The sequence below is a fragment of the Porphyrobacter sp. THAI-01a genome, assembly GCF_056868655.1.
In genome coordinates this window covers 1,474,010-1,585,376 of record NZ_CP180579.1, presented here as the reverse complement: position 1 = coordinate 1,585,376, position 111,367 = coordinate 1,474,010, and the positions used below count along the sequence as shown (strand labels likewise).

Annotated in this window: 106 protein-coding genes and 1 tRNA gene (2 of these 107 cut by a window edge); 36 read left to right on the top strand and 71 right to left on the bottom strand. The window is 68.3% G+C overall.

The window, feature by feature from the left end:
* The 5 genes in view from metG to mazG are tightly spaced (at most 37 nt apart) and all read left to right on the top strand, a layout consistent with a single transcriptional unit that may run on beyond the window.
* Positions 1 to 54, top strand: the end of a protein-coding gene (gene metG / locus ACMX37_RS07700) for a methionine--tRNA ligase (protein WP_483148259.1). The gene continues 1,503 nt to the left of window position 1, outside the view; 54 of the gene's 1,557 nt are visible here — the last part of the coding sequence; the start codon falls outside the window, past its left edge; it ends in the stop codon at positions 52 to 54.
* On the top strand, positions 54 to 830 hold the full coding sequence (locus ACMX37_RS07695) for a TatD family hydrolase (RefSeq protein WP_483148258.1): 777 nt from the start codon (positions 54 to 56) through the stop codon (positions 828 to 830). The genes metG and ACMX37_RS07695 overlap by 1 nt, the downstream gene beginning before the upstream one ends.
* Positions 827 to 1,609, top strand: coding sequence for an MBL fold metallo-hydrolase (locus ACMX37_RS07690; protein ID WP_483148257.1), 783 nt, complete (start codon positions 827 to 829; stop codon positions 1,607 to 1,609). Before ACMX37_RS07695 ends, ACMX37_RS07690 begins: the two co-directional genes overlap by 4 nt.
* A complete protein-coding gene (locus ACMX37_RS07685) occupies positions 1,606 to 1,803 on the top strand; it encodes a hypothetical protein (protein WP_483148256.1) in 198 nt (65 codons plus the stop codon). The genes ACMX37_RS07690 and ACMX37_RS07685 overlap by 4 nt, the downstream gene beginning before the upstream one ends.
* Positions 1,804 to 1,840: 37 nt before the next feature.
* Positions 1,841 to 2,611, top strand: coding sequence for a nucleoside triphosphate pyrophosphohydrolase (mazG, locus tag ACMX37_RS07680; protein WP_483148255.1), 771 nt, complete (start codon positions 1,841 to 1,843; stop codon positions 2,609 to 2,611).
* Positions 2,612 to 2,614: 3 nt separating this feature from the next.
* Here mazG and hflX read toward each other — a convergent pair whose 3' ends face one another.
* The 7 genes from hflX to dusB all read right to left on the bottom strand — a co-directional run bounded on the left by hflX (position 2,615) and on the right by dusB (position 11,995).
* Positions 2,615 to 3,907 carry a GTPase HflX gene (gene hflX / locus ACMX37_RS07675; protein WP_483148254.1) on the bottom strand — a complete coding sequence of 431 codons (1,293 nt, stop codon included), beginning with the start codon at positions 3,905 to 3,907 and terminating at the stop codon, positions 2,615 to 2,617.
* A gap of 26 nt (positions 3,908 to 3,933) precedes the next feature.
* Positions 3,934 to 4,515 carry an RNA chaperone Hfq gene (hfq, locus tag ACMX37_RS07670; protein WP_483148253.1) on the bottom strand — a complete coding sequence of 194 codons (582 nt, stop codon included), beginning with the start codon at positions 4,513 to 4,515 and terminating at the stop codon, positions 3,934 to 3,936.
* Positions 4,516 to 4,673: 158 nt separating this feature from the next.
* Positions 4,674 to 6,056, bottom strand: coding sequence for a nitrogen assimilation response regulator NtrX (gene ntrX, locus ACMX37_RS07665; RefSeq protein ID WP_088914356.1), 1,383 nt, complete (start codon positions 6,054 to 6,056; stop codon positions 4,674 to 4,676).
* A gap of 46 nt (positions 6,057 to 6,102) precedes the next feature.
* Positions 6,103 to 8,331 carry a sensor histidine kinase gene (locus ACMX37_RS07660; RefSeq protein WP_483148252.1) on the bottom strand — a complete coding sequence of 743 codons (2,229 nt, stop codon included), beginning with the start codon at positions 8,329 to 8,331 and terminating at the stop codon, positions 6,103 to 6,105.
* Between the two features lie 94 nt (positions 8,332 to 8,425).
* The gene (gene ntrC / locus ACMX37_RS07655) at positions 8,426 to 9,862 is read right to left on the bottom strand and encodes a nitrogen regulation protein NR(I) (protein WP_483148251.1); all 1,437 of its coding nucleotides are present in this window, start codon (positions 9,860 to 9,862) and stop codon (positions 8,426 to 8,428) included.
* Positions 9,863 to 9,866: 4 nt separating this feature from the next.
* The gene (locus ACMX37_RS07650) at positions 9,867 to 10,976 is read right to left on the bottom strand and encodes a two-component system sensor histidine kinase NtrB (RefSeq protein WP_483148250.1); all 1,110 of its coding nucleotides are present in this window, start codon (positions 10,974 to 10,976) and stop codon (positions 9,867 to 9,869) included.
* Between the two features lie 2 nt (positions 10,977 to 10,978).
* A complete protein-coding gene (dusB, locus tag ACMX37_RS07645; protein ID WP_483148249.1) occupies positions 10,979 to 11,995 on the bottom strand; it encodes a tRNA dihydrouridine synthase DusB in 1,017 nt (338 codons plus the stop codon).
* A 79-nt stretch (positions 11,996 to 12,074) separates the two neighbouring features.
* Between dusB and ACMX37_RS07640 the strand changes: the two genes are divergently transcribed.
* Genes ACMX37_RS07640 through ACMX37_RS07630 form a run of 3 tightly spaced genes read left to right on the top strand, consistent with a single transcriptional unit; the run spans position 12,075 to position 14,328 of the window.
* Positions 12,075 to 13,235: a bifunctional 2-C-methyl-D-erythritol 4-phosphate cytidylyltransferase/2-C-methyl-D-erythritol 2,4-cyclodiphosphate synthase gene (locus tag ACMX37_RS07640; protein ID WP_483148248.1), complete on the top strand. Its 1,161-nt coding sequence runs from the start codon at positions 12,075 to 12,077 to the stop codon at positions 13,233 to 13,235.
* Between the two features lie 11 nt (positions 13,236 to 13,246).
* Positions 13,247 to 13,810: a hypothetical protein gene (locus ACMX37_RS07635; RefSeq protein ID WP_483148247.1), complete on the top strand. Its 564-nt coding sequence runs from the start codon at positions 13,247 to 13,249 to the stop codon at positions 13,808 to 13,810.
* A gap of 5 nt (positions 13,811 to 13,815) precedes the next feature.
* Positions 13,816 to 14,328: a CinA family protein gene (locus ACMX37_RS07630; protein WP_483148246.1), complete on the top strand. Its 513-nt coding sequence runs from the start codon at positions 13,816 to 13,818 to the stop codon at positions 14,326 to 14,328.
* Here the strand turns inward: ACMX37_RS07630 and ACMX37_RS07625 are convergent.
* The 3 genes from ACMX37_RS07625 to ACMX37_RS07615 all read right to left on the bottom strand — a co-directional run bounded on the left by ACMX37_RS07625 (position 14,289) and on the right by ACMX37_RS07615 (position 17,211).
* Positions 14,289 to 14,750, bottom strand: coding sequence for a type II toxin-antitoxin system RatA family toxin (locus ACMX37_RS07625; RefSeq protein WP_483148245.1), 462 nt, complete (start codon positions 14,748 to 14,750; stop codon positions 14,289 to 14,291). The genes ACMX37_RS07630 and ACMX37_RS07625 overlap by 40 nt on opposite strands.
* A 6-nt stretch (positions 14,751 to 14,756) precedes the next feature.
* Positions 14,757 to 15,722: a lipoyl synthase gene (lipA, locus tag ACMX37_RS07620; protein ID WP_483148244.1), complete on the bottom strand. Its 966-nt coding sequence runs from the start codon at positions 15,720 to 15,722 to the stop codon at positions 14,757 to 14,759.
* A 157-nt stretch (positions 15,723 to 15,879) separates the two neighbouring features.
* Positions 15,880 to 17,211 (bottom strand): hypothetical protein, encoded by a 1,332-nt coding sequence (locus tag ACMX37_RS07615; protein WP_483148243.1) that lies wholly within the window; start codon positions 17,209 to 17,211, stop codon positions 15,880 to 15,882.
* A 320-nt stretch (positions 17,212 to 17,531) separates the two neighbouring features.
* On the opposite strand from ACMX37_RS07615, the gene gyrA reads away from it, so the two are divergent.
* On the top strand, positions 17,532 to 20,351 hold the full coding sequence (gyrA, locus tag ACMX37_RS07610; RefSeq protein WP_483148242.1) for a DNA gyrase subunit A: 2,820 nt from the start codon (positions 17,532 to 17,534) through the stop codon (positions 20,349 to 20,351).
* Here gyrA and ACMX37_RS07605 read toward each other — a convergent pair.
* Together ACMX37_RS07605 and ACMX37_RS07600 are read right to left on the bottom strand one after the other, a co-directional pair.
* Entirely contained in the window at positions 20,348 to 20,770 is a 423-nt protein-coding gene (locus tag ACMX37_RS07605; RefSeq protein WP_483148241.1) for a VOC family protein, read from the bottom strand. The two genes, gyrA and ACMX37_RS07605, sit on opposite strands and share 4 nt — an antisense overlap.
* Positions 20,771 to 20,817: 47 nt before the next feature.
* Complete coding sequence (locus tag ACMX37_RS07600) at positions 20,818 to 21,483, bottom strand: lysoplasmalogenase family protein (protein ID WP_483148240.1); 666 nt, start codon at positions 21,481 to 21,483, stop codon at positions 20,818 to 20,820.
* Between the two features lie 68 nt (positions 21,484 to 21,551).
* Here ACMX37_RS07600 and trmFO point away from each other — a divergent pair, with 68 nt between their 5' ends.
* Complete coding sequence (gene trmFO, locus ACMX37_RS07595; RefSeq protein WP_483148239.1) at positions 21,552 to 22,937, top strand: methylenetetrahydrofolate--tRNA-(uracil(54)-C(5))-methyltransferase (FADH(2)-oxidizing) TrmFO; 1,386 nt, start codon at positions 21,552 to 21,554, stop codon at positions 22,935 to 22,937.
* A gap of 4 nt (positions 22,938 to 22,941) precedes the next feature.
* Here the strand turns inward: trmFO and ACMX37_RS07590 are convergent, their stop codons facing one another.
* Positions 22,942 to 23,382, bottom strand: coding sequence for an EF-hand domain-containing protein (locus ACMX37_RS07590; protein WP_483148238.1), 441 nt, complete (start codon positions 23,380 to 23,382; stop codon positions 22,942 to 22,944).
* 70 nt (positions 23,383 to 23,452) lie between these two features.
* Positions 23,453 to 24,115 (bottom strand): squalene/phytoene synthase family protein, encoded by a 663-nt coding sequence (locus tag ACMX37_RS07585; RefSeq protein WP_483148237.1) that lies wholly within the window; start codon positions 24,113 to 24,115, stop codon positions 23,453 to 23,455.
* Between the two features lie 244 nt (positions 24,116 to 24,359).
* Between ACMX37_RS07585 and ACMX37_RS07580 the strand changes: the two genes are divergently transcribed.
* From ACMX37_RS07580 to ACMX37_RS07570, 3 genes are read left to right on the top strand one after another with little or no spacing between them, the layout of a single operon-like run.
* Positions 24,360 to 26,327 (top strand): TadE/TadG family type IV pilus assembly protein, encoded by a 1,968-nt coding sequence (locus ACMX37_RS07580; RefSeq protein ID WP_483148236.1) that lies wholly within the window; start codon positions 24,360 to 24,362, stop codon positions 26,325 to 26,327.
* Complete coding sequence (locus tag ACMX37_RS07575; RefSeq protein ID WP_483148235.1) at positions 26,327 to 26,941, top strand: TadE/TadG family type IV pilus assembly protein; 615 nt, start codon at positions 26,327 to 26,329, stop codon at positions 26,939 to 26,941. The genes ACMX37_RS07580 and ACMX37_RS07575 overlap by 1 nt, the downstream gene beginning before the upstream one ends.
* Entirely contained in the window at positions 26,938 to 27,627 is a 690-nt protein-coding gene (locus tag ACMX37_RS07570) for a TadE/TadG family type IV pilus assembly protein (RefSeq protein WP_483148234.1), read from the top strand. The genes ACMX37_RS07575 and ACMX37_RS07570 overlap by 4 nt, the downstream gene beginning before the upstream one ends.
* A 30-nt stretch (positions 27,628 to 27,657) precedes the next feature.
* On the opposite strand, the gene ACMX37_RS07565 is transcribed toward ACMX37_RS07570, so the two are convergent.
* The 4 genes from ACMX37_RS07565 to ACMX37_RS07550 form a co-directional block, all read right to left on the bottom strand.
* Entirely contained in the window at positions 27,658 to 29,019 is a 1,362-nt protein-coding gene (locus ACMX37_RS07565) for a pyruvate dehydrogenase complex E1 component subunit beta (protein ID WP_483148233.1), read from the bottom strand.
* A 3-nt stretch (positions 29,020 to 29,022) separates the two neighbouring features.
* Complete coding sequence (gene pdhA / locus ACMX37_RS07560; RefSeq protein ID WP_483148232.1) at positions 29,023 to 30,090, bottom strand: pyruvate dehydrogenase (acetyl-transferring) E1 component subunit alpha; 1,068 nt, start codon at positions 30,088 to 30,090, stop codon at positions 29,023 to 29,025.
* Between the two features lie 155 nt (positions 30,091 to 30,245).
* Positions 30,246 to 30,548 (bottom strand): FtsB family cell division protein, encoded by a 303-nt coding sequence (locus ACMX37_RS07555; protein WP_088914377.1) that lies wholly within the window; start codon positions 30,546 to 30,548, stop codon positions 30,246 to 30,248.
* A 108-nt stretch (positions 30,549 to 30,656) separates the two neighbouring features.
* Positions 30,657 to 31,820: an acyl-CoA dehydrogenase family protein gene (locus ACMX37_RS07550; protein WP_483148380.1), complete on the bottom strand. Its 1,164-nt coding sequence runs from the start codon at positions 31,818 to 31,820 to the stop codon at positions 30,657 to 30,659.
* Positions 31,821 to 31,972: 152 nt separating this feature from the next.
* Between ACMX37_RS07550 and ACMX37_RS07545 the strand changes: the two genes are divergently transcribed.
* Positions 31,973 to 32,890, top strand: coding sequence for a haloalkane dehalogenase (locus tag ACMX37_RS07545; protein WP_483148231.1), 918 nt, complete (start codon positions 31,973 to 31,975; stop codon positions 32,888 to 32,890).
* Positions 32,887 to 34,092 carry an MFS transporter gene (locus ACMX37_RS07540; RefSeq protein ID WP_483148230.1) on the top strand — a complete coding sequence of 402 codons (1,206 nt, stop codon included), beginning with the start codon at positions 32,887 to 32,889 and terminating at the stop codon, positions 34,090 to 34,092. The genes ACMX37_RS07545 and ACMX37_RS07540 overlap by 4 nt, the downstream gene beginning before the upstream one ends.
* On the opposite strand, the gene ACMX37_RS07535 is transcribed toward ACMX37_RS07540, so the two are convergent.
* The 4 genes from ACMX37_RS07535 to grxC form a co-directional block, all read right to left on the bottom strand.
* Positions 34,093 to 34,169: transfer RNA gene (locus tag ACMX37_RS07535), tRNA-Arg, on the bottom strand.
* Positions 34,170 to 34,306: 137 nt separating this feature from the next.
* Positions 34,307 to 34,771 carry a DUF1178 family protein gene (locus ACMX37_RS07530; RefSeq protein ID WP_483148229.1) on the bottom strand — a complete coding sequence of 155 codons (465 nt, stop codon included), beginning with the start codon at positions 34,769 to 34,771 and terminating at the stop codon, positions 34,307 to 34,309.
* A 6-nt stretch (positions 34,772 to 34,777) separates the two neighbouring features.
* A complete protein-coding gene (locus ACMX37_RS07525) occupies positions 34,778 to 35,599 on the bottom strand; it encodes a carbon-nitrogen hydrolase family protein (protein WP_483148228.1) in 822 nt (273 codons plus the stop codon).
* A 14-nt stretch (positions 35,600 to 35,613) separates the two neighbouring features.
* Complete coding sequence (gene grxC, locus ACMX37_RS07520; RefSeq protein ID WP_483148227.1) at positions 35,614 to 35,877, bottom strand: glutaredoxin 3; 264 nt, start codon at positions 35,875 to 35,877, stop codon at positions 35,614 to 35,616.
* Positions 35,878 to 36,025: 148 nt separating this feature from the next.
* On the opposite strand from grxC, the gene ACMX37_RS07515 reads away from it, so the two are divergent.
* A complete protein-coding gene (locus ACMX37_RS07515; RefSeq protein WP_088914384.1) occupies positions 36,026 to 36,505 on the top strand; it encodes an Hsp20 family protein in 480 nt (159 codons plus the stop codon).
* Positions 36,506 to 36,933: 428 nt separating this feature from the next.
* On the opposite strand, the gene ACMX37_RS07510 is transcribed toward ACMX37_RS07515, so the two are convergent.
* From ACMX37_RS07510 to tpiA, 3 genes are all read right to left on the bottom strand, one after another.
* Positions 36,934 to 38,571, bottom strand: a complete 1,638-nt coding sequence (locus ACMX37_RS07510; RefSeq protein ID WP_088914385.1) for a CTP synthase — start codon at positions 38,569 to 38,571, stop codon at positions 36,934 to 36,936.
* 134 nt (positions 38,572 to 38,705) lie between these two features.
* The gene (gene secG, locus ACMX37_RS07505) at positions 38,706 to 39,086 is read right to left on the bottom strand and encodes a preprotein translocase subunit SecG (RefSeq protein WP_483148379.1); all 381 of its coding nucleotides are present in this window, start codon (positions 39,084 to 39,086) and stop codon (positions 38,706 to 38,708) included.
* A 132-nt stretch (positions 39,087 to 39,218) separates the two neighbouring features.
* Complete coding sequence (gene tpiA / locus ACMX37_RS07500) at positions 39,219 to 39,992, bottom strand: triose-phosphate isomerase (protein ID WP_483148226.1); 774 nt, start codon at positions 39,990 to 39,992, stop codon at positions 39,219 to 39,221.
* Between the two features lie 231 nt (positions 39,993 to 40,223).
* Here tpiA and ACMX37_RS07495 point away from each other — a divergent pair, with 231 nt between their 5' ends.
* The 9 genes from ACMX37_RS07495 (at position 40,224) to lexA (ending at position 49,503) form a co-directional block, all read left to right on the top strand.
* Positions 40,224 to 42,176, top strand: a complete 1,953-nt coding sequence (locus ACMX37_RS07495; RefSeq protein WP_483148225.1) for a peptidylprolyl isomerase — start codon at positions 40,224 to 40,226, stop codon at positions 42,174 to 42,176.
* A 20-nt stretch (positions 42,177 to 42,196) separates the two neighbouring features.
* A complete protein-coding gene (gene trpE / locus ACMX37_RS07490; RefSeq protein ID WP_483148378.1) occupies positions 42,197 to 43,720 on the top strand; it encodes an anthranilate synthase component I in 1,524 nt (507 codons plus the stop codon).
* On the top strand, positions 43,717 to 44,574 hold the full coding sequence (locus tag ACMX37_RS07485) for a phosphodiester glycosidase family protein (RefSeq protein ID WP_483148224.1): 858 nt from the start codon (positions 43,717 to 43,719) through the stop codon (positions 44,572 to 44,574). Before trpE ends, ACMX37_RS07485 begins: the two co-directional genes overlap by 4 nt.
* Positions 44,571 to 45,182 (top strand): anthranilate synthase component II, encoded by a 612-nt coding sequence (locus ACMX37_RS07480; protein ID WP_483148223.1) that lies wholly within the window; start codon positions 44,571 to 44,573, stop codon positions 45,180 to 45,182. Before ACMX37_RS07485 ends, ACMX37_RS07480 begins: the two co-directional genes overlap by 4 nt.
* On the top strand, positions 45,179 to 46,171 hold the full coding sequence (gene trpD / locus ACMX37_RS07475) for an anthranilate phosphoribosyltransferase (RefSeq protein WP_483148222.1): 993 nt from the start codon (positions 45,179 to 45,181) through the stop codon (positions 46,169 to 46,171). The genes ACMX37_RS07480 and trpD overlap by 4 nt, the downstream gene beginning before the upstream one ends.
* 4 nt (positions 46,172 to 46,175) lie before the next feature.
* A complete protein-coding gene (gene trpC / locus ACMX37_RS07470; protein WP_483148221.1) occupies positions 46,176 to 46,976 on the top strand; it encodes an indole-3-glycerol phosphate synthase TrpC in 801 nt (266 codons plus the stop codon).
* The gene (gene moaC / locus ACMX37_RS07465) at positions 46,973 to 47,446 is read left to right on the top strand and encodes a cyclic pyranopterin monophosphate synthase MoaC (protein WP_483148220.1); all 474 of its coding nucleotides are present in this window, start codon (positions 46,973 to 46,975) and stop codon (positions 47,444 to 47,446) included. Before trpC ends, moaC begins: the two co-directional genes overlap by 4 nt.
* A complete protein-coding gene (locus ACMX37_RS07460; protein ID WP_483148219.1) occupies positions 47,443 to 48,624 on the top strand; it encodes a molybdopterin molybdotransferase MoeA in 1,182 nt (393 codons plus the stop codon). The genes moaC and ACMX37_RS07460 overlap by 4 nt, the downstream gene beginning before the upstream one ends.
* Before the next feature lie 195 nt (positions 48,625 to 48,819).
* Entirely contained in the window at positions 48,820 to 49,503 is a 684-nt protein-coding gene (gene lexA / locus ACMX37_RS07455; RefSeq protein ID WP_483148218.1) for a transcriptional repressor LexA, read from the top strand.
* A 127-nt stretch (positions 49,504 to 49,630) separates the two neighbouring features.
* Here the strand turns inward: lexA and ACMX37_RS07450 are convergent, their stop codons facing one another.
* Positions 49,631 to 51,964 carry a ComEC/Rec2 family competence protein gene (locus tag ACMX37_RS07450; RefSeq protein WP_483148377.1) on the bottom strand — a complete coding sequence of 778 codons (2,334 nt, stop codon included), beginning with the start codon at positions 51,962 to 51,964 and terminating at the stop codon, positions 49,631 to 49,633.
* A 65-nt stretch (positions 51,965 to 52,029) separates the two neighbouring features.
* Here ACMX37_RS07450 and gltX point away from each other — a divergent pair, with 65 nt between their 5' ends.
* Genes gltX through ACMX37_RS07435 form a run of 3 tightly spaced genes read left to right on the top strand, consistent with a single transcriptional unit; the run spans position 52,030 to position 55,017 of the window.
* Positions 52,030 to 53,466, top strand: a complete 1,437-nt coding sequence (gltX, locus tag ACMX37_RS07445) for a glutamate--tRNA ligase (RefSeq protein ID WP_483148217.1) — start codon at positions 52,030 to 52,032, stop codon at positions 53,464 to 53,466.
* A 55-nt stretch (positions 53,467 to 53,521) separates the two neighbouring features.
* Entirely contained in the window at positions 53,522 to 54,808 is a 1,287-nt protein-coding gene (locus ACMX37_RS07440) for a citrate synthase (protein ID WP_483148216.1), read from the top strand.
* 38 nt (positions 54,809 to 54,846) lie between these two features.
* Positions 54,847 to 55,017, top strand: a complete 171-nt coding sequence (locus tag ACMX37_RS07435) for a hypothetical protein (RefSeq protein ID WP_483148215.1) — start codon at positions 54,847 to 54,849, stop codon at positions 55,015 to 55,017.
* A gap of 10 nt (positions 55,018 to 55,027) precedes the next feature.
* Here ACMX37_RS07435 and ACMX37_RS07430 read toward each other — a convergent pair whose 3' ends face one another.
* The 4 genes from ACMX37_RS07430 to ACMX37_RS07415 all read right to left on the bottom strand — a co-directional run bounded on the left by ACMX37_RS07430 (position 55,028) and on the right by ACMX37_RS07415 (position 59,051).
* Positions 55,028 to 56,434, bottom strand: a complete 1,407-nt coding sequence (locus tag ACMX37_RS07430) for a sensor histidine kinase (RefSeq protein WP_483148214.1) — start codon at positions 56,432 to 56,434, stop codon at positions 55,028 to 55,030.
* Positions 56,434 to 57,357, bottom strand: coding sequence for a hypothetical protein (locus ACMX37_RS07425; RefSeq protein WP_483148213.1), 924 nt, complete (start codon positions 57,355 to 57,357; stop codon positions 56,434 to 56,436). Before ACMX37_RS07425 ends, ACMX37_RS07430 begins: the two co-directional genes overlap by 1 nt.
* A gap of 53 nt (positions 57,358 to 57,410) precedes the next feature.
* Positions 57,411 to 58,610 carry a hypothetical protein gene (locus ACMX37_RS07420; RefSeq protein ID WP_483148212.1) on the bottom strand — a complete coding sequence of 400 codons (1,200 nt, stop codon included), beginning with the start codon at positions 58,608 to 58,610 and terminating at the stop codon, positions 57,411 to 57,413.
* A 114-nt stretch (positions 58,611 to 58,724) separates the two neighbouring features.
* Positions 58,725 to 59,051: an Hpt domain-containing protein gene (locus ACMX37_RS07415; RefSeq protein WP_088914400.1), complete on the bottom strand. Its 327-nt coding sequence runs from the start codon at positions 59,049 to 59,051 to the stop codon at positions 58,725 to 58,727.
* 70 nt (positions 59,052 to 59,121) lie between these two features.
* On the opposite strand from ACMX37_RS07415, the gene ACMX37_RS07410 reads away from it, so the two are divergent.
* Positions 59,122 to 61,665, top strand: a complete 2,544-nt coding sequence (locus tag ACMX37_RS07410; protein ID WP_483148211.1) for a coiled-coil domain-containing protein — start codon at positions 59,122 to 59,124, stop codon at positions 61,663 to 61,665.
* On the opposite strand, the gene ACMX37_RS07405 is transcribed toward ACMX37_RS07410, so the two are convergent.
* From ACMX37_RS07405 to ACMX37_RS07295, 23 genes are all read right to left on the bottom strand, one after another.
* Positions 61,662 to 61,943 (bottom strand): DUF1467 family protein, encoded by a 282-nt coding sequence (locus tag ACMX37_RS07405; protein WP_483148210.1) that lies wholly within the window; start codon positions 61,941 to 61,943, stop codon positions 61,662 to 61,664. The two genes, ACMX37_RS07410 and ACMX37_RS07405, sit on opposite strands and share 4 nt — an antisense overlap.
* The gene (locus tag ACMX37_RS07400; protein ID WP_483148376.1) at positions 61,943 to 63,529 is read right to left on the bottom strand and encodes a ribonuclease J; all 1,587 of its coding nucleotides are present in this window, start codon (positions 63,527 to 63,529) and stop codon (positions 61,943 to 61,945) included. The genes ACMX37_RS07405 and ACMX37_RS07400 overlap by 1 nt, the downstream gene beginning before the upstream one ends.
* A 95-nt stretch (positions 63,530 to 63,624) precedes the next feature.
* The gene (locus ACMX37_RS07395; protein ID WP_483148209.1) at positions 63,625 to 64,419 is read right to left on the bottom strand and encodes a type III pantothenate kinase; all 795 of its coding nucleotides are present in this window, start codon (positions 64,417 to 64,419) and stop codon (positions 63,625 to 63,627) included.
* Positions 64,420 to 64,435: 16 nt separating this feature from the next.
* Entirely contained in the window at positions 64,436 to 65,146 is a 711-nt protein-coding gene (locus ACMX37_RS07390) for a biotin--[acetyl-CoA-carboxylase] ligase (protein WP_483148208.1), read from the bottom strand.
* Positions 65,143 to 66,621, bottom strand: a complete 1,479-nt coding sequence (nuoN, locus tag ACMX37_RS07385) for an NADH-quinone oxidoreductase subunit NuoN (RefSeq protein ID WP_483148207.1) — start codon at positions 66,619 to 66,621, stop codon at positions 65,143 to 65,145. The genes ACMX37_RS07390 and nuoN overlap by 4 nt, the downstream gene beginning before the upstream one ends.
* Positions 66,621 to 68,186: an NADH-quinone oxidoreductase subunit M gene (locus tag ACMX37_RS07380; RefSeq protein ID WP_483148206.1), complete on the bottom strand. Its 1,566-nt coding sequence runs from the start codon at positions 68,184 to 68,186 to the stop codon at positions 66,621 to 66,623. The genes nuoN and ACMX37_RS07380 overlap by 1 nt, the downstream gene beginning before the upstream one ends.
* Positions 68,187 to 68,200: 14 nt before the next feature.
* Positions 68,201 to 70,261, bottom strand: a complete 2,061-nt coding sequence (nuoL, locus tag ACMX37_RS07375; protein WP_483148205.1) for an NADH-quinone oxidoreductase subunit L — start codon at positions 70,259 to 70,261, stop codon at positions 68,201 to 68,203.
* A gap of 7 nt (positions 70,262 to 70,268) precedes the next feature.
* The gene (gene nuoK, locus ACMX37_RS07370; protein ID WP_088914408.1) at positions 70,269 to 70,574 is read right to left on the bottom strand and encodes an NADH-quinone oxidoreductase subunit NuoK; all 306 of its coding nucleotides are present in this window, start codon (positions 70,572 to 70,574) and stop codon (positions 70,269 to 70,271) included.
* Positions 70,571 to 71,194, bottom strand: coding sequence for an NADH-quinone oxidoreductase subunit J (locus tag ACMX37_RS07365; protein WP_483148204.1), 624 nt, complete (start codon positions 71,192 to 71,194; stop codon positions 70,571 to 70,573). Before ACMX37_RS07365 ends, nuoK begins: the two co-directional genes overlap by 4 nt.
* A 141-nt stretch (positions 71,195 to 71,335) precedes the next feature.
* A complete protein-coding gene (gene nuoI, locus ACMX37_RS07360) occupies positions 71,336 to 71,824 on the bottom strand; it encodes an NADH-quinone oxidoreductase subunit NuoI (protein ID WP_088914409.1) in 489 nt (162 codons plus the stop codon).
* On the bottom strand, positions 71,821 to 72,954 hold the full coding sequence (nuoH, locus tag ACMX37_RS07355; protein WP_483148203.1) for an NADH-quinone oxidoreductase subunit NuoH: 1,134 nt from the start codon (positions 72,952 to 72,954) through the stop codon (positions 71,821 to 71,823). Before nuoH ends, nuoI begins: the two co-directional genes overlap by 4 nt.
* The gene (gene nuoG / locus ACMX37_RS07350) at positions 72,951 to 74,966 is read right to left on the bottom strand and encodes an NADH-quinone oxidoreductase subunit NuoG (protein WP_483148202.1); all 2,016 of its coding nucleotides are present in this window, start codon (positions 74,964 to 74,966) and stop codon (positions 72,951 to 72,953) included. Before nuoG ends, nuoH begins: the two co-directional genes overlap by 4 nt.
* On the bottom strand, positions 74,966 to 75,253 hold the full coding sequence (locus tag ACMX37_RS07345; protein WP_483148201.1) for a hypothetical protein: 288 nt from the start codon (positions 75,251 to 75,253) through the stop codon (positions 74,966 to 74,968). Before ACMX37_RS07345 ends, nuoG begins: the two co-directional genes overlap by 1 nt.
* Entirely contained in the window at positions 75,250 to 76,542 is a 1,293-nt protein-coding gene (gene nuoF / locus ACMX37_RS07340; protein ID WP_483148200.1) for an NADH-quinone oxidoreductase subunit NuoF, read from the bottom strand. The genes ACMX37_RS07345 and nuoF overlap by 4 nt, the downstream gene beginning before the upstream one ends.
* Positions 76,542 to 76,718 carry a hypothetical protein gene (locus ACMX37_RS07335; RefSeq protein ID WP_157696568.1) on the bottom strand — a complete coding sequence of 59 codons (177 nt, stop codon included), beginning with the start codon at positions 76,716 to 76,718 and terminating at the stop codon, positions 76,542 to 76,544. Before ACMX37_RS07335 ends, nuoF begins: the two co-directional genes overlap by 1 nt.
* The gene (locus tag ACMX37_RS07330) at positions 76,715 to 76,858 is read right to left on the bottom strand and encodes a hypothetical protein (RefSeq protein ID WP_483148199.1); all 144 of its coding nucleotides are present in this window, start codon (positions 76,856 to 76,858) and stop codon (positions 76,715 to 76,717) included. Before ACMX37_RS07330 ends, ACMX37_RS07335 begins: the two co-directional genes overlap by 4 nt.
* A 1-nt stretch (position 76,859) precedes the next feature.
* Positions 76,860 to 77,528, bottom strand: a complete 669-nt coding sequence (nuoE, locus tag ACMX37_RS07325) for an NADH-quinone oxidoreductase subunit NuoE (protein ID WP_483148198.1) — start codon at positions 77,526 to 77,528, stop codon at positions 76,860 to 76,862.
* Positions 77,521 to 77,694 carry a hypothetical protein gene (locus tag ACMX37_RS07320; RefSeq protein ID WP_483148197.1) on the bottom strand — a complete coding sequence of 58 codons (174 nt, stop codon included), beginning with the start codon at positions 77,692 to 77,694 and terminating at the stop codon, positions 77,521 to 77,523. The genes nuoE and ACMX37_RS07320 overlap by 8 nt, the downstream gene beginning before the upstream one ends.
* Positions 77,691 to 78,902 carry an NADH-quinone oxidoreductase subunit D gene (locus tag ACMX37_RS07315; protein WP_483148196.1) on the bottom strand — a complete coding sequence of 404 codons (1,212 nt, stop codon included), beginning with the start codon at positions 78,900 to 78,902 and terminating at the stop codon, positions 77,691 to 77,693. Before ACMX37_RS07315 ends, ACMX37_RS07320 begins: the two co-directional genes overlap by 4 nt.
* The gene (locus ACMX37_RS07310) at positions 78,899 to 79,690 is read right to left on the bottom strand and encodes an NADH-quinone oxidoreductase subunit C (RefSeq protein ID WP_483148195.1); all 792 of its coding nucleotides are present in this window, start codon (positions 79,688 to 79,690) and stop codon (positions 78,899 to 78,901) included. The genes ACMX37_RS07315 and ACMX37_RS07310 overlap by 4 nt, the downstream gene beginning before the upstream one ends.
* 10 nt (positions 79,691 to 79,700) lie before the next feature.
* Positions 79,701 to 80,240, bottom strand: a complete 540-nt coding sequence (locus tag ACMX37_RS07305; RefSeq protein ID WP_206073190.1) for a NuoB/complex I 20 kDa subunit family protein — start codon at positions 80,238 to 80,240, stop codon at positions 79,701 to 79,703.
* 35 nt (positions 80,241 to 80,275) lie between these two features.
* A complete protein-coding gene (locus tag ACMX37_RS07300; protein WP_285711221.1) occupies positions 80,276 to 80,650 on the bottom strand; it encodes an NADH-quinone oxidoreductase subunit A in 375 nt (124 codons plus the stop codon).
* 143 nt (positions 80,651 to 80,793) lie between these two features.
* Entirely contained in the window at positions 80,794 to 82,245 is a 1,452-nt protein-coding gene (locus tag ACMX37_RS07295) for a coniferyl aldehyde dehydrogenase (RefSeq protein WP_483148194.1), read from the bottom strand.
* Between the two features lie 137 nt (positions 82,246 to 82,382).
* Here ACMX37_RS07295 and ACMX37_RS07290 point away from each other — a divergent pair, with 137 nt between their 5' ends.
* On the top strand, positions 82,383 to 83,579 hold the full coding sequence (locus ACMX37_RS07290) for an acetyl-CoA C-acyltransferase (protein WP_483148193.1): 1,197 nt from the start codon (positions 82,383 to 82,385) through the stop codon (positions 83,577 to 83,579).
* A gap of 74 nt (positions 83,580 to 83,653) precedes the next feature.
* A complete protein-coding gene (locus ACMX37_RS07285) occupies positions 83,654 to 84,061 on the top strand; it encodes a hypothetical protein (protein ID WP_483148192.1) in 408 nt (135 codons plus the stop codon).
* A 27-nt stretch (positions 84,062 to 84,088) separates the two neighbouring features.
* Here the strand turns inward: ACMX37_RS07285 and ACMX37_RS07280 are convergent, their stop codons facing one another.
* The gene (locus tag ACMX37_RS07280) at positions 84,089 to 84,586 is read right to left on the bottom strand and encodes an SH3 domain-containing protein (RefSeq protein ID WP_483148191.1); all 498 of its coding nucleotides are present in this window, start codon (positions 84,584 to 84,586) and stop codon (positions 84,089 to 84,091) included.
* 96 nt (positions 84,587 to 84,682) lie between these two features.
* Here ACMX37_RS07280 and ACMX37_RS07275 point away from each other — a divergent pair, with 96 nt between their 5' ends.
* A complete protein-coding gene (locus ACMX37_RS07275; protein ID WP_483148190.1) occupies positions 84,683 to 85,696 on the top strand; it encodes a 2-hydroxyacid dehydrogenase in 1,014 nt (337 codons plus the stop codon).
* Between the two features lie 15 nt (positions 85,697 to 85,711).
* Here the strand turns inward: ACMX37_RS07275 and ACMX37_RS07270 are convergent, their stop codons facing one another.
* The 6 genes from ACMX37_RS07270 to ACMX37_RS07245 form a co-directional block, all read right to left on the bottom strand.
* Entirely contained in the window at positions 85,712 to 87,148 is a 1,437-nt protein-coding gene (locus ACMX37_RS07270) for an NAD(P)H-dependent flavin oxidoreductase (protein ID WP_483148375.1), read from the bottom strand.
* A gap of 63 nt (positions 87,149 to 87,211) precedes the next feature.
* Positions 87,212 to 87,943: a class I SAM-dependent methyltransferase gene (locus ACMX37_RS07265; RefSeq protein ID WP_483148189.1), complete on the bottom strand. Its 732-nt coding sequence runs from the start codon at positions 87,941 to 87,943 to the stop codon at positions 87,212 to 87,214.
* Positions 87,944 to 87,949: 6 nt separating this feature from the next.
* Entirely contained in the window at positions 87,950 to 89,077 is a 1,128-nt protein-coding gene (gene prfB, locus ACMX37_RS07260; protein WP_483148188.1) for a peptide chain release factor 2, read from the bottom strand.
* Between the two features lie 76 nt (positions 89,078 to 89,153).
* Positions 89,154 to 89,696 (bottom strand): peroxiredoxin, encoded by a 543-nt coding sequence (locus ACMX37_RS07255; protein ID WP_483148187.1) that lies wholly within the window; start codon positions 89,694 to 89,696, stop codon positions 89,154 to 89,156.
* A gap of 42 nt (positions 89,697 to 89,738) precedes the next feature.
* The gene (locus ACMX37_RS07250; RefSeq protein ID WP_483148186.1) at positions 89,739 to 92,255 is read right to left on the bottom strand and encodes a penicillin-binding protein 1A; all 2,517 of its coding nucleotides are present in this window, start codon (positions 92,253 to 92,255) and stop codon (positions 89,739 to 89,741) included.
* Between the two features lie 54 nt (positions 92,256 to 92,309).
* On the bottom strand, positions 92,310 to 93,209 hold the full coding sequence (locus ACMX37_RS07245) for an N-acetylmuramoyl-L-alanine amidase family protein (protein ID WP_483148185.1): 900 nt from the start codon (positions 93,207 to 93,209) through the stop codon (positions 92,310 to 92,312).
* Positions 93,210 to 93,634: 425 nt separating this feature from the next.
* On the opposite strand from ACMX37_RS07245, the gene ACMX37_RS07240 reads away from it, so the two are divergent.
* Entirely contained in the window at positions 93,635 to 96,445 is a 2,811-nt protein-coding gene (locus ACMX37_RS07240) for an Rne/Rng family ribonuclease (RefSeq protein ID WP_483148184.1), read from the top strand.
* A gap of 57 nt (positions 96,446 to 96,502) precedes the next feature.
* Here ACMX37_RS07240 and ACMX37_RS07235 read toward each other — a convergent pair whose 3' ends face one another.
* Both ACMX37_RS07235 and ACMX37_RS07230 read right to left on the bottom strand, forming a co-directional pair.
* Positions 96,503 to 97,135, bottom strand: coding sequence for a class I SAM-dependent methyltransferase (locus ACMX37_RS07235; RefSeq protein WP_483148183.1), 633 nt, complete (start codon positions 97,133 to 97,135; stop codon positions 96,503 to 96,505).
* Between the two features lie 55 nt (positions 97,136 to 97,190).
* Positions 97,191 to 97,946, bottom strand: a complete 756-nt coding sequence (locus ACMX37_RS07230; RefSeq protein WP_483148182.1) for an SDR family NAD(P)-dependent oxidoreductase — start codon at positions 97,944 to 97,946, stop codon at positions 97,191 to 97,193.
* A 142-nt stretch (positions 97,947 to 98,088) separates the two neighbouring features.
* Between ACMX37_RS07230 and ACMX37_RS07225 the strand changes: the two genes are divergently transcribed.
* From ACMX37_RS07225 to zapE, 3 genes are read left to right on the top strand one after another with little or no spacing between them, the layout of a single operon-like run.
* Positions 98,089 to 98,868: a succinate dehydrogenase iron-sulfur subunit gene (locus ACMX37_RS07225; RefSeq protein ID WP_483148181.1), complete on the top strand. Its 780-nt coding sequence runs from the start codon at positions 98,089 to 98,091 to the stop codon at positions 98,866 to 98,868.
* A gap of 4 nt (positions 98,869 to 98,872) precedes the next feature.
* On the top strand, positions 98,873 to 99,334 hold the full coding sequence (locus tag ACMX37_RS07220) for a PaaI family thioesterase (RefSeq protein ID WP_483148180.1): 462 nt from the start codon (positions 98,873 to 98,875) through the stop codon (positions 99,332 to 99,334).
* Between the two features lies 1 nt (position 99,335).
* On the top strand, positions 99,336 to 100,454 hold the full coding sequence (gene zapE, locus ACMX37_RS07215; protein ID WP_483148179.1) for a cell division protein ZapE: 1,119 nt from the start codon (positions 99,336 to 99,338) through the stop codon (positions 100,452 to 100,454).
* A 114-nt stretch (positions 100,455 to 100,568) separates the two neighbouring features.
* Here zapE and ACMX37_RS07210 read toward each other — a convergent pair whose 3' ends face one another.
* The 9 genes in view from ACMX37_RS07210 to ACMX37_RS07170 are tightly spaced (at most 15 nt apart) and all read right to left on the bottom strand, a layout consistent with a single transcriptional unit that may run on beyond the window.
* Entirely contained in the window at positions 100,569 to 102,464 is a 1,896-nt protein-coding gene (locus ACMX37_RS07210; RefSeq protein ID WP_483148178.1) for an XrtA/PEP-CTERM system amidotransferase, read from the bottom strand.
* 13 nt (positions 102,465 to 102,477) lie between these two features.
* Complete coding sequence (gene xrtA / locus ACMX37_RS07205) at positions 102,478 to 103,482, bottom strand: exosortase A (RefSeq protein WP_483148177.1); 1,005 nt, start codon at positions 103,480 to 103,482, stop codon at positions 102,478 to 102,480.
* A 5-nt stretch (positions 103,483 to 103,487) separates the two neighbouring features.
* A complete protein-coding gene (locus ACMX37_RS07200) occupies positions 103,488 to 104,702 on the bottom strand; it encodes a TIGR03087 family PEP-CTERM/XrtA system glycosyltransferase (RefSeq protein ID WP_483148176.1) in 1,215 nt (404 codons plus the stop codon).
* The gene (locus tag ACMX37_RS07195) at positions 104,702 to 105,763 is read right to left on the bottom strand and encodes a FemAB family XrtA/PEP-CTERM system-associated protein (RefSeq protein WP_483148175.1); all 1,062 of its coding nucleotides are present in this window, start codon (positions 105,761 to 105,763) and stop codon (positions 104,702 to 104,704) included. The genes ACMX37_RS07200 and ACMX37_RS07195 overlap by 1 nt, the downstream gene beginning before the upstream one ends.
* Complete coding sequence (locus ACMX37_RS07190; protein ID WP_483148174.1) at positions 105,760 to 106,683, bottom strand: XrtA system polysaccharide deacetylase; 924 nt, start codon at positions 106,681 to 106,683, stop codon at positions 105,760 to 105,762. Before ACMX37_RS07190 ends, ACMX37_RS07195 begins: the two co-directional genes overlap by 4 nt.
* Before the next feature lie 4 nt (positions 106,684 to 106,687).
* Entirely contained in the window at positions 106,688 to 107,848 is a 1,161-nt protein-coding gene (locus ACMX37_RS07185; RefSeq protein WP_483148173.1) for an XrtA/PEP-CTERM system-associated ATPase, read from the bottom strand.
* A gap of 14 nt (positions 107,849 to 107,862) precedes the next feature.
* Positions 107,863 to 109,509: a porin family protein gene (locus ACMX37_RS07180; protein WP_483148172.1), complete on the bottom strand. Its 1,647-nt coding sequence runs from the start codon at positions 109,507 to 109,509 to the stop codon at positions 107,863 to 107,865.
* Positions 109,510 to 109,511: 2 nt separating this feature from the next.
* Positions 109,512 to 110,501 (bottom strand): AAA family ATPase, encoded by a 990-nt coding sequence (locus ACMX37_RS07175; RefSeq protein ID WP_483148171.1) that lies wholly within the window; start codon positions 110,499 to 110,501, stop codon positions 109,512 to 109,514.
* Between the two features lie 15 nt (positions 110,502 to 110,516).
* Positions 110,517 to 111,367: the 3' portion of an XrtA system polysaccharide chain length determinant gene (locus ACMX37_RS07170; protein ID WP_483148170.1), read on the bottom strand. It continues 670 nt past the right edge of the window; the window shows 851 of its 1,521 coding nt (coding positions 671-1,521); its start codon lies beyond the right edge, outside the window; the stop codon is at positions 110,517 to 110,519.

Sequence of the window (111,367 nt, the reverse complement as noted above, 5' to 3'; positions counted from 1 at the left end):
CCGCCGACCCCGCTGTTCCCGCGTCTCGAACTCCCCGCCGACGAGGCCGCGTGATGCTGGTCGACTCCCACTGTCACCTCGAATACAAGGGCCTCGTCGAGGACCGCGAGGGCGTGCTGGCCCGTGCGCGGGCGGCGGGGGTGGGCGCCTTCCTGAACATCTCGACCCGCCAGAGCGAGTGGGACCAGGTCGTCGGCACCGCCGCGCGCGAACCCGACGTCTTCGCCAGCGTCGGCATCCACCCGCACGAGGCCGATGCGCATCAGGACCTGGGCTGGGCTGCGCTGCTTGAGGCGACGCGCCATCCCAAGGTGATCGCGATCGGCGAGACGGGGCTCGACTACTATTACGACAAGTCGGACAGAGAGGCGCAGAAGTCCCTGTTCCGCATGCATATCGACGTCGCGCGCGAAACACAGCTGCCGCTGATCATCCACACCCGCGATGCCGAGGAAGATACCCACGCGATCCTCGCCGAGGAGATGGGGAAGGGGGCCTTCCCCGCGCTGATCCACTGCTTCACCGCCTCGGCGGATTTTGCGGAGAAGGTGCTGGCACTGGGGCTGACGATCTCGCTTTCGGGCATCGTCACCTTCAAGAACGCCAAGGACTTGCAGGACGTTGCGAAGGTCATTCCCGAAGACAAGCTGCTGGTCGAGACCGACAGCCCCTTCCTTGCCCCGGTCCCGCATCGGGGGAGGGTGTGCGAACCGGCCTATGTCGCCGACACGGCAGGGTTCGTTGCGGGTTTGCGCGGAACGGATGTGGAACATCTCAAGCGGGTGACCACCGCCAATTTCTTCAACCTGTTCAGCAAGGCGCGCCTGTGAAGCTGGTGATGCTCGGCTCTGGCACCTCGACCGGGGTGCCGCGGCTGGGCGGGCCGGACGGCGCGGGCGACTGGGGCGACTGCGATCCGGCCGAGCCGCGGAACCGCCGCACGCGGGTGTCAATTCTGGTCGAGAGTGCCGAAGGTCGTCGGCTGCTCGTCGACACGTCGTCCGATTGTCGTGCGCAGCTGCTTGCCAACCGGATCGACGGGATCGACGCGGTCTTCTGGACCCATGATCATGCCGACCACTGCCACGGCATCGATGACCTGCGCGTGCTGCGCTATGGCCGCGCGGGGCCGATCCCGGGTTTTGCCTCCACGGAAACCGTGCGCCGGCTGCGCCAGCGCTTCGGCTATGTCTTCGCCGGACAGGACGGTTATCCGACGATATGCACCCTCGACACGCTCGACCGGCTGCGCATGATCGCAGGGTTCGGGGTCGACTGGTGCCAGATGGCGCATGGACCGGGCGAAACGACCGCCTTCCGTTTCGAAGCCGATGGCAAGTCCATCGCTTATGCAACGGATTTCAGTGCCATTTCCGACGAGATGATCGATCTGTTCTACGGCGTCGACATTCTCGTGAGCGATTGCCTGCGCCGCGAGCCGCATCCGACCCACGCGCATCTCGGCATGGCGATCGAACTTGGGCAGAGATGCAAGGCGGGCCGCGTCGTCCTGAGCCATCTCGACAAGAGCATGGATTACCGATCCCTGTGCGCGGAAGTGCCTGATTTCGTGACGGTCGGCTATGACGGGCTGGAGATCGTCGCATGAGCCCGGAACTGCTGCTGCCGGTGATCACCAGCATCGGCTGGCTGATCCTCGTCGGTTCCGCGCTGGCGTCGCACCGTCTGGGATGGGGGCCGATCGTGAAGATGATGCTGGTGTGGGTGGCGATTTTCGTCGGCATCTTCCTGGTGGTGGAGTGGTTCCTGATCGCCCGCGACACCGCCTCGGGCCTGATCTAGATTTTACATAATATATATTATCCATCTTGAGGATCGGATGAGCGAGACGCCGCACCAGCCCCCCATCACCCGCCTCCTCGGCATCATGGCCCGCCTGCGCGATCGCGAACATGGCTGCGAATGGGATCTCGCGCAGGATTTCGCGAGCATCGCCCCTTACACGATCGAGGAAGCCTACGAGGTCGCCGACGCGATCGCCCGCGGCGACATGGCGGATTTGAAGGAAGAACTCGGCGATCTGCTGCTCCAGGTAGTCTTCCACGCGCGGATGGCCGAGGAAGCCGGACACTTCGCCTTCGACGACGTGGCAGCAACGATCAGCGGCAAGATGGAAGCGCGCCATCCGCACATCTTCGGCACCGAAAGCGGCACGATGGACGAAGCGCGCTGGGAGGACATCAAGGCCAGCGAGCGCGCATCGAAGGGCGTGGCCAGCGCGCTTGACGGTGTCGCCCTCGCGCTACCCGCGCTGATGCGAGCCGAGAAGCTCCAGAAGCGCGCCGCGCGCACGGGGTTCGACTGGCCGGACCCGTCGGGCTCGGAAGCCAAGATTGCCGAGGAAATAGAGGAGCTCAAGTCCGCCACCTCGGACGCGGCCAAGCTTGAGGAAGCCGGCGACCTGCTGTTCGCCGCAGTCAATTTCGTGCGCGCTCATGGCATCGCCGCCGAGGATGCGCTGCGCGCGGCCAATGCGAAATTCGAGGCGCGCTTCCGGGCGATGGAGCAGCTGGTGGGTCCGGAGACCTTTGCCACCCTGACCCTCGAGGCTCAGGAAGACCTCTGGCAGCAGGTCAAGAAGCAGGGCTAGGCTTCAGGAAAGACTGGCGAATTGGCCTAGCTCCTTTGGATTGAGCCGCACCGTCACGCGCCGCATCGGACCGTCCCCGCTTTCGCCTGCATCCTCGTCGGCGAGCACCTCGCCATGGGCGTGGAGCCACGCAAGCCGGCGGCCATCGCTCACCGGCAGCACGAAGCTGACCTCGCGCGCGCCTCCCGTCAGCAACCGGGCGAGTTCAGCCTCGAGCACTTCCACGCCCTGCCCGGTCGCGGCGGACAGGATCACCGCCCCCTGCCCCTCTGCCGCCTCGCGCAATTCCGCAAGATTTTCAGCATCAAGCAGGTCACACTTGTTCCAGACTTCGAGGATCGGGATCGAGCTTGTCCCGGTCTCCGGATCGACCACGCCGAGATCGGCCAGCACCTCGAGCACCTGTTTCTTCTGCGCTGCGTGAGAGGGATTGGCCATGTCGCGCACGTGGCAGATCACATCCGCTGCGGTCACCTCTTCGAGGGTGGCGCGGAAGGCCGCAACCAGCTGTGTCGGCAGGTCGGAGATGAAGCCCACGGTGTCGGAGAGGATCGCCTTCTCCACACCAGGCAACCGGATCGCCCGCATCGTCGGGTCGAGCGTGGCGAAGAGCAGGTCCTCGGCCATCACCTCGGCGCCGGTCAGGCGGTTGAACAGCGTCGACTTGCCCGCGTTGGTATAGCCCACGAGGGCCACCACCGGCCAGGGTGCCCTACCCCGCCGGTCGCGGTGAAGCGCGCGGGTCTTCCTCACCTGTTCGAGCTCGCGGCGCAGGCGGCCCATGCGCTGGCGGATCATCCGCCGGTCCGCCTCGATCTGGGTTTCCCCCGGCCCGCCGAGGAAGCCGAAGCCGCCCCGCTGGCGTTCGAGGTGGGTCCAGCTGCGCACAAGACGGCTCTGCTGGTAGTCCAGATGCGCGAGTTCGACCTGCAAGCGGCCCTCGGCGGTCGCCGCGCGTTCGCCGAAGATCTCGAGGATCAGTCCGGTCCGGTCGATAACCTTCCGCTTGAGCCGGTCTTCCAGGTTGCGCTGCTGGATCGGGGTCAGCGCGCCGTCGACGATCACCAGCTCGGCCTCGTGCTGTTCGCACCAGATCGCGATGTTCTCGACCTGGCCCGAGCCGAACAGGGTGTTGGGCTGCATCTGCCGCACCGGCAGCACCGCCGAATGCGCGATCACCACCCCGATCGCGAGCGCCAGCCCCTCGGCCTCGGCGAGCCGCTCGGCCGCGTCGAGATCGTAGCGCAGCGCGCGGATGTCCGGGCACAGCACAAGGGCCCGCGCCCCGCGGGTCACCTCATCCTGAAGATCGCTGTCGAAGCTCAGTCGTCGGTCCCGTCGTCGTCGCCATCCTCGTCATCGACGCTGAGGTCGACGGGGCTGGCGGGCTGAATGGTCGAGACGGCATGCTTGTAGGCAAGCTGCACCGCGCCGTCGCGTTCGAGCAGCATACAGAACAGGTCGTAGGCGGCAATCCGCCCCTGGAGCATCACACCGTTCACCAGGAACATCGTGACCTGAACCTCGGCCTCGGCGACGCGGCTGAGGAACACGTCCTGCAGCAGCTTCTGCTTGCGCCCCCCGGCCTGGCTGCCGAACTGCGCCGGATCGAGCGACTGGCCGGGCATGATCGTGCTGATCGCGTGCTTGTAGACAAGCTGCGACTGACCGTCGCGGCGCAGCAGGATCGAGAAATTGTCGAACCAGGTGACGATACCCTGCAGCTTGACGCCCTTCACCAGGAACATGGTGACGGGAATCTTGTTCTTGCGCAGCAGGTTGAGGAAGGCGTCCTGAAGATTGCCGCTCAGCCGGACGGCGGAACCGCCGCCCTTGCCTTCGGCCTGTTCGGGCGCTGCCGGGCGGGGAATCGGACGTGGGGAGAGCGTTCGCCCGCTGGACATGGTCTTGGCTCCTGTTCTTGGCGGCCGATGTTGCGGTCCGCGTTGGTCAGGCTGCCGCAAGCTCGGGGAACGGCAACCCTTCTTGCGCCATAATGGCGACTGCGCCGCCCGGCGACAAGAATTGATTTTGCCCAAAATTGCCGCGGCCCGCGCCCGGCCTATTCCTCCCCGTCGCGGCGGTCGGCCATGCCCAGCAGCTTCAGCTTGCGGTGCAGCGCCGAGCGTTCCATGCCGATGAAGCTCGCGGTCTTGGAGATGTTGCCGGAGAAGCGGCGGATCTGGATCGAGAGATATTCGCGCTCGAAGCTCACCCGCGCCTCGCGCAGCGGCACGCCCATGATCGCCGAGAGGCTGTCGCTGGCAAGGCCGATCTGGCCACCAATGATCTCGGGCGGCAGCATGTCGGGCTCGACCGTGCCGAGCCTGTCGCGCGGGGTCATGATGATGGTGCGCTCGACGACGTTGCGCAGCTGGCGGACATTGCCCGGCCAGTCATAGGCCTGGAGCGCGGCCATCGCCTCGGAGGAGATTTCCGGCGGAGCGAGCCCCTGATCGTTCGAATAGCGGGTGAAGAAATGCTCGGCGAGCGCGGGAATGTCCTCCCGGCGCTGGGCGAGCGAGGGGATCGTCACCGGCACCACGTTGAGGCGGTAGAACAGGTCCTCGCGGAACCGCTTCTCGGCCATTTCCACGGTGAGGTCGCGGGTGGTGGAGGAGACGACCCGGACGTCCACCCCGATCTGCCGCGTGCCGCCGACGCGCACGAAACTCTGGTCGGTCAGCACGCGCAGGATGCGGGCCTGGGTGGACAGCGGCATGTCGGCGATCTCGTCGAGATAGAGCGTGCCGCCGTCGGCCAGTTCGAGCAGGCCCGGGCGCACCTGCTTGCCGTTCACTTCCTCGCCGAACAGTTCCTGCTCGAAGCGTTCGGGGGTGATCCGCGCCGAATTGACCAGCACGAAGGCACCGTTCGCCCGTGCGCTCCAGGCATGGAGCAGACGCGCGGCGACTTCCTTGCCCGCGCCCGCCGGGCCGGAGATCAGCACGCGGCTGCCGGTGCTGGCGACGCGCTTCAGGGTCGCGCGCACCGCGTTGATCGCGGGCGAATTGCCGGTGAACTCGGCGCTTCCCCAGCTGCCTTCGCGCAGGCGGCTGTTCTCGCGGCGCAGGCGCTCCGTCTCGGTCGCGCGTTCGACCAGCAGCAGCAGGCGCTCGGCCTCGAACGGCTTCTCGATGAAGTCCATCGCGCCCCGCCCGACCGCGGCGACCGCGGTGTCGATATTGCCGTGGCCCGAGAAGATGATCACCGGCAGGTTCGGCTCGCGCGTCTTGATCGCATCAAGCAGTTCGAGCCCGTCCATCGGGCTGCCGTGCAGCCACACGTCGAGCAGCACCAGCGAGGGCCGCCGCTCGTCGATCGCGGCGATCGCCTCGTTGCTGTCGGCGGCGGTGCGGCAGGCATAGCCTTCGTCGCCGAGCACGCCGGCCACCAGTTCGCGGATGTCGCGTTCGTCGTCGACGATCAGGATTTCGAGGGCCATCAGGCGGGTCCTTCGTTTGGCGGGTCTGGAAAAACCGAAAGCGTCCTCATGCCGGGGCGCCTTCAATTGGGTTGGGATTGCGGGCGAAGCGCAGGGTGACGCGCGTGCCGCCGCTGGCCGCGCTGGCAAAGCTCATGTCGCCGCCATGCTCGTCGACGATCTTGTTGACGATCGCGAGGCCGAGGCCGGTGCCTTTCTCGCGCGTGGTCACATAGGGTTCGGTGATGCGCTCGCGATCGGCGGGCAGGCCGATGCCGTTGTCCTCGATGGTGACGACGATCGCCTCGCCTGCATCGCGCAGTGTGACCGCGATCTCGCCGGCGAAGGCGCCCTTGGCATCGGCGGCGCGCGCCTCGACCGCCTCGACCGCGTTCTTGAGCACGTTGGTCATGGCCTGGCCGAACTGGTGCCGGTCGCAGCGCACCTCGCGGTCGACGAGCTCCGAGGAGGACACGCTGAACGCGATCCCCGAATGGGCGACCTCCTGCAGGAACACCGCCTGCCGCACGAGATCGAGCGCGTCCTCGTCGCGGAACACCGGCTTGGGCAGGCGCGCGAAGGAGGAGAACTCGTCGACCATCTTTCTGAGATCGCCCACCTGGCGGACGATGGTGCTGGTGAGCTCGTCGAACAGCTCGCGGTCCTCGCCCTCGACGCTGGTGCGGTAGCGGCGCTTGAGGCGCTCGGTCGCGAGCTGGATCGGGGTGAGCGGGTTCTTGATCTCGTGGGCGATCCGGCGGGCGACGTCGGACCATGCGGCCTGGCGCTGGTCGAGCAACTGGCGGGTGATGTCCTCGAAGGTGATCACGTGGCCCCCGCTGCTGCCGGGTGCGACCTTCACCGCGAGGGTGAGCAGCTCCGTGCCCTTGGCGTGAGTCACGACCGCGCGTTCCTTGCCCTCGCCGATCACGCGCACCAGTTCGGGGGAGAGCGCCTCGAGCGCCTCGCCAATCATGCTCGCCGCGCCTTCGGGGGCCAGCAGGGCCTGGGCCGACGAGTTCATCAAGGTCACGCGTCCCTCCGCATCGACCGACACCACGCCCGCCGTTACCGATTCGAGCACCGCCTCGGTGAAGGCGCGGCGGTCGTCGATCTGGCGGTTGGCGCTGACGAGGGCCTGGGTCTGCTTCTCGAGCTGCGCGGTCATGCGGTTGAAGGCGCGGTTCAGAAGGCCGATCTCGTCCGCGCCGGTGCGCCCCTCGAGGCGCAGGGCGAAGTTCCCCTGCCCCACCTTGCGCGCCGCGCCGACGAGGTCGGTGAGCGGCTCGACCTGCCGGTCGGCGAAGCGCAGGCCGAACCAGATCGCGAGGCCCACCAGCAGGAGGCTCACCGCCACCAGCGCGATGTTGAAGCGCAGCTGGAGCGTGCGCGCGCTGCCGGTCAGCCGGTCATAGGCGGTCACGATCGACTGCGCGCGCGACCACGAGTTGAACATCGTCTCCTCGGTGGTGCGGGCGTTGTAGAGATAGACGCCGGTCTGCGCGTCGATCGGCACCAGCGCCTCGATCCTTTCGGGGCTGCCGATCACGACGGCGAACTCACCCCCATCGAGCCGCGGCAGGGCCTCGCGGGTGAAGGCGAGCGGGCTGTTGTCCTTGGTGAGGTTGAGGGCGGCGGCGGTGCGGAACGAGCCGTCGGGCATCCGCTGCAGGATTGCACTTTCGGAAATCTCGCGGGCCTGGGCCTGATAGGCATAGAAATCGGGAAAGTCCGGATCGGTGATCGGCACCCGCGCAAGGGTCTCGCGCATGTCGGTCGCCATGGTGATGGTGTTCTGTTCGACGTTGCGCTGGTTGGCGTCGTAATAGTTCTGCGCCAAGGCATTGGCATTCTGCATCAGCCCGCGGGATTCGTCGGAGAACCAGAAGTCGACGCCGGTCTGGAACAGGAAGGCGGCAAACGCCGCCACCAGCAGCGTCGGCACGGCGGCGACCATCGAAAAGAAGAAAACAAGGCGCACGTGCAGCCGCGCGGTGCTTCCCGCCGCGCGGCGCAGCGCCAAGCGGCGGCCGATCAACACCAGCAGCGTCATCGCCGGCACCAGCGTCGCCATCAACAGCAGCGAGACCTGCATCGTCGGGAGCAGATCGTCGGGCCTGCCGGTGCGGCTGTAGGCCGACCAGGTGGCGAACACCGCCGCGACCAGCGCCACGACCGCCCCGCCCTCCAGCCAGAGGAACAGGTTCGCCCGTCGCGCAGCCAGCATGAAGCGCCGCCACCAGCGCGGCGGCTGACGGAAGGCGAGGCTCGGTGCTTTGGGCGGCAACTGCTCCATCGTTGCCGCTTTACAACAATGGTGTGGCAAAGATGCAAGATGAAACCGCGAAAATGTCGCAGTCATGCGCCATGACGTGCCGCGCTTGCGCCGGTCAGGAGGGCGAGAACCGCTCCGGCTCGAGACCCAGCTCGCCGATCCGCTTGCGCAGCGTGTTGCGGTTGATCCCCAGCAATTGCGCCGCTCGCAGCTGGTTGCCGCCGGTGCGGCCGAGCGCATATTCGATCAGCGGCTTCTCGAAGGCGGCAAGCGCGCGGTGGTAGAGGCTGCCGGGCGGTGGGCTCTCGGCCGTGAGCCAGCCCGCCAGCGCCGCGCCGAAGCCGCCCTGCCCGCCCTCGCCCGGAACGCTCGCCGGGGTGATCTCGGGGCCGATGATGTCGCCCACGCTCTCGGCGTCGATCCGCTCCTCGCGCGCCATCAGCGCAAGGCGGTAGACGACGTTGCGCAGTTCGCGCACGTTGCCGCGCCAGGTGCGCTGCTCGAGCCGTTCGAGTGCCTCGGCGCTCAGCACGCGGCGCGGCAGGCCGTCTTCCGCCGCCTGCACGAGGAAGTGCTGGGCCAGCGCGGCGATGTCCTCGCGCCGCTCGCGCAAGGGGGGCAGCACGATCGGCACGACGTTAAGGCGGTAGAACAGGTCCTCGCGGAAGGTGCCCGCCGCGATCATCGGCGTGAGGTCGCGGTGGGTTGCGGCGATGATCCGCACGTTGACCGCGATTTCCTGCCGCCCGCCCACACGCCGGATGCGCCCGGATTGCAGCGCTCGCAGAAGACGGGTCTGGGCCTCGGCGGGCATGTCGCCGATCTCGTCGAGGAACAGGGTGCCGCCATTGGCCTGCTCGAACTTGCCGATCGCCTGGGCGATGGCCCCGGTGAAGGCGCCCTTTTCGTGGCCGAACAGCTCGCTTTCGATAAGGTCGGCAGGGATCGCGGCGGTGTTGACCGCGACGAAGGGCCCGGTGCGGCGGTTGCCCAATTCGTGGATCGCCTCGGCCACCAGCTCCTTGCCGGTGCCGCTCTCGCCGGTGATCAGCACGGTGAGGTCATTGCGCAGCACCCGCGTGATCATGCGGTAGACGCCCTGCATCGCCGGACTGCGCCCGACCAGCGGCATCCGCTCGCCCTCGCCCGGGATCGCGGCACCGGCCTCCTCGCCCGCAGGCGCGCGCGATCCGGCCGCCTGCCGCACCGCCTGCACCAGCTCGTCGAGATCGAAGGGCTTGGGGAAATATTCGAAGGCGTCGCTCTCGCTGGCGCGCACCGCCGTATCGAGCGTATTCTGGGCCGAGAGCACGATCACCGGCATGTCCGGCGCGCGCTCGCGCACCGCGGCGAGGCTGGCAAGGCCATCGCCGTCCTCGAGGATCACGTCGGTCAGCATTACCCCGAAGCGTCGCTGATCGAGCTGGCGGTCGCGGGCGGCGATGCCTGTGCAATGGACGATGGTGAAGCCCTCGTCCTCGAGCGCGGCGATGATCACCGTGGCGATCGCGGCGTCATCTTCCACCAGCAGGATCGGGCGCGAGGTCGGCATCCTCTCAGACCTCGTCCGGCGCCTGCGGCAGGTGCAGGCGGAAATGGGTGAGCCCTGCACGGGCATCGCGATCGTGGCTGACGTTGCCGTTCATGTCGCGCACCAGCTTGCGCACCAGCGACAGGCCGAGGCCCTGCCCCGAGGGCTTGGACGAGACGAAGGGCTCGAACACGTGATCGCGCAGGGCCGGATCGATGCCTCCCCCGTTGTCGGAGACCGTGATCTCGATCGGCAGGGGCACGGCGCGCCCGTTGCGGATGGCGCTGAAGGCGAGGCCGCTGACAAAGCGGGTCTGGACGGTCACCACCCCGCCGCCCGCGCCGGGACCGCCCGGTCCCAGGGCGGCGTCGCGGGCGTTCGAGACGAGATTGATCAGCACCTGCTCCAGCGCGTCGCGGTTGGCGAGCACGGGTGGGAGCGAGGGATCGAACTCCTCGCGGATCTCTACCTCGCCGAGCGCGCTGCCCGCGGCGCGCATCGTGGCGACCGCAGCCCGGATCGCCTCGTGCGGGTTGCAGGCCTCCACGGGGCCGGTGCGGGTGCTGCCCAGCTGCTGCATCCGGTCGATCAGCCGGGCGATCCGGTCGACCTCGTCGGTGATCATTCGCGCCAGCTTCTTGTCGGCGTGGGGGAGCTTGCGCGCGACCAATTGCCCCGCCCCGCGGATCGCGGCGAGCGGGTTCTTGATCTCGTGCGCCAGCACCGCCGGCGCGCCCAGCATCGCCTCCCCGCCGGCTGGACCTGCCGACTCGTCATGGCCGATCTGCGAGAGCGTCACCACCCGCCACCCCGGGTAGCCGCCGAGCGGCGAGGCGGTGATGTTGACGCGGACCTCCTGCGCACCGCTGCGGATCGCCTGATCGCGCGCCACCAGCGCCTCGTCACCCGCGAGCAGCCGCGCCTCGACGCGGGGATCGAGCGGGCCGATGCGGTCGGTCAGCCGGGTGCCGACGAGGCGCACCGCGCTGGTGCCGAGCAGGTCTTCGGCGGCATGGTTCACCTCGGCGATGCAGCCCTCGGCATCGACCAGAACCACGGCGAAGATCAGCCCGGCAAGCTGCGCGCGGGCATCGGGCCTGGCCTCGGACTGCGGCTCAGCGGGAATGCTGGCCACGCTCAGGCGGCCTGCTGCATCAGGAAGGGGGCGTAGAACCGCTCGAGTTCGCCGAGGACCTGGTCGGCATCGTCGATGAAGTTGACCTGGTTGCGGAACTCGGCTGAGCCATGCAGCCCCTTGGTGTACCAACCGAGGTGCTTCCGCGCCATCTTCACGCCGGTGTCGCGGCCATAGTGGTCGAGCATCCGGTTGTAGTGCTCGACGACGAGGGCATATTGCTCGTCCATACCCGGGGTGGCGCGGGCCTCGCCGGTGCGCCACCAGTGCATCACCTGCCCGAGAAGCCACGGCTTGCCGTAGGCACCGCGCCCGATCATCAGCCCGTCGGCGCCCGATTGCTCCAGGGCCTTGGCGGCGTCGTCGATGGTGCAGATGTCGCCGTTGACGATGACGGGGATGTTCACCGCTTCCTTGACCTTGCGCACGAAGGCCCAGTCGGCGCTCCCCTTGTACATCTGGTTGCGGGTGCGGCCGTGGACGGTGATCATCTGCACGCCGAGGTCTTCCGCCATGCGGGCAAGCTCGGGCGCGTTGAGGCTGTTGTGGTCCCAGCCCATGCGCATCTTGACGGTGACGGGCACCTTCACCGCCTTGACCGTCGCTTCCATTAGCCTGACCGCGAGCGGCACCTCGCGCATGAGAGCGGAGCCGGCGAACTGGCCGACGACCTTGCGGACCGGACAGCCGAAATTGATGTCGATGATCGCGGCGCCGTTGCCTTCCTGGATCTTCGCCGCCTCGGCCATGCTGGCGGGGTCGCAGCCGACCAGCTGCATCGAGACCGGCTCCTCGATCCGGTCCCACGCGGTCTTCTGCGTGCTGACCCGCGTCTCGCGGATCGCTGCCTCGCTCGCCACCATCTCGGTGACGTTGAGCCCCGAGCCGTAGCGCCGCACCAGCGTGCGGAACGGCATGTCGGTGACGCCGGTCATCGGCGCGAGCACGACGGGCTCGGCCACGGTGACCGGGCCGATGGCGATCGGCTTCAAGGGCGGCGGAGGGGGAAGCGTGGTCATGTCGGGGGCATTGCCTAAAATATGGGCAGGCGCATAGTGGATTGCCGAAAGGCCGTCCAGTGCCTAAGCGAAGGTCCCGATGCCCGGTCCCGCCCCCCTCCCTCCCTTCGCAGCGATCGTGGTGGCGGCAGGCAAGGGCCTGCGCGTTGGCGGGGATAAGCCCAAGCAATTCATAAACCTGAACGGCAAGCAGGTGATCCGGTGGTCTATCGAGGCACTCGCACACGCGGGTGCGGACATGATCGTAACGGTGATCGCACCCGAGACCCTAGCCGAGGCCGAAGCGGCGCTGGCGGGGATTGCGGGCATCGTGTTCGTCCCCGGCGGAGCGACCCGGCAGGACTCGGTGCGCGCCGGGCTGGAGGCGCTGGCGGAGCGCGCGCCTGCCCGTGTCCTGATCCACGACGCGGCGCGGCCTCACCTGCCACGCGAGGTGATCGCCCGCCTGCTGTCGGCGCTGGAGGAGCACCCGGGCGCGATCCCCGTGCTGCCGGTGGTCGACAGTCTCGCGGTGGCAGGCGAAGGCGGTGTCATGGCCGGAAAGGCAACCCGCGAGGCGCTGCGCCGGGTCCAGACCCCGCAGGCCTTCCGCTACCCCGAGATCCTCGCCGCCCACCGCGCTTGGGAAGGCCCGACCGACGCGGGCGACGATGCCCAGGTGCTGACAGCCAGCAAGGGTTCAGTCGCGCTGGTGGATGGGGACGAGCGCCTGAAGAAGATCACCTTTGCCGAGGACCTCATGGACCAGACCACCCTCCCCGCCTTCCGCATCGGCCAGGGCTTCGACGTCCACCGGCTCCAGGAAGGCGAGGAGCTCTGGCTCGGCGGGGTGCAGATCCCCCACGACAAGGGCCTTGCCGGCCACTCCGACGCCGACGTCGCGCTCCACGCCATTACCGACGCGGTGCTCGGCGCCGTGGGCGAAGGCGACATCGGCACCCATTTCCCGCCCAGCGACCCGCAATGGCGCGGGGCGCGCTCGGGGCAGTTCCTCGAACACGCGGTGGGCCTCGCGCGCGGCGCGGGCTATGCCATCGCCAATGTCGACCTCACGCTCATTTGCGAGGCGCCCAAGATCGGCCCCCACCGCCCCGCGATGCGTGCCGAGGTTGCGCGCCTGATGGGGCTTGCCGAGAGCGCCGTCAGCATCAAGGCCACCACCACCGAAAAACTCGGCTTCACCGGCCGCGGCGAAGGGATCGCCGCCCAAGCCATCGTCCTTGTCACCCGCACCGCTTGAGGAGCCCCGCCATGACCCACCGGATGATCGCCCCCGCCCTCGCGCTCGCCGCCCTTGCAACGGCGCACACCGCGCAGGCCCAGCAACAGGCCTGTGTCGCCCCTGCCGACCTGTCGGATGCGGTGGTCTACGCCATGCCTATCGCCTATGACGCCGCGCGCACCTCCTGCGCCAACCGCCTGTCCGCAAACGGCTTCATGGCACGCCGGGGCGAGAGCTACATCGCCCCCTTTCGCGCCGGGCAGAGCAAGGCATGGCCCGGCGCCTTCCGCTTCCTGAAGACCTTCATGGAGCAGGACGCCGCAGCGGGCGAGGCCAGCGGCATGGACATGAAGGCGACGCTCTCGGCCATGCCGGAAGACTCGCTGCGGCCCTTCGTCGATGCGCTCGTCGGCCAGATGATCGCCGAGCAGATCAAGGGCGACAGCTGCGGCAAGATCGAGCGCGGGCTGGAACTCCTGAGCCCCCTGCCGAGCGAGAATGTCGGCGGGCTGATCGCCTTCGTGGTCGAGCTTGCCGATCTCAAGAACCCGCCCGTCTGCACCGCTCCCGCTCCGGCGCGCGCGGCCCGTTAAGCGCCATGCCGAACGCGCTCCTGCCCGACGATATCGCCGCCCTTGCCGAGCGCGTAGTGGCAGAGAACACCGCGCTCGGGCGCAAGCTCGCCACGGCGGAAAGCTGCACTGGCGGGCTGGTGGCGGGGGCAATCACCGAGATCGCAGGCTCTTCTGCGGTGCTAGACCGCGGCTTCGTGACCTATTCGAACGAAGCGAAGATGGAGATGCTCGGCGTCTCGCGCGACATCATCGAGACCTTCGGCGCGGTCTCGATTGCCTGCGCCTGGGCGATGGCCAGGGGCGCGCTGGAGCGGTCGAAAGCCGATGTTGCGGTGGCGATCAGCGGGGTTGCCGGCCCGGGCGGCGGCACGGCGCTCAAGCCGGTGGGAACGGTTGTCCTCGCCCGCGTTGTGCGCAATTCGGTCGGCGAGCCGGAGGGCGAGCTCAGGTTCTTCGAGGGCGGAGATGGCCCCGGCGGCCGGGCCGAGATCCGCCGTCAGGCGACGCTCTGCGCGCTCGAACTGCTGCTGCCGTAAAGCTGCGCCGCGCGTGCCTCGAAGGCCTCGACCATCTTGCGGAAGGCCTTGTCGAAATACTGCCCCGCGATCCGTTCGAACAGGCGGTTCTTGAAGGTGAAGTCGACGAGGAAATCGATCTCGCAGGTGTGATCGTCCACCGCGCGGAAGGTCCAGACATTGTCGAGATCGCTGAGCGGACCGTCGACATAGTGGACGTCGATCTCGCGCGGTCGATCCTTCTTCACGCGCGAGGTGAAGCTCTCGCGGATCGCCTTGAAGCCCACCACCATGTCGGCGACCATCTCGGTTTCCGAATTGCTGCGAACGCGGGTGGCGATCACCCAGGGCAGGAACTCGCCATAGCGACCGACATCGGCGACCAGATCGAACATCTGCTCGGCGCTGTAGGGCAGGCGGCGGGTCTCGCGTATGCCGGGCATCTGGCCTTACGCCTTGGCCCCCGAACGCGCCGCTTCGCGCGCGAGCTTCTCCTCGCGGGCGGCGCGCATCTTCGCGAAATCATCGCCCGCGTGATAGCTCGACCGGGTCAGCGGGCTGGAGGCGACCTGGAGGAACCCCTTGGCCCGCGCGATCGCGCCATAGGCGGCAAAGGCCTTGGGCGTGACGAATTCCTCGACCTTGGCGTGCTTGGGCGTCGGCTGGAGATATTGTCCCATGGTGATGAAATCGACCTCTGCGCTGCGCATGTCGTCCATCACCTGGTGCACCTCGAGCCGCTGCTCGCCGAGGCCGAGCATGATGCCCGACTTGGTGAAGATCAGCGGGTTGTGCGCCTTCACCTCCTCGAGCAGCCGGAGCGAGGCATAGTAGCGCGCGCCGGGGCGGATCGTGGGGTAGAGCCGGGGCACGGTCTCGAGGTTGTGGTTGTAGACGTCCGGCCCTGCCTCGCAGATCATCTCCACCGCGCGGCGCATCTTGCCGCGGAAGTCGGGGGTGAGAATCTCGATCGTGGTGTTCGGCGTGGTGCGGCGCAGCGCCTCGATCACCTTGACGAACTGCGAGGCCCCGCCGTCGGGCAGGTCGTCGCGGTCGACGCTGGTGATGACGATGTGCTCGAGCCCCATCTTCGCCGCGGCGATGGCGGTGTTCTCCGGCTCGAAGGGATCGACCGCGCGCGGCATCCCCGTCTTGACGTTGCAGAAGGCGCAGGCCCGCGTGCAGACATCGCCAAGGATCATCACCGTCGCGTGCTTCTTGGTCCAGCACTCGCCGATGTTCGGGCAGGCCGCTTCCTCACACACGGTGTTGAGATTGAGCTCGCGCATCAGGCGGCGAGTCTCGTTGTAGCCCTCGCTCACCGGCGCGCGGACACGGATCCAGTCGGGCTTGCGCTGGCGGGCGGGCCGCTCTTCGGACGGGACCGGCTGCGGCGGGCTGGAGAGGTCGTTCATGAGGGCCATTTAGGCGCGCACGCGCTGTCCCGCAAGCGCGGGGGAAGTGCCATTCTTGCGAAGTGTGCAGCCGTGCTGCACGGCGGCGCAAGGAAAGAGCGCCGGAGCGGTTGCCCGCCCGGCGCTCTTTCCTGTTTCAACCTGCAACGGGGGACGTTCAGCCGCCCGTGGCGCCGCCGGCCTGCTCGGCATAGGCGGTCCACAGCATCGCGATCGGCGCGCGCGGACCTTCGACCTTGGCGAGCGTCGCGCGGGCCGCGGCGACATCGCCGGCCCCGATCTGTGCGATGCCCAGACGGGTGAGCGCAAGGTTGCGGTCGACCTCGGGCATCGTCAGGCTGCGCTCGTAGAAGCCGGCGGCCTTGGCGTATTCGCCGTAGCTGAGGAAGGTGTCGCCCGCAGCGATCACGGTCCGCAGCCGCGCGGTCGGCGCGTTGGCGTCACGCTCGAGCACCGGCAGGGCCTTCTGGTCTTCGGCGATCAGACCGCTGGCGGTCTTGAACTGCTCCTCGACCCAGCTGTCGCTGCCCTTGGGGATGACGCCGGTGGCATAGGCGTCCTCGATCACCGCCTTGACCTCGACCGGCAGGCGGCGCGTGTCGGCGGATTCGATGTAGAAGATGTAGTCGTTCTTTTCCTTCAGCGTGCCGACCTTCTTGCCGAGGCGCAGCAGGTCGAGCAGCACCGGGCCGTCATACTCGTTGAGGTTGCGGGTGAGGTTGACGGCATCGCGCCAGTTTTCCGGCGTCGGGTAATCGCTCACCCAGGCCTGGACGAAGTCGTAGACCTGCGGGACGATCTCGTTCGTGTAGGCGACCGAGACGCCGCGCTTGTACCAGCGCACGTCGACCGGCTGGCCGGCAGCCTTCTTCGCGGCGATCGCGTCGCTCAGATACTTGAGGCCCTCGGTGAAGCGGTCTTCCGAGAAGTAGAGCTCGGCCATGTTCATCTGCAGGTCCGAGGTCGAGACGTTCGGCGCACTGTAGCCGAGGTCGATCGCCTTCTGGAGGTAGCTGCGGGCCTTGTCGTACTGCTTGAGTTCGTTGGCGATCTGGAAGGCGACCAGGTTGAACTTGCCCGTTTCCTCGGGCTTGACCTTGCCGCTCGCCAGCATCAGCTCGACGCCCTGGAACTGCAGCGGCAGATCCTTGGCGTTGATTCCCGTGTTGAACATCATGCCGCCCAGCGCCAGCTGCTCGTCGGGCGAGGTGGCCAGCGGCAGGAGCGCGAGAACCTGCGGCTTGAGCGCCGCGAGGTCGGCCGTCGGCGCGCGCAGGGCCGTGTCGATCGGCTGGTAGGCCGCAACGAATTCCTTCGAATAGACCGGCTTGCCGGCGTCGGCCTTCTCGTCCTTCTTCTTTTTCTGGGCATAGGCCGCGTCGGCAAAGCCCGGCACGGCCAGCACGGCGGTGCCGCCGGCGAGCGCCATGGCCAGCGCAAGCTGGCGCGCGAGGCGGGTCGAGGCACGGGGCGAAGACATATTGGTCACTGCATCCTCCACAAGTAGCGCAGCCGGGCGCCCCTTGCCGGAGCACGCCCTGCGACGGAATCCGGACGGACCTTTGAACGGCTCGCGCGGGATTTGCAATTGCCGCTAGCCGCGCCGTGCTGAACGGGCTTTGAATGCCGTCGCGGCGAATGGCGCGGCCGGGGCTTCCAAGTGTGGAAAAATACACCCCGTTCCCGCTGTGTTCTGCCCGGGTGGTGGCGAAGTCCCCGTCATGTGCCTAAATGGTGGGAACCCCCCGGCCCTGATATGGCCCGGCCCGCCGAACGCGGCACCAGACACAAGCAGAAACGGCCCCGACCTTGAGCGACGACAGCGACATCCTCGATTCCACCCCGCCCGCACCCATGGGCGGCTTCGACCGCATCGACATCGTCGACGAGATGAAGTCGAGCTATCTCGACTATGCGATGAGCGTGATCGTCAGCCGCGCGCTGCCCGATGTGCGCGACGGTTTGAAGCCGGTGCACCGCCGCATCCTCTTCGCCAGCCAGGAAGGCGGCTTCGTCGCCGGGCGGCCCTATCGCAAGAGCGCCAAGATCGTCGGCGACGTGATGGGCAACTACCACCCGCACGGCGACGCGGCGATCTACGATGCCCTCGCCCGCATGACCCAGCCCTGGTCGATGCGCGTGCCGCTGATCGACGGTCAGGGCAATTTCGGCTCGATGGACCCCGATCCGCCGGCCTCGATGCGCTACACCGAGGCGCGTCTGGCGCGGGTGGCGAACTCGCTGCTCGACGATCTCGACAAGGACACGGTCGACTTCACCGACAACTACGACGGCAGCCGCAGGGAACCGGCCGTCCTGCCTGCCCGCTTCCCCAACCTGCTGGTCAACGGCGCGGGCGGGATCGCGGTCGGCATGGCGACCAACGTGCCGCCGCACAACCTCGGCGAAGTGATCGACGGGTGCCTTGCCTTCATCCAGAACCCGCACATCACCTCGGAAGAGCTGATCCGCTACATCCCCGGCCCCGACTTCCCGACCGCGCCGCTGATCCTCGGCACCCACGGCGCGCGCATGGCCTACACCACGGGCCGCGGGTCGATCCTGATGCGCTGCCGTCACGAGATCGAGCGCGGCCGCAACGAGCGCCAGTCGATCGTCTTCACCTCGATCCCCTACCAGGTGGGCAAGTCGAACCTCGTCGAGAAGATCGCCGAGGCTGCCAAGGACAAGCGCATCGAGGGCATCGCCGACATCCGCGACGAGAGCTCGCGCGAGGGTGTGCGCGTGGTGGTGGACCTCAAGCGCGACGCCACACCGGAAGTAGTGCTGAACCAGATCTGGCGGCACACCCCTGCCCAGTCGAGCTTCCCTGCCAACATGCTGGCGATCCGCGGCGGGCGCCCGGAAGTGCTGACCCTGCGCGACATCGTGCAGAGCTTCATCGCCTTCCGCGAGGAAGTTATCACCCGCCGCACCAAGTTCGAACTGAACAAGGCGCGCGAGCGGGCGCACCTGTTGCTCGGTCTCGTGGTCGCGGTCTCGAACCTCGACGAGGTGGTGGCGATGATCCGCTCCGCCCGCAACCCGGCCGAGGCCCGCGCGCGGCTGCTCGCCAAGGAATGGCCGATCGGCGACATCGCGCAGTATATCCGTCTGGTCGAAGCGATCGAACCGAACGCGGACGAGAGCGGCGGCACCTACAAGCTGTCGGAGCGGCAGGTGAAGGCGATCCTCGAACTGCGCCTCCACCGCCTCACCGCGCTCGGCCGGGACGAGATCGGCGACGAGTTGAAGGGCCTTGCCGCCGCGATCGAGGAATATCTCTCGATCCTCGCCGACCGGGTGAAGCTCTACGGGGTGATGCGCGGCGAGCTCGAGGAGATCAAGGCGACCTACGCCACCCCGCGCCTGTCCGAGATCGCGCCCGCATGGGACGGGCTCGACGACGAGGACCTGATCGAGCGCGAGGAGATGGTCGTCACCGTCACCCACGGCGGCTACATCAAGCGCACCCCGCTCGCGACCTTCCGGGCACAAGCCCGCGGCGGCAAGGGCCGCTCCGGGATGGCAACCAAGGACGAGGATGCCGTCGTCGAGCTGTTCGTGACCAGCACCCACAACCCGGTGCTGTTCTTCACCAACACCGGGCGCGTCTACCGCATGAAGGTTTGGAAGCTTCCCGAAGGCGGCCCCCAGACCAAGGGCCGCCCGATGGTCAACCTCCTCCCGCTGGGCGAGGACGAGCGCGTCACCAACGTGCTGCCCCTGCCCGAGGACGAGGCCTCCTGGGCCGACCTCAACATCGTCTTCGCCACCGAACAGGGCATGGTCCGGCGCAATTCGATGGATGCCTTCGCCAACATCCCGACGGCGGGCAAATATGCGATGGGCTTCGTCGAGGGTTCGGGCGACCGGCTGATCGGCGTGCAGCTGCTTACCGAGGACCAGCAGATCTTCCTCGCAAGCGACAGCGGCAAGGCGATCCGCTTCTCCGCCACCGACGCGCGCGAGACCAAGAGCCGCACCGGCATCGGGGTGCGCGGCATGAGCCTCAAGAAGGGCGGCAAGGTGGTCAGCATGGCGGTGCTCGCACCCCTCACCGCCGACCTCGAGACCCGCGAGGCCTATGTCCGCGCGGCGGCGTGGAAGAACAACGGCGCCGAGCCGAGCCTGCCCGCCGAGCGGCAGGCAGCGATGGCGGAAGCCGAGGAATTCATCCTCACCATCACCGCCAACGGCTATGGCAAGATCTCCTCGGCCTACGAATACCGCACTACGTCGCGCGGCGGGCAAGGCATCACCAATATCGGCACGCCCGAGAGCAATCCGGAGCGCAATGGCCCCGTGGTCGCCAGCTTCCCCGTCAAGCACGGCTCGCAGCTGATGCTGGTGACCGACCAAGCCAAGCTGATCCGGCTCGGGATCGACTTCCGCCACTTGATCGACGGCGGTTTCGAGAGCCTCAAGGGCTTCAGCATTTCGGGGCGCGGCTCGTCGGGCATCCGCATCTTCGATGTCGCCAAGGGCGAGCACATCGTCGGCGCGGCGCTGATCGACGAGACCGAGGAGCCGGAGAACCCGGCCGAGGAAGCCGTGGCTGCCGAGATGAACGAGCATGGCGCGGACGCTGCGGCGCCCGCAGACGGTGACGGCGGGGCGGCAAGCTAGGCTTTCGTCCGGCAGACCGCCTCGAGGTTGATCCCGTCCGGATCGAGCACGAAGGCGGCATAGTAGTCCGGTCCGTAATGCTCGCGCAGGCCCGGCGCGCCGTGATCGCGGCCGCCGGCGCCGAGGGCTGCGGCGTGGAACGCATCCACAGCGGCACGGCTCGGGGCGGCGAGCGCCACATGGGTGCCCTCCCCTACGGCCTCGTTGTCGCCGATCCAGAAGAAAGGTTCGCCTTCGCGCCCGTAGCCGAGCGCCGTCCCGCCGCTTTCCGTCCGATCCGGCCCCATGTGCATGACAAGGCCCAAACCGAGCGGGGCAAGTGCGGCATCGTAGAAGGCACGGCTGCGCGCGATATCGCTGACGGAAAAGCCGATGTGGTCGATCACGGGGCACCTTTCGGACTTGGCCGACCCCGTCATACCACGCCCGCAGGCCGCCCGCCTCGCGGCCCGCCGCAAGCCCTGCCCTACCTGACCGGTTGTTCTCCGCGCAGGCATTGCACGATCCCCGTGGCGATCATGACCTGCCCGGCATAGTAGAGCGGCCAGATCAGCAGATCGGGCAGCGGAGCGAGGTTGATCGGTCCCATGCGCGAGAAGATCAGCCAGTCGCTCACCACGAACAGCACCGCCCCGGTGCCGACCCGATAGCGGGGATAGTGGCTCATCCAGGCGGCGCTCCCCATCGCGCCCAGAAAGACGCCATAGAGCGCGACCTCGGCCGCCCCGCTCAGCAGGAAGCTGGCCAGCGGGGTGCCGATCAGCAGGCCCGCCCCGATCAGCTTCTGGGTTGGCGAGGGGCGCGGGTGGCGGTTGGTCAGGTAGAGGATCACGGACACCACGTGGGCAGAGGCGAAGAAGGCACCGCCGGTCAGGAAATCGAGCTCGATCGCCACGTCGCCTGCCGCCGCCAGCGCCAGCGCCACGACCAGCAGTATGCCGTCGCGCCCGCGCCAGTCCGACGGCACGCGGACCCAGCAATAGACCGCGAGAAGACCGACCGAAGCGCCCTTGGCGAGGAGGCCCCAGGTGCCCTCGCCCACCGGATTGTCGCGCAGGAAGTAGTAGGCCACCGCCGCGGCGATGCTCGCCAGCAGCCACGGCCTTTGTTCGATCAGTGCTTGCCTCGCCATTCCGTCCCGTCCCTGTCGCAACCCCTTTGGGCTTGCCGGGGGGCTAACACGCAATTACCTGCCTCGCCATGACCGGACCTGCGACTTCCCACGATGTGCACATAATCGGCGGCGGCCTCGCCGGGAGCGAGGCGGCCTGGCAGCTCGCGCAGCGCGGGGTGCGGGTGCGCCTGTCGGAGATGCGCGGCAGCGGCGACATGACCCCGGCGCACCAGACCGATGGTCTCGCCGAACTGGTCTGCTCCAACTCCTTCCGCTCCGACGATGATGCGAAGAACGCCGTCGGCCTGCTGCACCACGAGATGCGCGCCCTCGACAGCCTCGTGATGCGCGCCGGCGAAGTCGCGCGCGTCCCGGCGGGAAGCGCGATGGCAGTCGACCGGGACGTGTTCTCGGCCGAGGTCGAAAAGGCGCTCTCCCAGCACCCCAATGTCACCATCGTCCGTGAGCGGGTGGATGCCTTGCCCGAGGCGGGCCTCACCATCGTCGCCACCGGCCCGCTGACGTCCGAGGCGCTGGCGGGCAGCATCGTGCGCGCAACCGGTGCAGAACGGCTCGCCTTCTTCGATGCCATCGCCCCCATCGTCCACCGCGATTCCATCGACATGAGCAAGGTCTGGATCCAGTCGCGCTGGAACAAGCGGACCGAGGCCTCGAACGAGGGTGGCGACTACATCAACTGCCCGATGAACAAGGAGCAATATCTCGCCTTCCACCGCGGGCTGATCGAGGGCGAGAAGACCGAATTCAAGGAGTGGGAGAAGGACACGCCCTATTTCGACGGCTGCATGCCGATCGAGGTGATGGCCGAGCGCGGGGTCGACACGCTGCGCTTCGGGCCGATGAAGGGCGTCGGGCTCGACAACCCCTTCGATGTCACGCCCGAATTCCCGCAAGGCCGCTGGCCCTATGCCGTGGTGCAGCTGCGGCAGGACAACAAGCTCGGCACGCTGTGGAACATGGTCGGCTTCCAGACCAAGCTGAAATATGCCGCGCAGGTCGAGCTGTTCCGCACAATTCCGGGGCTCGAGAACGCCGAGTTCGCGCGGCTTGGGGGGCTGCACCGCAACACCTTCCTCAACTCGCCGGAAGTGCTCGACCGGCAGCTGCGCCTTCGGGCAGCGCCGCATATCCGCTTCGCCGGGCAGGTCACGGGCTGCGAGGGCTATGTCGAAAGCGCGGCGATCGGCCTTGTGGCGGGCATGATGACGGCGGCGGAACTGGCGGGCGGGGCATGGCAGCCCCTGCCCGCGACAACCGCCTTGGGCGCGTTGCTCAGCCACATCACCGGCGATGCCGAGGCCGAGACCTTCCAGCCCATGAACATCAATTTCGGCCTTTTCCCGCCGCTCCACGAGGTCGGCAAGAAGGTGCGCAAGGAGGCCTACACCACCCGCGCCAAGGCCGATCTCGAACGCTGGATCGGCGAGACCCGCGCGGCGGTGCCGGCCTAGCGGCTCAGCACTTGCAGGCCGGCTTCTTCGCCGCGGCCTTGGGAGCCGTGGCAGCGAATTCGCGCGGGGTCAGGCGATCATCGCCGTCCTTGTCGGCGCTTTCGAAGCGGTCGACCGTGGCAACCGCCCATTCCTCGAAGGTCAGCAGGTTGTTGCCGTCCTTGTCGAGCTTGCGAAAGCCCTCGGTGCGACTGGCGAGCATCTCGTTGCGGCTGATCAGCCGGTCGCGGTTGCGATCATAGCGGAAGAAGCGTTGCTCCTCGCGGCTGAGGTCGCTGAGTTCGGGCGGCGCGGGGCCTTTGAGGCTGCCCGGATCGGCAAGCGGAAGTTTTTCGGGATCGGTCGGGGGCGGCGCGGCAGCAGGCGGCGGAGCGCCCTGTTCAATCGCGGCGCGGCCCTGCCACCAGAACACGCCCACCCCGGCGAGGACCAAGCCCCCCAGCACTCCCAGCACCGCCTGTCGCAAGGGTCTGCCCCCCCTTCATGCTACGATCCCGCCCCGTAAATATACGTAATCATGCGCGAAAGATAGCGGCCCCGAGCGCCGCCAGCGGCGCGCCTCGCCCGAGCATCAGCGGATGCCCTCCGCCGCGCAGGGCCCGAAGCGCGAGCGCCTCGAGCACGGCAAGACCGCGCAGGGCACGCGGTATCCGGCCCTCGCCCTCCCCCGGCGCGAGCCCGGCCGCGACCAGCACCGCACGTTCGGCAGGGTCGGACACGCCCGCCGCCGCATCGGCCAGCGCCCAGCGCAGTCCGGCCAGCCCGAGCCGCGCCGCCACCGCTCCAGGGACCTCCGCAGCACCCAGCCCGGCAAAGAATGCCCCCCGCCCGGCGCCGAAAGCCGCCGCCTCGTCCGGGCCGAGCCTTTCGGCGGTAACCAGCACCTCCCAGGCGTCAACCATAGGCGCGAGCGCGCTCTCCCGCCCCTGCCAATGCATCCCGATCCCGTCGAGCACCGCATCCCCGCGCGGGCGCTCGTCCAGCGGCTTTGCCAGCGCCTCGCGCCACCACGCGAGCCGCATCTGGCCGAGCATCGGCTCGCTGGTGCGGGCCACGATCCGGGCCAGCCTGCGATCAAGCTGAAGAGCTATGCTTAACGGCCCGCGAACCTTTGGGCCGGACCAGGCCAGCGCCAGTTCAGCCTCGGGAGGCAGGGGATCGGTCGGTTCCGGGGTCACGGCATCGCGCCTAACCAAGGCTTTGCGGGATTGGCAAGCAAACTGTCCCGGCCCGGCACGCAAAGGGCGAAAGCCGGCCCCTATCGGCCATTAGGACTTCGCTAACCACGAACTTTGGCAATCCGCTTACCAGACCGGATTAAGGCCTCAGGCTGCATCTGGAATGCCTGCGCGATTTTTGCGTGCGGCATCAGGAAGGGGCACCGATCCGATGGGGCGAGAAATGCAGACAAGAATGTCGTTCATGCGCAAGCTGCTGCGCGACAAGTCCGCCAACACGCTCGCGATTTCGGCAGCGGCGATGGTTCCGCTCATGGCGATGGTGGGCGGCGGTGTTGACGCCAGTCGCTACTACATGGCGGCCGCGCGCATGCAGGCGGCCTGTGACGCTGGCGCGCTGGCCGCACGCCGGGCGATGACCGACGACACCTTCACCACCGCGCACCGCCAGATCGGTCTCAACTTCTTCGACCAGAACTTCAACGAAGGGATCTACGGCGTCACGGGCCGCACGCGCAACTTCACCACTGACGGCAACGGCGTGGTGTTCGGCAATGCCAGCGCCACCCTGCCGACCACCATCATGGGCGCCTTCGGCTACAACGAGTTCAACGTCACCGTCTCGTGCAGCGCCGAAATCAACATCTCGAACACCGACATCATGTTCGTGCTCGACGTGACCGGATCGATGTCCGAGTGCCCCGACGGCACCCAGTGCAATTCGGGTTCGGGCTCCAAGATCGTCGCGCTGCGCACCGCGGTGATGAACTTCTACGACACCGTGCAGGCCGCAACCTCGGCGAGCGCGCAGGTGCGTTACGGGGTGGTGCCCTATTCGCAGCAGGTCAATGTCGGCTTCTCGATTCCGCGCGAATACATGGCCAACAGCCACACCTACCAGTCGCGCGTCGCACGTTACAACCCCGCGCCCTTCCCGAACGCATCCAATCCCAATGTCACAAGGGTTGGCGACACGATCGTCCTTTCCGACACGACCGAGTGGCTGCCGCGTTCAACCTCGAACTTCAATTCGACCAACACCGATCACTACCGCTTCCGCACCGACGGTTCGGCCGGCACGACCGCGCAAAATGTGTGTACCAACTATCCCAACACCTACAGCGTATCTGTCAGCGGCGTCACGCAGACATGGCAGGTGTTCGCTTCGACCCAGTTCGTGCTGAACCAGTGGTCGGGCGGCGATTCCTGGAACCGCGCCGGTTGCCGCGCAAGGGTTCGCAAGACCCGTCTCGCTACCGCAGCGGACGTGATCCCGCAGTTCCGCGAGTGGATCTATTGCCCGGTCACCCCGGGAGTGGCCAACCCGTGCAACGTCAACAATCCGGCTGGCAGCCCCGCTGGCTGGGAGACGGTGAACCTTTCCTCGATCTACGCCAACAACACGCTGCAGATCCCGGTCGGCACCAACGGGGCGATGACTACCCAGACATGGAGCGGCTGCATCGAGGAGCCGGTGTGGATGGACACCACCGGCAACTACAGCCCGATTCCGACTGCCGCCCATGATCTCAACATCAACCTCGTCCCGCAGAACGAGGCCCAGCGGTGGAAGCCCTCGCTCAACAGTGCAGTCTACGAACGTCGCGACGGCAGCGGGAACCGCACCACCTCCTGGGTGACTTCGACCGGCAACCAGGACCGCCCCGGCTGGGTCTGCCCGCGTGCGGCCATGCGGCTCCGGGAAATCGGCACGGGCAAGTCCTTCAGCCGCACCGACCTGCAGAACTACGTCAACAGCCTCGCTGCAAGCGGCAATACCTATCACGATATCGGCATGCTCTGGGGCGCACGCTTCATCTCGCCGCGCGGGATGTTCGCCGCCGACAACGCCGAAGCGCCCAACGGCGATGCGATCGCGAGGCACATCGTGTTCATGACGGACGGTCTTCTGGTCACCGGGGTCGAGAACTATTCGACCCAGGGGATCGAATGGTGGGATCGCCGCGTCACCGGCAATGGCGACTCCACCCGTGAAGCGACTCGCCGCGCCGCGCGTCTGCAGGCCATCTGCCGCGCTGCCCAGCAGGAGAACATCACCGTCTGGGTGGTCGCCTTCGGGACAACCCTGACGCAGAACCTCCGCGACTGCGCCTCGCCCGGACGCGCGTTCCAGGCCAACGACAACGCCACGCTCAATGCGCAATTCCAGGAAATCGCGCAGAAGATCGCCGCGCTGAGGCTCACCTCGTGATGCGCCGCCTGTCCCGCCTGGGTGACTTCCTCCGGCAGCTGCGCGACGACCGCAGCGGGGTCACCCTCGTCGAGTTCGCCTTTGTCGGGCCGGTCCTGATCCTGATGGTCATCGGCCTGTTCGACATCGCGCACACGCAATACACCAGTTCGGTGCTGCACGGCGCGTTGCAGAAGGCAGGTCGCGATCTCACCCTCGAGAACGCGAACAGCCAGGAGGCCAACATCGACCAGCGCGTCGCCGACCAGGTCCGCTCGCTGATGCCGGCCAGTGCCACGATCGTGTTCGAGAAGGTCTCGCACTTCGACTTCGCCGACATCGGCGAGCCCGAGGAATTCACCGACCAGAACGACGACGACATCTGCAACAACAACGAGCCCTATGTCGACACGAACGACAACGGCCAGTGGGATGCGGATCGCGGCAAGGACGGGATCGGGGGCGCGCGCGACGCCGTGCTCTACACGGCGCGTGTTACCTATCCGCGCATGTTCCCGCTCTACGGGATGATCGGACTGTCCCAGGAGGTCACGCTGGAGGCCTCCACGGTGCTGCGCAACCAGCCCTTCGACGAGCAGAACGACCGTATCACCACGACGAGGAACTGCCCATGACCGACACCAAACCGGCCTCGCCGCTGGCAAAGGCGCGGGCCTTTGGCCGCCACCTCGCAGGGGACCGCTCGGGTCTCGCCATGGTCGAGTTCGCCTTTGCCGCACCGCTGGTGCTCGGCATGGGGATGCTTGGCACCGACACAGCGCTGCTGGTCATCACCCACCTGCAGGTCAGCCAGATCGCGATGCAGGTCGCCGACAACGCCTCGCGCGTCGGCGAGCAGGACGTGCTGACAGCGCGCAAGGTGTTCGAACGCGATATCGCCGAGACCCTGATCGGAGCCGAGAAGCTCGGCGACAACATCAACATCTTCGGCCAGGGCCGGGTGATCATCTCCAGCCTCCAGCGCAACGCGCAGGGCGGTCAGTGGATCGCATGGCAGCGGTGTCGCGGCGCGAAGCGCCATGACTCGACCTATGGCCGCGAGGGCGACGGCGCCACCGGAACCTCCTTCCCGGGCATGGGCGAGCCCGGTCGCTACATCACCGCCTCGCAAGGGACAGCGGTGATGTTCGTCGAAGTCTCCTACGACTTCACCTCGCCCCTGCCCGTCGAGATCTTCGAGGGCAAGACGATCACCTACACTGCCGCCTTCAACGTGCGCGACAACCGCGACCTCACCCGGCTCTATGCCGGGGGGCCGGTGGCGAGCTGCAACACCTATTCGGCAGCCCGCCCGACCTGATTGCGGCCGGGCGGCCCTGCCGGGCGGGTTTTACCTGTAGCACACCTTGCGCGCCGCCTCGGCGATCCGCGGCGCATCGATCAGCGCGAGCTTCTCGAGGTTGGCGGCATAGGGCAGCGGCACGTCCTCGTTGCAGACCCTCAGGACAGGCGCATCGAGGTGGTCGAAACCCTCCTCCATGCAGATGCTGATGATCTCGCTCGCGATCGAGCAGGTCGGCCAGCCTTCTTCGGCCACGATCAGGCGGTTGGTCTTGGCGAGGCTCTTCAGCACCGTCTCCTTGTCGAGCGGACGCAGGGTGCGAAGGTCGATCACCTCGGCATCGATCCCCTCGCCCGCCAGCGTGTTCGCCGCCTCGAGCGCGAGCCCGACCCCGATCGAATAGCTGACGATGGTGACGTCCTTGCCCTCGCGCACGATCCGCGCCTTGCCGATGGGAAGGACGTAGTCATCGACATCGGGCACATCGAAGCTGCGCCCGTAGACGAGTTCGTTCTCGAGGAAGACCACTGGGTCCTCGCTGCGGATGGCGGCCTTCATCAGCCCCTTGGCATCGGCCGCGTCGTAGGGAGCGATCACGATCAGGCCCGGCACGCTCGCATACCAAGGCCCGTAGTTCTGCGAGTGCTGCGCGGCGACGCGGCTCGCCGCGCCGTTGGGGCCGCGGAACACGATCGGGCAGCGCATCTGGCCGCCCGACATATAGTTGGTCTTGGCGGCCGAGTTGATGATGTGATCGATCGCCTGCATCGCGAAATTGAAAGTCATGAACTCGACAATAGGGCGAAGACCGCCCATCGCCGCACCCGTACCGATGCCGGCAAAGCCGTATTCGGTGATCGGCGTGTCGATCACGCGCTTCGGGCCGAACTCGGCGAGCAGGCCCTGCGTGACCTTGTACGCGCCCTGGTATTCGGCGACTTCCTCGCCCATCACGAAGACGCGCGGGTCGGCGCGCATTTCCTCGGCCATCGCATCGCGCAGCGCCTCGCGCACCGTGGTGCTGACGAGGCTGGTGCCGGCGGGAATGGCCGGATCGGCAGCAGGCGCGGCCGCAGCAGGCTTCTCGGCCTTGGGCGCCGGAGCAGGCGCTGGCGCAGGAGTCGGTTCAGCTGCGGGCGCAGGTGCCGGATCGGGAGCAGCCGCCTCGCCTTCCCCGGCGATCAGCGCGATCACCGCGCCGACCGCCACGTCCTCGGTTCCGGCAGGAACGAGAATCTTCTCGAGCACGCCTTCATCGATGGCCTCGAACTCCATCGTCGCCTTGTCGGTCTCGATCTCGGCGATGATGTCGCCCGGCTCGATCCGGTCGCCTTCCTGCTTCAGCCACTTGGCGAGCGTGCCCTGCTCCATCGTCGGCGAGAGCGCCGGCATCTTCAGTTCGATCCCCATGGCTCAGTACTCCTCCACGAGAACATCGGTGTAGAGTTCACCCGCACCCGGCTCGGGCGAAGTCTCGGCGAAGTCGGCGGCCTCGGCCACCTCGGCGCGGATCGCCTTGTCGATCGCCTTCAGCTCGTCCTCCGTCTTGCCGGCCTCGATCAGGACCTTCTTGAGCCCCTCGATCGGGTCGTGGTGGTCGCGCTGTTCCTGCACCTCCTCGCGGGTGCGGTACTTGGCGGGGTCGGACATGGAATGGCCGCGGTAGCGGTAGGTGTTGCACTCCATCAGCACCGGGCCCTTGCCAGCGCGGACATGGGCGAAGGCGACCTCGGCCGCGGCGCGCACCTCAAGCACGTCCATGCCGTTCACTTCCATCCCCGGAATGCGGAAGGCGGTGCCGCGGCGGTAGAAGCGGGTTTCGGCGGACGACCGCTTGGTCGCGGTCCCCATCGCGTACTGGTTGTCCTCGACCACGAAAACGATGGGCAGGTTCCATAGGGCCGCCATGTTGAAGGTCTCGTAGACCTGACCCTGGTTGGCCGCACCGTCGCCGAAATAGGCAAGGCACAGGCCGCCGTCGCCGTTGTACTGGTGCGCGAGCGCGAGGCCTCCGCCGAGCGCCACCTGCGCGCCGACGATGCCGTGGCCGCCGTAGAATTTGTGCTCGGTCGAGAACATGTGCATCGACCCGCCCTTGCCCTTGGAAATCCCGGCCTCGCGGCCGGTGAGCTCGGCCATGATCACCTTGGGATCGATGCCGTAGGCAAGCATGTGGCCGTGATCGCGGTAACCGGTGATGACGCTGTCGCGCTCGTTGTCGAGCGCCGACTGCAGGCCGATCGCGACCGCCTCCTGGCCGATGTAGAGGTGGCAGAATCCGCCGATCAGGCCGAGGCCGTAGAGCTGGCCCGCCTTCTCCTCGAACCGCCGGATCAGCAGCATCTGGCGGTAGAATTCGAGCATCTCCGCCTCGCTCGCCTTGTAGCGCTTGTTCGCCTCGAAGGCGTCCTGGAGCGAATGGAGAATGAAATCGGCATCGTCCGCAGGCTTGGCGGACTTTTTGGCAGGCTGTTTGGCCAAGACAGTATCCCTCTCTCTGGCGCGCTCATGGGGAGGAGAAGCGCCGTCCAACTGTTTGCTCTATAGGCAGTCGGACGGGGTTGACGCAACGGCAAGGCGTTGCAGAAAACCGAACGCGCATACGAAATCAGCGCGGCTTGCGCGTGCGGATCGGATCACTCGTCCTCGAGCGTGAGGACGACCTCGTCCTCGCGCATCACGCCGAGCTGGTCGCGCACCAGCTCACTGGCAAGATCGGGGTCGGCGGCCTCGGGGTCGAGCAGCATCACGCGGTTGCGCAGGCCATCGCGCTTCGCGGTGAGCTCGGCGATCTCGGCCTTGCGCTGTTCGAGCGCGGTCGCGTTCTCGCTCCAGGCGAGCAGGCCCGTCGGCCCGGCCACGGCGAAGCCCGCGAGCAGGAGCAGGCCACCCAGCGCCGCCACCTTCTTGAGCCTGTTGTCCGTCGCCGGTCTGCGCATGACGCGATTTGTCCCCTTGCCGCTGGGTTCGACAGAATCACACTTGGCCTGTCGCTGCAAGAAGAATGCGCCACAATGCGCAGGAATCCGGTGGGGAATCGCCCCGTTTCAGTAGGAGCGAGGCAGCCCGAGCACGTGTTCGGCAAGATAGGAGAGGATGAGGTTGGTCGAGATCGGCGCGACGGTGTAGAGCCGCGCCTCGCGGAACTTGCGCTCGACGTCGTATTCCTCGGCGAAACCGAAGCCGCCGAAGGTCTGCACGCACATGTCGGCCGCCGCCCAGCTGGCCTCCGAGGCAAGGAGCTTGGCCATGTTGGCCTCCTCCCCCGGATTGCCGCCTTCGTCGTAGACCCGCGCGGCATGGTGGACCATCAGCTCGGCAGCGCGCATCTGGGCATAGGCGCGCGCGATCGGGAACTGGACGCCCTGATTCTGGCCGATGGGCCGGGCGAAGACATTGCGATCCTTCGCATAGCCGCAGGCCTTTTCGATGAACCACTTGGCATCGCCGATGCACTCGGCCGCGATCAGGATGCGCTCGGCGTTCATGCCGGAGAGGATGTAGCGGAAGCCCTTGCCCTCCTCGCCCACCAGTGCCGAAGCCGGGATGCGCAGGTCGTCGAAGAACACCTCGCAGGAGGAATGGTTCATCATCGTGCGGATCGGCTTCACCGTCATGCCGTTTCCGAGCGCCTCGCGCATATCGACGAGGAAGATCGAGAGGCCTTCGGTCTTGCTGGCGGCCGCCTCGCGCGGGGTGGTGCGGGCGAGGAGGAGCATGAGATCGGAGTATTCGGCGCGGCTGGTCCAGATCTTCTGGCCGTTGATGACGTAGGTGTCGCCGTCCCGCACCGCGCGGGTCTTGAGCGAGAGCGTGTCGGTGCCGCTGGTGGGCTCGCTCACCCCGAAGGCCTGCAAGCGCAGCTCCCCGCTGGCGATGCGGGGGAGATAGGCAGCCTTCTGCTCCGGTGAGCCATACCGCAGCAGGGTGTTCATGATGTACATCTGCGCGTGCGCGGAGGAGCCGTTGCACCCGCTTGCCTGGATCTCCTCCATGATCACGCAAGCCGCTTCGAGGCTGAGACCGCTGCCGCCGTGCTCGACCGGGATCAACGCCGCAAGGAAGCCCGCCTGCGTCAGCGCATCGACGAACTCCGCCGGATATTGGCGCGCCGCATCCTTGGCGCGCCAGTATTCCCCCGGAAAACCGTCACACAGCGCGCGCACCGCGCGGCGGATCTCGGCCAGTTCCTCGGGCTCGTGGGCGGACATCGACACGCGTTCTCTCCTCCTGATCGGCGACGGCTTGCCTTCGCCGCGCGTGCAAGTCCACCTCACCAATTTGCGCGCTTTCGCGAAAGACGCGGGGTCTGGCAATCCCGTTTCGATCTGCTACCGACTGACCAGAGAGGGAGGACCCATCCATGCAGATCATCGCCCACGATCCCGCCCGCTTCGCCGACCTGCCGGGCTACGACTTCGCCGAGAACTGGCTGACCATCGACCTCGGCGAGGGCCTAAGCGCCCGGATGCACTACCTCGACGAGGGTCCGAAGGACGCGCCGCCACTGCTGCTGTTCCACGGCGAGCCTTCGTGGTCCTATCTTTACCGCAAGATGATCCCTCTCCTTGTGGACGCGGGCTTCCGCTGCCTCGCGCCGGACCTGATCGGCTTCGGCAAGAGCGACAAGCCGGACGAGCAGTCCTTCTACACCTATGCCCGCCATGCCGGGTGGCTGAAGCAATGGCGCAACGCGGTCGTTCCCGAGGTCGCCGGCCTGTTCTGCCAAGACTGGGGCGGGCTTCTGGGCCTGCGCCTCGTCGGGCAGGAGCCGGAGCGTTTCGCCTTTGTCGTTGCCAGCAACACCTTCCTGCCGACCGGCGGCGGCACGGCTTCGCCGGGATTCCTCGCGTGGCGGGAGTTCGCGCGCTCCTCGCCCGACTTCCGGATCGGCGGGATCATGCACCGCGGCTGCCAGAGCGGCCTCTCCGAGGCGGAGATCGCCGCCTATGACGCCCCCTTCCCCGATGAGGCGAGCAAGGCCGGTGCGCGCGCATTTCCGCAGCTGGTGCCGGTCGAGGACGACAAGGACGGGGTCGCCGACAACATCGCGGCGTGGGAGGGGCTCGCCGCTTTCGACAGGCCGTTCCTGACGCTGTTCGGCGAGGATGACCCGGTGCTGGGCAAGGCAGCGCCGCTGCTCACCTCGCGGATCAGGGGCGCAGCCGGTCAGCCCCACGCAATGCTGCCGAAATGCGGCCACTTCAGCCAGGAAGACCACCCCGAGGCGCTTTCGCAGGGCGTGATCGCGATGGCGCGGAAGGCAGGCTTCCTGACTTGACCCAAGCCGGCCCTGCCCCTGCCTACCTGACCCGCACGCAGGAGCGGGCGCTCGCGCTCACCATCGCGGTGGTGACGGCGAATGCCTATTACATCCACCCGATCATCGGCGAGGTCGCGCGGGGCTTCGGCGTGGGCGAGGCGGAGATCGGACTGGTGCCGGCGCTGAACCAGCTCGCGCTGGCGCTCGGCATCCTGCTGCTGCTGCCGCTCGGCGATTTCTATCCGAACCGGCGCCTGTGCCTGATCTTCGTCGCGGGCCAGACCCTGTGCCTCGGCGGGATGGTGCTCGCCCCCGGCTTCATTTCCTTCACCGCCGCCTCGACCCTGCTCGGCTTCGTCACCATCGCGCCTTACCTCATCCCAGCCTTCGCCTCGAAGCGGGTCGCACCCGAGCGGCTGGGGCAGGTCACGGCGCAGCTCACCGCAGCGGTGATCTTCGGCATCCTCGTGGCGCGGGTCGGGGCCGGTATCATCGCCGCGCGCGCCGACTGGCACACGGTCTATGTCTGCGCCCTGCTGCTGATGGTGGCGGTGACTGCGTTGCTGCCCTTCGCCATGAGAAGCGAGGCCACCGCCAAGCAGCCCCCGGCAGGCTACGGGGCGCTGATCGCATCGGTCTTCACGCTAGCCGCCAGGCACCCCGACATGCGCCTGTCCGCCGCGATCCAGGGCCTGAACTTCGCGATCTTCACCGCGACCTGGCTGGCGCTGGCGCTGCATCTGACGAGCCCTGCGATGGGCTACGGCACCGACGATGTCGGCTATCTCGCAGCCATCGCTGCTGTCAGCGTCTTCAGCACGCCGCGGCTCGGGCGCTGGGCGGACAGGATCGGCCCGCGCCGTGCGCGGCTCGGGGCGGCGATGGTGCAGTTGACGGGCGTCGCGCTGCTCTATCCGCTCGGGCACAGCATCTGGGGGGTGATGGTGCCGCTGCTCGTCACCAACCTTGTCGGGCCGACGATCGACGTGACGGGCCGGATGACGCTCTTCACCCTCGCGCCCGAGATCCGCACGCGGCTCACCACCAGCTACATCGTCGCCATGTTTATTGGCGGGGCGATCGGCAGTGCGCTCGGCACGGCGGTCTACGATCTGGGCGGATGGGGAGCCACCTGCTCGCTGCTGCTGACCATGTCGGCGGGGGTTCTTGGCCTGTCCGCCCATGCCGAACGCCGCTGGCGGATCGCACAGAGCGGGTGATGGTGACCCCGGCGCGATTCGAACGCGCGGCCCTCAGATTAGGAATCTGATGCTCTATCCTGCTGAGCTACGGGGTCCCGCGGCGAGCAATAGCAGGGTCAGCGCGTGGCGCAATATCAGCCCGCTGGGCCGCAAGCCCGAACGGGCACCCGCAACAGGCGCAGCTTTGCTGCGCGTCTAGCGGGGACCGCATCGCGGAGGCGATGCGGAGGAATCAATTGAGTTTGTCGGGCGGCGCCACAGGGAACGGCAGCGGGGCGACCGGCACGCCTTCCTCGATCAGCGCCTTGGCCTCGGCGAGGCTCGCCTGCCCGTGGATCGGGGCCTCGTCACGCTCGCCATAGTGCATCTTGCGGGTTTCCTCGGCGAACCTGTCGCCGACCCAGGTGGAGTTCTTCAGCGCCTCCGCCTGCGCCTTTGCAAGAGCCGCCAACGCCTTCTGCACCTCGGGCGGCATCGGCGTATTGGCCATGGGCCGCGGTTCGGGCGGGAGCACTTCCTCCCGGCTGTTGCCCTTGGCAGGCACGGCGGGGGCCATCGGGGCCTTGCTCACATCGGCCGCGCCGCAGGTGGGGCAGGCGAGCAAGCCCCGCGCGTGCTGGTCCTCGAAATCGGCCGAGGAGCCGAACCACCCTTCGAAGCGGTGGCCTTCATGGCAGGCGAGGTCGTAGACGATCATGACAGATCAGGATTTGGCGATTTCCCGCCGGTTGGCAAGAGCCGGAACCTGCGCGCGCACCTCCCTGATGCGGCGAAGGTCGACGTCGCAGAAGGCCAGCCCCGGCGCATCGCCGCCCATGTCGAGCAGCACCTCGCCCCACGGGTCGACGACGAGGCTGTGACCATAGGTCTCGCGCCCGTCCTCGTGCATGCCGACCTGGGCTGCGGCGATGACGAAGGCCTGCGCCTCGATCGCCCGGGCGCGCAGCATGACGTGCCAGTGCGCCGCGCCCGTGGGCCGGGTGAAGGCGGCGGGCACGGCGATGGCGTCGCAGCGGCATTTGCCCAGTTCCTCGAATAGGGCAGGAAAGCGCAGGTCGTAGCAGATCGTGAGGCCGAGCCGCCCGAGCGGCGTGCCCCTGATGGTCACCACCTCCCTGCCCGGATGGTAGGCATTGCTCTCGCGCCAGCTTTCGCCGTTCGCAAGATCGACGTCGAACATGTGGATCTTGTCGTAACTGTCAGGAGCCTGGTTGTCCTGCCGGAAATAGAGTGACCGGTTGGCCCATTTCCCGCTCCAGTGCGGCATCGCCATCGAGCCGAGCGCGATATCGATCTTCGCCTTGGCCGAGGCGAGCGCCAGTTCATCCTCGAACCGCTGCGCCCAGTCCTCGGTGATCCACTTCCCGGCGCGCTGCCGGTCGCGGTCGAGCAGCACCGACATCTCCGGGGTGAACAGCACCTGCGCTCCGTGCTTCGCCGCCGAGCGTGCGGCATCGACGATGGTCGCCAGATTCGCCTCGGGCTCCACGCCCGAGGTCATCTGGAGAACCGCAATCTTCGGCATCAGCCCGCCAGCCCCTATCCCGCCAGCAGCGCGTCGAGCTTGCCTGCGCGTTCAAGCGCGGCGAGATCGTCCGACCCGCCCACGTGCACATCGCCGATGAAGATCTGCGGCACCGTCATCGCGTTAGGGGCGCGGGCGAGCATTTCCTCGCGCTTCGGCCCGCCCATCGTGATGTCGTGTTCGTTGAAGACCGCGCCCTTCTCGGTCAGCAGGCGCTTGGCGCGCACGCAGAAGGGGCAGGCGAACTTGGTGTAGATGTCGATCTGGGGGGCGGCCATTTGCACCTCTTGAAACCTCTCGTCGGAAAACCAGATAGGGCCTGTCGCCGCGTTTCGCCAGTCTCGGGAAACGGGAACGGCGGCATGGCGGGCGCTGCATCCGGCAGGCCCGCGCCAGAACCAAATTGCTCCAGAGGAGGATTTGCCAATGTCGCGTTTCGATTTCACCCCCTATCGCCGCTCCACCGTGGGCTTCGACCGCCTGTTCGACCTGCTCGAGAACCAGGCGCGCCTCAATGCCGGCGACAACTACCCCCCCTTCAACATCTCGCGCCGCGGCGAGGACAATTACCGCATCACCCTCGCGGTGGCGGGCTTCCGGCCGCAGGACATCGACATCACGGCGCAGCAGAACCTGCTCGTCGTGCAGGGTCGCAAGCGCGAGGAGGCCGAGGACGGCTCGGAGCTGATCCACGTCGGCATCGCCAACCGCGGCTTCGAGCGCCGCTTCGAACTCGCCGACTTCGTGCGGGTGGAGCGCGCGGACCTGGCTGACGGGCTGCTGATCATCGATCTCGTGCGCGAGGTTCCCGATGCGATGAAGCCGCGCAAGATCGCCATCGGCGGCGCGGCGACCCTGACGGCAGTCCCCTCCCCCGACGACAGCGACGCGGCCAGCGCCGCCTGACCCCCGGGCCGCAAGCCGGCACGAATCAAAAGGGGGCGGATCTTGCGATCCGCCCCCGCGACTTTCGTCGCCCTGTCTGGTCCTGTCCGTCCGGGTCGCAGAAGACGGACAACACCACACAAGCTCGTAACCGGCAAAGCCCCGGTTGGACCCTTCCGGCCTGCTGACCCGAAGGTCTGCGGCATCCCATGGTCCTAACGGGCGGTTTACTGAGAAACCGTCACCGCGCGCCAGCGGTCTAATGCGGAATCGCAACAAGACGCAAGGGCAATCTGCACAGCTTGTAAGGATACGACACCAGGCCATCCGGCCAGTGAAACAAAGGATTGCAGCGGTCGCTTTGCCGCCTTGCGAGCGCCCCTGATGACCGGCACCGCGAGCGCGGTCCGGTTGCCCCTGCCCCCCTGCGAAAATCGCTAGGCGTGCGCCTAGACGAGCCGCGACTGCTGCAAGGCCGCGGCGATGAACCCGGCGAAAAGCGGGTGCGGATCGAAGGGGCGCGACTTCAGTTCGGGATGGAACTGCACGCCCACGAACCACGGGTGATCGGGCCGCTCGACGATCTCGGGCAGCAACCCGTCGGGGCTCATGCCGGAGAAGATCAGCCCCTGCTTCTCGAGCGGTTCGATGAAGGCGCTGTTCACCTCGTAGCGGTGGCGGTGGCGCTCGGAGATGGTCTCCGCGCCGCCATAGATGCGCGAGGTGTGGCTGTTGGGGCTGAGCTTGGCCGTGTAGGCGCCAAGCCGCATCGTGCCGCCCAGGTCGCCGCCTTCGGCGCGGCTCTGGAGGCCTTCCTTGCTCATCCACTCGGTGATGATGCCCACCACCGGCGTGTCGGTCGGGCCGAATTCGGTCGAGGACGCCTTCTCGAAGCCCGCCGCGCGCGCGCCTTCGATGCAGGCCATCTGCATCCCGAGGCAGATCCCGAAGAAGGGCACGCCCCGCTCACGGGCGAAGCGCACGCTCGCGATCTTTCCCTCGCTCCCGCGCTCGCCGAAGCCGCCGGGCACGAGGATGCCGTGCATCGGTTCGAGCTGGGCGATGATCTGGCTGTCGTCGTCGCCCTCGAAGATCTCGGCGTCGATCCAGCGGATGTTGACTTTCACGCGGTTGGCGAGCCCGCCATGCACGAGCGCCTCGTTGAGGCTCTTGTAGGCATCGGGAAGGCCCACATACTTGCCCACCACCGCGATGGTGACTTCGCCTTCGGGGTTGAAGTGACGGTCGGTGACGTCCTTCCAGGCCGACAGGTCCGGCTCGGGCGCATCGGTGATGCCGAAGGCGCGCAGCACCTCGCGGTCGAGCCCCTCGGCGTGATACTGCTGGGGGACGGAGTAGATCGAAGGTGCATCGAGCGCGGGGATCACCGCCTCGGCGCGCACGTTGCAGAATTGCGCGATCTTGCGCCGGTCGCTTTCGGGAATCGGATGCTCGGCGCGGCACAGCAGGATGTCGGGCTTGATCCCGAGCGCGGCCAGCTCGCGCACCGAGTGCTGGGTCGGCTTGGTCTTCAGCTCGCCTGCGGCCTTGATGTAGGGCACCAGCGTCACGTGGACAGAAACCGTCTGGAACGGTTCGAGCTCGTTACGCAGCTGGCGGATCGCTTCCATGAAGGGCAGGGATTCGATGTCGCCCACCGTCCCGCCGATCTCGCACAGGATGAAATCGTGGTCGCCCTGGTCGGCGAGAGCGAATTCCTTGATCGCGTCGGTCACGTGCGGGATCACCTGCACGGTCGCGCCGAGATAGTCGCCGCGGCGTTCCTTGGCGATGATGTCGCGGTAGACGCGCCCGCTCGTGATGTTGTCCGACTGGCGCGCCGAGACGCCGGTGAAACGCTCGTAGTGGCCGAGATCGAGATCGGTCTCCGCACCGTCGTCGGTGACGAAGACCTCGCCGTGCTGATAGGGGCTCATCGTGCCCGGATCGACGTTGAGATAGGGGTCGAACTTGCGGATGCGGACCTTGTAGCCGCGCGCCTGCAGGAGGGCCGCCAGAGAGGCTGCCATGAGACCTTTGCCGAGCGAGGAGACCACGCCGCCGGTGATGAAAATGAACCGCGCCATGGGATTCGGGCCTTAAGCAACAGGAGGGATTCGGGGCAAGCGAATTGCGCCCCGCACGGGGGCGCCATCCACAGCGGTGTGGGTTGACCAGCGGCCAGACCGGGCGCAGCGGCGCGCGCCCGGCAGCAAGGGCGTTACTGCGCGCCCTCGCCTGCGGCTTCGGGTGCCGCCGGTACCGCAGCCGGTTCTGCCGGTGCGGGGGCCGGAACCGGATCGGCGAGCAGGTCGGGCTTGGCCGGTGCCGGGGCCGCACGGTCGAGCGTCGTCGTCACCCCGCCCACCCGGCTTTCACGCACCGCCAGACCTGCGAGCACGATCGAGAGCGCGACGAAGGCGATGGCCAGCCACTTGGTCGAACGGGTCAGGAAATCCGCCGCCCCGCGCGCGCCGAAAGCGCCGCCCGGGCTGCCGCCGATGCCGAGCCCGCCACCCTCGGAACGCTGCATCAGCACGACGCCGACCAGCGCGGCGGCCACTAGGGCCTGGATCACGGTGAGGAAGATGAACAGCGACATGAAGACTTCTCGTGGCAGGGGCGATCGGGTCGCCCGGTTGCGGATGTTGCGCGCCATGTAGGCGCGAGACGCGCGCGCGGCAAGCCCGCCCGCAGGCGGAGCCCCCGACGTACGCGCCGCGAGGGCGCGGGATCAGTTCTCGAAGGGCTCGCTTGCGGCCAGCGCGATGCCCATGAAGCTGTCGGCGGTGAGGCTCGCGCCTCCGACCAGGGCCCCGCCGACTTCGGGCACGGCGAAGATCTCCGCCGCATTGTCCGGCTTGACCGAGCCGCCGTAAAGAATGCGGACCTCCGCACCCTGCTCCTCGCCCAGCAGCTCGACCAGCAGCGCGCGGATTGCGGCGTGCATCTCGGCGATGTCGTCGGTGGTGGCGGCATTGCCGGTGCCGATCGCCCAGATCGGCTCGTAGGCGACGGTGATGCGGTCGGCGATCTCGCCCGGGATCCGGTCGGCGGGCGGAAGCGAGGCCTCGAGCTGGCGCTTCACGAAAGCCACAGCCTTGCCCGAATCGCGGGTCTCGGCGCTCTCGCCGCAGCACATGATGATGCGCAGCCCCGCCGCCAGTGCGGCTTCGGCCTTCGCGCGCACCAACGCATCGCTCTCGCCATGGTCCTGCCGCCGCTCGGAATGGCCGAGGATCACGAACTTGGCGCCGGCATCGGCGATCATCGCCGCCGAGATGTCCCCGGTGTGCGCCCCGCCCTCGGCATGATGGCAATCCTGCGCGCCGACCGCGATCTGCTCGGCCTCGCGGTGGATCGGGTGGATCAGCGTGTAGGGCGGCGCGAGCGCCACCTCGACCTTCATGTGACGCTGCGCCGCACGGTCGATCGCGCGGGCTTCGGACAGCATCGCGCGGGTGCCGTGCATCTTCCAGTTTCCGACGATATAGGGTCGGCGGGTCATGATCTGCCTTTGCACTTCTATATTATTGAGAGGGATAGGCCCGGCGGGTCGTGATTCTGTGTTCTGCTGTAGAGCGCCGGGGCCGCGTCCGCTAGCCGAGGAAGCCCCGCTAGTCAAAAGGCGCTGACACCTGTTGCCGCGCAGTCGCAGGGCCTCTAAAGCGCGCGGAGCGTCGCGGCGGTTCCCGCGATGCTTGCCCGAGACATCCCGGCCCTCCCCGGCCGGCCCCGGATGGGATCCGTAACGCCGATGATTTCCTTCTTCCGCCGCTTTTTCGCCTCGAAGATCGGTCTGCCGATCGTTCTGGCCTTCCTTGCGCTGATGGCGCTGGCCTTTGCGGCCTCGGACATCACCGGCAGCACCTTCGGCGGCGTGTCGGGCGGCGACCGTCTGGCGGTGGTGGGGGGCGAGGGGATCCCTATCTCCGAGCTGCCGGTGGCGGCAAATGCCGCGCTCGACCAGGTGCGCGCGCAGAACCCCACCCTCACCATGCCCGAATTCGTCGCCGAGGGCGGGCTCGACGAGGTGATCAATCAGCTGATCGACCGCTTCGCCGTGGGCGAATACGGCCGCCGCTACGGACTGCGCGCGGGCGAGAACCTGGTGAACAGCGAGATCCTCAAGATCCCCGCCTTCCAGGGCGTGACCGGCAATTTCGACGAACAGACCTACCTCGCCGCGCTGCGCTCGCGGAACCTGAGCGATGCGACCTTCCGCCGCGACCTGCAGGACGGCCTGCTCGAACAGCAGCTGCTCCGCTCGGCAGTGGCCGCACCGCAGCTGCCCGAGAAGATCGCCCGCCAATATGCCGCCCTGGTGCTGGAAAAGCGCAAGGGCGAGATCGCGCTCATCCCCTCGGCCGCCTTCGCGCCGGCGGGCAATCCGTCCGACGCGCAGCTGGCCGCGTGGTACAAGGACAACCGCACCCAGTTCATGCGCCCCGAGCGCCGCACCCTGCGCTTCGCGGTGTTCGGTGCCGACACGCTCAAGGTCAACGCCACCCCCACCGCGGCCGAGATCGCCGAACGCTACAAGCGTGACGCCGCCAAATATGCGGCGAGCGAGAAGCGCGCGGTCACGAGCTTCGTGGTCCCCACCCAGGACGCCGCCAAGGCGCTCGCCGCGCGCATCGCCGGCGGCGCCTCGCTCGAAGCCGTTGCGCGCGAGGCGGGCTTCACCGCCTCGTCCTCCGAGGCGCGCGAGCGCGAGGCGATGGCGGGGGCGACCAGCTTCGCCTTCGCGCAGGCCGCGTTCAAGGCCGCGCAGGGCGGCGTGATCGAACCGGCGCAGGGCACGCTCGGCTGGTATGTCGCGCGCGTCGACCGGATCGAGCGAACCCCGGCCCGCAGCCTCGCCCAGGCGACGCCCGAGATCACCGAGCAGCTCACGGGCGAGAAGCGCGTTGCCGCGATCGCCGATCTCGTCGCCGAGATCGAGGGCGAGGTCGACGGCGGCACCGCGCTCGCCGAGGTCGCCAAGGCCTATGGGCTCAAGGTCGAGACCACCCCCGCCCTGCTCGCCAACGGCCGGGCTTTCGGCAGGCCCGACGTGCAGATCGTGCCGCAGCTCGCGCCGGTGCTCCAGACCGCCTTCCAGATGGAGGAGAGCGAGCCGCAGCTCGCCGAGGTGGTGCCGGGCGAACAGTTCGTGGTCTTCGAGGTCGCGCGGGTCGAGGAAGCCAGCGCCCCGCCGCTCGCCGAGGTCAGGGATGCCGCAACCGCCGGATGGAAGCGGGCGCAGGGCGCGGCCCTCGCCAAGCAGGCGGCCGAGCGCATCCTCGCCAAGGTGCGCGGCGGCACCCCTCTGGCCGCAGCGATGGCGGCCGAGAACAAGCCCGGCTTCGAGCGCGAGGTGATCGATCTCGAACGCCGCCAGCTTCTCGCCCAGCAGCGTGGCCGCATCGCCCCGCCGCTGGTGCTGATGTTCAGCATGGCCGAAGGCACCGCCAAGACGCTCGAGGCGCCGCGCGACATCGGCTGGTACATCGTCAATCTGGAGGACATCAGCACCCTGCCGCTCGACCAGGAGGGCCAGATGATCGCCCAGACCCGCCAGCAGCTCGGCCAGACCCTGTCCGAGGAATACCGCCGCCAGGCCACCGCCGCGATGCGCAAGGAGCTCGGCGTCACCCGCAACGACAACGCCATCGCCGCCGTGCGCCGGCAGCTGGTCGGCGAGCAGTGAGCCCAAGCGACCGCTTCGTGATACCGACTGCCGCAGGCCTGCCCGAGAACGCCGCTGCCGCCACCGCCGCGCTGGCGCAGGGACGCCCCGCGCTGGTGTGGCGACGGATCATCGCCGACAGCGACACGCCGGTCGGCGCAGCGCGGCGGCTGATCGTGCCGGGGCGCGGCGATTTCCTGCTGGAAAGCGTCGAGGGCGGCGAGGTGCGCGGGCGCTACAGCCTGCTCGGGCTCGATCCCGATCTGGTCTTCCGCGCCGAGGGCGCACGTGCGGCGATCAACCGCGAATGGCGCACCGACCGCGAGGCCTTCGTGCCGCTCGCGGGCGATGCACTGGCCGAGTTGCGCGCGCTTGCCGCCGCCTGCCGTATCGATCCCATGCCCGAGGGCCTGCCCCCGGCTCTCGCCTGCCTCGTCGGCTATTTCGGCTACGAGACCATCGGCCTCGTTGAGACCCTGCCGCGCGCGCCGCAAAGCGCGCTCGACCTGCCCGACATGCTGTTCGTGCGCCCGACGGTGATCCTCGTCTTCGACCGGCTGACCGACGCGCTCTTCGCGATCGCCCCGATCTGGGAGGCGACCGATCCCGACGCCGCCGTCGCCCGAGCGGGCGAGCGGATCGATGCGACGCTGAGCCAGCTCACGCAAGCCGCCCCGGCCCGGCAGAACGAGGCCCTGCCCGAAAGCGTGCCCGACCTTGCCCCGGTGATCGCGCCCGAGGACTACAAGGCGATGGCCCTGCGCGCGAAGGACTACATCGTTGCGGGCGACATCTTCCAGGTGGTGCTTGCCCAGCGCTTCACCTGCCCCTTCACCCTTCCCCCGCTGGCGCTCTACCGCGCATTGCGGCGGGTGAACCCCTCGCCCTTCCTCTATTTCCTCGACCTGCCGGGGTTCGCGCTGGTCGGCTCCTCGCCCGAGATCCTCGTGCGGGTGCGCGACGACGAGGTGACGATCCGCCCGATCGCCGGCACCCGCCCGCGCGGGAAGACGCGCGAGGAGGACGAAGCCAACGAAGCCTCGCTGCTCGCCGATCCCAAGGAGCGGGCCGAGCACCTGATGCTGCTCGATCTCGGCCGCAACGACGTGGGGCGGGTGGCGGCGGCAGGTACCGTCGAGGTCACCGACAGCTTCACCATCGAACGCTACAGCCACGTCATGCACATCGTCAGCAACGTGGTCGGGCAGCTGGACGGATCGAGGGACGCACTCGACGCGCTGTTCGCGGGCTTCCCGGCGGGCACCGTGTCGGGCGCACCCAAGATCCGCGCCTGCGAGATCATCGCCGAACTCGAGCCCGAGACGCGCGGCGCCTATGCCGGGGGCGTCGGCTATTTCGCGCCCGACGGCAGCCTCGATTCCTGCATCGTCCTGCGGACCGCGGTGGTGAAGGACGGGGTGATGCACGTGCAGGCGGGCGCGGGGATCGTCGCCGACAGCGACCCCGACTACGAACTCGCCGAATGCCGCGCCAAGGCCGGCGCCCTGATCGCCGCCGCGCGCGAGGCGGTGCGCGTCGCGGGCGAGCCGGGATACGGCCAATGAGGCGCGTTTTGCTCGCGGTGCTGCTGCCGCTCGCATGTCTCGCCGCCTGCTCCGAAGCCCCCGAGGGCGAGGCTCTGGTGCGCGTCAATCTCGATGGCTCCGACGTCGAGGAAACCGCCGCCCCCGATCCGGCCCCGACCGCGACCGAGCCTGCGGTGCCCTCGGCCTGCAAGAGCGTCACCTTCGAGGGGGCCGCCCTCACCCATTGCATCGCCGATCCCGCGCAGCACCGCATCCAGATGGCGAATGTGGGGCCGGACAAGCAGCCCTTCGCCTCGCTTTCCGCCTTCGCCGCCAGCGTCGATCCGGCAACCATCGCCTTCGCCATGAACGGCGGGATGTACGGCGATGACCTCAAGCCCATCGGCTATTATGTCGAGAAGGGCGAGCGGCTCGCTCAGCTCAACCGCGAGACCGGCGAGGGCAATTTCTACATGAAGCCCAACGGCGTGTTCTTCGGCTCGGGCGGAAGCTGGCGCGTGCTGGGGAGCAACACCTTCTTCAACACCGTGGGCGACCGGCCCGAATTCGGCACCCAGTCGGGCCCGCTGCTGCTCGACGGCGGCAAGCTCCACCCCGATATCCAGGACGACGGGCCCTCCAAGGCGATCCGCAACGGCGTGGGCGTGGACGCGGGCGGCAAGGCGCATTTCGTGATCGCCGACGCGCCGGTGAGCTTCGGCCAGCTCGCCCGCTATTTCCGCGACGTGGTGAAGGTGCAGAACGCACTCTATCTCGACGGGCAGGTATCCTCCCTGTGGGATCCGGCGACCGGCCGCATGGACAAGGGCCGCGTCGGGCCGATCATCGTGGTGACGAAGCGGGCAGAGAAGGCAGAGGCGGCAAGCGAATGATCCTCGTCATCGACAATTACGACAGCTTCACCTTCAACCTCGTCCACTACCTCATGGAACTGGGCGCCGAGGTGCGGGTGGAGCGCAACGACGCCCTCACCGCTTCCGAGGCGCTGCGGACCAATGCTTCCGGATTCCTGATCTCGCCCGGCCCCTGCACGCCCAACGAGGCCGGGATCAGCCTCGATCTGGTCGCGGCCTGCGCGGATGCGGGCAAGCCGCTGATGGGCGTGTGCCTCGGGCATCAGGCGATCGGCCAGCACTTCGGCGGCACGGTGCAGCGCGGCGGGCTGATGCACGGCAAGACCTCGCCGGTGACGCATGACGGGTCGGGGGTGTTCGCCGGGCTCCCCTCGCCCTTCATCGCCACGCGGTATCACAGCCTTGAAGTGGTGGACGTGCCCGAGACGCTGGTCGCCAATGCCCATGCCGAAACGCCCGGCGCCGATCACCCCAGCGTGATGGGCTTCCGTCACGCGGGGCTGCCGATCCATTCGGTGCAGTTCCACCCCGAAAGCATCGCCACCGAGTACGGCCATGCCTTGCTCGCCAACTTCGTGCGGCTGTGCGGGCTGGAGCCGGTGCTGCCCGAAAGGCTGCGCGCATGAGCCTCCTGCCCGACATCGCCACCCCCCTGACCGAGGCCGAGGCCGAGGCCGCCTTCGGCACCCTGCTCGACGGGGCGCCGTCGGAGGAGGAGATCGCGCAGTTCCTCGTCGCCCTCTCGGCGCGCGGCGAGACCGCCGACGAGATCGCGGGCGCGGCGCGGGCGCTGCGGGCGCGGCTGATCCCCATCGCCTCGCCCGAGGGTGCGATCGACGTCTGCGGGACGGGGGGCGACGGGCACCACACCCTCAACGTCTCGACCGCGGTCAGCCTCGTGGTCGCGGCCTGCGGCGTGCCGGTCGCCAAGCACGGCAACCGCGCCGCCAGCTCCAAGGCGGGGGCGGCGGACACACTGGAAGCCCTCGGCCTCGACATGGACGCGGCCGGACGAACGGCGGAAAGGACGCTCGCCGAGATCGGCATCTGCTTCCTCTTCGCGAAGAACCACCACCCCGCGATGGCGCGCATCCAGCCCATCCGGGTGAAGATCGGCCAGCGCACGATCTTCAACCTGATGGGCCCGCTGTCGAACCCGGCAAAGGTCAGGAGCCAGCTCATCGGCATCGCCCGGCCCGCCTATGTCCCGATCTATGCCGGCGCGATGGCGCGGCTCGGCACGGGACGGTCGCTGATCGTCTCGGGCGACGAGGGGCTGGACGAACTCAGCCTCGCCGGCGGCAACGAGGTCGCGATCGTCACCGGCCACGGCTTCACGATGGAGCGCGTGGATGCCTCCGCCGCCGGTCTCCCCCATGCGCCTATCGAGGCGATCCGGGGCGATGATGCGCGGCACAACGCCGCCGCGCTCAGGGCGCTGCTGATGGGCACCCCCGGCCCATACCGCGACGCGGTGCTGTTCAACGCCGCCGGCGCGCTGACAGTCGCGGGTCGCGGCGAAAGCTGGCCGGAGCGGGCGGCCATGGCCGCCGAGGCGATCGATTCGGGCGCGGCCCTGGCCTTGCTCGAACGCTGGATTGCTTTAGCGAAGTGAGACGATGAACAAGCTCGAGGAAATCTGCGCCGCCAAGCGCGAGATCGTCGCCGCCCGCAAGCTGGCGATCAGCGACGACCAGCTCGCCCGCGCCGCGCGCATCCAGACCGCCCCACGCGGGTTCGAGGCCGCCCTGCGCGCGCGCGCCGCCTCGGGATTCGCCCTCATCGCCGAGATCAAGAAAGCCAGCCCCTCCAAGGGCCTGATCCGCGCCGACTTCCGCCCGGCCGAGCACGCCGCGGCCTACGAGGCCGGCGGTGCGGCCTGCCTCTCGGTGCTGACCGACGCGCCCTATTTCCAGGGCCACGAGGATTACCTGATCGAAGCCCGCAGCGCCTGCACCCTCCCCGTCCTGCGCAAGGACTTCATGGTCGATCCCTGGCAGTGCCTCGAAGCGCGCGCGATCGGAGCCGATGCGATCCTGATCATCGTCGCTGCGCTGGACGACGCCCTCATGGCCGAAATCGAGGCCGCCGCCCGCGAACTGGGGATGGACGTGCTGGTCGAGGTCCATGACGAGGCCGAGCTCGAACGCGCCACCCGCGTGCTGCAATCGCGCCTGATCGGGGTCAACAACCGCGACCTCAAGACCTTCACCACCTCGCTCGCCGTCACCGAGCGCCTCGCCCCGCTGATGCCCGAGGGCACGCTGGTGGTCGGCGAGAGCGGGATCAACACCCATGCGGATCTCACCCGTCTGGCCGCATCGGGCGTGCGCACCTTCCTCGTCGGCGAGAGCCTGATGCGCGCTGACGATATCGCCAGTGCCACCCGCGCCCTGCTCGGGGCAGAACAGGCGGCATGAGCGGGCTTACCCATCTCGGACCGGACGGCGCGGCGCACATGGTCGATGTCGGCGGCAAGCCCGCCACCGCCCGCCGCGCGGTCGCCGAGGGGCGGATCGCGATGCGGCCTGAAACCCTCGCCGCGATCCGCGCCGGCAATGCCCCCAAGGGCGACGTCCTCGGCACCGCGCGCATCGCCGGGATCATGGCCGCCAAGCGCACCGGGGAGCTGATCCCGCTGTGCCACCCGCTGGGGCTCGAGGCGGTGAACATCGAATTCGATTACGAGCAAAGCGCCATCCGCGCCGTCGCCACCGCCTCGCTCACGGGCAAGACCGGGGTGGAAATGGAAGCGATGACAGCCGTTTCCATCGCACTCCTCACAATCTACGACATGGCCAAGGCGCTCGACAAGGGGATAGTGATCTCCGCCGTGCGCCTGATCGCCAAGTCGGGCGGCAAGTCGGGCGACTGGACTGCGCCCGAATGACCGCGCCGCTCGGTCTCGAGGACGCGCAGGCCCGCCTGCTTGCCCTCGCACCCGTGCTCCGTTCCGAGACCGTCCCCGCCGATGCCGCGCTCGGGAGCGTGCTTGCCGAGGAGGTGCGCGCCGCGCGGACCCAGCCCCCGTCCGACCTTTCGGCGATGGACGGCTATGCGCTCGCCCCCGGTGAAGGGCCGTGGCGGCTGGTCGGCGAGAGCCGCGCCGGCGCGCCGTTCCGCGATGTCCTCTCCCCCGGCGAGTGCGTGCGCATCTCGACCGGCGCGATGGTGCCGGCGGGAGCCGACCGGGTGCTGCTGCAGGAGGACGCGGCCGACGAGAACGGGCGGATCATCGCTACCGACATGCCCCCGCCCGGCCGGCACATCCGCGCGCGCGGGTTCGATTTCCATGCCGAGGACCTGCTGCTCGCGAAGGGCTCGCGGCTCACCCCCGCCCGCCTCGCGCTGGCCCTCGCGGGCGGGCATGGCACGCTCCCCGTCACCCGGCGGGTGCGCGTGGCGGTAATGGACAGCGGCGACGAGCTGGCGCCGGACCCCGCCCGGTGCCTCCCCCACCAGATCCCCGCCAGCAATGCCGCAATGATCGCCGCCATGCTCGCGCCGCTGGGGTGCGAGGTCACGCGCATCGGCCCCGTGCCCGACGAGCGCGAGGCGCTGGCCGGGGCGCTGGCTCTGGCCGAGGGCGCGGACATCCTTGTTACCTCGGGCGGGGCCTCGGTCGGCGACCACGACCTGATCAAGCCCGCGCTCGCCGACTGGGGGGCCGGGATCGCCTTCTGGAAGATCGCGATCAAGCCGGGCAAGCCGCTGCTGGTCGCCACGCGCGGCAATCAGGTCATCCTCGGCCTGCCGGGCAATCCGGTGTCGAGCTTCGTCACCGCCTTCCTCTTCGCCCTGCCGCTGGTGCGGGCGGCCCAGGGCGATCCCGATCCCCTCCCCCGCCCCGTCATCCTGCGGGCGGGCGAGCCCCTGCCCGCCGTCGGCCCCCGGCGCGAGTTCCTGCGGGCGGTGAGCGAGGGGGACGCGGTGCGGCTTGCGGGATCGCAGGATTCCTCGGCGCTCTCCGCGCTGGCCGCCGCCGATTGCCTGATCGACCGCCCCGCCGGCGCCCCGCCCGTCCCCGCGGGTGCGCCCGTTCCGGTGTTCCGCCTCCAGAATGGCTGAATTGCGCGGGTTTGCTGCGGGGCGCGCTTGACTCGGGCAATTTAGTTTCCTAATTGTTCCTTGTTCGTTCACCTTAATGGCGGGCGGCCAGTGCAATCAACGCACCTGTTCGGGGTGCCTCTTGGCGCACGCAAGGGATTGGCATGGTGCGCTCTGACCGGCGCACCGTGGGTGCGACCACAGGAGACTTGACCAATGCTGACGGCAAAACAGCGCGAGCTGATCGTCTTCATCCAGCAGCGGCTGGAGGAGACCGGGATCTCGCCGAGTTTCGAGGAAATGAAGGAGGCGCTCGATCTCAAGAGCAAGTCGGGCGTGCACCGGCTGATTTCCGCTCTCGAGGAACGCGGCTTCCTGCGGCGCCTGCCCAACCGGGCGCGCGCGCTCGAGGTGATCCGGGAACCGGGCGACACGACGCCCTCTCGTGCTGCGCCGGCCGGCGACAATGTGGTGGCCATGCCCTCGCCCGCGCCCCGCGCGCCCGAGGCGGCGAACGACGTGATCGAGCTGCCGCTCCACGGCCGCATCGCCGCCGGCGCCCCGATCGAGGCGCTGGAAGGCCAGTCGACCCTGCCCGTTCCGGCCGCGCTGCTCGGCCCGGGCGAGCACTATGCGCTCGAGGTCTCGGGGGATTCGATGGTCGAGGCCGGCATTTTCGATGGCGATTTCGCGCTGGTGCGGCGCACCAATACCGCCCGCGACGGCGAGATCGTGGTCGCGCTGGTGCGCGGCGAGGAAGCGACGCTCAAGTATCTGCGGCGCGAGGGCGGCCAGGTCCGGCTCGATCCGGCCAATGCCGCCTATGACCCGCAATACTACCGCCCCGACGAGGTCGAGGTGCAGGGCAAGCTCGCCGGCCTGCTGCGGCGCTATCACTGAGGCGATCCGGGCCGGATGGCTTTGAACCTGTTGGAGTTCAAGGGGCGCTTACGGCGCCCCTTTTTCATGCTGTCGTAGCCCGGCGAGTGCCGTCCCAAGGCGATGTCGTGCCGATGTCATTGCCGCTTCATCGCCCGGTTGTTGCTGCTTGTGGTGCTGCCTGACCGGCCGATGCATCGACGCGGGCTTCGGGGCGCGGCGTTCCTACCCGTTCCTTGCCGCCCCGCCACCACCCGTGCTCGCCCTGGCTCGCGGCGACAGTGGCGATCCGCTCGTTCGCGAGGTCGATCGCGAGGCCTCCCGTCTGCTCCAGATACCGCCGGTCCGCCTTGAGCCAGCGCGGACGGCACGAGCGTGGGAGAAACCGCTCGGCCACGACGATGTCCGCCTCGGCGCAGGCAGCGGCAAGCGCGCGCTCCTCGACCTGCTCGCGCCCCCGCCCCAGCAGCAGAACCCGTTCCCGCCCCCCGCGCTTCAGGCTCACGGTGCAGAAGGCCGAGGAACAGCGCGCTCCCGGCCACTCGGCCAGCGGCACGGGCTCGGCCGCGACGCCGGCGAGTTCCATCAGGTTGTCTCGGGTGTAGGACGAACGGCTGTCGCGCAGGGCAAGCAGGCGGGGGTTTCCTTCATCGTCCTCGATCGTGATCCCCACCTGCCGCCCGTCACCCGCCACCAGCACGTCCGGGATCGGGGTCGCCGCCGCCATCGAGCTTGCGACAGCGACGGGCAGCAGACCGGCAAGTCGCACCCGCCCGCGCCATAGCGCGAGCCACAGCCCGCCGGCCGCGAACAGCGCCACCGTGAGACCGCCGATCTGCGGCATCAGCCGCACCGCGCCGGCTTGCGAGGCGGTGAGATGCGCGATGGCAAGTAGCAGCTCCAGCGCGCGCGCGACCAGCCACCACACGGGCGCTCCCAGCCCCAGCGTGTCGAGCAGAAGTCCCAATGCGATCAGAGGCATGGCCATGAAGGTGACCAACGGAATGGCGACCACATTGGCGAGCGCGCCGTAAACGCCGGCGCGGTGGAAATGGAACAGCACGATCGGCATCAGCGCGAGCTCGATCACCACCCCGGTCACGAAGAGCATCACCACCCGCCGCCCGCCCCGCGCCCACCACGGCTCCTCGCGCGGGGCGAGGAAGGCCTGGACGGGCGCGCAGCCCGCCAGCGCGACGATCGCCAGCACCGCGGCAAAGCTCATCTGGAAGCTCGGCCCGATCGCGCTTTCGGGCCACAGCAGCAGCACGAACCCCGCCGCCAGCGCCACCATCCTCAGTGACAGCGCATCACGCCCCAGCGCCAGCGCGCCGAGCACCAGCAGGGCGGCGACGCAGCTGCGCACCGTCGGCACCTCGGCGCCGGTCAGCAGGGTATAGCCCACCCCCACGAGCGCCCCCGCCCCCGCTGCCACCACCGGCAACCGCACCCGCAAGGCAAGCGAAGGCCATAGGGCGAGCAGCCGCAAGGCGAGGAAATAGGCCGCGCCGATCACCGCGCTGACATGCAGCCCGCTGATCGAGAGCAGATGGGTAAGCCCCGAATCCCGCATCGCCGCCTCGTCCGCCGCCGCGATCCCGCCGCGGTCGCCGCTCGCAAAGGCCGCCGCGATTGCTCCGGGCGACCCCGCCACCTGCCTGCGCACATGGTCGGCAAGCCCGCGTTGCAGCGCCGCGATCCCACCACTCCCGGGGGCAGGAGCGATCACCGCGAGCGGTCCGACCATCGTCCCCGTTGCCGAGAGCCCCTGGAACCACGCGGCCCGCGCGAAGTCGTAGCTTCCCGGCAGCATCGGGTGTGCCGGCGGCATCAGCCTTGCTCGCAGCCGCACAACCGCGCCCTCGGCAAGGCCGGGGGGCGGCCCGCCCTCCCCGAGCGCCGCGAGCGGCACATTGATCCGGACCTTGCGCGCCGCCTCGTCCGGTGCCTCGCGCATCGCGAGGGTGAGCCGCAGGCGGCCTTCCGCGGGCTGGTCCTCGCGGGCGAGCACCCGCCCCTCGATGGGCATCACCGCGGGCCGCGCGATCGGCGCGGCGCCGACGATCGCCGAGCGCGCCCACACCACGGCCACGCCGAGCGCCAAGACCAGCCCGCAGGCGACCACCGCCGTGCGCAGGTTGGCCCGCGTTTCGTCCGCCGCGCTGCCGGGCGGCCAGAGCGCCAATGCGGCGAGCGCCGCCCCCGCTCCGCCGGCCATCACCGCGATCCAGTGCGCCGGCGTCGGCAGCGCGAACCAGGCGAGGATGCCGCCCGCGAAGACCACCGCCAGCCATGGTGCCCGGTCGAACCCGGCTGCGGCGAGGAACCCCTCGGCCGCATCCAGCCCCCGCCCGCTCCAGCCCCCACCCCTGCCGGTGCTGGACAAGCCGCGAAGGGTTTGCCAAGGGCGCGGGCGAGGTTCTCCGGGGGCCTCGCCGCCGCCCGGATCGTCCCCCATCGGTATGATCGGCACATCGCGCATCGGCTCGCCCCCGATCGGCCCGGTCAAGGCCCAAACCGCTCGAAATGAACAGGAAGTCAACGCCCATGGCAAGCGAAAGCAGCACCCCCGCCGACAGCCCCGCCGGCGAAGTCGTGACCCGCTTCGCGCCCTCGCCCACCGGCTTCCTGCATATCGGCGGGGCGCGCACCGCGCTGTTCAACTGGCTCTATGCCCGCCACCACGGCGGACGCACCCTGCTGCGCATCGAGGACACCGACCGCAAGCGCTCCACGCAGGAGGCGATCGATGCGATCATCGAGGGGCTCGACTGGATGGGCCTCGATTACGACGCGCCCCCGGTGTTCCAGTCCGACCGTGCCGAGCGCCATGCCGAGGTCGCCTGGCAGCTGCTGAACGCGGGCCACGCCTACAAGTGCTTCGCCACCCCGGAGGAACTCGAGGCGATGCGCGAGGAGCAGCGCGCCCAGAAGAAGCCGCTGCGCTACGACGGGCGCTGGCGCGACCGCGACCCTGCTGAGGCCCCCGAAGGCGCTCCTTTCGTCATCCGCCTCAAGACGCCCACCGAGGGCGAGGTCACCATCCACGACCGCGTCCAGGGCGCGGTGACGGTGAAGAACGAGGAAATCGACGACTACATCATCCTGCGCGCCGACGGGACGCCGACCTACATGCTCGCGGTGGTGGTCGACGATCACGACATGGGCGTGACCCACGTCATCCGCGGCGACGATCACCTCAACAACGCCTTCCGCCAGCTCCCGATCATCCGCGCGATGAACGAAATCGAGGGCAACTGGCCCGATCCGGTCTACGCCCACATCCCGCTGATCCACGGCAGCGACGGGGCCAAGCTTTCCAAGCGCCACGGCGCGCTCGGGGTCGAGGCCTATCGCGACGAGTTTGGCATCCTGCCCGAGGCGCTGTTCAACTACCTGCTGCGGCTCGGCTGGGGCCACGGCGACCGCGAGGAGATCACCCGGAAAGAGGCGATCTCGCTGTTCGACCTCGACGGGGTGGGCAAGAGCCCCTCGCGTTTCGACATGAAAAAGCTCGAGAACCTGAACGGCCACTACCTGCGTGAGGCGGACGACGCGCGCCTTGCCGCGCTGGTCGCCGCGCGGATCGGCGAGAACGCGGACGAGGCGCTTCTCGCGCAGGCCATGCCGGTGCTCAAGGTGCGCGCGAAGAACCTCAACGAAGTGGTTGAAGGAGCAGGATTCCTTTTCGCCAAGCGCCCGCTCGCAATGACCGATAAGGCGCAGGCCCTGCTCGAAGGCGACGCCCGCACCATCCTGCGCGCGGTTTGCAACGCACTTGCAGCGCAAAACGACTGGACAAGCGAGGCACTGGAAGCCACTACGAAGGCGCTCGCCGAGGAGCAGGGATTGGGCCTCGGCAAGCTGGCGCAGCCGATGCGCGCGGCGCTGACCGGGACGACGACATCACCCGGTATCTTCGACGTGCTGGTCCTCCTGGGCCGGGACGAGGCGCTCGCCCGGCTCGAAGCGCAGGCCGCCTGAGGCAGGCTGCGCGGGCACAGAGCGCCAAACAGGGATTTAGGACAGGAGACAGATCTTGGCAGACAAGACGGCGAAACTCGAAATCGGCGGCCAGAGCTACGAGTACCCCGTGCTCGAAGGCAGCACCGGCCCCGACGTGATCGACATCCGCAAGCTCTACGCGCAGACGGGGGCCTTCACCTTCGATCCCGGCTTCACCTCGACCGCCGCTTGCGAGAGCGCGCTGACCTATATCGACGGTGACGAGGGCGTGCTGCTGCACCGCGGCTACCCGATCGGCCAGCTGGCCGAGGATTCGAGCTTCATGGAAGTCAGCTACCTGCTGCTCAACGGCGAACTGCCGAGCAAGCAGGAACTCGACGACTTCACCTACACCATCACCCGCCACACCATGCTGCACGAGCAGCTGATGACCTTCTACCGGGGCTTCCGCCGTGACGCGCACCCGATGGCGATCATGTGCGGCGTGGTCGGCGCGCTGTCGGCCTTTTACCACGACAGCACCGACATCTCCGATCCCGAGCACCGCAAGATCAGCTCGCACCGCCTGATCGCCAAGATGCCGACCATCGCGGCGATGGCCTACAAGTACTCGGTCGGTCAGCCCTTCATGTATCCGGACAACCGCCTGTCCTATACCGGCAATTTCCTGCGCATGACCTTCGGCGTTCCGGCCGAGGAATACGAGGTGATCCCGGCCGTCGAGCGCGCGATGGACCGGATCTTCATCCTCCATGCAGACCACGAGCAGAACGCCTCGACCTCGACGGTGCGGCTTGCCGGTTCCTCGGGCGCCAATCCCTTCGCCTGCATCGCGGCGGGCATCGCCTGCCTGTGGGGCCCGGCGCATGGCGGCGCGAACGAGGCGGCGCTCAACATGCTGAAGGAGATCGGCACCCCCGATCGCATCCCGCACTACATCGAGCGGGCCAAGGACAAGAACGATCCGTTCCGCCTGATGGGCTTCGGCCACCGCGTCTACAAGAACTACGACCCGCGCGCGACGGTGATGCAGAAGACCGTGCGCGAGGTGTTCGACGCGCTCAAGGTCAACGATCCGCTGTTCGAGACCGCGCTGCGTCTGGAGGAGATCGCCCTCAGCGATCCCTACTTCATCGAGAAGAAGCTGTTCCCGAACGTCGATTTCTACTCGGGCATCATCCTCTCGGCGATCGGCTTCCCGACCACCATGTTCACCGCGCTCTTCGCCCTCGCCCGCACCGTAGGCTGGGTGGCGCAGTGGAACGAGATGATCAGCGACCCCGGCCAGAAGATCGGCCGTCCGCGCCAGCTCTACACCGGACCGACGCAGCGCGACTACGTGCCGCTCAGCGCGCGCTGAGAGGCTGAAAAGCGATGTTGATGCTGAGGGCGGCAGGGATGTTCCTTGTCGCCCTCGGTCTTATCTGGGTGCTGCAGGGCACCGGCGTGCTGCACTGGCCGGCGGACAGCTTCATGCTCGGACAAGGGGACTGGGCCTGGCGCGGGGCGGGAACGGCGCTTGCGGGCGCCGCTCTTATCTGGCTTGCGGTCTGGCGCGCGCGCCGCTGAGCGGTGCGGATCAGGCGGCCGGCAGTTCGAGCCGGAACACCGCCCCCCCGCCGGGCGCACTCCCGACCGTAAGGCTCCCCTCCATCGCCTCGGCAAGCCGGCGCGAGATGTAGAGGCCGAGGCCCGATCCCTTATCGCGCCCGCCGTCGCTGTCGCGACCGAGGCGCTCGCCCTTGTCGAATATCCGCTCCGCCTGTTCGGGCGTGATACCCGGGCCCTCGTCGGCGACCGTCACCGCCACCCGTCCCTCGCCTGCGGCACAAGCCGAGATTGTCACCGTGCTCGCCGCCGGGGCATAGGCGATGGCGTTGCCGACGAGGTTGATGAGGATCTGCAGCACGCGCCGGAACTCGGCCGTGGCAACCGCCGCCCCGCGCTCGCCCTCGACCACCAGCACCGTCTCGCGGTGCTGGGCGCGCACGCCGAGGATGCCGGCCGCGCGGGTGGCGGCATCGGCAAGGTCGACCGGCTCGCGCGCCGTGCTGAAGCCGGGCGTTTCGACCACCTCGAGATCGGCGAGGTCATCGAGCATGGCGGCAAGGTGCTGGCCGGCGCTGGCGATGGTGCCGGCATATTCGCTGTATTCCTCGCGCAAGGGCCCGGCGAGGCGCGCGCGGATGGTCTCGGCATTGGCGATGATCCGCGCCACCGGCTGGCGCAGCACCGGGGCGAGCGCGGTGCCGACGAGGCGGGTCGTCGCGGTCTCGGGCGCCTCGCTGGCGCTGTCGGCCGGCGGCGCCTCGGCGAGCGGTTCCTCGGCGATCAGCAGCAGTTCGAAGCCTTGCGGGTTGTGCAGGTCGGACCCGAGCGGGATCAGCCGCGCGCGCCAGTGCCGCGCCGAGCCGGGCAGACGGCAGGCCGCGCCGTCGAGCAGCCGCCAGTGGAGCGGCTGGTGGTGGCTGATGCCGGTCAGCTCGATCAGGTCGCTCCACACCCGCCCCGGCGTCGCGCGCGCGGCGGCCTCGAGCGCGGCGGCATCGCGGGCGCGCGCGCTCAGCACCTGGACCTGCTGGCGCGCGTCGAGCCGCGCGCTGACCTCGGCTGTGGCCCGGTCGATGGAATCGATGCGATCGGCGAATTCGCGCGGGTTCGGCGAGGTCACGGGACTGCGCTGCCAGTTCTCCACCAGCACCTCGCAGCCACCCCCGTCGTCTTCGGCGATCGGATGGATGCGGGCGAAGCCCGAGACCTCGGCATCGCCGTCATAGGCGGAAAAGCCGCGCGCGATCCTGAGGCCCATGCGCCGCGCCTGCTGCACCAGCGCGAGCAGTTCGGGGATCGCCAGCGTCCCCGGCAGATCGCCCCCGCAACGCTCCTGCAACTCGGCGAGCGGTGCATCGGCGCTGAGCAGCCGGTCGCGCGCGTCGGTCAGGCCATAGGCGCCGAGCAGGCTGTCGGTGCGGTCCATGCTGTTCATCACCCGCCCTGCTCGCCGCCGAGCAGCGCGGCGGCGCGCTCGGGCGAGACGGCGGCGAGCATGCGCGGCAGGCGGCCGGCGGGCTCGACCAGCAGCAACTGGCGTTCGATCGCCGGCGGTGCGAGACCCGCGGCGCGCAGCAGCAGGGCAAAGCGCATCCCCTGCCCTTCATGACAGGCCAGCACCGCCGCGCCGCGGGGCGTGGGGGTCGTCACCGCCAGCGCGCTTGCGAACATGGCCAATCCCGCGTGATCCAGCGCCTGCGCGGCAACAACACCCCGGCGCAGGCTTGCCACCAGTCGCGCCATCAGGCCGAGGCGCGAGGCGCCCTCGTCATACGCCGCCACCAGCCCTGCGCGCCCCGGCCCCTCCGGCAGCCGCGCGAGCAGGGTGTGGAACAGTTCGGCGGGTAGCTCGCCGAGCGGCAGCTCCATCCGCCGCTGGCCCTGCACGAATCGCGATTGCGCGGCCAGGGCCGCCATCGCCAGCGCGGAGACGGCGGTGTCCTCGGACGCGATCAGCTCCTGCAGCAGCGGGCTCAGCACAGGGTCGATGGCGTGGCGCTGGTGCAGGCGCTCGGCGGCAAGGCTTTCGGCGGCGAGCGCATGGCAATGGGCGAGCAGCGCCGCATCGGTCGTCAGGGTATCGGCAAGGGCTTCTGCCGCGAGCGGATCCCCGCCGATGGCGCGGGTCGCCGGATCGTGGCCGGCTTCTGCGGCGATAAGCTGGGCGGCGAGATCGGCGATCATCCCGCGCACACGGGCAAGGATCGCCTCGCTCAGAAGGGCCTGGGCTTCCGATCCGAGCAGGTGACGCAGGACCGGGACGACAGCCGACAGCGCGCGGGCTTCCCGCGCGAGTTCGTCCCGCAGGATCGCCTCGACAGCTTGGTCGGCGGCAAGGTCCATCGTCTCTTCGCCCATTGTCGCATCCGGCCTAGCGCCGGCATAGTTAAGGACGGGTTAGATCAATCCCGTCAGCGGCGCAGCAGCAAAGCTGCGACCAGCCCCAAGGCGAGACAGGCGAACGCTTCGGGTAAAAGGCCGAAGGCGGCGGCAAGAGCGAGGACGAGGAGCATCGCGGGCCGGTCGGCGGCGGTGGTCGCGAGGTTCGCGGCGGGCGGGCGTGAGACGGCGCGGGCAAGGCCGACGACCACCGGTCCGAGCACGGCGAGCGGCTGCCATTCGGGCCAGGGCGCGAGGGCGAACCACGCAGTGGCGGCGGCAAGCGCGTCGGCCGCAGCCCCCAGAACCGCCCCGCCGCGCGGCGTCCGGTCCTCGCGCAGCAGCCGTGCGGCGAGAGCGCCGAAGGTGCGTGCGGCCTCGGCGCCGAAGGCTCCGGCTGCCGCCAGCGCGAGGCCTGCCGCCGGAAAGCCGAAGGCGGCGAGCATCACCGCTGCAAGGAGCGCCACCAGCGCTAGGCTCCCGGCGACCAGCCCGCCCTGCGCCAGACCGCGCGGAACCAGCGCCCGCACCAGCATCGCCGCGAGCGAGGCGGAGGGCGCGCGCCAGTCCGAAACGGGGGCGGCGCGGGCGACGAGGTCTGCCTCGTGCCGCTCGACCGCCGTCGCGCTCTCGGCCAGCAGCCAGCTCTCGGGCACCAGTTCGCGCGCGGCGAGTTCGCGCGTCGGTGTTCCGGCCTGAAGGGCAAGGCGCAGCAGCAGCGAGATGGCGTCGGCATCCTCGGGGAAATCGGACAGGTGCTGCACCGGCGCGCCGCGCATGGCCAGAACGCCCGCCCAGTGGCGGCTCGCGTCGATGCGCTCGAAATCCTCTGGGCGGCTCACGGCCAGCGGATGATCGGCGGAGATGGTGGCCACCGCGCGGCTCAGGCGGTCCTCGCCGCCCCCGCCGAAGACAGCGCGCACCACCTGCGGATCGGGAACCAGCCCGTCGAGCAGGACGACGAGATCGTCCTCCGCCCGCACCAGGGCGGGCAGTGCGGCAAAGCCCTTGAGCGCGTGGAACTGCACCCCGCCCGCCTCGAGGGCCTGCTGCAGACCGAGGATGTCGTCGGTGGCGGCAAGGTTTTCGGTCAGGCAGAGCACCCGCTCGACCCCGAGATCCGTCAGCAGCGCCGCCTGCCAGGCCAGCACGCTGCGCCCCGCAAGCGGCATGGCGGCGCGCAATGTGCCGTCATCGCTTCGCCGGAGCGCGGCGATCAGACCGATGCGCATGGCTCCACCCTTCCCTTCTCTCTCCCGCGGGGAGAACAAGGGATTGGCGGTTTCGGCGGCGCGGTTCAAGCGGGAGCCGCGGGGTTGCCCCCATGCGCGGCCCGGCGCGGCGGATCAGCGGAACTTCGGATCGCGGCTGTGGGCGCGGTTAAAGCGGGCGAGCACCGCTTCAACCTCGCGGATCGCCATCGGCTCGCCCGGGGCGGCGTGAAGCGCGATCTCGGCGGCCTGGAGCAGGTCGTCGGCGTGGAAGCTTGCGGCAAGGCCCTTCAGGCGCATCGCCGCGACGTGCCAGTTGCCGTCGCAACGGGCGCGCTTCAGCAGATCGAGCTGCTTGGCCGCGCTCTCGAGGAAGGCGCTGCGCAGCTCGCGCAGCAGCACGGCATCGTCGCCGGCCGCAGCCGCAAGGGTCGCATCGAGGGCACCGTGGTTGAACGCCATGCGGCAGGGATAGGCCTGATTGGGTTAAAGCGGGGTTTATCCCGAGTCGCGCTGTGGTATGGAGTGTCCCATGGCAGGACGGCACCAGATGCGCGCCTTGGGGCGCAAGAGCGGCGATGACGGCGCAGGGGACATGGTTTCCGGCGAAATCGAGGCAGGCGAGGAGGCTCTCGATCTCGCCGACACCTGGGTCGAGGACGAAGAGGCCTCAGAGGCCCCCTCCCCTGCCCGGACGGGCTGGATGGCGCCCGCCCTTGCGCTGCTGGTCGTTGCCGGCTGGACGGCGTTCTTCATCTGGGCGCAGCTCCCTTCAATCACCGCCGGGATCACGCCCGCGCAAGGGGCGGAATGGGTCGTCGCCTGGGCGGTCCCGGTCGTGCTGGTCGGGATCGTCTGGCTGCTGATGCTACGCACCTCGCGTGCCGAGGCGCACCGCTTCGCCGCCACCGCCGCATCGATGAACCGCGAAAGCGCGGCGCTCGAGGCACGGCTCAAGGTCGTCAACCGCGAACTCAGCCTCGCGCGCGAATTCCTCGCCGCCGAGGCGCGCGATCTCGAGGCGCTGGGGCGGATCGCGGCCGAGCGGCTGTCGACCCACGCGGGCGAGTTGCAGGCACTCATTCGCAACAATGGCGCCGAGGTCGAGACCATCGCTACCACCAGCGAAACGGCCCTCGGCAACATGAACCGCCTGCGTGACGATCTGCCGGTGATCGCCAATGCCGCGCGCGACGTTGCGAACCAGATCGGCGGCGCGGGGCGCGTGGCCGAGGAGCAGCTCGGACGGCTCGCGGGCGGGTTCGACCGGCTCGCCGCCTCTGGCGCCGAAAGCGAGACCCTCGTCGCGCGGCTCGGCGGCAATGTCGGCGAGACACTGTCCGCTTTCGAGGACCAGCTGGCACGGATCGAGGCGCTGGTGACCCAGCGTTTCGCCGCCTTGCAGTCGGAGGCCGAGACCTATCGGACCCGCGTCTCCGAACTCGAGGAGGCGGCGCTTGCCGCCCTGCGTGAGCGTGCGGGCACGGCGGCGCAGGAGACCGAAACCATCGCCGCGCGCCTGCAAGAGGCCGGCGAGACCGCCCAGACGCGCTTTGCCGAAGCGATTGCGGCGCTGCATGAAGGCCTGCTCGAAAAGCTCCGTCTGGTCGATGATCTCGACCGCAGCACCAGCGCGGCCTCGGGCGAACGCATCACCCAGCTACGCGACGAGGCGATCCGCTTCGACGAACAACTCGCGGCCCGCAACCGCCGGTTCGACGAGCTGATCGAGCAGCGCCAGGCCGCCTTCGAGACCCACGAGGCACAGGCCAGCGAAGTGCTGGCACAGCGCCTCGCCGCGCTCGACGATGCCCTCGCCCAGCGGCGGGAGGCGCAGATGGCCGAGATCGAGAAGCTGGTCGCCCAGAGCGAGGACATGGCCGCGCGCGTGGCGGAACTCGGCCGCGTCGTCGGCGAGGCCGGACAGACCGGCGAGGCGGCCCGTGCGAGCCTGACGGGTGCGCTCGAGGGCATCTCGCAGCAGCTCGCCGAAAAGCGCGTTGCCCTGGCGACAACCGAAGAGCAGATGGCACAGCTGACCGACCAGAGCGTGCGTCTGCTCGAGATCCTGCAATCGGGCGCGCGCACCTGCCGCGAGGACCTTTCGGCCGCGATCGGCAATGCGAACGCCGCGCTCGAAGGGGTCGAGGCCCGGGCGGACAAGGTCGGGGCGCTGATGCTCCGCAGCACCGAGTCGGGCAGCGACCTGTCGGACTACCTCGTGAAGACCCGCGCCGAGATCGATGCGGCGGAAGTCGCCATCGCCGGTTTCAAGTCACGCCTTGCCGAGGATACGGAAGACGCCCTCGCCCGCCTGCAGGGCCTGCGGGGCGGGTTCGCGCGCCTGGCCGAGGAGAGCGGCACGCTCGGCGGCGCGGCGCAGGAGAGCCTGCGCGACGCGCTCGGACAGCTTGAAACCGCGATTGCACAGGCCTTCGCCACGCTCGACGAGGGCGCGCGCGAGCGGATGCTGGCGGCGGCGGGCGCTCTCGGGACCGAAGCTGTCGAGGCGCTGGAGCGCACCTTGCGCAACGAAACCGCGGCGACGCTCGGCAAGCTCGAACAGTCCGCCGCCCACGCCTCGGGCGTCGGACGCGAGGCGGCGATCCAGCTGCGCGACCAGCTGGTGAAGGTCAACGAGCTCACCGGCAATCTCGAACAGCGCATCACCCGCGCGCGCGAACTGGCCGAGGAGCAGGTCAACAACGACTTCGCGCGGCGCATGGCGCTGATCACCGATGCGCTCAATTCGGCCGCTATCGACATCGCCGGCGCCCTGTCGAGCGAAATCGCGGACACGGCTTGGGAGGCCTATCTCAAGGGCGACCGGGGGATATTCACCCGCCGCGCGGTCCGGCTCATCGACAATGGCACCGCGAAGGAGATCGCCACGCTCTACAGCGCCGACGAGACCTTCAGGGCCAATGTCAGCCGCTATATCCACGATTTCGAGGCCCTGCTGCGCCAGACGCTCTCGACCCGTGACGGGCACGTGCTGAGCGTGACCATGCTCGGATCGGACATGGGCAAGCTCTACGTCGCGCTCGCCCAGGCGATCCAGCGCTTCAGGACCTAGCGGCCCGCGCCCGGCGGCTTGGGCAGGAAGTCCACATCGGCGGCGGTGATCCAGCCATTGAGGTAGTTCGCGACGAACAGCGCGGTGAGCACAGCCGCGATCACCGTCGCGCGCAGGGCGAGCCGGCCGGGCCGGAAGTTGACCGGCGCACTGTCGGCCTGTCCCGGCACCTTTTCGACCCCCGCCTCTTCGGCCGTGCGCACTCCGAAGGGGAGCATGACGAAGGCGCTCATGACCCAGAACAGGAAGTAGATCGCGGCGATCGATGTGATCTGCATCAGGCTGCAGCTCCCGGCATCACCACCCGCACCTGAGGCCGCTTGCCCGACCAGCGCTGCGCGGCGCGGCGGGCGGCAAGGCGCGCAGCCTCGCGGACCGCCGCCTCGTCCCGCGCGTCTTTGCCCTTGAGGCGCTTGATCGCGTTGAGAACATCCTGCGAGGCTTCGGCGAGGAATTCGGGCAGGTCCTCGTCAAGCGGCAGGCCCACCGCCTCGATCACCGGCTCCGCGCCGCGCGCCAGGACCACCACCAGCACGCCCTCGCCCGCGATGCGGCGGCGCATGGTGATCGCATCGCCATCGGCAGGCGCGATGATATCCCCGTCGAGCACGAGACGGCCCGCGCGCACCTCGGCGACCTTGCCCGGCTTGCCCGGAGCGAGGCGCACGAGATCGCCGTTCTTCTGGACCACCTGCGCAGGAATCCCGGCTGCCTTCCCAACCCGCGCCTGCTCGGCCATGTGGCGAATCTCGCCGTGGACGGGAACGAGAACTTGGGGCTTGAGCCACTCGTAGAGCGCCTCCAGCTCCGGCCGCCCGGGGTGGCCCGAAACGTGGATCAGCGCCTGCCGGTCGGTCACCATCGTGATCCCGCGCGCGGCGAGCTGGTTCTGGATGCGGCCGATGGCGATCTCGTTGCCCGGGATCTGGCGCGAGGAGAACAGCACGACGTCACCCGCCGTCAATTCGATCGGGTGATTGTTCTCCGCCATCCGCGCCAGCGCGGCGCGCGGCTCGCCCTGCCCGCCGGTGGCGAGGATAAGCACCTCGCCGCGGGGGAGGCCCATCGCGGTGTCGAAATCGACCGGCGTCGGGAAGTCCTGAAGATAGCCGTTATCCTGCGCGACCTCGATGATCCGGTCGAGCGAGCGGCCCGCGACGCAGATCTGCCGCCCGGTCTCGCGCGCGACCTCGCCCAGGGTTTGCAGGCGCGCGACGTTGCTGGCGAAAGTGGTGACGACGACCCGCTTGCCCGTGTGGCGCGCGACCTCCTCCATCAACGCGCGGTGCACCGCGCCTTCGCTGCCAGAGGGATTGGGGTTGAAGACGTTGGTGGAATCGCAGACCAGCGCGAGCACGCCCTCCTCGCCGATTTCGCGCAGTTCCTCCTCGGTGGTCGGCTCGCCGATGATCGGTTCCTCGTCGAGCTTCCAGTCGCCGGTGTGGAAGATGCGCCCGTGGGGCGTGTCGATCAGCAGCGCGTTGCCTTCCGCGATCGAGTGGGCGAGCGGCAGGTAGGTGATGGTGAAGGGCCCAAGCTCGAGCGTCCCGTGGTCCTCCTCGATGATGTTGAGTTCGACCTGCCCCAGCAGCCCGGCCTCTTCCAGCTTGCGGGCGACCAGATCGGCGGTGAAGGGCGTGGCATAAAGCGGCACGCCGAGATCGCCCGCGAAATAGGGCACCGCGCCGATGTGGTCCTCGTGCGCATGGGTAAGGACGATGCCGAGCAGGTCCTTGCGCCGTTCCTCGATGAAGTCGAGATCGGCGAAGACCAGTTCGACCCCCGGATATTCATTGCCCGAGAAGGTCATGCCCAGATCGACCATGATCCACTTGCCCTGTGTGCCGTAGAGATTGACGTTCATGCCGATCTCGCCCGAGCCGCCGAGCGCAAGGAACAGGAGTTCGTCTTCGGGAGTGTAATCGTTCTTCAAGGTGTGTCCGGTTCTGTCTGAGAGGATCAACCGCCCTCGGCCTGGCGGGCGAGGATGGCGAGGCCATCGAGGGTGAGGTCGGCGTCGACGTGATCGAAGATCTCCGTCGCGTCGTCGAACAATATGGCGAGCCCTCCCGTGGCGACAACCTTTGCGGGCCGTCCGATCTCCGATTTCATCTTCGCGACCATGCCTTCCATCATCGCGACATAGCCCCAGAACACGCCGATCAGCATCTGGTCCTCGGTATTGCGACCGATGACCGAGCGGCTGGCGGGCGCCTTGATCGCGATGCGGGGGAGCTTGGCGGTCTTGCCGACCAAGGCATCGAGGCTGAGGTTGATCCCCGGCGCGATCGAGCCGCCCTTGTAGGCGCCGGTGAAGTCGACCGCCTCGAACTTGGTCGCGGTGCCGAAGTCCACCACGATCAGGTCGCCGCCATACTTGTGGTGCGCGGCGAGAATGTTGAGCGCGCGGTCGGCGCCAAGCGAGGACGGCTGGTCGACGTCGATCTCGAAGCGCCAACGCGCCGCGCCCTGCCCGGCGAAGAGCGGGGTCTTGCCGAAATACTTCTGGCACAGGACGGTGAGGTTGTGGTCGGCGCGCGGCACGACCGAGGCGACGATGATCTGGGTGATCTGCTCGCGCTCGATTCCCTCGATCTTCAGGAGCTGGAGCAACCAAACCGCATATTCGTCGCCGGTGCGGCGCGGGTCGGTAGCGATCCGCCAGCGCGCGCGGATCGTGTGCGTGCCGTCCGCGGCAAGGTCGAACAGCGCGAAGACGACATTGGTGTTCCCGACATCGGCGGCGAGCAGCATTTCGTGGGTCCTCGGATTAGGAGATATCGCCTGCGCGAATGACACGTTCGCGGCCATCCGCCAAGCGCAGGCGCAGGGCCCCGTCGGATTCCTCGAGCCCCGCGAAGGTGCCGGACAGCACCGAACCATCGGTATCGTGGACCGTGAGGGGCGAGCCCTGAGCGTGGATCGAGCCGGCAAGAAAGGCCTGAAGCGTCGCCTCGAGGCCGTAGGTGCGCCAGGCTTCGAGCCGGCGGTCGAAGGCGGCGGCCAGGCTGGCGGCGAAATCCTCGAGCGGCGGGGGCGCGGCGATGTCGCCAAGGGCGGCGGTCTTGCGGTCGGGCAATTGCGGCGCGCGGACGAGGTTGACGCCGATCCCGACGATGATGTGGCCGCGCACCATCTCGAGCAGGATGCCAGAGAGCTTCCCGCCCTCCAGCAGCACGTCGTTGGGCCACTTGAGCGAAAGCCCGGCGCCCTCGCCAATTGCGGTTGCGCAGGCATCGCGAACGGCGAGTGCGGCGACGAAGCTCAGCGAGGCGGGCGGCGGGGCAGGTTCCCCCAGCGCGACGACGGTCGAGCCCATGAAATTACCCGCCCCGTCGAACCATTCCCGCCCCTGCCGACCGCGCCCGGCGGTCTGGCGGCGGGCGACCAGCCATGACCCTTCCGCCCAGCCCTCGCCCGAGCGTAGACGCGCGGCGAGGTCGGCGTTGGTCGATCCGGTCTCTTCGACGAGGTGGATCAAACCGCGAGGAACAGCGATGCGGCGGCCTTGCCGGCCAGATCGGTCAGCGAGGGCGTCAGCAGGTAGCCCAGCGGCGAGATGATCAGCGCGGTCAGCACGAGCAGCACCCAATGGCCCGCCTCGCTCTTGCCGGTGACAAGGCCCGCAGGCTCGTCGAAGAACATCACCTTGACGAACTTAATATAGTAGAAGGCCCCGATCACGCTCGCGGCAATGGCGATGGCGCCGAAAGCGACAAGGCCGGCCTCGATGGTCGCCTGGAACACCACGAACTTGGCGTAGAAGCCGAGAAGCGGCGGGATGCCGGCGAGGCTGAACATGAAGAGCAGCAGCGCCCAGGCGATGGCCGGCCGGGTGACCGAGAGGCCGCGGATGTCGGCGAAGGTCTCGTAGAGCGCCCCGTCCTCGGCCCGAAGCATCAGCAGCGCGACGAAGCAGCCGATGCTCATGGCGACATAGATGAAGAGGTACACCAGCATCGCTGCCGCCCCATCGGCATTCGCCACGGCCAGACCGAGCAGGATGAAGCCGATGTTGTTGATCGAGGAATAGGCGAGCAGGCGCTTCAGGTTCTCCTGCCCGATCGCCCCGAGCGCGCCGAAGACGATCGAGGCCAATGCCATGAACATGACGATCTGCTGCCACGCGGCGACCTGGCCGCCGAACACCTCGAACACCACGCGGGCAGTCAGGCCCACGGCGGCGACCTTGGGCGCGGTGGCGAAGAAGGTGGTGACGGGGGTCGGCGCGCCCTCGTACACGTCCGGAGTCCACATGTGGAACGGCACGGCGCTGATCTTGAAGGCTAACCCTGAGAGCACGAAGATCACCCCGAACAGCGCCCCGTAGCCCATCTCGCCGCTCAGCCCCGCGCGCACCGCGGCAAAGGAGGTGCCGCCGGTGAAGCCGTAGAGCAGGCTCATACCGTAAAGCAGGATGCCGCTCGCGAGCGCGCCGAGCACGAAGTACTTCAGTCCCGCCTCACCCGAGCGCGTGTCGCGGCGCAGGATGGCGGCGAGGACGTAGGCAGAGAGGCTGTTGAGCTCGAGCCCGAGATAGAGGCTCATGAAGTCGTTGGCCGAGACCATGATGCTCATGCCGACCGCGGCGAAGATTACCAGCACCGGATATTCGGCGCGCATGCCTCGCTCCGTGCCTGCGGCGGGGCCGGCGAAGAAGGCCGGCGCGATCATCAGGGCGGCGATCGCCGAAAGGTAGATCAGGGCCTTGGCGAAGAGCGCGAAGCTGTCGATCTTGACGAGGCCGCCGAAGGCGAGCGTCGCCGGGCCGTCGCTGCCGGTGTGGAGACCCGGGACCAGCATGAGGCCCGCGCCGAACAGCGCGGCAGCGGCAGCAATGGCAATCAGCCGCGCGGCCCTGTCTCCGCCCCACGCGGCGACCAGCAGCAGGACGAGGCCGGTGAAGCTCAGCAGCAGCTCGGGAATGACGAGCGCGAAGGAAGCGGCGAAATCCATCAGTGCGCGCCCTCCTCGGCGCTCGAATGCTCGGAAGCCCCGTGATGCGACAGTGCGTTGGCGGCCTCGGCGCGCGGAGTGCCCGGCGCGAGGCGGGCGTCACCCGCCGGGGCGGCGCTCGCGAGCCGCGCGTCGAGCACGGCGATGTCGGCCCGCATCGGGGCAAGGAAGCTCTCGGGATAGACGCCCATCCACAGCACGGCGGCGGCGATGGGGGCCATCATGATCCACTCGCGCGCCGTGATGTCGGGCATGGCGGCGGCGTCTTCGTTGGTCTGCCCGCCGAAGGCGACGCGGCGGTAAAGGTAGAGCATGTAGGCCGCGCCAAGGATGATCCCGGTGGTGCAGATCAGCGCGACGAGGCTCGAGGTCTGGTAGATCCCCGCCAGCGACAGGAACTCGCCGACGAAACCGCTGGTCCCCGGCAGGCCGATCGAAGCCATCGTGAACAGCAGGAAGAACAGCGCGTAGTAGGGCATGTTGATCGCCAGGCCGCCGTAACGGGCGATCTCACGGGTGTGCAACCGGTCGTAGATGACCCCCACACAAAGGAACAACGCCCCCGACACGAGCCCGTGACTGAGCATCACGATCATCGCGCCTTCCAGACCCTGCACGTTGAAGGCGAAAAGTCCTACGGTGACGATCGCCATGTGCGCCACGGACGAATAGGCGATCAGCTTCTTCATGTCGGCCTGCACCAGCGCCACCAGCGAGGTATAGACCACCGCGATCATCGACAGGGCGAACACCAGCCAGGCGAACTGCGCGGAAGCCTCGGGGAACATCGGCAGGCTGAAGCGGATGAAGCCGTAGCCGCCAAGCTTGAGCAGCACGCCCGCCAGGATCACCGAACCGGCGGTCGGCGCCTGCACGTGGGCATCGGGCAGCCAGGTGTGGAGCGGCCACATCGGAACCTTGACGGCAAAGCTCGCGAAGAAGGCCAGCCACAGCCAAGTCTGCGCGCCTGCCGGGAAGCCGTATTCCATCAGCGTCGGGATGTCGGAGGTTCCGGCCTCGGCCACCATCCAGAACATCGCGACCAGCATCAGCACCGAGCCGAGCAGCGTGTAGAGGAAGAACTTGTAGCTCGCGTAGATGCGGTTGTCCCCGCCCCACACCCCGATGATGAGATACATCGGGATCAGGCCCGCCTCGAAGAAGACGTAGAACAGGAACAGGTCCTGCGCCGCGAAGGTGCCGATCATCAGCACCTCCATGAACAGGAAGGCCGCCATGTATTCGCCGACGCGCTTCTCGATCGAATCCCAGCTGGCCAAGATGCAGACCGGCATCAGGAATACGCTGAGCATGATCAGCAGCAGCGCGATCCCGTCGATCCCCAAGGCATAGCTGAAGCCCGCGAAGAGCTCGGCGCGTTCGGTGAACTGCCACTGCGGGCCGCCGATCTCGTAGTTGGACCACAGGACAACGCCGAGCGCGAAGGTGACGAGCGTCGCCCCGAGCGCGATCCAGCGGGCGGCATTGGCGCCCGCGAACAGGCACGCCGTCGCGCCCGCCAGCGGCACGCACATCATCAGCGACAGGATGGGAAGGCCTTCCATTACGAAGCGCGCTCCTAAAGCAGAACGTAGGTGACAGCGGCGACCAGCCCGAGGAGCATGATCAGCGCATAGGTGTAGACGTAGCCCGACTGGATCGACTTGGCCGCGGTGGCGCTGCGATCGACCACCCAGGCGATCCCGTTGGGGCCGAAGCGGTCGATCGTGCCGACATCGCCGAGCTGCCAGAACCAGCGACCGAAGGCGAAGGCGGGCTTCACGAAGATCGCGTCATAGAGCTCGTCGAAGTACCACTTGCGATAGACGAAGTTGTGCAAGGCCCCGAAGCTGGCGACGAACCTGCCCGGGATGTCCGGCTTGGCGATATAGGCGAGGTAGGCGCCCGCAAAGCCGAGGATCATCACCACGAAGGCGGTATACTTCACCCAGTAGGGCACCGCGTGCATCGCGTGGATCAACGCCTCGTTGTAGAAGATCGAGCCGTTCCAGAAGGCCGCGCTGTCGAGGAAGGCGGGCGCGAAGACCTGCCCTGCCGCGATCGCGCCGAGGGTCAGGATACCGAGCGGGATGAGCATCGACACCGGGCTCTCGTGCGGGTGGTAGCCCGCCGTGCCCTCGTGATCGTCCGGCGAGGGGACATCGTGCACCGCATCGTGTCCGGCATGCTCCTGCCTCGGCGCATTGTGGTGGTCACCGTCGTGGTGGCCGTCATGCACCGCGTGCTGGATGTGCTCGGACTGCGCCCAGCGTGGGCGGCCCCAGAAGGTGAGGAACATCAGGCGCCACGAATAGAAGCTGGTGAGCAGCGCCGCGCCCGCGCCCGCCCAGAAGGCGGCCTGCCCGGCCCCGTTGCCGCGCGCGAAGGCGACTTCGAGGATCGCGTCCTTCGACCAGAAGCCCGCAAAGCCCGCGCCGAGGTGATAGACCCCGAGTCCCGTGATGGCGAGCGTGCCCGCCAGCATGGCGTAGAAGGTGAGCGGGATGTGCTTCCGCAGGCCGCCATAGTAGCGCATGTCCTGCTCGTGGTGCATCGCGTGGATCACCGAGCCCGCACCAAGGAACAGCAGCGCCTTGAAAAAGGCGTGGGTGAAGAGGTGGAACATCGCCGCGCCGTAGGCGCCGACGCCCGCGGCAAAGAACATGTAGCCGAGCTGCGAACAGGTCGAATAGGCGATCACCCGCTTGATGTCCCACTGCGTCGTGCCGATCGTGGCGGCGAAGAAGCAGGTGGCGGCGCCGATGATGGTGACGATCATCAGCGCGGTCGGGGCGGTCTCGAACATCGGCGAGAGGCGGCACAGCATGAACACGCCCGCCGTCACCATGGTCGCGGCGTGGATCAGCGCAGAGACCGGCGTCGGGCCTTCCATCGCGTCGGGCAGCCAGGTGTGCAGGCCGAGCTGCGCGCTCTTGCCCATCGCGCCGATGAACAGGAGGATGCACAGGATGTCCATCGTGTAGAGGCGCATCCCGACGAAGGTGATCGTCGACCCGCTCATGGCGGGGGCAGCGGCGAGGATTTCGGGGATCGAGGTCGTCTGGAACACCAGATAGGTGCCGAAGATGCCGAGCATGAAGCCGAGATCGCCGACGCGGTTGACCACGAAGGCCTTGATCGCCGCGGCGCCCGCCGAGGGCTTCCTGAACCAGAAGCCGATGAGGAGGTAGGAGGCAAGGCCCACCCCTTCCCACCCGAAGAACATCTGGACGAGGTTGTCGGCCGTCACCAGCATCAGCATCGCGAAGGTGAACAGCGAGAGGTAGGCGAAGAAGCGCGGCTGGTCCGGGTCTTCCTCCATGTACCCCCAGGAATAGAGGTGCACGAGCGCCGACACGGAGTTGATCACCACCAGCATGATCGCGGTGAGGGTGTCGACCCGCAGCGCCCAGTCGAAGCTGAGCGTGCCGCTCTCGACCCACTTGAGCACGGGCACGACCGCAGCGGTTTCCGTCCCGCCGAGGAAGCCGAGGAAGATCGGCCACGAGAGGCCCGCCGAAAGGAACAGCGCGCCGGTGGTCACGGACTTGGCCGCGACGTTGCCGATCATGCGGTTGCCCAGCCCTGCGACGAGGGCAGCCACCAGCGGCGCGAAAACGATGATAAGGATCGGATGCATCGGAGCCTTACCCCTTCATCCGGTTGATGTCGTCGACCGCGATCGAGCCGCGGGTGCGGAAGTAGATCACCAGGATCGCAAGGCCGATGGCGGCCTCGGCGGCGGCGACGGTCAGCACCAGCATGGCGAAGACCTGGCCGGTCAGGTCCTGGAGGAAGGCGCTGAACGCGACGAGGTTGATGTTCACCGCGAGCAGGATCAGCTCGACCGCCATCAGGATGACGATCACGTTCTTCCGGTTGAGGAAGATCCCCAGCACGCCCAGCACGAACAGGATCGCGCCGACGGTGAGATAATGTTCGATGCCGATCACAGCTCGACCCCCTGGCCCACTTCGGGGCTCTTCATGACGGTTGCATCTTCCGGGCGGCGACGGATCTGCTTCGACACGTCCTGCCGCGCACGGGCGCCGGGCTTGGGCGGCTGGAAGGTCAGCACGATCGCGCCGATCATCGCGACCAGGAGGATGATCCCCGCGATCTCGAACAGCGCGATGTAGCGGCCATAGAGCAGCGCGCCCAGAGCCTCGATGTTGGAGGTGCCCGCCGCCTGCACCGCGCTGCCATCGGCGGTGCCGAGGGTCAGCCCGCCGGCGTTGTAGGCGCCCACGCCCAACAGCAGCTCGGCGAGCAGCACCGCGGCGATCAGCAGCCCCAGGGGCGCGTTGCGGCTGAAGCCTGCGCGCATGGCGGCGAAGTCGATGTCGAGCATCATCACGACGAACAGGAACAGCACCGCGACCGCGCCGACATAGACGATCACCAGCAGCATCGCGATGAACTCGGCGCCGAGCAGCACCATCAGGCCGGCCGCGTTGAAGAAGGCGAGGATCAGCCACAGCACCGAGTGCACGGGGTTCCTCGCCATCACGACCATGACGGCGCTGGCGACGACGATGGTCGCGAAGAAGTAGAAGGCGATGGCCTGTATCATGGCTTTACTCCGCCGATCCGTCGTCCCGGCGAAGGCCGGGGCCAGAAAGCGGCTATGTGATCCCTTAGTCCAAGCTGGATCCCGGCCTGCGCCGGGATGACGACGTGTTATTCGTTAGACCCCAATTCCGTCCGGCGCGCCCTAGCGATAGGGGGCGTCGGCTTCAAGATTGGCCGCGATGGCCCTTTCCCATTTGTCACCATTCGCAAGCAGCTTGGCCTTGTCGTAAAGCAGCTCCTCGCGGGTTTCGGTCGAATATTCGAAGTTCGGCCCCTCGACGATCGCATCGACCGGGCAGGCTTCCTGGCAGAAGCCGCAATAGATGCACTTGGTCATGTCAATGTCGTAGCGGGTGGTGCGGCGGCTGCCGTCCTCGCGCGGTTCGCTCTCGATGGTGATCGCCTGCGCGGGGCACACGGCCTCGCACAGCTTGCAAGCGATGCAGCGTTCCTCGCCGTTCGGATAGCGCCGCAGCGCATGCTCGCCGCGGAAGCGGGGCGAGAGCGGGGCCTTCTCGAAGGGGTAGTTGATCGTCACCTTGGGCCTGAAGAAATACTTCAGCGTCAAGGCGTGGGCCTTGAGGAATTCCCAGAGGGTGAACGACTTGATGAGGTGGGAGACGGTGGTCATGACTGGCCTCTCACAGCGGTCTGCTGCGCGGGGTTGGACTGGACGAATTCGGCGGGCGAAGCGGCGGTCTCGGCCGGGCTGAACCGGTCGAAATGCCCCGTCGCCATCAGGTAGCCGCTGGTCGCCGCCACGAAGAGCAGGCTCATCGGCAGGAACACCTTCCACCCGAGGCGCATCAGCTGGTCGTAGCGGTAGCGCGGCACGGTCGCCCAGATCCAGCTGAACATGAAGAAGAACACGAAGGTCTTCAGCAGGAACCAGATGATCCCCGGCACGGCGTAAAGCGGCGCCCAGTCGATCGGCGGCAGCCACCCGCCCCAGAACAGCAGGGTGTTCAGCGAGCACATCAGCAGGATGTTGGCATACTCGCCGAGCCAGAACAGCGCGAAACTCATCGAGGAATATTCGGTCTGGTAGCCCGCGACGAGCTCGCTCTCGGCCTCGGTGAGGTCGAAGGGCGCGCGCGCGGTTTCGGCCAGCGCCGAGATGAAGAACACCACCCACATCGGGAAAAGCAGCGGGTGGATCGCGTAGGCGTTGATGAGGCCCAGCCCGAAGCCCTGCTGCGCGTTCACGATCCCGCTGAGGTTGAAGGTGCCGGCAAACAGCACGACGCACACCAGCACGAAGCCGATCGAGACCTCGTAGGAAATCATCTGCGCCGAGGCGCGCATTGCCGAGAAGAACGGGTACTTGGAGTTCGACGCCCACCCGCTCATGACGACGCCGTAGACGCCCATCGAGCTGATCGCGAGGATATAGAGCAGGCCGACATTGATGTCTGAGAGCACCACGCCCGCATCGAAGGGGATCACCGCCCAGGCCGCCAGCGCGACCGTGAAGGTGATGATCGGCGCGATCAGGAAGATGCCCTTGTTCGCCGCGCTCGGGATGATCGTCTCTTGCAGGAAGACCTTGAGCCCGTCCGCGAAGGACTGCAGCAGGCCGAAGGGGCCAACCACGTTCGGGCCACGGCGCAACATGATCGCGCCGAGCACCTTGCGGTCGACATAGATCACCATCGCCACGGAGAACATGACGAGCAGCGAGATCACGATGATCCCGGTCAGCGTCGCGACGGTCCAGGCCCATTCGTAGGGCAGGCCGAGGGATTGGAAGAAGGCGGTCATTCCGCGGCCTCCCTGATGTCAGCGCCGTGCAGCAGCTCGTCCGAGCAGCGCTGCATCACCTCGCTCGCGCGGGCGATGGGGTTGGTGAGATAGAAGTCCTTGATCGGATAGCCCGCGATCTCGCCCTCGAACTTGGCGGAGCTGTCCGCCTTGGGGAGCGCGCCGTAATCCGCGAGGCCCTCCTCGCCCAGCGCAGGCGCTGCGGCGATCATCCTGGCCTGAAGCTCGGCGAAGCTGTCGAAGCCGACGCTGACGCCCAGCGCATCGGCCAGCGCGCGCAGGATCGTCCAGTCCTCGCGCGCATCGCCGGGGGCGAAGACCGCCTTTTCGGCGAACTGCACCCGGCCCTCGGTGTTGACGTAGGTCCCGTCCTTCTCGGCGTAGGATGCGCCCGGCAGGATGATGTCGGCGTGATGCGCGCCCTTGTCGCCGTGGTGGCCGATATAGACCTTCAGCGACCCTGCGTAGGGCGCGTAGTCCATCTCGTCCGCGCCGAGGCTCAGGAGAACCTTCGGCGAAGCGGCGGCGATGTCGCCCATGCCGCCCGGCAGCGTGAAGCCGAGCATCAGCGAGGCCATGCGCGCCGCCGAGATGTGCAGCACGTTGAAGCCGTTCCAGCCCTCACGGACCAGATTGAACTTGTCGACCAGCTTCAGCGCCGCGGGAAGCGCGCCCTTGGCGAGCGCCGCCGCGCCGACGATCACCGCCGGGCGCTGGGCCGACTTCATGACGTCGCCCAGCTCCTTGGGGATGCGGTTGAGGAGCTTGAGATCGCTGCCGAGGAAGGTCGCCGGATAGGTCGGGTCCCATTCGGGGCCGATGATGTAGACCTTGGCCCCCGCCTTCACCGCCTTCCTCAGGCGCACATTGAGCAGCGCCGCTTCCCAGCGGACATTGCTGCCGACGATCAGGATCGCGTCAGCCGTCTCGATCCCGGCGAAGGTGCTGTTGAAGTTCACCGCCGCGAGGTTCGACACGTCATAGGTCATGCCGGTCTGGCGCGCCTCGGTGAGGTTCGAGCCGCAGGCATTGACCAGCGCCCGGGCCGCGAACATCGTTTCGGCATCGACGAGGTCGCCCGCAACCGCCGCGATGCTGGCCTTGTCGCCCTCAAGAGCACCCGCGATCATCCCGAATGCCTCGGCCCACTCGGCGGGCTGGAGCTTGCCGTCACGGCGCACCCACACGCGGTCGAGGCGGCGCTTGGTCAGCCCGTCGACCTGGTAGCGGCCCTTGTCCGACAGCCACTCCTCGTTGACGTCGTCGTTGATCCGCGGGAGCGCGCGCATGACTTCGCGGCCCTTGGAATGGAGCGTGATGTTGGCACCCACCGCGTCCGAGACGTCGATCGAGAGGGTCTTCTTCAGCTCCCACGGCCGCGCCTCGAAGGCATAGGGCCGCGAGGTCAGCGCACCGACCGGGCACAGGTCGATCACGTTCGCCGAAAGCTCATGTGCCGCCGCCTTCTCGAGATAGGTGGTGATCTGCATGTCCTCGCCGCGGTAGAGCGCGCCGATCTCGTCCACGCCCGCGATCTCCTCGGAGAAGCGCACGCAGCGGGTGCAGTGGATGCAGCGGGTCATGATCGTCTTGATCAGCGGGCCCATGTATTTCTCGGTCACCGCGCGCTTGTTCTCGTGATAGCGCGAGCCGCCGCGGCCATAGGCGACCGCCTGGTCCTGCAGGTCGCACTCGCCGCCCTGGTCGCAGATCGGGCAGTCGAGCGGGTGGTTGATGAGCAGGAACTCCATCACCCCCTCGCGGGCCTTCTTGACCATCGGGCTATCGGTGCGGATTTCCTGGCCCTCGGTGGCGGGCAGCGCGCAGGAGGCCTGGGGCTTGGGCGGTCCGGGCTTCACCTCGACGAGGCACATGCGGCAGTTGCCGGCGATGGAGAGGCGCTCGTGATAGCAGAAGCGCGGGATTTCCTTGCCGGCAAGCTCGCAAGCCTGCAGCACGGTCGCGCCCGCGGGAACCTCGATTTCCTGACCGTCTACGGTGACTTTAGGCATTATCGAATGACCTCAATGTCTTTCCAGCAAAGCGAGGGCGTCGTCGTGTAGGGACCGACCATCCGGATACCCCAACCTTTTTCAATCAATTCAGCCGCTTCCTCTAAGGTCGCCACTGAACGAGAATTGGGGAGCCGATTGTAGTGGCGCTTTCCATCTTCCCCGAGGACGCCCTCAGGAGAGAAAAGACGATACAAGCCGTCGCTGTGCTTATGGGGCCGCCGTTCTTCCACCAAGCCCTTACGCGGGCCACGGTCGAAAACGTGCTTCTTACGAATAATCGTCACTCCGCCGCCTCCGCGAACTTCGCGTTGTGCTCGTTGATGCGCCGTTCGAGCTCGGGGCGGAAGTGGCGGATGAGGCCCTGGATCGGCCACGCGGCGGCATCGCCCAGCGCGCAGATGGTGTGGCCCTCGACCTGCTTGGTCACCTCGTGGAGCATGTCGATCTCCTCGATGGCCGCATCGCCGGTGCGCAGGCGCTCCATCATGCGCCACATCCAGCCCGTGCCCTCGCGGCAGGGGGTGCACTGGCCGCAGGACTCGTGCTTGTAGAAGTAGGAGAGGCGGCTGATCGCGCGGACGATGTCGGTCGACTTGTCCATGACGATGACCGCCGCCGTGCCGAGGCCCGAGCCCAGTTCCTTGAGCCCGTCGAAGTCCATCGGCGCGTTGCGGATCTGCTCGGCGGGGACCAGCGGCACGGACGAGCCGCCGGGGATCACCGCGAGGAGGTTGTCCCACCCGCCGCGGATGCCGCCGCAGTGCTTCTCGATCAGCTCCTCGAAGGAGATGCTCATGGCCTCTTCGACGACGCAGGGCTTTTCCACGTGGCCGGAGATCTGGAACAGCTTGGTGCCCTTGTTGTTCTCGCGCCCGAAGCTTGAGAACCACGCCGCCCCGCGCCGCAGGATGGTGGGGGCGACGGCGATGGACTCGACGTTGTTCACCGTGGTGGGGCAGCCATAAAGGCCCGCGCCCGCCGGGAAAGGAGGCTTCAACCGCGGCTGGCCCTTCTTGCCCTCGAGGCTCTCGATCATCGCGGTCTCTTCGCCGCAGATATAGGCGCCCGCGCCGCGGTGCATGAAGACGTCGAAATCGTAGCCCGACCCGCAGGCGTTCTTGCCGATCAGCCCGGCGTCATAGGCCTCGGAAATCGCCTTCTGGAGCGTCTCGGCCTCGCGGATATATTCGCCGCGGATGTAGATGTAAGCCGCGCGCGCACGCATCGCGTAGCCCGCGACCAGCGCGCCTTCGACCAGCTTGTGCGGATCGTGGCGGATGATCTCGCGGTCCTTGCACGAACCGGGTTCGGATTCGTCGGCGTTGATGACGAGGAAGCTCGGCCGCCCGTCGCGGCTTTCCTTGGGCATGAAAGACCACTTCAGCCCCGTCGGGAAGCCCGCCCCGCCCCGCCCGCGCAGGCCGGAAGCCTTGATTTCCTCGATGATCGCGTCCTGCCCGCGCGCGAGCAGCGCCTTCGTGTTGTCCCAATCCCCGCGCTTCTGCGCCGCCTTCAGGCTCCAGTCCTGAAAGCCGTAGAGGTTGGTGAAGATGCGGTCCTTGTCAGCCAGCATCACTGCATTCCCTTGTTCTTGGCGCGCTTGATGCGCACCAGCGAAATCACCTGGAAAACGAGGCCTAGGCCCATCACGATCACGCCCATCTCATAGGGCCCGGTAACGGTCAGCACGGCGCCCAGCGCAAAGCCGGTGAGGCCGAGGATCGCGAGGAGAAGCGTCAGCGGGTTCATCCGATCGCTCCCGACTGCCACAGGCCGGCCAGCACCGCGATAATCAGCAGGATCACCCCCACGCGCACGAGGCCCATCAGCACCTTGTAGGCGATGAAGGCCAGCAGCAGCGCGCCGAGGATGGATGCGACCGCTTCCACCTTACCACTCACCTCGGTAGTCGTGGTTCTCCGTCACCATGTCCTTGAGCGTGGTCGGCCCGCCCGAAGGCTCGGAGGTGTGACGCCCGGGCTCCTGCGTGCCAGTCTTGGGCTGCTGGCCCGCGGCAAGCGCATCGAGCACCGCATCGAGGCGTTCCGGCGTCAGGTCCTCGTAGTTGTCGTCGTTGATCTGGACCATCGGCGCGGTGGCGCAATTGCCCATGCATTCGACCTCGGTGAGGGTCCAGAGGCCGTCCGCAGAAACCCCGCCCTTCACCATTCCGCGCTTCTTGCAGGCGGCCATGATGTCGTCGCTCCCGCGCAGCATGCAGGGCGTGGTGCCGCACACCTGCACGTGGAATTTACCCACGGGCTTGAGGTTGTACATGAAGTAGAAGCTGGCGACCTCGAGCACGCGGATCACCGGCATGTCGAGATATTTCGCGACATATTCGATCACCGGCAGCGGCAGCCAGCCCTGCGTGTCAGTCTCCGCACCGACCTGCCGCTGGGCGAGATCGAGCAGCGGCATCACCGCCGAACGCTGACGCCCCTCGGGATACTTGGCGATATGCCAGTCGGCGGTTTTCTTGTTCTCCGGAGTCCACGCGAAGCCGCCCCAGCGGGCGCGCAGTTCGGGAGTGTCGGGAGCGGGGGTACGGTCAGCCATGGTCGTGATTCTTCTTCAGACTGGCGTTGATGGCCAGGATTGATGCACCAAGCGCAATGCACACCGCCCCGATGGCTGGCCAACTGATGACGAACATCAAAATTCCCACCGCGAACATCACGATGGCCATCCCGACCATAAACGAGCGCCAAGCTTGAAGTTTCACCGGTCACACTCCCCGAACACCACGTCGATCGCGCCGAGAATGGCGGTCGCATCCGGCAGCATGTGGCCCTTGGACATGAAGTCCATCGCCTGGAGGTGCGAGAAGGCCGTGGGCCGGATCTTGCAGCGGTAGGGCTTGTTGGTGCCGTCGCTGACGAGATAGACGCCGAACTCACCCTTGGGACTCTCGGTCGCGACGTAAACCTCGCCCGCGGGCACGTGGAAGCCTTCGGTGTAGAGCTTGAAGTGGTGGATCAGCGCTTCCATCGACTGCTTCATCTCGCCGCGCTTGGGCGGCACGACCTTGGTGTCGGTGGAGGCAATCGGCCCGCCCGGCATGTCGCGCAGGCACTGCTTGATGATCTTCGCGCTCTCGTAGACTTCCTTCACGCGCACCATGAAGCGGTCGTAGCAGTCCGAATTGGTGCCGACGGGGATGTCGAACTCCATGCGGTCATACACGTCATAGGGCTGGCTCTTGCGCAGGTCCCACGGGATGCCGGCGGCGCGGATCATCGGGCCCGAGAAGCCCCACGCAATCGCGTCCTCGCGGCTGACAACGGCGATGTCGACGTTGCGCTGCTTGAAGATGCGGTTGTCCATGACGAGGCTCATCGCGTCCTCGAACAGCTGGAAGAAGCGGTTGTCGAGCCAGTCGCCGATGTCGACCAGCAGCTTCTCCGGCACGTCCTGATGGACGCCGCCCGGGCGGAACCACGCGCTGTGCATCCGCGCGCCGGACGCCCGCTCGAAGAAGTTGAGGCAGTCCTCGCGCAGGTCCATGATCCACAGGTTCGGCGTGAAGGCGCCGACGTCGAGGATGTGCGCCCCCATGTTGAGCATATGGTTGCAGATGCGGGTCAGCTCGGCGAACAGCACGCGCAGGTATTGGGCGCGCAGCGGCACCTCGAGGTTCAGCAACTTCTCGATCGCGAGCACATAGGAGTGCTCCATGCACAGCGGCGAGCAATAGTCGAGGCGGTCGAAATAGGGCAGCGCCTGAAGATAGGTCTTCTGCTCGATCAGCTTCTCGGTGCCGCGATGGAGCAGGCCGACATGGGGGTCAATCCGCTCGATCACCTCGCCGTCCAGCTCCATTACCATGCGCAGCACGCCGTGCGCGGCCGGGTGCTGGGGGCCGAAGTTGATCGTGTAGTTGGTGATGACCTCGCCCTCGGTGGTGGGCGACTGTTCGAGTTGCATGCTCATCGGCCACCCTCCTTCGAGGTGGGATCGGGGGCACCGGGGGCGTCCTTGCCGGTGTCCTTCTGCTCGGGCCCCGGCGGCGAGACGCGCGTGGCGGCGGCCTTGTCGGCGTCCTTGCCCGCGCCGGTCTGGGCCGGGCTATCGGTGGTCTTGGGCTCGGCGACCGGCGGTGCGCCGCGCGATTTCTCGTCACCCGGCAGCACGTAGTCCGCGCCTTCCCAGGGGCTGAGGAAATCGAAGGTCCGCATTTCCTGCGCCAGCACGACGGGTTCGTACACCACGCGCTTTTCCTCCTCGGAATAGCGCAGTTCGGTGTAGCCCGTCATCGGGAAGTCCTTGCGGAACGGGTGCCCCTCGAAGCCGTAGTCGGTGAGGATGCGGCGCAGATCGGGGTTGCCGGCGAAGGTCACGCCGAACATGTCAAAGACCTCGCGCTCAAGCCAGCCCGCGTTGGGCCACAGGGTCGTCACGGTCGGCACCGGCGTGTCCTCAGAAGCCGAGCACTTCACCATGATGCGGTGGTTCTTCGTCAGGCTCTGGAGCATGTAGACTACCTCGAACCGCTCCTCGCGGCTCGGGTAGTCGGCCCCGGCGATTTCCATCAGCTGCTGGTAGGCGTGATCGTCGCGCAGGATGCGCAGCACCTTTTCCACCGCATCGCGCTGGATGCGGAAGATCACCTCGCCGTGGGCCTCATGCGCCTCTACCAGCCAGACGCTGATGGTCTCGCTGATGGCGTCGATCACGCCCTCGTTCGAAGCGAACTTCGGGGCGGAGTGGAGAACAGCCATGTCCTGACCCTTACCTCTCGATCGTGCCGACGCGGCGGATCTTCCGCTGCAATTGCATGACGCCGTAGAGCAGCGCCTCGGCGGTCGGCGGGCAGCCGGGGACGTAGATGTCGACCGGCACGATGCGGTCGCAGCCGCGCACCACCGAATAGGAATAGTGGTAATAGCCGCCGCCATTGGCGCAGCTGCCCATGCTGATCACATACTTGGGGTCCGACATCTGGTCGTAGACCTTGCGCAGCGCCGGAGCCATCTTGTTGCACAGCGTGCCCGCGACGATCATCACGTCCGACTGGCGCGGGGAAGCGCGCGGCGCGGCGCCGAAACGCTCCATGTCGTAGCGCGGCATGTTGACGTGGATCATCTCGACCGCGCAGCAGGCGAGGCCGAAGGTCATCCACCACAGCGAGCCGGTGCGCGCCCACTGGAACAGCTCTTCGGTCGAGGTGACGAGGAAGCCCTTGTCGGTGACCTCGGTCTGGAGCGCCTTGAAGAAATCGGCATCGGGTGCGCGCACCTCGCCGCCCTGAGCGGTCGCGAGCTTCGACATGTCCGGAAGTCCCTGGGGAGGAGAAACGATATTGGTCATTCCCAGTCCAACGCCCCTTTCTTCCATTCATAGGCAAGGCCGACCGCGAGGATGAACAGGAACACCATCATGCCGCTCCATCCGATCCAGCCCGTCTTTCCGAGGCTCACCGCCCAGGGGAACAGGAAGGCGGCCTCGAGGTCGAAGACGATGAAGCTGATCGCGACGAGGTAGAAGCGCACGTCGAACTGGCTGCGCGCGTCCTCGAAGGCGGGGAAGCCGCACTCGTATTCGGACAGCTTCTCCGCATCCGGATTGTGCACGCCGGTCAGGCGCGACACCGCCATCGGCGCCACGACGAACAGCACCGAGAGCCCGAGGGCGACAAGCACGAATAACAGTATCGGCAGATACTGGCTGAGGTCGATCACAGCGATGTCCAAGCTATTAATCCCTGGCGCCGCCCTAGGCTTCTAGCGCGCGGCGCGCAAGGGTGCGACTCGGGGAAAACCCCTCAGGAATGTTGCAGGAAATCGAACAAAGGTTGCGGGAAACCGCCTGCCTTGCCCTTGCCCTACTTCATCATCCGCGCCGCCGCCTGCTCGGTCGCCTTGCCGTAGGGCGGCTTGAGCCCGCCGAGCTTGGCGATGTCGATCTTGGGCTGGTGGTAGACCGCGCGGGCATGGCTGAACTCGCGGAAGCCTTCGATGGCGTGGTAGCTGCCCATGCCCGAGGGCCCGACCCCGCCGAACGGCAGGTCCTCCATCGAGACGTGGAACACCACGTCGTTGGTCGTCACCCCGCCCGAGATGGTGCGGGTCAGCACCCGCTCCTGCTCCGCCCGGTCCTCGCCGAAATAGTAGAGGCCGAGCGGGCGGTCGTGCTCGTTGATGTAGTCGACCGCCTGATCGACCGCCCTATAGGTCATCACCGGCAGGACAGGGCCGAAGATCTCCTCCTGCATCACGGTCATGGCGTCGTTGACGTTGCGCAGCACCGTGAGCGGCATCTTGCGCTGGTTGGCATTGGTGAAATCCTCGCCCGCCGGGTTCACCTCGATCACCTCGGCGCCCTTGTCGCGCGCGTCGGCGACGAGGCCCTGCAGCCGCTCGAAATGGCGGTCGGAGACGATCGAGGCGTAGTCGTCATTGTCGAGCAGGCGCGGATACATCGCCGCCGCAGCGCCGGTGACGCCGGCCACCGCCTCGTCGGCCTTGTCCTCGGGCACCATCAGGTAATCGGGCGCGAGGCAGATCTGGCCTGCGTTCATCATTTTGCCGATGGCGATACGCTCGCCCGCCTTGGCGAAATCGGCGCTGCGGCCCATCACCACCGGCGACTTGCCGCCCAGTTCGAGCGTGACCGGAACGAGGTTCTCGGCCGCCGCCTGCATCACCCGCCGCCCGGTGGCAGTCGAGCCGGTGAAGACAAGATGGTCGAAGGGCAGCGAGGAGAACGCCCCCGCGACCTCCGGCCCGCCGGTGACCACCGCCACTTCCTCGAGCGCGAAATACTCGGCGGTGAGCTGCGCCATCAGCTCGCTGGTGCGCTCGGTGAACTCGGACGGCTTGATCATCGCGCGGTTGCCCGCTGCCAGCACCTGCATCAGCGGGCCGAAAGCCAGCTGCACCGGGAAGTTCCAGGGCGAGAGAATGCCGATCACCCCCTTGGGCTCGTAACGCAGCTCCGCCTTCGCGCCGAGCAGGCCGAGCGGGAACTGCACCTTGCGCTTTTCCGTCTTCGCCCAGCCATCCATGTGCTTCAGCGCATGATTGCCCGCGCCCACCGTCGCGGCGATGTCGGTCAGCATCGACTGGTGCATCGAGCGGCTGCCGAAATCGGCGCTCATCGCCTTGGCGAATTCCTCGCCGTGGTCCTTCACCAGCGCGATCGCGCGGCGGATGCGGTCCTTGCGCTGGCTCATCGGCTCGGGGCGCGAGGCGGTGAAGGCGGCGCGCTGGCGCGCAAGAAGGCTCTCGAGTTCTGCGCGGCGATCGTCGGCCATGTCGTTCTCCCAATCGGACATATGCGTTTTGATTTGCGACGCGTTGTCGCGCAAAGCGCCGCCCGACGCAAGCGCGACACCTTGGACCAATTGCCATTACTGCAATGCAGCATTACATGGCCCCCGACACCCACACCCGTCAGGCAAGGAACAACGCCATGAGCCAGCTGTCCCCCTCCGATCCGATCGTGATCCTTTCCTACGCCCGCACCCCGATGGGCGCGATGCAGGGCGCGCTGGCCGAGGTCGCCGCGACCGATCTCGGCGCGGTCGCGGTCAAGGCTGCGGTCGAGCGGGCAGGCGTTTCGGGCGAGGACATCGACCGCGCCTACATGGGCTGCGTGCTGCCGGCCGGGCTCGGCCAGGCCCCGGCGCGCCAGGCCGCGATCAAGGCGGGCCTTCCGCTCTCGGTCGAGGCGACCACCGTCAACAAGGTCTGCGGCAGCGGCATGCAGACCGTCATCATGGGCAGCGAGGCTTTGGCGAGCGGCACCGTCGACGTGGTCGTCGCGGGCGGCATGGAGAGCATGACCAACGCGCCCTACCTGATGAAGAAGCACCGCTCGGGCGCGCGCATGGGTCACGACACGGCCTATGACCACATGTTCCTCGACGGGCTGGAAGACGCCTACGAGCCGGGCCGCGCGATGGGCACCTTCGCGCAGGAGACCGCCAACGCCTACCAGATGACCCGCGAGGAGATGGACGCCTACACCATCGAGAGCCTCGCCCGCGCCAACAAGGCGATCGCCAGCGGCGCCTTCGCGGACGAGGTCGTTCCGGTGACGGTGAGCACCCGCGCCGGCGATGTCGTGGTCGAGCATGACGAGCAGCCCGGCAAGGGCCGCCCCGACAAGATCCCGCAGCTGAAGCCCGCCTTCGCCAAGGACGGGACGATCACCGCCGCGACCTCCTCTTCGATCTCGGACGGTGCCGCCGCGCTGGTCCTGACCCGCGCGAGCGTCGCCGAGGAGAAGGGCCTCAGCCCCGTTGCCCGCGTCGTCGCGGTCGCCGCCCATGCCCAGGCCCCGGCCCAGTTCACCACAGCGCCGATCCCGGCGATCCAGAAGGTGCTGGCGAAGGCCGGCTGGGGCGTGGACGATGTCGACCTGTTCGAAGTCAACGAGGCCTTCGCCTGCGTCGCGATGTTCGCGATGCGCGATCTCGGCATCCCGCACGAGAAGATCAACGTCAACGGCGGCGGCACCGCGCTCGGCCACCCCATCGGGGCGAGCGGCGCGCGGATCATCGTCACGCTGATCAATGCGCTCAAGACCCAGGGCAAGACCCGCGGCGTCGCCTCGCTGTGCATCGGCGGCGGGGAAGCGACCGCGGTCGCGGTCGAGCTGGTCTGACGGTCGGATTTGGCGCTGCGCCAACCTTCGTGATACACCCCCTTCCGGGTCGCAAGACCAGAGGGGGAAACATCATGAAGAAATTGGCGATCATCGCGGGCCTCGGCCTGCTTGCGGCTTGCAGCAAGCCGGCACCGAGCGAGCCTGCCGCGGAAGAGACCGTGGCCGCGCCCGAAGCGGCTGCGGCGACCACGGCGAACGGATCGGCCGCGGGCACCTACACTGTCGTCACCGCCGACGGCACCACAGCCACCAGCGTGCTCAACGCCGACGGCACCTTCACGGATACCGCCGCGGACGGAACGGTCGCGGAAGGCACCTGGGCGGTGGTCGACGGGAAGACCTGCTTCACCGGCAAGGAAGAGGGCGCGAAGCCCGAATGCTGGACCGAAAGCGCGCCGGGCGCCGACGGTTCCTTCACCGCAACCTCGGACAGCGGCGAGACCATCACCGTGAAGCCGGCACCCGCCGCAGCGGGCTGACGGACGGCAGACAGGCCGGGCGGCGCGCTACTCGTCGCCCGGCAGGTCCTGCGATCCCCACAGGCGCGCGGCGCTGATCCAGCCCCGGCGGCCGGCGATATCGACCTCGCACCAGCCCTCGCGGCATTTCTTCATCCGCGCGACAACGCCCGGTGCGGCGCGCCACTTGATGGCGGCGGCCCCGGAGGCGGCGGCGCGCACCTCGGCGGTGCCGGAGCCGGTCACCATCCCGCCGCGCGCCGGATCGAGCTGGTTCTGCGAGATCCACCCCTGCGTGCCCTCGTGGTCCTCGACCAGGCGCCAGCCCTCGCGGATGCGCACCACCTTCACCGGCAGGCCCTTGCGCTTGTAGACCCAGGTGATCGGATACTCGACGCTCGGCCCGACGCGCATGTTGACCTCGTCGTAGCGCAAGGTCGCCCAGTAGGGCAGCTGCCGGTCCTGCGCCCATGCCGGAGCGGCGGCGAAGACCATGGCGGCCAGCGCGGCAAGGCCCGGAGCGGCGAACTTTCGGAAATCCCTCATCGCCGCGACGATAGCGTCCAAGCCCTTGCGGATTCAACCCTCGCCGACACATCCGCGCCTTGACCGCGCGGGGCCTCAGGCATTAGCCCACAGCCCATGACCCAGCGCCCCCCTCGCCCGCTTGCCGCGCCTGCGCGCGTGATCGTCACCCGCCATCTGGTGCCCGCCGTCGAGGCGCGGATGCGCGAGCTGTTCGACGTGGTGCTGAACGAGGCGGACGTGCCGCTGACGCGCGACCAGCTCGCCGCGGCGATGCAGGATTGCGACGTGCTGGTGCCGACCGTCACCGACCGGATCGATGCCGATCTGATCGCGGGCGCGGGCGAGCGGCTGGGCCTCATCGCCAATTTCGGGGCGGGGACAGAGCATATCGATCTGGCCGCCGCAGCCGAACGCAAGATCATCGTCACCAACACCCCGGGCGTCTTCACCGACGATACCGCCGATCTCGCCATGGCGATGATCATCGGGGTGCCGCGCCGCATCCGCGAGGGCACCGCACTCGTCAGGCGCGGCGAGTGGACGGGCTGGACGCCTTCGGGGCTGCTCGGGCGAAAGCTGGCGGGCAAGGTGCTCGGCATCATCGGCATGGGCCGGATCGGCCAGGCCGTCGCCCACCGCGCCCGCGCCTTCGGGCTGGAGATCGCCTATTACAACCGCAAACGCCTGCCCGAGGCGCTGGAGCGGATGCTCGGCGCGCGCCACGTCGAAAGCGTCGATGCGCTGATGGCCGAGGCTGACATCCTCACCCTCCACTGCCCGCTGACCGAGGAGACCCGCCACCTCGTCGACGCGCGGCGGATCGCGCTGATGAAGCCCGGCAGCAGCATCGTGAACACCGCGCGCGGCGAATTGCTCGATCAGGAGGCGCTGATCGCGGCACTGCAATCGGGCCACCTCGCGGGCGCCGGCCTCGATGTCTATCCAGACGAGCCGAACGTCGACCGCCGGTTGATCGATCATCCCAATGTCATGACCCTGCCGCACATCGGCAGTGCCACGGCAGAGGGCCGCGAGGATTCGGGCCACAAGGTCATCGCCAACATCCGCATGTGGGCCGACGGCCACCGCCCGCCCGATCAGGTGCTGACGGCGCTGGTGCGGGGCTAGGCGCCCCGCCCCGCCTCAATCCCCCGTCAAAATCCGCTCGACCAGTTCCCCCACGCTCGGCGTGTAGCCGTTCGAGAAGAAGGGGTCGGTCTTGAAGCGGTAGGCCGCGTGGCCCGCGAAGGCGAGGTTCTTGTCCGGATCGTCGCCGTGGGCGATGTCCTGCAACGTCTTTTGGATGCAGAAGCTGCGCGGGTCGGCCAGACGCCCTGTGGTGTAGTCGTCGTGGTCCTTCCACGCCGAGAATCCGCAATGCGACAGGCAGCCCATGCAGTCCTGCTGGTCCTTGCGGATCGTGTCGCGCGAGTCCGGCGTGACAAAGACGATGGTGTTGTCGGGGGTCTTGAGCGGCTCGGTGTGACCGGCGCGCATCCACATCTCGGCGCGGGCCTTGTCCTCGGGTCGCACCCAGAAATTGCGGGCCTTGCCCTCCTCGCCGAGCTGGACCGTGCCTTCCTCCTCGCCGCGCTTGAAGAACGGGATCTGGCGCTCCGAACGGTGCATCAGGTCGTAGAGGAACGGGGTCTTGACCGCGCTCGAATAGAAGCCGGTGGGCGAGAACTTGTGGAGCAGCACGTCGCCCGGCTCGACCGTGCGCAGCATGTCCTTCCAGATCTGCGGGATCGGGCTTTCGCGGGTGAGCAGCGGACGCGTTCCGAACTGGAAGGCGATCTTTCCGAGTTCGGGATTGTCGATCCAGTTCTCCCACTCGCGCAGGTACCACACCCCGCCCGCCATCACGATCGGCACGTCGTCGGAGACGCCCTCGGCGCGCATCGTTTCGCGCAGCGCCTTGACGCGCGGATAGGGGTCTTCGGGCTTGGTCGGGTCCTCGGCATTGCTGAGGCCGTTGTGCCCGCCCGCCAGCCACGGATCCTCATAGACCACCGCCGCCATCAGCTCGGCGACCTTGTGGTAGGAGCGCTTCCACAGCGCGCGGAAGGCGCGTGCGGAGCTGACGATGGGGAGGTAGTGGACGTTGAAGCGCGCCGCGATCTCGGCAAGCTTGTAGGGCATCCCCGCCCCGCAGGTGACGCCGGTCACCAGGCCGCGGGTGCGTTCGAGCACGCCTTCGAGCACGGCCTGCGCCCCGCCCATTTCCCACAGCACGTTGATGTTGATCGCGCCCTTGCCGTTCGCGATCTCGTAGGCCTTCTTCACCTGCGTGGTCGCGCCCTCGATGGCGTAGCGGATCAGTTCCTGGTGGCGCTCCTCGCGGGTGCGGCCGTGATAGATCTGCGGAATGACGTTGCCGTTCTCGTCATAGCTGTCGGCGTTGACCGCACTGACCGTGCCGATCCCGCCCGCCGCAGCCCACGCACCGGAGCTGGCATGGTTGGTTGCCGATACACCCTTGCCGCCTTCGACCAGCGGCCAGACTTCACGCCCGCCGTAGACGATCGGGCTCAATCCCTTGAACAATGAACAATCCCCTTTGCGCCCCAGCGGCGCCATCTTGCATGAACTTGCCATAGTGCGGGAGGTCCTGCCCCGCAACCTTGCGGGGGGCGCCCTGCCTCAGCCCGCCTCGCACACCTTGATCGCCTCGGGTTCGGCCCGCTTGGGACCGCGTTCGAAGCGGGCGAAATAGCCCTCGATGTCAGGGCGTTCGGCGTAATCGACCAGGACGTAGCCGACCGCCTCGAACTCGCAGAACAGCAGGGTGTGCGGCAGGCCGTGCCCCCCGACCGGACTGTCTCTTTCCACCACAACGATCTGCCCACCGGCATTGAGCGCCGGCCACAGGTTCCAGAGGAAGGCGTAGGGTTCGGTCACCTCATGGTACATGTGCACCATGAACACCCGGTCGAAACTGTCGGGCGGAAGCTGCGGGTTGTCGGCATCGCCGAACTTGATCGAGATGTTCTCGAGCCGCTCGCGCTCGACCCGGCGGCCGAGCCGGTCCAATGCCTCGCGGCTGATGTCCTGCGCCAGCACGCGCCCGTCGGCGCCGACCCGCTCGGCGAGGCGCACGGTGTAGTAGCCCTCGCCCGCCCCGATGTCGGCGACGGTCATGCCCGGGCGGATGTTGGCGAGGTCCATCACGACCTGCGCCTCGTTGCGCTCGTCGCGGGCATCCTCGTTGGAGAACTGGTTCGAGACGACCTTGGCGACCGGCCGGTCCGGCGACGGAAAGGCGAGCGCGCTCTCCGGCCTTGCGGATTCGGCGGGGACAAGGCCGTCGCAGCCACCGAGCATCGCCGCCCCGACGAGGCCTGCACCGGCGATGATTGCATGCCGCAGCCGCATCCGCGCCTACTCCACGTCCTCGATCTCGACCTTCTCGCCCGTGACGCGCTGCGCGAGCGCGGCCGAGATGAAGGGATCGATGGCCCCGTCGAGCACCGCGTCGGGCGAGGTCGAGACCACCCCGGTGCGCAGGTCCTTGACCATCTGGTAGGGCTGCAACACGTAAGAGCGGATCTGGTGGCCCCACCCGATGTCGCTCTTGGCCGAGTGCTCGGCATTGGCCGCTTCCTCGCGGGCGCGCATCTCGGCCTCGTAGAGCCGCGCCTTGAGCATGTTCATCGCGATCTCGCGGTTCTTGTGCTGGCTGCGGTCCTGCTGGCTCGCCACCACGATGCCGGTCGGCTGGTGGGTGATGCGCACCGCAGAGTCGGTGGTGTTGACGTGCTGCCCGCCCGCGCCGGACGCGCGGTAGGTGTCGATCTTGAGATCGGCCGGGTTGATCTCGATCTCGAAGCTGTCGTCGATCACCGGATAGACCCACACGCTCGAGAAGCTGGTATGGCGGCGGGCCGAGCTGTCATAGGGGCTGATGCGGACGAGGCGGTGGACGCCGCTCTCGGTCTTGGCATAGCCATAGGCGCCGTCGCCCTTGATCAGCAGCGTCGCCGACTTGATGCCGGCCTGTTCGCCCGCCTGGTATTCGACCGTGTCGACCTTGAAGCCGCGCCGCTCGGCCCAGCGCGCATACATGCGCAGCAGCATCTCGGCCCAGTCCTGGCTTTCGGTGCCACCCGCCCCGGCGTGGATTTCGAGGTAGGTGTCGTTCCCGTCGGCCTCGCCCGAGAGCAGCGCCTGGACCTTGTCGGCATCGGCGCGGTCGGCGAGCGCGGCGAGCGTGGCAAGGCCATCCTCGACGATGGCATCCTCGCCCTCGGCCTCGCCCATCTCGATGAATTCGATCGCGTCGGCCATCTCGGCGGCGATCTCGTTGACCGTGTTCACCGCCGTCTCGAGCGTCTTCTGCTCGCGGCTGATCGCCTGCGCCTGCTTGGGATTGTCCCAAAGGTTCGGGTCCTGCACCCGCGCGTTCAACTCGTCGAGCCGGCGCAGCGCGCGCTCCCAGTCGAGCGACAGGCGCACCAGCGCGAGCGCCGCTTCGATCCGGTTGATGTAAGCCTGGGCCTCGGCCCGCATGGTCTATCCTTCAGTCACGCGAAAAAGTCGGCACCGCTTAGCGTCGGCGGCGCGATTGTAAAGCGCCCCGCCCGCCTCACTTCTTCAGCGCGCGCACCGCCGCCAGCGTCTTTTCGACATGGCCGCGGTAGTCGGCATCGGAATGCACCGCCACGATCCGGCCGTCGCGGGCGATGACGTAGGAGGTGCGGGTGGTGAGCCCCGAATTGCCCATCGCCACGTCATAGGCCTGGGCGATCTTCGCCGAGGCGACCCCGACCGGAAAGGCATCGCGGCATTCCTCGCGGCTGAAGCGCCGGAGCGTGGCGATGTCGTCGCCCGACATGCCGATGACGCTCGCCCCTGCGGCCTTGAAGCTCGGCATGGCCTCGGCAAAGGCATTGGCTTCGAGCGTGCAGCCCTTGGTGAAGGCCTTGGGGTAGAAATAGAGCACCACCGGCCCCTTCGCGAGCGCGGCGCTGAGGGTGAAGCCGAACTCCTCCCCTGCGAGCGCGGCGCGGGTCGAGAAGGCCGGGGCCTTCGCGCCCGTCGGCAGTTCGGCCGAGGCGGTGGCGAGAGGGACGGCGGCAAGCCCGGTCAGGGCAAGCGCGGCGAGCGGGGCAAGGATGCGGCGTGTCATGTCTGTCAAACCTCCGATGGGCGCGGGCGGTTCCGGCCCGGATCAGTCGATCCCGCCCTCTTCGTATTCCACGTCGTCCGCCGGGGCATCGACCACCGCGCTCTCGGCGTTCTGGCGTCCGGCGCGGATCAGCGCGAGGATCTCGTTGCGCTTGGCGGCGATGGCATCCTGCCGGGTGTAGCGTTCGGGTTCGGTGTCGGGCTTGAAGGCTTCCCAGATGATCGCTGACCTGGGATCGTCGGTCGGCCAGCCCTCGAAGACGCGCTTGCCCGAACGGCGATCGACCCGGACCATCCGCACCCCTGCGGGCGCGACGGCGGGAAGATCGGACCACTTGTCCCGGGTCTTCTCGATCAGGCTCTTGATGATCGGCGCGGCGATGGTGCCGCCATAGGCATAGCCGCCCATGTTGCGGGGCTGGTCGAAGCCGACATAGGCGCCCGCAATCATCGCCTGCGTGCCGCCGATGAACCACACGTCCTTGGGGCCGGTGGTGGTGCCGGTCTTGCCGAACAGCGGCAGGCCGAGCGGGTTGAGCACGGTCGCCGTGCCGCGGCTCACCGCGCCGCGCAGCATGTGCATGACCTGGAAGGCAGTGCGCGCATCCATCGCCTGCGTGCCCTTGACCCCGAAGCGCGGCATCGGCTTGCCGTCCCACTGCGCCATGTTGCAGCCGCGGCATTCGCGGTTGTCGGCGCGCCACAGCACCTTGCCGCGGCGGTCCTGCACGTAGTCGATCACCGTCGGCGGATTGAGCCGCCCGTGGTTGGCGAGCGCGGAATAGGCGGCAACCATCTTCACGAGCGTCGTCTCGCCCGCCCCGAGCGCGGTCGAGGGATAGGCCGCGAACTTGCCGATCCCGAGCTTCTCGATCCCCTGCACGACATTGTTCATGCCAGCGGTCATGCCGATCTGCACGGTCATGATGTTCTGCGACTGCTCGAGGCCGTAGCGCATCGGGTGCTGCCCGCCGCTGCCCGAGCCGCGGATGCACTTCTCGCCGAGGTTTGCGCCCTGGTAGTAGCAGAAGCGCGAGTTATCGACCTGGGTCGAGGGGGTCATGCCGGTGTCGAGGCCCGCCGCATAGACGAAGGGCTTGATGGTCGAACCCGGCTGGCGATTGGCCTGCGTGGCGCGGTTGAAATCGGACAGGCGGTGGTCGAACCCGCCCTGCATCGCCAGCACCCGGCCGGTCTGCGCGCTCTCGACCACCAGCGCACCCTGCGCCTCGGGAATGGTGCGGACGTTCCAGCCATTGCCCGAGGGGCTGGCGGCGATGACGTCGCCCGCCTTGAGGGCGTTGGGCAGGTTGCCGAGCGGCGCCTCGGTGCCATCGGAGAAGCCGATCTGCGCCGATTGTCCGCTGCGCTGGGTGACGACGCCCACGCGCCAGTCCTTGTAGCTGATGCCGAGCGGCGAGGATTGCAGCTGGCTCGCCCAATTGCCCTCGGACACGTCGATCGTCGCGATGGGCCCCGCCCATGCGCGCCCGCCGTGATAGCGCAGCAGCCCTTCGCGCAGCGCGTCGCGCGCGGCCAGCTGCATGTCGGGATCGAGGCTCGTTCGCACCCAAAGCCCGCCGGCATAGACCGAGTTCGGCCCCTCCTCCGCGGTCTCGCCGAAACGTTCGATCAGCTCGCGGCGCACTTCTTCGAGGAAATAGCCCGCATCGACGCTGCGTTCGCGCCGCTGGGTGACGAGCCCGAGGGGCCTCGCCGCCGCCGCGCGCCGCTCGGAACCGGTGATGAAGCCGTTCGCCTCCATCTGGCCGAGCACGAAATTGCGCCGGTCGAGCGCGGCCTGTTCCTGCCCCTTGCGGCCATAGCGTTCCGGCGCCTTGGGCAGGATCGCGAGGAAGGCCATCTCGTGCAGTTCGAGCGCGTCCACGTCCTTGTCGAAATAGGCCCGCGCCGCCGCCTGGACCCCGAAGGAGCGCCGCCCGAGCGGGATCTCGTTCAAGTAGAGCTCGAGGATCTCCTGCTTTGTCAGCACCTGCTCGATGCGCCCGGCGAGGATCATTTCCTTCAGTTTGCGGGTGACGGAATATTCGTCGCCCAGCAGCAGGTTCTTGGCGACCTGCTGGGTGATGGTCGATCCGCCCACCGCGCGCTCGCCCGTGCCGGCCTTGCGCGCATAGTCGAACACGGCGTTGGCGGTGCCGAAGAAGTCGATGCCGCCGTGGCTGAAGAAGGTCTTGTCCTCGGCGGACAGATAGGCCTCGATCAGCTTCTGCGGGAAGTCGGCATATTGCAGCTGCACCCGCCGCTCGCGGGCATAGGAATGGACGATCTCGCCATCATAGCCGCGCACCACGGTGGGCAGGGGTGTCTCGTAAGTGAGCAGCGCCTCGGCCTCGGGCAGGTCGCTCGCCAGCCACACGAAGACCGCGATCCACAGGGCGAGGAACAGTCCGAAGGCGATCGCCACCGCCTTGAACAGCCGGCTCTCGCGCCAGCGCGCGCGGAACCACTCCAGCGCGCCGCCGACATCGCGGTTCACGCGGTAGCGCAGATAGGCCCAGGTCGAAGTCTGGTCGGGGGCGGGGGCAGGCTCGGTCATGGACCGGGGGCAACTAGCACGCGAGGCTCGGCCAAGGCTAGCCGCTTTGCGAACCTATCCGCCGCCCGGCGCCGTCTCGCGGCGGCGGGCGAAATGTACCCGGATCGCCCGGGCCAGCACCGCGGCATACTGCGCCCTGCCCTCGGGCGTGGTGAGCCGCGCGCGATCGGTGAGGTTGGTGACGAATCCGCTCTCGAACAGCACCGAGGGCACATCGGGCGCGCGCAGCACCGCCAGCGAGGCCGAACGGCGCGGCTGGGGGACGAAGGCGAGCGCGCCCTCCCCCTCACGCATCACAATGCTCGCAAAGGCGATCGAATCCTCAAGGGTGCGCTGCTGCGACAATCCGACGAGGATCGCGCTCACCGCTGCGCTTTCGCCGTCGATGGCGATGCCGTTCAGCCGGTCGGCATCGTTCTCGCGCGCAGCAAACCGCGCCGCCGCCTCGCTCGAGGCCTCGTCCGACAAGGTATAGATGCTCGCCCCGGCGACATCGGCGTTCTCGCCGGCGGAATCGGCATGGACCGAGATGAACAGGTCGGCCTCGAGCCGCCGGGCGATCTCGGGACGGTGCGCCAGCGGCAGGATGCGATCGTCGGCGCGGGTCAGCGCGACGCGGATGCCGCCCTGCCGCAGCAGCTCGTCGCGCAGCGCGAGCGCGAGGGCGAGCGTGATGTCCTTCTCCCGGAAGCGCCGGCCCTGGTCGTCGGTCCCGATCGCGCCGGGATCGCGCCCGCCATGGCCCGCATCGATCACCACCAGCGGGCGCGAGGGATCGGACGGGCCGGCGACCGGCGGCAGCTCGACCGGCGCCTGCCCCTCGTCGAGCACGAAGCGCAGCACATAGTCGCGCCCCCAATGCGGCACCGGGATCATCACCCCCAGCGCCGCCGCCCCGCCCAGCAGCGCGGCCGGCACCAGCACGAGGATCAGCAGAAGCGTGCGATAGCTCATTGCCGCTGCGGCTTACGTTCTTGGCGCTCGGAAACGCAATAGAGTTGCGGGGTTTGCCCCACAGTGCTAGCAGTTCTGTCATAGAGGCCGGATCATGGCGCAGCCTTGCGCCCGCGCCCGGCTCTTGCGCCGGGGCACACTCCTTTCTTCGCTCCCCGGTCCAGTACAGGTTGATGCAGTGACAGATCGCTTTTCCCGGACAACGAGCATGATGCGCCATGTGCGCCCCTGTGCCGTTGCGGGAGAAGGCGCGGCGCTAGCCCGCACATCCGCCACCGCAGACACGAGCTTCGCGCCGAGCGGCTTTGCCCCTCACAGCGCGATTTCCCCTTCCGGCACCGCCTTCGGGCTCGCCGGTTCACCACACAATGCGCGCCCCCTTCGCGTCCGTTCGCGGACCAGGCCGGGCGCATGGAGACTATTCAATGGCAACGCGCATGCTCATCGATGCGCGCCACCCGGAAGAAACCCGGGTGGCGGTTCTGCAAGGCAACCGGATTGAGGAATTCGATTTCGAATCTGCCGAACACAAGCAGATCAAGGGCAATATCTATCTCGCGAAAGTAACCCGGGTCGAACCGTCGCTGCAGGCGGCTTTCGTCGACTTCGGCGGCAATCGCCACGGCTTCCTCGCCTTCAGCGAAATCCATCCCGATTACTACCAGATCCCCAAGGCGGATCGCGACGCGCTGCTGGCCGAAGAAGCCGAGGCCGCCGAGGAAGAGGAACGCCTGCGCGCCGAGGAAGAGGACGAGGGCATCGCGCCCGGCGCCGAATACGACGCCGAGGACGAGAGCGGCGAGGCGCTCGCCGAGGACTTCGCCGAGAACGGCGTCGAAGAAGTCGACACCTCCGACAAGGACGATGTCGCCACGATCGAGGGCGGCGCTTCCGACGAGGAAGACAGCGCCGACGAGGACAACGGCGATGACGAAGGCGGCGAGGAAGCCGCCGGGGACGGCGACAGCGGCGAGGAACGCGGCCGTCGCGGTCGCGGCCGCCGCCGTCAGGGCAAGGGTGACAAGGGCGGCGAGCGCGGCCGTGCCCGCGCCAAGCAGGTCGACGAGGTGCGCGCCAAGCGCATGGCGCTGCGCCGCCGCTACAAGATCCAGGACGTGATCCAGCGCCGCCAGGTGCTGCTGGTGCAGGTGGTCAAGGAAGAGCGCGGCAACAAGGGCGCGGCGCTCACCACCTATCTCAGCCTCGCCGGGCGCTACACCGTGCTGATGCCCAACAGCACCAGCGGCGGCGGCATCAGCCGCAAGATCAGCTCGACCAGCGATCGCAAGCGGCTGAAGGAAATGGTCTCCGACCTCAAGCTGCCCAAGACCATGGGCCTGATCGTGCGCACCGCCGGCATGAGCCGCACCAAGCCCGAGATCAAGCGCGACTTCGACTACCTAGCCCGCGTCTGGGACGAGATCCGCGAGAAGACCCTCGCCTCGGTCGCACCGGCGCTGATCCATTCGGACAGCGACCTCATCAAGCGCGCGATCCGCGACATCTACAACAAGGAAATCGAGGAAGTCGTCGTCGAGGGCGAGGAAGGCTACAAGTCGGCCAAGGCCTTCATGAAGCTCCTCATGCCCAGCCACGCACGGCGGGTGAAGGCCTATTCGGACCCCGTGCCGCTGTTCCAGCGCTATGGCGCCGAGGACCAGCTGCGCGCGATGTACGACCCGATGGTGCAGCTGAAATCCGGCGGCTACCTGATCATCAACCCGACCGAGGCGCTGGTGTCGATCGACATCAACTCCGGCCGCTCCACCAAGGAGCACGGGATCGAGGCGACGGCGCTCCACACAAATCTCGAAGCCGCCAAGGAAATCGCGCGGCAATTGCGCCTGCGCGACATGGCCGGCCTCGTCGTGATCGACTTCATCGACATGGAGTACCCCTCCAATGTCCGGAAGGTCGAGAAGGCGATGAAGGAGGCGCTGAAGAACGACCGCGCCCGCATCCAGGTCGGCCGGATCAGCTCCTTCGGGCTGATGGAGATGAGCCGCCAGCGCCTGCGCACCGGCGTACTCGAGGCGACCACCCGCCCATGCCCGCATTGCGACGGCACCGGCCTCGTGCGCACCGCCTCCTCGGCGGGGCTCTCGGCGCTGCGCCTGATCGAGGACGAGGCGGCCAAGGGCAAAGGCACGATCATCCGCCTCGCGGCCTCGACCGAGGCGGCGATCTACCTCCTCAACGAGAAGCGCGCCGACCTTGTCGAGATCGAGCAGCGCTACGGCGTCACCGTGTCGGTTGTGCCGGAAGGCGAGGACGAAGGCGCGAAGATGAGCGTGTCGAGCTCGGGCCCGCGCCCGGCCCACGCGCCCAAGTTCGAGCCGATCATCGACGATGACGATGACGACCTGCCCGAGGAGGAGGACGAGGACTTCGCCGAGGAAGAGGCCGAGGAGCGCCAGGAGCGTCAGCCGCGCCGCGAACGCGGTGAAGGCGACGAGGACGGCGGCCGCAAGAAGAAGCGCCGGCGTCGGCGCGGAGGCCGTGGCCGCAACCGTGATCGCGAGGATGGCGTCGAGGGCGAAGCGGGCGAGGACAGCGCCGAGACCGAGACCGAGATCGACGCCGACGGCGAGGACAACGGCGAGACCGCCGCTCCCGAAGCCGGCGACGACGGCGAAGGTCGTCCCAAGAAGCGCCGCCGTCGCGGCGGTCGCGGACGCAAGCGTCGTTCGGAAGACGGCACCGAGGAAGGTGCGCAGGGCGCCGAGGGCGAGGCCGACAGCGATGCCGTGACCGGCGACGAGGCCGAAGCCCAAGCGGAGCCCGAACCCGTGGCCGAAGCGCCTGCAACGGAAGCCGAACCCGCTCCCGAAGCCGAGGAAGCGCCCGCCGCCAAGCCCAAGCGCGTCCGCGCACCGCGCAAGAAGAAGGAGGCCGAGCCGGTCGTCGCCGAAGAAGCGCCGGCCGAACTCGCGCCCGAAGTCGCAGCGGCCGCTGCCGACGAAGCCGCTCCTGCCGAGGATGCGGAAGCGCCGGCCGAGAAGCCCAAGCGCAAGCGCGCGCCGCGCAAGACCAAGGCGGCGGCCGCGGAGGCGACCGAATCGCTCTCCGAGCAGGTTGCCGAGGACATGGCCGTGATCGCCGGTCCCGACGACGCGCCCCAGACCGCCGAGGCCATAGCGGCCGAGACGGCGGACAAGGACAGCGCCGGGGATGCCGACGCCAAGGACGAGGCCAAGCCGCGCCGCGGCTGGTGGCAGCGGACCTTCGGCGAATAGGTCATCGGCAAACGGACAGAAAAAGGGGCGGGAGCGGGCAACCTCTCCCGCCCTTTTTCATGCCCGCTTGCGCGCCACGCCCCACTCCATCCATCCGGCAAAACGCGGGGCCTGCGGCGTGTAGCCCTCGCCCAGCCTCTCCACCGCGAAACCCGCGCCTTCCAGCGCAGTTGCGATGGGCCGGGTCAGATGGCAGCCGCCCGCAAGGCGTTTCCAGACCGGTTCAATGCGCTGCTGCCAACCCCGCACCGCGGCATCGGGCGCGCGCCCGTGTTCGAGGAACAGCGCCTCGCCGCCGGGACGCAGGATCCGGCGCAGTTCGGCCATGACCTGCGCGGGGTCCTCGACCGAGCACAGGGTGAAGGTGCACACCACGCAGTCGAAGCTGTCATCGGCGAAGGGGATCGCCTCGCCCCGCCCCTGCCTGAGGTCCGCCGCCCAGCCCTTCTCGCGCGCAGCCGCCCGCGCGCCGTCGAGCAACCCTTCGTGCGGGTCGATCCCGGCATAGGAAGTGATCGCCGCGGGGTCGTAGAAGGCGTGATTGATCCCGCCGCCGCACCCCAATTCGAACACATCGCCCCGCGCGCGGGGCACCACCGCCGCGCGGCGCTTCATCACCTGCCCCTGCGAACAGGCACAGGTGATGAGGCGCGGCATGATGTTCGCCTCGTACCAGCTCTTGATCCCCATTCCCCGCCTCCCTGCGGTCGCAGTCTAGCCGCTCGGCGCCGCAAGGGAAGCGCGATCAGGCGGGAACCTCGGCGCCCCGGAAGTCGAATACGCGCCCGGAATCCGCGGGACCGAGGCCGGCCAGCACCCCGAGGAGGTTGGCGGCAGCGGAATCCGGCGCGGTCAGCTGACCCTCGGGCAGCCCGGACTGGAACGGCGCCGACAGCGCGCTGTCGACCGTGCCCGGGTGCAGCCCGACGATCACGCTATCGGGATGGGTGCGCGCCATCTCGATCGCGAAGTTCCGCAGCAGCATGTTGAGCGCCGCCTTGCTCGCCCGGTAGGAATGCCATCCGCCGAGGCGGTTGTCGCCGATCGACCCGACCCGCGCCGAAAGCGCCGCGAGGGTGAAGGCCCGCCCGCGCGGCATCAGGGGCAGCATGTGCTTGGCGATCAGCGCCGGGCCGATGGTGTTCAATGCGAAGACCTCGGCCATCGCGGCGGGATCGAGCCGCTTGTAGCTCCGCTCCGGTCCGGTGCCGTCCGCCAGGGTCAGCACGCCGGTGGCGATGATCACCCATTCGGGCGGGGCATCCTTCATCGCTACTGCGGCGGCGGCGATGCTCGCTTCGTCCGCGAGGTCGAATGCGAAGGGACGGATCGCCGGCCCCTGCGGCCCCTCCCCCCGCCGCGATCCCGCATGGATCACCTCGGTTCCGCCCGCCGCCAGCCCCGCGCAGAGCGCCGCGCCGATCCCGCCGCTCGCCCCGAACACCGCCGCCACCCGCGGGAAGCAGGCTACCTTTTCCGATACTTGTCCGCTCTGTGCCATTGCTGCTCAAAGCGCGCGGACCCGCGCATGGTTCCACCGTGTGAGGCGCATTCAACCCCTGTGCGAAAGCGTGCAACACCGCCCGCTTGCGCGGGCGCGCGATGCCGCTAGATAGGGTGCAATTCGAAACCGGGATCAGTTCATGGCGACCTTCACTCTCCCCAAGAATTCCAAGATCAGTGCCAACGGCAAGGTGCACAAGGCATCGGGCGGCCGCGTGAAGTCGTTCAAGATCTACCGCTACGATCCCGACTCCGGCCAGAACCCCCGCTACGACAAGTTCGAGATCAATCTCGACGAATGCGGGCCGATGGTTCTCGACGCCCTGTTCAAGATCAAGAACGAGATCGACCCGACGCTGACCTTCCGCCGCTCGTGCCGCGAGGGGATCTGCGGGTCGTGCTCGATGAACATGAACGGCAAGAACGGCCTCGCCTGCACCACCGCGATCGAGGACCTGAAGGGCGAGATCCGCATCACCCCGCTGCCGCACATGGACGTGATCAAGGACCTCGTGCCCGACTTCACCCATTTCTACGCCCAGTATGCCTCGATCCGCCCGTGGCTCCAGACCGTCAGCCCGACCCCTTCGGGCAAGGAGCGCCTGCAATCGCCCGAACAGCGCGAGAAGCTCGACGGGCTCTACGAGTGCATCCTGTGCGCCTGCTGCTCGACGAGCTGCCCGAGCTACTGGTGGAACTCCGACAAGTTCCTCGGGCCGGCGATCCTTCTCCAGGCCTATCGCTGGCTCGCCGACAGCCGCGACGAGATGACCGGCGAGCGGCTCGACGACCTCGAAGACCCCTTCCGCCTCTATCGCTGCCACACCATCATGAACTGCGCGAACGTGTGCCCCAAGGGCCTCTCGCCGGCCAAGGCGATCGCCGAGACCAAGAAGATGATGGCAGAGCGCGCGATCTGATCCGGTGAGCTTCAAGGACGACGTGTTCGAACACGGGCCGGACCCGGACAATCCGGGCTGGCACCACTGGAACCTCAAGGACGAGACGCTGTTCAACGGCGCGGTGATGGGCAAGCTCATCACCCGCGTCGACGAGGACGGGAAGGCGCGCCTGCGCATGTTCCCCGAGCGGCGGCACATGAACCTGCAAGGGGTGATCCACGGCGCGGTGACGCTGTCGCTGATCGACATCGCCCTGTTCGTCACCATGCACCGCATCGGCACCGGCAATGCCGGACCCTCGGTGACGCTCGAGCTCTCGACCCAGTTCGTCGGCGGCGGCGATCCGCAGCGTCCACTCGATGCCGTCACCGAGATCGTGCGCGAGACCGGCAAGCTGGTCTTCATCCGCGGGATGGTGGTGCAAGGCGAGGATACCGTCGCCAGCTTCTCGGGCATCGTGCGCAAGATGCAGCCGCGCGGTTAATGTGCCGGGGTTGCTCGCCCGCTACGACGCGCTGATCGCCAGCGGCGAGCTGCGCGCCGACCCCGACCAGCGGGCGGCGGCGGAGCGGCTGGCGCGGTTGCAGGACGAGCTCGAGGCCCCGCCGCCCGCGGCCGGACTGTTCGGCAAGCTCTTCGGAAAGCAACCTGCCCCGGATCCGCGCGGAGTTTACCTGTGGGGCGGTGTCGGGCGCGGCAAGTCGATGCTGATGGACCTGTTCGTGGAGACGCTCGGGATCGAGAAGAAGCGCCGGGTCCACTTCCACGCCTTCATGCTCGAAGTCGATCGCCTCGTCGCTGCGGAACGCAAGGCCGAACGCGGCGACCCGCTGATCGCGGTGGCGCAGGCGATGGGCGCCAAGCTCAAATGCCTCGCCTTCGACGAAATGGTGGTCACCAACACCGCCGACGCCGCGATCATGGGCCGCTTCTTCACCGCGCTGATGGAGGCGGGCACGGTGATCGTCACCACCTCCAACCGGCCCCCGCGCGATCTCTACAAGGACGGGCTCAACCGCTCGCTGTTCCTGCCCTTCATCGATCTGGTCGAGGCGCGGATGGACGTTCTCTCGCTCAACGGCCCGACCGACTACCGGCTCGACCGCATCGGCGGCCTCGCGATGTGGCACGCGCCGCTGGGGGACGCAGCGACCGCGCAGGTGCGCGAGGCCTTCTTTCGCCTCACCGACTTCGCGCCCGAGGATGCCGCCAACGTCCCGAGCGGCACCCTCGACCTCGGCGGCGGGCGCACGCTCCACGTGCCCAAGAGCCTCAAGGGCGTGGGCGTGTTCAGCTTCAAGAAGCTGTGCGCCGAGAACCGCGGGGCGGCCGATTACCTCGCCGTAGCGCAGGCTTTCCACACCGTGATCCTCGTCGGCATCCCGCGCATGGGCCCGGAGAACCGCAACGAGGCGATCCGTTTCACCAAACTGATCGACGCGCTCTACGAACACCGCGTGAAGCTGTTCGTCACCGCCGCGGCCGCGCCCGAAGAGCTATATCAGGCGGGCGACGGCGCCTTCGAATTCGAGCGCACGGTGAGCCGCCTGAACGAAATGCAGAGCGCCGACTACATGGCCAAGGGCCACGGGACCGAGGATTAGCACCCCAACCCGTTCGCCCTGAGCTTGTCGAAGGGCCGTTTTTCTCCTCCTTGCAAAGCCAGGAAGAAAGTGCGGTGCTTCGACAAGCTCAGCACGAACGGAATTGGAAACGGGTCAGCCGCTCACCCCGAGCTGGCCCAATGACTTCTCCAGCATCAAGAGCTGCCACAAGGTGCGCGAATGGTCGGCGCGGCCCGCGATATGCGCCTCGGCCAGCGCGGCGATCGCCTTCGCATCGAAGAACCCCGTCTGGGCTAGGCTCCCGGTCGCGATCCCCCGCGAAGCCCCGGCGAGCGGCCCCCTCAGCCATTCGGCGATGGGCGTGACGAAGCCCTGCTTGGGCCGGTAGAGGATGTCGTGCGGCAGGTAGCGTTCGAGCGTCTTCTTGAGCAGGTGCTTGCCCACGGACCCGTGCACCCGCATGCCCTCGGGCAGGCGCGCGGCGAATTCGACGAGGCGATGGTCGAGCAGCGGCTCCCTCGCCTCGAGGCTCACCGCCATGCTGGTGCGGTCGACCTTCGTCAGAATGTCGCCGGGCATCCAGAAGGTGAGGTCGGCATATTGCGCGCGGTCGAGCCCGCTGCGCCCGGGGGCGGTGCGCATCAGGGCGATCAGCTCGTCCTCGGCGCGAAAACCGGCGAGGCTGGCGGCGAAGCTGTCGGAATAGAGCGCGGCCCGCGCGCCCGGCAGGGTCACCGAGAGGCCGCGGGCATAGCCCTCTTCTCCGCTCTCCGCGAGCGCCAGCAGGGTCGACTTGGCGCGCAAGGGGCGCGGGGCCCAGTCAGCCTTGGGCCATGCGCGGCCCAGCGCACCGAACAGCGGCGCGCGCAAAGCGGCAGGGAGCACCGAACGCGCCCGCTCCTCGTGGTGGTGGAAGACCTGGCGGCGGTATCCGGCGAAGGCCTCGTCCGCCCCGTCGCCCGACAGCGCCACCGTTACCCGCTCGCGCGCCAGCTGGCACACGCGCCAGGTGGGCAGCGCCGAGGCATCGGCGAAGGGCTCGTCGAACATCGCGGCGAGGCTGTCGATGGCGGCGAAATCATCGGTCGCGACGATCCGCTCGGCATGGTCGGCGCCGAACCTGGCGGCGACCTGGCGGGCGTAGGAGGTCTCGTCATAGGCGGCGACGTCGAAGCCGATCGAGCAGGTCTGCACCGGCTGGGCGCTCGCCTCGGCCATCAGCGCGACGACGCCCGACGAATCGACCCCGCCCGACAGGAAGGCGCCGAGCGGGACATCGGCGACCATCCGCGAACGCACGCCCTCGCGCAGCAGGTGGACGAGCTGGGCGGAGAGATCGGCCTCGCTCCCACGCTCGCGGTGAGTGAAGTCGATGTCCCACCAGCGTTGCGGCCGCCCGGGCGCCTTGCCCTGCTCCATCAGCCAGAAGTGGCCGGCGGGCAGCTTCTCGACCCCGGCGAGGATCGCATGGCTGTCGGGCACGTAGCCCCAGGCCATGTAGGCCTCGATCGCCTGCGGGTTGACCCGGCGGCGCAGCTGCGGGTGGGCGAGGAGGCCCTTCAGTTCCGAGGCGAAGGCGATGGAGCCGTCCGAGAGGTGTGCGCAGAACAGCGGCTTCACCCCGAAGCGGTCGCGGGCGAGCAGCAGGCGGCGCGTGTCGCGGTCGAACAGCGCGAAGGCGAACATCCCGTCGAGCCGCGCGAGGCAGTCCACGCCCCAGCGCTGGTAGGCGGCGAGGATCACCTCGGTGTCGCCCGAGGTGCGGAAGGTGAAGCCCGCCTGCTCCAGTTCGCGGCGCAATTCGCGGAAATTGTAGATCTCGCCGTTGAAGACGATCACCGCCCGGCCGTCGGCGGAATGCATCGGCTGCGGGGAACCGGCGAGGTCGATGATCGAGAGGCGCCGGTGCCCGAGGCCCACCCCGCGGTCGGTCCACACGCCCGCGCCGTCCGGCCCGCGATGTGCGAGCGCGTCGCACATCCGCTCGACCCGCGCAGGGTCGACCGGCTTGGGGGTTTCGGCATGGAATATCCCGGCAATCCCGCACATCGCGACGTCTGGCCTAGAGCAGCAGGCCGAGCGCGGCAATCGCGGCAAGGGCGATGATCGCAAGCACCGCGCCGATGGGCGCAATCCGGAAGGCCTCGGCGCGCGCGACCCAGCGCCACCCCGCGATGGCGGCGAGCGGCCAGCCATGTGTCTCGGGCTCGCGCGTGGCGAAGCGCCATGCCGCCCCGAGCAGCAGCGCGACGATGATTGCGAAGAAGATCCAGCCATAGACGATGTGGTCGAACCCGGTCGCCCGCTCGGCGCCGATGACCTGCGCGACCCAGATCGTCGCGAAGGCGCGCACCCCGTTGGCGAGGATCGGGACGATAATGCAGGCGGCCATGAAGGCGATCCGGACCCGCCACTGCTCGAAGCGGACGGCGCAAACCAGCACGCCCAACTGGACCATCGCGATCAGGAACTTCACCCCCGAACAGGCCTCGGCGACGATGAACAGGCCGGCGGGGGTGTGGATATGGATCCCCTCGATCTGCGCCGCGACGCCGCTCCAGCGGGTCAGCGCGATGGCAATGTCGGCGGTGAGGTATTGCAGCGGCGCGATGATCTCGTCGCCGAAGGGCACGAGGAAGCTGGCGAAGGCGAGCGGCACGGCCAGCACGAGGCTGACGCGCAGCCCCAGCACCGCCACCACCGCCGCCTGCAAGGAGAGCACCGCGCCCGCCTGCGCGACGAGATCGATGCCCAGCCTCGCGCCCCAAACCCACAGGCCGAGCGCAGCTGCCACCGCGAGGAGGGCGGGCGCGAAGGGCTGCGGGGCGAGGGAGGCAAGCTCGCGCTCCTTCAGGGCCACCAGCCAGGCCACGATGAAGGGGACGAGCAGCAGGTGGTTGTAGGTGTCGATGTTCCACCACTGGTGGACCATCGCGCCCCAGGCACCGGCGGTCACCGCGACCAGCGCGAGCGCCGCCAGGGCGAGGGCGGCGAGCGGCGCGCGCCACGCGGCGGGAAGGCCCGCGGCGGCAGGTGCGGGCGGGAGGGTCGCGGTCTCAGGCGGCATCGCGCTCACCTGCCCTGCCCCCAAGCCCTGCCGAGAAGCTCCGCCAGCGGCGCCGTCATCACCGCGTCCCATCCGTGATTCGAGAGCACGAAGCGGCGGGCGGCGGCGCCAATGCGCGGCCCCGCCCCGGGCTCGGCGAGCAGCGCGGCGATCCGCGCGGCCATGGCCTCCGGGTCGGGCGGGACGACGAGCCATTGCGCGCCGTCCTCGGCGGCGATGCCGGTCGCGGCCTCTGGGGTGAGGATGACGGGCCGCGCCATCGCCATCGCCTCGAGCACCTTGTTCTGCACCCCGCGCGCGATCAGAAGCGGAGCGAGCACCGCATCGGCGGCAGCAATGAAGGGGCGCACGTCCGCCACCGCGCCCCACACATGCATGCCGGGCGCGCCGTGGCGGGCCATCAGCGCCGCGGTCGGATTGCGGCCGACGACGTGGAACACCGCCTGCGGATGCGCGGCGCGCAGGCGCGGCAGGAGGGCGTCGATCACCCACAGCGCGGCCTGTTCGTTGGGGCGGTAATCCATCTGTCCGGTGAAGACGAAGTGCGGACCCGGCTGGCCCACGATCGCCGGGTGCGGGGCGGCGGCGGCGGGATCGAAGAAGGCGGCGTCGATGCCGTTGCCGATCACCTGCACATCGACCCGCCCCGGATCGGCGAGCCGCCTGCGATAGAGCGCCGCCTCTGCCCCGGAGATCAGGATCGTCGCGTTGGCGCGGCGTCCCAGACGCTCCTCCTCGGCGGCAAGCAGCCGCGCCTCGCGGGCGTTGAGCCACACGCGCTCGCCCGCGGCGGCGTAGGATTCGAACTTGGCGCTGTCGACATCGCACAGGTCGACGATGACGCGCCCCGCAAAGTCATCGGGGACGTATTGCCCCATCTGCCCGGAGAAGACGACGATCGCCTCGATCGCCTCGCGGGCGATGGTCGCGCGCACCCATTCGTTCAGTCGGCGGCTGTGGAAGGCGGTGAGGCTGACCGGCTTGCCCGAAAGCACCGCCTGCACCCCGGCAAGCGGCAGCGGCATGGTGCGCGCCACGACGCAAGCCGAGGCCGCCAAGGCGGCGAGCGCATCCTCGCCCCCGCCGTCCTCGTTCGCGAAGCAGCCGACATGGACCGGCCCGAGCCGCGCCAGCGCCTTCAGCAGGTGGTGCGAGCGGATGCGGTCGCCGCGATCGGGCGGAAAGGGCACGCGGTGGGCGAGGAAAAGGATGCCCCCCATCACGCCAGTCCGCGCGCGATCCACGGCCCCAGCGTGTTCGCCACCGGCAGCGGCAGCTTCTTCCACAATTCGATCTTGCGCGAATAGCTCGCGTCGGTGGGGTCGATGTTGCGCGCAGGCTGCCCCGGCGCGGTCCACCCCGCATAGGTGAGCGGCTGCGGCTCGAAGCCCCAGTTCTTCTTGAAGGCGAAGGGTCCGCTGCCCGTCTTCGAGCGCCCGAAATCGAAGCGGTCCATGCCCTGACGGCGGGCGTGGAGCATCAGCTCGTAATACATCACCTCGTTGGCCCGCGCCGCGCGCGCGGCGAAGATCCCGCCGCCCCAGAACGGCATGACCGCGCCCTCGTGGTAGAAGCTCAGCACGCTCGCCAGCGGGGTTTCGCCCTGCCACACGGTGAGGATGTCGCTGTTCTCGGAGAAGGCGTCGAGCATCGCGGCGAACAGCGTGCGCGGGAACACGGGGGTGCCGAGATTGCGCACGCTCGCGGCATAGCAGGCGTAGTGCGCCGCGAGATCGTCCCGCCCGCGGCCGATGGTGATGCGGTGGCCGAAGCCCAACCCCTTCCTCACCTCAGCCCTCGCCTTGCGGGGAATGGCGAGGAGTTCCGCCTCGTCGTCGGCGGCAAGCCCGCGTTCGAAACCGCAATGCTTGTCGGACCAGCTGTCCCAGCCTTCGGGCACCGGTCCGCCGCGCAGTTCGATCCCGGCAAAACCCCCGCGCATGGCATGGGCCTGCGCCGCCTCGGCAAGCGCGCGCGCGGCATCCTCGCTGGCAGCGATGATGCCGCCGCCGACCCCGAAGCCGCTCGACACCAGCGCCTTGCCGAACAGCGCCGAGCGCACCTCGGTCAGCGGCAGCCAGCCTGTCACCGTGCCGAGCCGTTCCGCCACGAACCCGGAGGCGCGCTGGCCGGTGCCGGCTTCCACGGCGCGCAGCCAGGCCGGGCGGTGGAACAGGCTCCCGCACGCCTCGGCGAGGAAGCCCTCGATCCGCCGCACCTCGCCCGCATCGCGGAAGTCGAGCGGTCGCAGCGTCGTCGCGGCCCTGACCGGCGCGTTCATTCCGCCGCCTCCGGCAGCACCAGATCCTCCGCTCTTGCCGCCTCGCGGTGGGCGACGAGGTCCATCCGGCCCCAGCGGAATTCGTGGACGAGCTCGCGCAGCTTGCCCGCCATCTTGGCGAGGCCCGTGTAGTGCCGGAAGCGCGAACGCAGCGGCGCATGGCCGACGCGGGGCTGGTCGGGATCGACCTCCCAGGGGTGGAAATAGAACACCGCCGGGCGCCGGTCGCGGCGGTTCACCTGCCGGATCGCCCAGCGCGAAAAGCCATAGGGCAGCACCCGGAAGAAGCCCCCTCCCCCCGCCGCCACGCGCCGGCCGCCGAGGATCGCGGTGGTCACGGGGATCTCGATCATCGAGGACCACGGCAGCGGGCGGAAGGTGAAGCGCGGCGCTTCGGGCCAGCCATAATGATCGTGCACGACCGGCGCCACGCTGGAGGAATAGGCATAGCCCTGCTCGGCCAGCTCGGCGAAGGCCCAGGGAGTGCGGTGATCGATCGAGAAGCTCGGCGCGCGGTAGCCGGTCACGGCTACGCCCGCGCAGTCCTCGATGATCGCACGCGCCTTGCGGATATCCTCGGCGAATTCCCTGCGGCTGAAGGTGAAGACCCGCGCATGGTCATAGCCGTGGCTGGCGATCTCGTGCCCGGCATCGACGATGCGGCGGATCATGTTGGGATGACGCCCGGCGACCCAGCCCAGCGTGAAGAAGGTCGCGGTGACATCGGCCTCGGCGAAGAGGTCGATCACGCGGTAGACATTGTCCTCCACGCGGGTCTTGATCGAATCCCACTCGCCGCGCGCGATCACGTTCTCGAAGGCGCCGACCTGGAACCAGTCCTCGACATCGACCGACAGGCCGTTGACGATTCCGGGGGCGGCAGACGCGATGCCGGAGGGATCGGGAAAGGGAGCGTTCATGGCCTCAGGCGGCCCTGCGCGACGGGTCTTCCTCGAGCCACTCGATCAGCATGGTGAGCACGTGGCGGAAGGATTGCTCCTGCTCCTCGAGCCGCGCCTCGATCCGCTCGAGCGCGGCGGCGAGACGGGCTTCGGCAAGGGCTGCATCCTCCGGCGAGACGCCCTCGCCCGGTGCCGGACGCTGGCCGAGGCCGGCCGCCTGCAATTCGCCGATCGCCGCTTCGAGCTCGGCGGTGCGGGCATCGCGCTCGGCGAGCAGCGCGGCGACCTCGGTCGCGGGCAGGCTGCCCTGCGGCGCGGCGGCGGCGGCGGGCGCGCTGCGCAGGTCGCTGCCGGCGCGCGCGCCGCGGTTCTGGTCGGCGGCCATTTCGGCGATCACGTCGTCGAGCATGCCGAGGCTGAGCTCGCCGCGCTCCTCGATCGCGCCGAGCAGCAGCAGGCGGTTCATCACCTGGTTCACCCGGCGCGGAATGCCGCCGGTCTGACGATAGAGCGCATCGAGCAGCCCCGCCTCGAAGCCGGGGCGGCCGTTCCACCCGACATGGGCGAGGCGGTGGCAGACATAGTCCTCGACCTCCGAGGCATCGAGCGCCTCGAGGTGGTGCGAGGCGATGATCCGCTGGCGCAGCTGTTCGAGCCCGGGGTGATGGGCCACGGTGCGCCGGAACTCGGGCTGGCCGAGCAGCAGGCTCTGGAGCAGCGGGTGCGAGCCGAGCTGGAAGTTCGACAGCATCCGCAGTTCCTCGAGCGCGGTCAGCTCGAGGTTCTGGCACTCGTCCACCACCAGCAGGCAGCGGCGACCGGCGCGGGCCTCGTCCTGGAGGAAACGCTCGATCGCGCCCAGCGCGCCGGCCTTGTCGTGGCCCTCGACCGCAAGGCCGAAGGCCTGCGCTACGACATGCACGATCTCCGCCCCGTCGAGCGCCGAGGTGACAACCTGCGCCACGGTGAGCGCCGCCGGGTCGATCCGCTCCATCAGGTGCGCGACCAGAGTCGACTTGCCCGCGCCCACCTCGCCGGTGATGACGATGAAGCCCTCGCCCTGGCCGAGGCCGTAGCCGAGATAGCTCATCGCCTTCCGGTGGCTGATGCTCTCGAAGTAGAATTGCGGATCGGGGGTCAGCTGGAAGGGGCGCCCGCTGAAGCCGTAGAACTGTTCGTACATGAGCCGCTTACCCCTCAGAAATTGTAGCGCAGGCCGACCAGCGCGGTGGCGAATGCGAAATCCTGGGCGGTGAACTCGCTGTCGAAGTAATCGACCGCGATCGCCGCCCGGCCCACGAGACGCTGCGTGATCGACTGGTTGTAGGCGAAGGTGCCGCCTACGGCTGTGACGTTGTCGTTGGCCCCCGCCCCGTCGAACCAGTTGACATAGGCGTTGGTGGTGATGTTCGCGGCCTGCCCGATCTCGCGGGTGAGACCGCCGATGACGTAATAGGTCTCGTCGGTCAGCCCGTTAACCGGCGCGAGCGCCGTGCCCGCCGCCGCGATAAAGGTGCGCCGGTCGTAGCCCGCGCCGAGCGCCGCGGTGGTGCGGCCCATGATGCGCTGGTAGGAGGCGCGCACGCCGCGGCCGCGGAACGCCGCCGAGCGGGTCGAACCGAGGCCCCCGATCACCGATTGCCCCTCGGTGCCGGTCACGAGGCCGCCGAAATCGCCGGTCACGGGATTGCGGATCGCCTGGAAGTCGCTGTCGAGCCCCGCGAGCGCGTTGTTCAGCACCCCGCCGAAGCCGCTCACCCCGTCATAGGCCGAAAGCGCGAAGGCGCTGCGCTGGCTCGGGACATAGGTGAAGGTGCCGTAATAGGTGGTCGAATCGTAACGCCGTCCGACCGCCGCCTGGAGGTTGGTGCGCGACGAGGGGCGCCACAGCACGCCCACGTCCCACAGCAGCCCGTCGACATCGAAGGCGATCCGGCGCGGCGCGGTGGGATCGGTGACGAAGCGGCCGTCGGCGCCGATCACCGGGTTGCCGTTCGCATCGCGCACCGCATCGCGGCTTGAGATCTCGACATCCTCGTAGCCCGCACCCGCCACCAGCGCGAGGCTGGGCGAGAGCGGCACGGTCACGTCGCCGCGCACGTAGAGATCGCGCACGCGCTGGTCGAGGTTGCCGATGTCCTCCTGGAAGCCGCCCGCGGTTACCGCAAGGCCGACCGGCAGCACCGTGTCGGGGCGCACCCCGGCGCGCAGCTGGCCGAGATAGGTGACGCTGTCGTCGAACACGTCGACGCTGTTTCCCGCCTGGGTGACTAGCGCGTTGTCGGCCTCGAAGCGGTTGTAGCCGATGCGGCCCACGCCCTGCACGTCGACAGCGCCGACGCGGGTGTTGAGGCTCGGCCCGGCATAGGCGGAATAGATGCGGCTCTCGGCATCCTCACGGACCAGCGGGTTGGCGCTGGTGCCGCCGCCGGCATCGATCCGGGTGCGCGAGGCCAGACCGCCGGCCTCAAGGCTCAGCGTGTTGGGGACGAGCGACAGCGTGGTGCGCGCGATGCCGCTGATCGTGTCGCTGTCGATGCTGTCGTCGCCGTAGCCGATGTTGCGCTCGTAGCGCAGCGAGACCGCCGCGCCGCTGTTGCGGCCCTGGACGTTGATGTCCACGCCCGCCGCGATCTGGGTGAAGGTGACGACATCGTTGCCCGGGCTAAGCTCGGCCGAGACGACCTGGCCGACCTCGATATAGGGCTGGACCACGCGGTTCGACCGCTGGCCGGGGGTGCCGCCCCCCTGCCCCTGGCCCTGATTCTGGGCGATGGCCGGTGCGCCGCCCGCCGCCGCAAGGACGGCGACGATCAGCCCGGCTGCGAGGAAGCGGGGACGCATTCTCATTTCCCCTTTGATCCATAGGAGCCGAAGCGCCGGCCCGAGGGGCTGTAGCGCGCGGCATTGAGAAGCAGCTTGATGTCGCCGCAGGCCGAAAGCAGCTGCTGCGCATCCTCGAGCGCGGCGCGGCTGGTCTCGTCGGCGCGCACCACCAGCAGCGCCTGGCCGACATGCTGGGCGAGTTCGGCGGCGGGCGAGGCGGCGAGCGCGGGCGGCGTGTCGAAGATCACGATCCGCTCGCCCGCCCCGGCGGTGAGGCGGTCCAGCACCTCGGCGGTGCGGGTGCTGGCGAGCCATTCGGCATCGCGCGCGCTGGCAGTGCCGGCGGGGAGCACGAACAGGCCCTCGATATCGGTGCGGATCACGAGGCTCTCGGGCAGGATCGAGGGATCGGCGAGCGCGTCCATCAACCCCTGCTCGGCTTCGATCCCGAGCCGCGCGGTGACGCTCGGCTTGACCACGTCGGCATCGACCAGCAGCACCTCGATCCCCCGCTCGGCGGCGAGCGCGATGGCGAGGTTGGTCGCGCAATAGGTCTTGCCCTCGCCCGGATGGGGCGAGCAGACGAGGATGCGGCGCGACAGCGCGCTCTCGTCGGCGCGGGCATCGGCGAGCAGCTCGCGCTTGACGATGCGGAACTCCTCGAGAAGGCCGGTCACCGGGTCCTCGGGGACGATCAGCCCGCCGTCGCGCAGGTGATCGCGGTCAATCGCGGCACGGGGGCCGCAGAAGGCGACGGCCTGCGGGGCTGGACGGGCCGGGGTGGCATTCTGCGCTGGCGCGGGGGCACCCTGAGCTTGCGGCGCGGCCGCCGGGGCGGGTGCAGGCGCGGCGGGGCGGCGCAGGCCGTGGGGAACAGGCGGCACATCCAGCGGCACGGGCGGCAGCTTCACCCCCGATGCACGCGGATCGAGGCCATAGGCCGCATCCGCCCGCTCGAACAGCGATGCCGGCCTTGCGCCCTCGCGGTTGATCTTGCCCTGATCGGTCATCGTCTTTTCCCGTCCTCAGGCCGTCGTCCCGACCGAGACGATCTCGATCGCGAGCAGGATCACGAACATCGCACCAAGACCCGCACAGGCCCCGGCGAACTGCTTGAGCCGCCGCCGCTCGATCACCCGCGCGGCATCGGAAACGGTCAGCGAGATCGCGCCGATCACCGGCAGATCGAAGGCGCGTTCGAGCTTCTGCGGCGTTGCGAAGCTCGACTTGAGCTGGCCCATCGCATAGGCCGCCGCCACCCCCGCGCCGAGCCCGACCACCAGCACACCGAGCAGCAGCAGCGGCCGGTTGGGCGCGGCGGGCTTCTGCGGCACGGTGGGCTGCTGGATGATATCGAAGCGGAACTGGCTGGCCTTGTCCTCGACCTTGCCGCGGGTGCGCAGCGCCTCGCGGTCCTGGAGCAGCTTCTCGTAGTTCTGGCGCAGCACGTCGTAGTCGCGGCTGATGCGGTTGGCCTCGGCGGCGACGGCGGGCTCGCTCGCCTGGCTCGCCATCAGCGCGGCGAAATTGCTCTGGAGCGCGGCGCGGCGCGCCTGGAGCGCCTCGACGCTGGCCTGCCGTTCGGACCGGATCGCGATCAGCGAGGCATAGGCGGGGTTGGGCGTGCCGCCCGCATCCTCGCCCGCCCCTGCGGCCTGCTTGGCGAGCAGCGCCACCTGCCGGGTCATCGCGACGATGTCGGGGTGGCTGTCGGTCAGCCCGCGCGCGCGCAGTTCGGCGAGCTGGGTCTGGGCCTGGAGCAGCGCGGCGCGCGGACCGCTGGCCTGCGGGCCGCCCGCAAGCGCGCGCGGGGTGCTGGCGAGCTGGGCGGAGATCGCCGCCAGCCCGCTTTCCGCCGCCGCCAGATCGGCATCGA

Excerpts from the sequence above, each read along its gene's own strand:
- ACMX37_RS07695 (WP_483148258.1), top strand. The coding sequence starts at position 54 with ATGCTGGTCGACTCCCACTGTCACCTCGAATACAAGGGCCTCGTCGAG.
- ACMX37_RS07685 (WP_483148256.1), top strand. The coding sequence starts at position 1,606 with ATGAGCCCGGAACTGCTGCTGCCGGTGATCACCAGCATCGGCTGGCTG.
- mazG (WP_483148255.1), top strand. The coding sequence starts at position 1,841 with ATGAGCGAGACGCCGCACCAGCCCCCCATCACCCGCCTCCTCGGCATC.
- hfq (WP_483148253.1), bottom strand. The coding sequence starts at position 4,515 with ATGTCCAGCGGGCGAACGCTCTCCCCACGTCCGATTCCCCGCCCGGCA.
- ntrX (WP_088914356.1), bottom strand. The coding sequence starts at position 6,056 with ATGGCCCTCGAAATCCTGATCGTCGACGACGAACGCGACATCCGCGAA.
- ACMX37_RS07660 (WP_483148252.1), bottom strand. The coding sequence starts at position 8,331 with ATGGAGCAGTTGCCGCCCAAAGCACCGAGCCTCGCCTTCCGTCAGCCG.
- ntrC (WP_483148251.1), bottom strand. The coding sequence starts at position 9,862 with ATGCCGACCTCGCGCCCGATCCTGCTGGTGGAAGATGACGCCGCGATC.
- dusB (WP_483148249.1), bottom strand. The coding sequence starts at position 11,995 with ATGACCACGCTTCCCCCTCCGCCGCCCTTGAAGCCGATCGCCATCGGC.
- ACMX37_RS07640 (WP_483148248.1), top strand. The coding sequence starts at position 12,075 with ATGCCCGGTCCCGCCCCCCTCCCTCCCTTCGCAGCGATCGTGGTGGCG.
- ACMX37_RS07635 (WP_483148247.1), top strand. The coding sequence starts at position 13,247 with ATGACCCACCGGATGATCGCCCCCGCCCTCGCGCTCGCCGCCCTTGCA.
- ACMX37_RS07630 (WP_483148246.1), top strand. The coding sequence starts at position 13,816 with ATGCCGAACGCGCTCCTGCCCGACGATATCGCCGCCCTTGCCGAGCGC.
- ACMX37_RS07625 (WP_483148245.1), bottom strand. The coding sequence starts at position 14,750 with ATGCCCGGCATACGCGAGACCCGCCGCCTGCCCTACAGCGCCGAGCAG.
- lipA (WP_483148244.1), bottom strand. The coding sequence starts at position 15,722 with ATGAACGACCTCTCCAGCCCGCCGCAGCCGGTCCCGTCCGAAGAGCGG.
- ACMX37_RS07605 (WP_483148241.1), bottom strand. The coding sequence starts at position 20,770 with ATGACGGGGTCGGCCAAGTCCGAAAGGTGCCCCGTGATCGACCACATC.
- ACMX37_RS07600 (WP_483148240.1), bottom strand. The coding sequence starts at position 21,483 with ATGGCGAGGCAAGCACTGATCGAACAAAGGCCGTGGCTGCTGGCGAGC.
- trmFO (WP_483148239.1), top strand. The coding sequence starts at position 21,552 with ATGACCGGACCTGCGACTTCCCACGATGTGCACATAATCGGCGGCGGC.
- ACMX37_RS07580 (WP_483148236.1), top strand. The coding sequence starts at position 24,360 with ATGCGCAAGCTGCTGCGCGACAAGTCCGCCAACACGCTCGCGATTTCG.
- ACMX37_RS07575 (WP_483148235.1), top strand. The coding sequence starts at position 26,327 with ATGCGCCGCCTGTCCCGCCTGGGTGACTTCCTCCGGCAGCTGCGCGAC.
- ACMX37_RS07570 (WP_483148234.1), top strand. The coding sequence starts at position 26,938 with ATGACCGACACCAAACCGGCCTCGCCGCTGGCAAAGGCGCGGGCCTTT.
- ACMX37_RS07565 (WP_483148233.1), bottom strand. The coding sequence starts at position 29,019 with ATGGGGATCGAACTGAAGATGCCGGCGCTCTCGCCGACGATGGAGCAG.
- ACMX37_RS07555 (WP_088914377.1), bottom strand. The coding sequence starts at position 30,548 with ATGCGCAGACCGGCGACGGACAACAGGCTCAAGAAGGTGGCGGCGCTG.
- ACMX37_RS07550 (WP_483148380.1), bottom strand. The coding sequence starts at position 31,820 with ATGTCCGCCCACGAGCCCGAGGAACTGGCCGAGATCCGCCGCGCGGTG.
- ACMX37_RS07545 (WP_483148231.1), top strand. The coding sequence starts at position 31,973 with ATGCAGATCATCGCCCACGATCCCGCCCGCTTCGCCGACCTGCCGGGC.
- ACMX37_RS07530 (WP_483148229.1), bottom strand. The coding sequence starts at position 34,771 with ATGATCGTCTACGACCTCGCCTGCCATGAAGGCCACCGCTTCGAAGGG.
- ACMX37_RS07525 (WP_483148228.1), bottom strand. The coding sequence starts at position 35,599 with ATGCCGAAGATTGCGGTTCTCCAGATGACCTCGGGCGTGGAGCCCGAG.
- grxC (WP_483148227.1), bottom strand. The coding sequence starts at position 35,877 with ATGGCCGCCCCCCAGATCGACATCTACACCAAGTTCGCCTGCCCCTTC.
- ACMX37_RS07515 (WP_088914384.1), top strand. The coding sequence starts at position 36,026 with ATGTCGCGTTTCGATTTCACCCCCTATCGCCGCTCCACCGTGGGCTTC.
- ACMX37_RS07510 (WP_088914385.1), bottom strand. The coding sequence starts at position 38,571 with ATGGCGCGGTTCATTTTCATCACCGGCGGCGTGGTCTCCTCGCTCGGC.
- secG (WP_483148379.1), bottom strand. The coding sequence starts at position 39,086 with ATGTCGCTGTTCATCTTCCTCACCGTGATCCAGGCCCTAGTGGCCGCC.
- tpiA (WP_483148226.1), bottom strand. The coding sequence starts at position 39,992 with ATGACCCGCCGACCCTATATCGTCGGAAACTGGAAGATGCACGGCACC.
- ACMX37_RS07495 (WP_483148225.1), top strand. The coding sequence starts at position 40,224 with ATGGGATCCGTAACGCCGATGATTTCCTTCTTCCGCCGCTTTTTCGCC.
- ACMX37_RS07485 (WP_483148224.1), top strand. The coding sequence starts at position 43,717 with ATGAGGCGCGTTTTGCTCGCGGTGCTGCTGCCGCTCGCATGTCTCGCC.
- ACMX37_RS07480 (WP_483148223.1), top strand. The coding sequence starts at position 44,571 with ATGATCCTCGTCATCGACAATTACGACAGCTTCACCTTCAACCTCGTC.
- trpD (WP_483148222.1), top strand. The coding sequence starts at position 45,179 with ATGAGCCTCCTGCCCGACATCGCCACCCCCCTGACCGAGGCCGAGGCC.
- trpC (WP_483148221.1), top strand. The coding sequence starts at position 46,176 with ATGAACAAGCTCGAGGAAATCTGCGCCGCCAAGCGCGAGATCGTCGCC.
- moaC (WP_483148220.1), top strand. The coding sequence starts at position 46,973 with ATGAGCGGGCTTACCCATCTCGGACCGGACGGCGCGGCGCACATGGTC.
- ACMX37_RS07460 (WP_483148219.1), top strand. The coding sequence starts at position 47,443 with ATGACCGCGCCGCTCGGTCTCGAGGACGCGCAGGCCCGCCTGCTTGCC.
- lexA (WP_483148218.1), top strand. The coding sequence starts at position 48,820 with ATGCTGACGGCAAAACAGCGCGAGCTGATCGTCTTCATCCAGCAGCGG.
- ACMX37_RS07450 (WP_483148377.1), bottom strand. The coding sequence starts at position 51,964 with ATGCGCGATGTGCCGATCATACCGATGGGGGACGATCCGGGCGGCGGC.
- gltX (WP_483148217.1), top strand. The coding sequence starts at position 52,030 with ATGGCAAGCGAAAGCAGCACCCCCGCCGACAGCCCCGCCGGCGAAGTC.
- ACMX37_RS07435 (WP_483148215.1), top strand. The coding sequence starts at position 54,847 with ATGTTCCTTGTCGCCCTCGGTCTTATCTGGGTGCTGCAGGGCACCGGC.
- ACMX37_RS07430 (WP_483148214.1), bottom strand. The coding sequence starts at position 56,434 with ATGAACAGCATGGACCGCACCGACAGCCTGCTCGGCGCCTATGGCCTG.
- ACMX37_RS07425 (WP_483148213.1), bottom strand. The coding sequence starts at position 57,357 with ATGGGCGAAGAGACGATGGACCTTGCCGCCGACCAAGCTGTCGAGGCG.
- ACMX37_RS07420 (WP_483148212.1), bottom strand. The coding sequence starts at position 58,610 with ATGCGCATCGGTCTGATCGCCGCGCTCCGGCGAAGCGATGACGGCACA.
- ACMX37_RS07415 (WP_088914400.1), bottom strand. The coding sequence starts at position 59,051 with ATGGCGTTCAACCACGGTGCCCTCGATGCGACCCTTGCGGCTGCGGCC.
- ACMX37_RS07410 (WP_483148211.1), top strand. The coding sequence starts at position 59,122 with ATGGCAGGACGGCACCAGATGCGCGCCTTGGGGCGCAAGAGCGGCGAT.
- ACMX37_RS07405 (WP_483148210.1), bottom strand. The coding sequence starts at position 61,943 with ATGCAGATCACATCGATCGCCGCGATCTACTTCCTGTTCTGGGTCATG.
- ACMX37_RS07400 (WP_483148376.1), bottom strand. The coding sequence starts at position 63,529 with ATGAACGTCAATCTCTACGGCACACAGGGCAAGTGGATCATGGTCGAT.
- ACMX37_RS07395 (WP_483148209.1), bottom strand. The coding sequence starts at position 64,419 with ATGCTGCTCGCCGCCGATGTCGGGAACACCAATGTCGTCTTCGCGCTG.
- nuoN (WP_483148207.1), bottom strand. The coding sequence starts at position 66,621 with ATGGATTTCGCCGCTTCCTTCGCGCTCGTCATTCCCGAGCTGCTGCTG.
- ACMX37_RS07380 (WP_483148206.1), bottom strand. The coding sequence starts at position 68,186 with ATGGAAGGCCTTCCCATCCTGTCGCTGATGATGTGCGTGCCGCTGGCG.
- nuoL (WP_483148205.1), bottom strand. The coding sequence starts at position 70,261 with ATGCATCCGATCCTTATCATCGTTTTCGCGCCGCTGGTGGCTGCCCTC.
- ACMX37_RS07365 (WP_483148204.1), bottom strand. The coding sequence starts at position 71,194 with ATGATACAGGCCATCGCCTTCTACTTCTTCGCGACCATCGTCGTCGCC.
- nuoI (WP_088914409.1), bottom strand. The coding sequence starts at position 71,824 with ATGACCACCGTCTCCCACCTCATCAAGTCGTTCACCCTCTGGGAATTC.
- nuoH (WP_483148203.1), bottom strand. The coding sequence starts at position 72,954 with ATGACCGCCTTCTTCCAATCCCTCGGCCTGCCCTACGAATGGGCCTGG.
- nuoG (WP_483148202.1), bottom strand. The coding sequence starts at position 74,966 with ATGCCTAAAGTCACCGTAGACGGTCAGGAAATCGAGGTTCCCGCGGGC.
- nuoF (WP_483148200.1), bottom strand. The coding sequence starts at position 76,542 with ATGCTGGCTGACAAGGACCGCATCTTCACCAACCTCTACGGCTTTCAG.
- ACMX37_RS07335 (WP_157696568.1), bottom strand. The coding sequence starts at position 76,718 with ATGAACCCGCTGACGCTTCTCCTCGCGATCCTCGGCCTCACCGGCTTT.
- nuoE (WP_483148198.1), bottom strand. The coding sequence starts at position 77,528 with ATGGCTGACCGTACCCCCGCTCCCGACACTCCCGAACTGCGCGCCCGC.
- ACMX37_RS07315 (WP_483148196.1), bottom strand. The coding sequence starts at position 78,902 with ATGAGCATGCAACTCGAACAGTCGCCCACCACCGAGGGCGAGGTCATC.
- ACMX37_RS07310 (WP_483148195.1), bottom strand. The coding sequence starts at position 79,690 with ATGGCTGTTCTCCACTCCGCCCCGAAGTTCGCTTCGAACGAGGGCGTG.
- ACMX37_RS07305 (WP_206073190.1), bottom strand. The coding sequence starts at position 80,240 with ATGTCGAAGCTCGCGACCGCTCAGGGCGGCGAGGTGCGCGCACCCGAT.
- ACMX37_RS07295 (WP_483148194.1), bottom strand. The coding sequence starts at position 82,245 with ATGTCCGATTGGGAGAACGACATGGCCGACGATCGCCGCGCAGAACTC.
- ACMX37_RS07290 (WP_483148193.1), top strand. The coding sequence starts at position 82,383 with ATGAGCCAGCTGTCCCCCTCCGATCCGATCGTGATCCTTTCCTACGCC.
- ACMX37_RS07285 (WP_483148192.1), top strand. The coding sequence starts at position 83,654 with ATGAAGAAATTGGCGATCATCGCGGGCCTCGGCCTGCTTGCGGCTTGC.
- ACMX37_RS07280 (WP_483148191.1), bottom strand. The coding sequence starts at position 84,586 with ATGAGGGATTTCCGAAAGTTCGCCGCTCCGGGCCTTGCCGCGCTGGCC.
- ACMX37_RS07275 (WP_483148190.1), top strand. The coding sequence starts at position 84,683 with ATGACCCAGCGCCCCCCTCGCCCGCTTGCCGCGCCTGCGCGCGTGATC.
- ACMX37_RS07270 (WP_483148375.1), bottom strand. The coding sequence starts at position 87,148 with ATGGCGCCGCTGGGGCGCAAAGGGGATTGTTCATTGTTCAAGGGATTG.
- ACMX37_RS07265 (WP_483148189.1), bottom strand. The coding sequence starts at position 87,943 with ATGCGGCTGCGGCATGCAATCATCGCCGGTGCAGGCCTCGTCGGGGCG.
- prfB (WP_483148188.1), bottom strand. The coding sequence starts at position 89,077 with ATGCGGGCCGAGGCCCAGGCTTACATCAACCGGATCGAAGCGGCGCTC.
- ACMX37_RS07255 (WP_483148187.1), bottom strand. The coding sequence starts at position 89,696 with ATGACACGCCGCATCCTTGCCCCGCTCGCCGCGCTTGCCCTGACCGGG.
- ACMX37_RS07250 (WP_483148186.1), bottom strand. The coding sequence starts at position 92,255 with ATGACCGAGCCTGCCCCCGCCCCCGACCAGACTTCGACCTGGGCCTAT.
- ACMX37_RS07245 (WP_483148185.1), bottom strand. The coding sequence starts at position 93,209 with ATGAGCTATCGCACGCTTCTGCTGATCCTCGTGCTGGTGCCGGCCGCG.
- ACMX37_RS07240 (WP_483148184.1), top strand. The coding sequence starts at position 93,635 with ATGGCAACGCGCATGCTCATCGATGCGCGCCACCCGGAAGAAACCCGG.
- ACMX37_RS07235 (WP_483148183.1), bottom strand. The coding sequence starts at position 97,135 with ATGGGGATCAAGAGCTGGTACGAGGCGAACATCATGCCGCGCCTCATC.
- ACMX37_RS07230 (WP_483148182.1), bottom strand. The coding sequence starts at position 97,946 with ATGGCACAGAGCGGACAAGTATCGGAAAAGGTAGCCTGCTTCCCGCGG.
- ACMX37_RS07225 (WP_483148181.1), top strand. The coding sequence starts at position 98,089 with ATGGCGACCTTCACTCTCCCCAAGAATTCCAAGATCAGTGCCAACGGC.
- ACMX37_RS07210 (WP_483148178.1), bottom strand. The coding sequence starts at position 102,464 with ATGTGCGGGATTGCCGGGATATTCCATGCCGAAACCCCCAAGCCGGTC.
- xrtA (WP_483148177.1), bottom strand. The coding sequence starts at position 103,482 with ATGCCGCCTGAGACCGCGACCCTCCCGCCCGCACCTGCCGCCGCGGGC.
- ACMX37_RS07200 (WP_483148176.1), bottom strand. The coding sequence starts at position 104,702 with ATGGGGGGCATCCTTTTCCTCGCCCACCGCGTGCCCTTTCCGCCCGAT.
- ACMX37_RS07195 (WP_483148175.1), bottom strand. The coding sequence starts at position 105,763 with ATGAACGCGCCGGTCAGGGCCGCGACGACGCTGCGACCGCTCGACTTC.
- ACMX37_RS07190 (WP_483148174.1), bottom strand. The coding sequence starts at position 106,683 with ATGAACGCTCCCTTTCCCGATCCCTCCGGCATCGCGTCTGCCGCCCCC.
- ACMX37_RS07185 (WP_483148173.1), bottom strand. The coding sequence starts at position 107,848 with ATGTACGAACAGTTCTACGGCTTCAGCGGGCGCCCCTTCCAGCTGACC.
- ACMX37_RS07180 (WP_483148172.1), bottom strand. The coding sequence starts at position 109,509 with ATGCGTCCCCGCTTCCTCGCAGCCGGGCTGATCGTCGCCGTCCTTGCG.
- ACMX37_RS07175 (WP_483148171.1), bottom strand. The coding sequence starts at position 110,501 with ATGACCGATCAGGGCAAGATCAACCGCGAGGGCGCAAGGCCGGCATCG.